This is a genomic window from Pseudomonas sp. FDAARGOS_380 (genome assembly GCF_002591235.1).
Lineage (GTDB): Bacteria > Pseudomonadota > Gammaproteobacteria > Pseudomonadales > Pseudomonadaceae > Aquipseudomonas > Aquipseudomonas salmasensis.
The window spans coordinates 1,713,172-1,827,133 of record NZ_CP023969.1 but is presented as its reverse complement, the minus strand read 5'-3'; the positions used below and the strand labels follow the sequence as shown (position 1 = coordinate 1,827,133).

106 protein-coding genes and 2 pseudogenes (3 of these 108 only partly in view) are annotated in these 113,962 nt (G+C 57.3%); 56 read left to right on the top strand and 52 right to left on the bottom strand.

Annotation, left to right across the window (positions count from 1 at the left end; genetic code table 11):
• On the top strand, positions 1-7 hold the 3' portion of the coding sequence (locus CRN80_RS08575) for a TnsA endonuclease N-terminal domain-containing protein (protein WP_059396744.1). The gene continues 632 nt to the left of window position 1, outside the view; the window shows 7 of its 639 coding nt (coding positions 633-639); the start codon falls outside the window, past its left edge; it ends in the stop codon at positions 5-7.
• Positions 1-1,934, top strand: partial view of a Mu transposase C-terminal domain-containing protein gene (locus CRN80_RS08570; protein ID WP_098949971.1) — the 3' portion only. It extends 13 nt beyond the left edge of the window; 1,934 of the gene's 1,947 nt are visible here — the last part of the coding sequence; its start codon lies off the left edge, out of view; its stop codon occupies positions 1,932-1,934. The genes CRN80_RS08575 and CRN80_RS08570 overlap by 20 nt, the downstream gene beginning before the upstream one ends.
• Before the next feature lie 3 nt (positions 1,935-1,937).
• Positions 1,938-2,867: a TniB family NTP-binding protein gene (locus CRN80_RS08565; RefSeq protein ID WP_098949970.1), complete on the top strand. Its 930-nt coding sequence runs from the start codon at positions 1,938-1,940 to the stop codon at positions 2,865-2,867.
• A 78-nt stretch (positions 2,868-2,945) separates the two neighbouring features.
• Positions 2,946-4,784 carry a TniQ family protein gene (locus tag CRN80_RS08560; RefSeq protein WP_098949969.1) on the top strand — a complete coding sequence of 613 codons (1,839 nt, stop codon included), beginning with the start codon at positions 2,946-2,948 and terminating at the stop codon, positions 4,782-4,784.
• A gap of 732 nt (positions 4,785-5,516) precedes the next feature.
• Here the strand turns inward: CRN80_RS08560 and CRN80_RS08550 are convergent.
• Both CRN80_RS08550 and CRN80_RS08545 read right to left on the bottom strand, forming a co-directional pair.
• Positions 5,517-8,717 carry a hypothetical protein gene (locus CRN80_RS08550; protein ID WP_098949968.1) on the bottom strand — a complete coding sequence of 1,067 codons (3,201 nt, stop codon included), beginning with the start codon at positions 8,715-8,717 and terminating at the stop codon, positions 5,517-5,519.
• Positions 8,718-8,801: 84 nt separating this feature from the next.
• Positions 8,802-9,725 (bottom strand): DUF4238 domain-containing protein, encoded by a 924-nt coding sequence (locus tag CRN80_RS08545; protein ID WP_098949967.1) that lies wholly within the window; start codon positions 9,723-9,725, stop codon positions 8,802-8,804.
• Between the two features lie 288 nt (positions 9,726-10,013).
• Between CRN80_RS08545 and CRN80_RS08540 the strand changes: the two genes are divergently transcribed.
• The 6 genes from CRN80_RS08540 (at position 10,014) to CRN80_RS32090 (ending at position 16,920) form a co-directional block, all read left to right on the top strand.
• Complete coding sequence (locus tag CRN80_RS08540; protein ID WP_059396749.1) at positions 10,014-11,996, top strand: ATP-dependent endonuclease; 1,983 nt, start codon at positions 10,014-10,016, stop codon at positions 11,994-11,996.
• 2 nt (positions 11,997-11,998) lie between these two features.
• On the top strand, positions 11,999-13,903 hold the full coding sequence (locus tag CRN80_RS08535; protein ID WP_059396750.1) for a UvrD-helicase domain-containing protein: 1,905 nt from the start codon (positions 11,999-12,001) through the stop codon (positions 13,901-13,903).
• A 204-nt stretch (positions 13,904-14,107) separates the two neighbouring features.
• Positions 14,108-14,428 (top strand): hypothetical protein, encoded by a 321-nt coding sequence (locus CRN80_RS30515; RefSeq protein WP_138183508.1) that lies wholly within the window; start codon positions 14,108-14,110, stop codon positions 14,426-14,428.
• 20 nt (positions 14,429-14,448) lie between these two features.
• Positions 14,449-15,660 (top strand): PfkB family carbohydrate kinase, encoded by a 1,212-nt coding sequence (locus CRN80_RS08525; protein WP_098949966.1) that lies wholly within the window; start codon positions 14,449-14,451, stop codon positions 15,658-15,660.
• The gene (locus CRN80_RS08520; protein WP_059396753.1) at positions 15,657-16,262 is read left to right on the top strand and encodes a 7-cyano-7-deazaguanine synthase; all 606 of its coding nucleotides are present in this window, start codon (positions 15,657-15,659) and stop codon (positions 16,260-16,262) included. The genes CRN80_RS08525 and CRN80_RS08520 overlap by 4 nt, the downstream gene beginning before the upstream one ends.
• Entirely contained in the window at positions 16,177-16,920 is a 744-nt protein-coding gene (locus tag CRN80_RS32090; RefSeq protein ID WP_138183507.1) for a nitroreductase family protein, read from the top strand. Before CRN80_RS08520 ends, CRN80_RS32090 begins: the two co-directional genes overlap by 86 nt.
• Here the strand turns inward: CRN80_RS32090 and CRN80_RS08510 are convergent.
• From CRN80_RS08510 to CRN80_RS08490, 7 genes and pseudogenes are all read right to left on the bottom strand, one after another.
• Entirely contained in the window at positions 16,855-17,688 is an 834-nt protein-coding gene (locus CRN80_RS08510; protein WP_098949965.1) for an 8-oxoguanine DNA glycosylase, read from the bottom strand. The genes CRN80_RS32090 and CRN80_RS08510 overlap by 66 nt on opposite strands.
• A complete protein-coding gene (locus tag CRN80_RS08505; protein WP_256588899.1) occupies positions 17,688-18,227 on the bottom strand; it encodes a DNA adenine methylase in 540 nt (179 codons plus the stop codon). Before CRN80_RS08505 ends, CRN80_RS08510 begins: the two co-directional genes overlap by 1 nt.
• A gap of 3 nt (positions 18,228-18,230) precedes the next feature.
• A pseudogene (locus CRN80_RS31555) lies at positions 18,231-18,314 on the bottom strand (DNA adenine methylase); the annotation flags it as partial.
• Positions 18,315-18,694: 380 nt separating this feature from the next.
• Complete coding sequence (locus tag CRN80_RS31550) at positions 18,695-18,826, bottom strand: hypothetical protein (RefSeq protein WP_256588769.1); 132 nt, start codon at positions 18,824-18,826, stop codon at positions 18,695-18,697.
• A gap of 847 nt (positions 18,827-19,673) precedes the next feature.
• Positions 19,674-20,633: a plasmid partitioning protein RepB C-terminal domain-containing protein gene (locus CRN80_RS08500; RefSeq protein ID WP_098949963.1), complete on the bottom strand. Its 960-nt coding sequence runs from the start codon at positions 20,631-20,633 to the stop codon at positions 19,674-19,676.
• Positions 20,633-21,538 (bottom strand): plasmid partitioning protein RepB C-terminal domain-containing protein, encoded by a 906-nt coding sequence (locus CRN80_RS08495; RefSeq protein WP_098949962.1) that lies wholly within the window; start codon positions 21,536-21,538, stop codon positions 20,633-20,635. Before CRN80_RS08495 ends, CRN80_RS08500 begins: the two co-directional genes overlap by 1 nt.
• Entirely contained in the window at positions 21,535-23,031 is a 1,497-nt protein-coding gene (locus CRN80_RS08490; RefSeq protein ID WP_218197445.1) for a recombinase family protein, read from the bottom strand. Before CRN80_RS08490 ends, CRN80_RS08495 begins: the two co-directional genes overlap by 4 nt.
• A gap of 1,164 nt (positions 23,032-24,195) precedes the next feature.
• On the opposite strand from CRN80_RS08490, the gene CRN80_RS31545 reads away from it, so the two are divergent.
• From CRN80_RS31545 to CRN80_RS31540, 3 genes are all read left to right on the top strand, one after another.
• Positions 24,196-24,402, top strand: a complete 207-nt coding sequence (locus CRN80_RS31545) for a hypothetical protein (protein ID WP_098949960.1) — start codon at positions 24,196-24,198, stop codon at positions 24,400-24,402.
• A 168-nt stretch (positions 24,403-24,570) separates the two neighbouring features.
• Positions 24,571-26,295 (top strand): hypothetical protein, encoded by a 1,725-nt coding sequence (locus CRN80_RS08465; RefSeq protein ID WP_098949959.1) that lies wholly within the window; start codon positions 24,571-24,573, stop codon positions 26,293-26,295.
• Between the two features lie 660 nt (positions 26,296-26,955).
• Positions 26,956-27,090, top strand: coding sequence for a hypothetical protein (locus tag CRN80_RS31540; protein WP_256588767.1), 135 nt, complete (start codon positions 26,956-26,958; stop codon positions 27,088-27,090).
• A 418-nt stretch (positions 27,091-27,508) separates the two neighbouring features.
• Here CRN80_RS31540 and CRN80_RS08455 read toward each other — a convergent pair whose 3' ends face one another.
• The gene (locus tag CRN80_RS08455; protein ID WP_098949958.1) at positions 27,509-29,215 is read right to left on the bottom strand and encodes a reverse transcriptase family protein; all 1,707 of its coding nucleotides are present in this window, start codon (positions 29,213-29,215) and stop codon (positions 27,509-27,511) included.
• A gap of 407 nt (positions 29,216-29,622) precedes the next feature.
• On the opposite strand from CRN80_RS08455, the gene CRN80_RS08450 reads away from it, so the two are divergent.
• On the top strand, positions 29,623-29,997 hold the full coding sequence (locus CRN80_RS08450; protein WP_098949957.1) for a hypothetical protein: 375 nt from the start codon (positions 29,623-29,625) through the stop codon (positions 29,995-29,997).
• 63 nt (positions 29,998-30,060) lie between these two features.
• Here the strand turns inward: CRN80_RS08450 and CRN80_RS08445 are convergent, their stop codons facing one another.
• Both CRN80_RS08445 and CRN80_RS08440 read right to left on the bottom strand, forming a co-directional pair.
• Complete coding sequence (locus CRN80_RS08445) at positions 30,061-30,333, bottom strand: CRISPR-associated protein Cas2 (protein WP_098949956.1); 273 nt, start codon at positions 30,331-30,333, stop codon at positions 30,061-30,063.
• A gap of 72 nt (positions 30,334-30,405) precedes the next feature.
• Positions 30,406-30,741 (bottom strand): YegP family protein, encoded by a 336-nt coding sequence (locus CRN80_RS08440; RefSeq protein ID WP_098949955.1) that lies wholly within the window; start codon positions 30,739-30,741, stop codon positions 30,406-30,408.
• A 281-nt stretch (positions 30,742-31,022) separates the two neighbouring features.
• Here CRN80_RS08440 and CRN80_RS08435 point away from each other — a divergent pair, with 281 nt between their 5' ends.
• Together CRN80_RS08435 and CRN80_RS08430 are read left to right on the top strand one after the other, a co-directional pair.
• The gene (locus CRN80_RS08435; RefSeq protein ID WP_098949954.1) at positions 31,023-31,712 is read left to right on the top strand and encodes a response regulator transcription factor; all 690 of its coding nucleotides are present in this window, start codon (positions 31,023-31,025) and stop codon (positions 31,710-31,712) included.
• A complete protein-coding gene (locus CRN80_RS08430; RefSeq protein ID WP_098949953.1) occupies positions 31,688-33,760 on the top strand; it encodes a HAMP domain-containing sensor histidine kinase in 2,073 nt (690 codons plus the stop codon). Before CRN80_RS08435 ends, CRN80_RS08430 begins: the two co-directional genes overlap by 25 nt.
• Before the next feature lie 43 nt (positions 33,761-33,803).
• Here CRN80_RS08430 and CRN80_RS30505 read toward each other — a convergent pair whose 3' ends face one another.
• The 7 genes from CRN80_RS30505 to CRN80_RS08395 form a co-directional block, all read right to left on the bottom strand.
• Complete coding sequence (locus CRN80_RS30505) at positions 33,804-34,046, bottom strand: hypothetical protein (protein ID WP_138183506.1); 243 nt, start codon at positions 34,044-34,046, stop codon at positions 33,804-33,806.
• 95 nt (positions 34,047-34,141) lie between these two features.
• Complete coding sequence (locus CRN80_RS08425) at positions 34,142-35,425, bottom strand: hypothetical protein (protein ID WP_098949952.1); 1,284 nt, start codon at positions 35,423-35,425, stop codon at positions 34,142-34,144.
• A gap of 314 nt (positions 35,426-35,739) precedes the next feature.
• A complete protein-coding gene (locus CRN80_RS30500) occupies positions 35,740-36,735 on the bottom strand; it encodes a hypothetical protein (RefSeq protein WP_138183505.1) in 996 nt (331 codons plus the stop codon).
• Between the two features lie 1,292 nt (positions 36,736-38,027).
• Complete coding sequence (locus CRN80_RS08410) at positions 38,028-39,314, bottom strand: MBL fold metallo-hydrolase (RefSeq protein ID WP_098949949.1); 1,287 nt, start codon at positions 39,312-39,314, stop codon at positions 38,028-38,030.
• Between the two features lie 492 nt (positions 39,315-39,806).
• Positions 39,807-40,013, bottom strand: coding sequence for a hypothetical protein (locus tag CRN80_RS08405; protein ID WP_098949948.1), 207 nt, complete (start codon positions 40,011-40,013; stop codon positions 39,807-39,809).
• A complete protein-coding gene (locus CRN80_RS08400; protein ID WP_098949947.1) occupies positions 40,010-40,252 on the bottom strand; it encodes a hypothetical protein in 243 nt (80 codons plus the stop codon). The genes CRN80_RS08405 and CRN80_RS08400 overlap by 4 nt, the downstream gene beginning before the upstream one ends.
• A gap of 475 nt (positions 40,253-40,727) precedes the next feature.
• The gene (locus CRN80_RS08395) at positions 40,728-41,450 is read right to left on the bottom strand and encodes a response regulator transcription factor (protein WP_032894379.1); all 723 of its coding nucleotides are present in this window, start codon (positions 41,448-41,450) and stop codon (positions 40,728-40,730) included.
• Positions 41,451-41,861: 411 nt separating this feature from the next.
• On the opposite strand from CRN80_RS08395, the gene CRN80_RS08390 reads away from it, so the two are divergent.
• Positions 41,862-44,141, top strand: a complete 2,280-nt coding sequence (locus CRN80_RS08390) for a CHASE2 domain-containing protein (RefSeq protein ID WP_032894377.1) — start codon at positions 41,862-41,864, stop codon at positions 44,139-44,141.
• 181 nt (positions 44,142-44,322) lie between these two features.
• Here CRN80_RS08390 and CRN80_RS08385 read toward each other — a convergent pair whose 3' ends face one another.
• From CRN80_RS08385 to glyQ, 4 genes and pseudogenes are all read right to left on the bottom strand, one after another.
• On the bottom strand, positions 44,323-45,093 hold the full coding sequence (locus tag CRN80_RS08385; protein WP_044270205.1) for a 1-acyl-sn-glycerol-3-phosphate acyltransferase: 771 nt from the start codon (positions 45,091-45,093) through the stop codon (positions 44,323-44,325).
• Between the two features lie 82 nt (positions 45,094-45,175).
• Positions 45,176-45,745: pseudogene (gmhB, locus tag CRN80_RS08380) on the bottom strand (D-glycero-beta-D-manno-heptose 1,7-bisphosphate 7-phosphatase); the annotation flags it as partial.
• Positions 45,715-47,769 carry a glycine--tRNA ligase subunit beta gene (gene glyS, locus CRN80_RS08375; RefSeq protein ID WP_098949946.1) on the bottom strand — a complete coding sequence of 685 codons (2,055 nt, stop codon included), beginning with the start codon at positions 47,767-47,769 and terminating at the stop codon, positions 45,715-45,717. The pseudogene gmhB and the gene glyS, both read right to left, overlap by 31 nt.
• A complete protein-coding gene (gene glyQ, locus CRN80_RS08370) occupies positions 47,766-48,719 on the bottom strand; it encodes a glycine--tRNA ligase subunit alpha (RefSeq protein WP_003187265.1) in 954 nt (317 codons plus the stop codon). Before glyQ ends, glyS begins: the two co-directional genes overlap by 4 nt.
• A gap of 81 nt (positions 48,720-48,800) precedes the next feature.
• Here glyQ and CRN80_RS08365 point away from each other — a divergent pair, with 81 nt between their 5' ends.
• Both CRN80_RS08365 and CRN80_RS08360 read left to right on the top strand, forming a co-directional pair.
• Positions 48,801-49,358, top strand: a complete 558-nt coding sequence (locus tag CRN80_RS08365; protein ID WP_032894371.1) for a DNA-3-methyladenine glycosylase I — start codon at positions 48,801-48,803, stop codon at positions 49,356-49,358.
• Between the two features lie 40 nt (positions 49,359-49,398).
• The gene (locus CRN80_RS08360) at positions 49,399-50,286 is read left to right on the top strand and encodes a lysophospholipid acyltransferase (protein ID WP_098949945.1); all 888 of its coding nucleotides are present in this window, start codon (positions 49,399-49,401) and stop codon (positions 50,284-50,286) included.
• A 135-nt stretch (positions 50,287-50,421) separates the two neighbouring features.
• On the opposite strand, the gene CRN80_RS08355 is transcribed toward CRN80_RS08360, so the two are convergent.
• The 5 genes from CRN80_RS08355 to def all read right to left on the bottom strand — a co-directional run bounded on the left by CRN80_RS08355 (position 50,422) and on the right by def (position 54,981).
• Positions 50,422-50,733 (bottom strand): lipopolysaccharide assembly protein LapB, encoded by a 312-nt coding sequence (locus CRN80_RS08355; protein ID WP_032894369.1) that lies wholly within the window; start codon positions 50,731-50,733, stop codon positions 50,422-50,424.
• Positions 50,734-50,748: 15 nt separating this feature from the next.
• Positions 50,749-52,122, bottom strand: a complete 1,374-nt coding sequence (gene trkA / locus CRN80_RS08350; RefSeq protein WP_003187270.1) for a Trk system potassium transporter TrkA — start codon at positions 52,120-52,122, stop codon at positions 50,749-50,751.
• Positions 52,123-52,144: 22 nt separating this feature from the next.
• On the bottom strand, positions 52,145-53,455 hold the full coding sequence (rsmB, locus tag CRN80_RS08345) for a 16S rRNA (cytosine(967)-C(5))-methyltransferase RsmB (RefSeq protein WP_098949944.1): 1,311 nt from the start codon (positions 53,453-53,455) through the stop codon (positions 52,145-52,147).
• On the bottom strand, positions 53,452-54,405 hold the full coding sequence (fmt, locus tag CRN80_RS08340) for a methionyl-tRNA formyltransferase (RefSeq protein WP_098949943.1): 954 nt from the start codon (positions 54,403-54,405) through the stop codon (positions 53,452-53,454). Before fmt ends, rsmB begins: the two co-directional genes overlap by 4 nt.
• A gap of 69 nt (positions 54,406-54,474) precedes the next feature.
• Positions 54,475-54,981, bottom strand: a complete 507-nt coding sequence (def, locus tag CRN80_RS08335) for a peptide deformylase (RefSeq protein ID WP_003187273.1) — start codon at positions 54,979-54,981, stop codon at positions 54,475-54,477.
• A gap of 135 nt (positions 54,982-55,116) precedes the next feature.
• On the opposite strand from def, the gene CRN80_RS08330 reads away from it, so the two are divergent.
• The 3 genes from CRN80_RS08330 (at position 55,117) to CRN80_RS08320 (ending at position 57,692) form a co-directional block, all read left to right on the top strand.
• Complete coding sequence (locus CRN80_RS08330) at positions 55,117-55,893, top strand: peptidoglycan-binding protein (protein ID WP_098949942.1); 777 nt, start codon at positions 55,117-55,119, stop codon at positions 55,891-55,893.
• Between the two features lie 63 nt (positions 55,894-55,956).
• The gene (gene dprA, locus CRN80_RS08325; protein WP_098949941.1) at positions 55,957-57,060 is read left to right on the top strand and encodes a DNA-processing protein DprA; all 1,104 of its coding nucleotides are present in this window, start codon (positions 55,957-55,959) and stop codon (positions 57,058-57,060) included.
• Positions 57,061-57,134: 74 nt separating this feature from the next.
• Entirely contained in the window at positions 57,135-57,692 is a 558-nt protein-coding gene (locus tag CRN80_RS08320; RefSeq protein WP_003187278.1) for an L-threonylcarbamoyladenylate synthase, read from the top strand.
• Positions 57,693-57,785: 93 nt separating this feature from the next.
• Here CRN80_RS08320 and CRN80_RS08315 read toward each other — a convergent pair whose 3' ends face one another.
• Positions 57,786-58,763: a quinone oxidoreductase gene (locus tag CRN80_RS08315; RefSeq protein ID WP_098949940.1), complete on the bottom strand. Its 978-nt coding sequence runs from the start codon at positions 58,761-58,763 to the stop codon at positions 57,786-57,788.
• 178 nt (positions 58,764-58,941) lie between these two features.
• Here CRN80_RS08315 and hemF point away from each other — a divergent pair, with 178 nt between their 5' ends.
• Together hemF and aroE are read left to right on the top strand one after the other, a co-directional pair.
• Entirely contained in the window at positions 58,942-59,874 is a 933-nt protein-coding gene (gene hemF, locus CRN80_RS08310; protein ID WP_003187281.1) for an oxygen-dependent coproporphyrinogen oxidase, read from the top strand.
• Positions 59,874-60,692: a shikimate dehydrogenase gene (aroE, locus tag CRN80_RS08305; protein WP_032894361.1), complete on the top strand. Its 819-nt coding sequence runs from the start codon at positions 59,874-59,876 to the stop codon at positions 60,690-60,692. The genes hemF and aroE overlap by 1 nt, the downstream gene beginning before the upstream one ends.
• A gap of 130 nt (positions 60,693-60,822) precedes the next feature.
• Here the strand turns inward: aroE and CRN80_RS08300 are convergent, their stop codons facing one another.
• From CRN80_RS08300 to betC, 3 genes are all read right to left on the bottom strand, one after another.
• Positions 60,823-62,391 carry a SulP family inorganic anion transporter gene (locus CRN80_RS08300; protein ID WP_032894360.1) on the bottom strand — a complete coding sequence of 523 codons (1,569 nt, stop codon included), beginning with the start codon at positions 62,389-62,391 and terminating at the stop codon, positions 60,823-60,825.
• A 155-nt stretch (positions 62,392-62,546) separates the two neighbouring features.
• Positions 62,547-63,461, bottom strand: a complete 915-nt coding sequence (choX, locus tag CRN80_RS08295) for a choline ABC transporter substrate-binding protein (RefSeq protein ID WP_098949939.1) — start codon at positions 63,459-63,461, stop codon at positions 62,547-62,549.
• Between the two features lie 18 nt (positions 63,462-63,479).
• Positions 63,480-64,994, bottom strand: coding sequence for a choline-sulfatase (betC, locus tag CRN80_RS08290; RefSeq protein WP_032894355.1), 1,515 nt, complete (start codon positions 64,992-64,994; stop codon positions 63,480-63,482).
• Between the two features lie 103 nt (positions 64,995-65,097).
• On the opposite strand from betC, the gene CRN80_RS08285 reads away from it, so the two are divergent.
• The 6 genes from CRN80_RS08285 to CRN80_RS08260 all read left to right on the top strand — a co-directional run bounded on the left by CRN80_RS08285 (position 65,098) and on the right by CRN80_RS08260 (position 70,853).
• On the top strand, positions 65,098-66,048 hold the full coding sequence (locus CRN80_RS08285; protein ID WP_098949938.1) for a LysR family transcriptional regulator: 951 nt from the start codon (positions 65,098-65,100) through the stop codon (positions 66,046-66,048).
• Between the two features lie 30 nt (positions 66,049-66,078).
• Positions 66,079-66,405, top strand: coding sequence for a DOPA 4,5-dioxygenase family protein (locus tag CRN80_RS08280; protein WP_044270228.1), 327 nt, complete (start codon positions 66,079-66,081; stop codon positions 66,403-66,405).
• A 176-nt stretch (positions 66,406-66,581) separates the two neighbouring features.
• The gene (locus tag CRN80_RS08275; RefSeq protein ID WP_047712792.1) at positions 66,582-67,541 is read left to right on the top strand and encodes a 2-dehydro-3-deoxygalactonokinase; all 960 of its coding nucleotides are present in this window, start codon (positions 66,582-66,584) and stop codon (positions 67,539-67,541) included.
• A gap of 1 nt (position 67,542) precedes the next feature.
• Positions 67,543-68,163, top strand: coding sequence for a 2-dehydro-3-deoxy-6-phosphogalactonate aldolase (locus CRN80_RS08270; protein WP_003187296.1), 621 nt, complete (start codon positions 67,543-67,545; stop codon positions 68,161-68,163).
• A gap of 48 nt (positions 68,164-68,211) precedes the next feature.
• Positions 68,212-69,360, top strand: coding sequence for a galactonate dehydratase (dgoD, locus tag CRN80_RS08265; protein ID WP_098949937.1), 1,149 nt, complete (start codon positions 68,212-68,214; stop codon positions 69,358-69,360).
• Positions 69,361-69,548: 188 nt separating this feature from the next.
• Positions 69,549-70,853, top strand: a complete 1,305-nt coding sequence (locus CRN80_RS08260) for an MFS transporter (RefSeq protein ID WP_032894350.1) — start codon at positions 69,549-69,551, stop codon at positions 70,851-70,853.
• 33 nt (positions 70,854-70,886) lie between these two features.
• On the opposite strand, the gene CRN80_RS08255 is transcribed toward CRN80_RS08260, so the two are convergent.
• The 3 genes from CRN80_RS08255 to trpB all read right to left on the bottom strand — a co-directional run bounded on the left by CRN80_RS08255 (position 70,887) and on the right by trpB (position 74,909).
• Positions 70,887-72,545, bottom strand: a complete 1,659-nt coding sequence (locus CRN80_RS08255; protein WP_098949936.1) for a BBE domain-containing protein — start codon at positions 72,543-72,545, stop codon at positions 70,887-70,889.
• 328 nt (positions 72,546-72,873) lie between these two features.
• Positions 72,874-73,683 (bottom strand): tryptophan synthase subunit alpha, encoded by an 810-nt coding sequence (trpA, locus tag CRN80_RS08250; protein WP_044270232.1) that lies wholly within the window; start codon positions 73,681-73,683, stop codon positions 72,874-72,876.
• Entirely contained in the window at positions 73,683-74,909 is a 1,227-nt protein-coding gene (trpB, locus tag CRN80_RS08245) for a tryptophan synthase subunit beta (protein ID WP_014716306.1), read from the bottom strand. Before trpB ends, trpA begins: the two co-directional genes overlap by 1 nt.
• 109 nt (positions 74,910-75,018) lie before the next feature.
• On the opposite strand from trpB, the gene CRN80_RS08240 reads away from it, so the two are divergent.
• Positions 75,019-75,915, top strand: a complete 897-nt coding sequence (locus CRN80_RS08240; protein ID WP_098949935.1) for a LysR family transcriptional regulator — start codon at positions 75,019-75,021, stop codon at positions 75,913-75,915.
• A gap of 8 nt (positions 75,916-75,923) precedes the next feature.
• On the opposite strand, the gene CRN80_RS08235 is transcribed toward CRN80_RS08240, so the two are convergent.
• Positions 75,924-76,250 (bottom strand): YqjD family protein, encoded by a 327-nt coding sequence (locus tag CRN80_RS08235; RefSeq protein WP_003187304.1) that lies wholly within the window; start codon positions 76,248-76,250, stop codon positions 75,924-75,926.
• Positions 76,251-76,407: 157 nt separating this feature from the next.
• On the opposite strand from CRN80_RS08235, the gene CRN80_RS08230 reads away from it, so the two are divergent.
• Both CRN80_RS08230 and CRN80_RS08225 read left to right on the top strand, forming a co-directional pair.
• On the top strand, positions 76,408-76,623 hold the full coding sequence (locus CRN80_RS08230; RefSeq protein ID WP_005783406.1) for a dodecin: 216 nt from the start codon (positions 76,408-76,410) through the stop codon (positions 76,621-76,623).
• Between the two features lie 116 nt (positions 76,624-76,739).
• The gene (locus CRN80_RS08225) at positions 76,740-76,967 is read left to right on the top strand and encodes a DUF1161 domain-containing protein (RefSeq protein WP_032894345.1); all 228 of its coding nucleotides are present in this window, start codon (positions 76,740-76,742) and stop codon (positions 76,965-76,967) included.
• Between the two features lie 58 nt (positions 76,968-77,025).
• Here the strand turns inward: CRN80_RS08225 and CRN80_RS08220 are convergent, their stop codons facing one another.
• Positions 77,026-78,027: an LLM class flavin-dependent oxidoreductase gene (locus CRN80_RS08220; protein ID WP_032894344.1), complete on the bottom strand. Its 1,002-nt coding sequence runs from the start codon at positions 78,025-78,027 to the stop codon at positions 77,026-77,028.
• A 220-nt stretch (positions 78,028-78,247) separates the two neighbouring features.
• Here CRN80_RS08220 and CRN80_RS08215 point away from each other — a divergent pair, with 220 nt between their 5' ends.
• Positions 78,248-78,679 carry an OsmC family protein gene (locus CRN80_RS08215; protein ID WP_098949934.1) on the top strand — a complete coding sequence of 144 codons (432 nt, stop codon included), beginning with the start codon at positions 78,248-78,250 and terminating at the stop codon, positions 78,677-78,679.
• Between the two features lie 212 nt (positions 78,680-78,891).
• Entirely contained in the window at positions 78,892-79,131 is a 240-nt protein-coding gene (locus CRN80_RS08210) for a DUF1161 domain-containing protein (protein ID WP_003187312.1), read from the top strand.
• 1 nt (position 79,132) lies between these two features.
• Here CRN80_RS08210 and CRN80_RS08205 read toward each other — a convergent pair whose 3' ends face one another.
• Positions 79,133-79,555 (bottom strand): hypothetical protein, encoded by a 423-nt coding sequence (locus CRN80_RS08205; RefSeq protein ID WP_098949933.1) that lies wholly within the window; start codon positions 79,553-79,555, stop codon positions 79,133-79,135.
• Between the two features lie 110 nt (positions 79,556-79,665).
• Between CRN80_RS08205 and CRN80_RS08200 the strand changes: the two genes are divergently transcribed.
• Positions 79,666-80,709, top strand: a complete 1,044-nt coding sequence (locus CRN80_RS08200; RefSeq protein ID WP_098949932.1) for an aminopeptidase — start codon at positions 79,666-79,668, stop codon at positions 80,707-80,709.
• A gap of 95 nt (positions 80,710-80,804) precedes the next feature.
• Here CRN80_RS08200 and CRN80_RS08195 read toward each other — a convergent pair whose 3' ends face one another.
• On the bottom strand, positions 80,805-81,464 hold the full coding sequence (locus CRN80_RS08195) for an HAD family hydrolase (protein WP_098949931.1): 660 nt from the start codon (positions 81,462-81,464) through the stop codon (positions 80,805-80,807).
• A complete protein-coding gene (locus tag CRN80_RS08190) occupies positions 81,461-82,003 on the bottom strand; it encodes a gamma carbonic anhydrase family protein (protein ID WP_098949930.1) in 543 nt (180 codons plus the stop codon). Before CRN80_RS08190 ends, CRN80_RS08195 begins: the two co-directional genes overlap by 4 nt.
• A gap of 101 nt (positions 82,004-82,104) precedes the next feature.
• On the opposite strand from CRN80_RS08190, the gene prlC reads away from it, so the two are divergent.
• Both prlC and CRN80_RS08180 read left to right on the top strand, forming a co-directional pair.
• Positions 82,105-84,156 carry an oligopeptidase A gene (prlC, locus tag CRN80_RS08185; RefSeq protein ID WP_098949929.1) on the top strand — a complete coding sequence of 684 codons (2,052 nt, stop codon included), beginning with the start codon at positions 82,105-82,107 and terminating at the stop codon, positions 84,154-84,156.
• Positions 84,153-84,428, top strand: coding sequence for a YheV family putative zinc ribbon protein (locus CRN80_RS08180; RefSeq protein WP_098949928.1), 276 nt, complete (start codon positions 84,153-84,155; stop codon positions 84,426-84,428). Before prlC ends, CRN80_RS08180 begins: the two co-directional genes overlap by 4 nt.
• Positions 84,429-84,536: 108 nt before the next feature.
• Here the strand turns inward: CRN80_RS08180 and CRN80_RS08175 are convergent, their stop codons facing one another.
• Complete coding sequence (locus CRN80_RS08175; protein WP_098949927.1) at positions 84,537-85,187, bottom strand: dual specificity protein phosphatase family protein; 651 nt, start codon at positions 85,185-85,187, stop codon at positions 84,537-84,539.
• A 275-nt stretch (positions 85,188-85,462) separates the two neighbouring features.
• Between CRN80_RS08175 and CRN80_RS08170 the strand changes: the two genes are divergently transcribed.
• From CRN80_RS08170 to CRN80_RS08145, 6 genes are all read left to right on the top strand, one after another.
• Positions 85,463-86,215, top strand: coding sequence for a gluconate 2-dehydrogenase subunit 3 family protein (locus tag CRN80_RS08170; RefSeq protein ID WP_003187325.1), 753 nt, complete (start codon positions 85,463-85,465; stop codon positions 86,213-86,215).
• 2 nt (positions 86,216-86,217) lie between these two features.
• Positions 86,218-88,002, top strand: a complete 1,785-nt coding sequence (locus tag CRN80_RS08165) for a GMC family oxidoreductase (protein ID WP_032894333.1) — start codon at positions 86,218-86,220, stop codon at positions 88,000-88,002.
• A gap of 12 nt (positions 88,003-88,014) precedes the next feature.
• Complete coding sequence (locus CRN80_RS08160) at positions 88,015-89,313, top strand: cytochrome c (RefSeq protein ID WP_098949926.1); 1,299 nt, start codon at positions 88,015-88,017, stop codon at positions 89,311-89,313.
• An 82-nt stretch (positions 89,314-89,395) separates the two neighbouring features.
• A complete protein-coding gene (locus CRN80_RS08155) occupies positions 89,396-90,454 on the top strand; it encodes a PA0069 family radical SAM protein (protein ID WP_098949925.1) in 1,059 nt (352 codons plus the stop codon).
• Positions 90,455-90,682: 228 nt separating this feature from the next.
• The gene (locus CRN80_RS08150; RefSeq protein WP_003187331.1) at positions 90,683-91,414 is read left to right on the top strand and encodes a carbonic anhydrase; all 732 of its coding nucleotides are present in this window, start codon (positions 90,683-90,685) and stop codon (positions 91,412-91,414) included.
• An 85-nt stretch (positions 91,415-91,499) separates the two neighbouring features.
• Positions 91,500-93,041 carry a SulP family inorganic anion transporter gene (locus tag CRN80_RS08145; RefSeq protein WP_032894330.1) on the top strand — a complete coding sequence of 514 codons (1,542 nt, stop codon included), beginning with the start codon at positions 91,500-91,502 and terminating at the stop codon, positions 93,039-93,041.
• Positions 93,042-93,197: 156 nt separating this feature from the next.
• On the opposite strand, the gene CRN80_RS08140 is transcribed toward CRN80_RS08145, so the two are convergent.
• On the bottom strand, positions 93,198-93,845 hold the full coding sequence (locus tag CRN80_RS08140; RefSeq protein ID WP_032894329.1) for a hypothetical protein: 648 nt from the start codon (positions 93,843-93,845) through the stop codon (positions 93,198-93,200).
• 369 nt (positions 93,846-94,214) lie between these two features.
• On the opposite strand from CRN80_RS08140, the gene coxB reads away from it, so the two are divergent.
• The 4 genes from coxB to CRN80_RS08120 all read left to right on the top strand — a co-directional run bounded on the left by coxB (position 94,215) and on the right by CRN80_RS08120 (position 98,606).
• The gene (coxB, locus tag CRN80_RS08135) at positions 94,215-95,342 is read left to right on the top strand and encodes a cytochrome c oxidase subunit II (protein ID WP_032894328.1); all 1,128 of its coding nucleotides are present in this window, start codon (positions 94,215-94,217) and stop codon (positions 95,340-95,342) included.
• Between the two features lie 58 nt (positions 95,343-95,400).
• Entirely contained in the window at positions 95,401-96,984 is a 1,584-nt protein-coding gene (gene ctaD, locus CRN80_RS08130) for a cytochrome c oxidase subunit I (protein ID WP_032894327.1), read from the top strand.
• Positions 96,985-97,131: 147 nt separating this feature from the next.
• The gene (locus CRN80_RS08125; protein WP_003187340.1) at positions 97,132-97,683 is read left to right on the top strand and encodes a cytochrome c oxidase assembly protein; all 552 of its coding nucleotides are present in this window, start codon (positions 97,132-97,134) and stop codon (positions 97,681-97,683) included.
• Between the two features lie 35 nt (positions 97,684-97,718).
• Positions 97,719-98,606, top strand: a complete 888-nt coding sequence (locus CRN80_RS08120; RefSeq protein ID WP_003187344.1) for a cytochrome c oxidase subunit 3 — start codon at positions 97,719-97,721, stop codon at positions 98,604-98,606.
• A 6-nt stretch (positions 98,607-98,612) separates the two neighbouring features.
• Here the strand turns inward: CRN80_RS08120 and CRN80_RS08115 are convergent, their stop codons facing one another.
• Positions 98,613-98,816, bottom strand: a complete 204-nt coding sequence (locus CRN80_RS08115) for a twin transmembrane helix small protein (RefSeq protein WP_098949924.1) — start codon at positions 98,814-98,816, stop codon at positions 98,613-98,615.
• A 32-nt stretch (positions 98,817-98,848) separates the two neighbouring features.
• Between CRN80_RS08115 and CRN80_RS08110 the strand changes: the two genes are divergently transcribed.
• From CRN80_RS08110 to CRN80_RS08090, 5 genes are read left to right on the top strand one after another with little or no spacing between them, the layout of a single operon-like run.
• Entirely contained in the window at positions 98,849-99,613 is a 765-nt protein-coding gene (locus CRN80_RS08110) for an SURF1 family protein (protein ID WP_098949923.1), read from the top strand.
• Positions 99,579-100,163: a hypothetical protein gene (locus tag CRN80_RS08105; RefSeq protein ID WP_044270269.1), complete on the top strand. Its 585-nt coding sequence runs from the start codon at positions 99,579-99,581 to the stop codon at positions 100,161-100,163. Before CRN80_RS08110 ends, CRN80_RS08105 begins: the two co-directional genes overlap by 35 nt.
• A 10-nt stretch (positions 100,164-100,173) precedes the next feature.
• The gene (locus CRN80_RS08100) at positions 100,174-101,253 is read left to right on the top strand and encodes a heme A synthase (RefSeq protein WP_098949922.1); all 1,080 of its coding nucleotides are present in this window, start codon (positions 100,174-100,176) and stop codon (positions 101,251-101,253) included.
• Complete coding sequence (gene cyoE, locus CRN80_RS08095) at positions 101,241-102,140, top strand: heme o synthase (protein ID WP_032894322.1); 900 nt, start codon at positions 101,241-101,243, stop codon at positions 102,138-102,140. The genes CRN80_RS08100 and cyoE overlap by 13 nt, the downstream gene beginning before the upstream one ends.
• Positions 102,137-102,772, top strand: coding sequence for an SCO family protein (locus CRN80_RS08090; RefSeq protein ID WP_098949921.1), 636 nt, complete (start codon positions 102,137-102,139; stop codon positions 102,770-102,772). The genes cyoE and CRN80_RS08090 overlap by 4 nt, the downstream gene beginning before the upstream one ends.
• A 129-nt stretch (positions 102,773-102,901) precedes the next feature.
• Here CRN80_RS08090 and CRN80_RS08085 read toward each other — a convergent pair whose 3' ends face one another.
• From CRN80_RS08085 to CRN80_RS08075, 3 genes are read right to left on the bottom strand one after another with little or no spacing between them, the layout of a single operon-like run.
• Positions 102,902-103,672 (bottom strand): MetQ/NlpA family ABC transporter substrate-binding protein, encoded by a 771-nt coding sequence (locus CRN80_RS08085; RefSeq protein WP_098949920.1) that lies wholly within the window; start codon positions 103,670-103,672, stop codon positions 102,902-102,904.
• 51 nt (positions 103,673-103,723) lie between these two features.
• Positions 103,724-104,398 (bottom strand): methionine ABC transporter permease, encoded by a 675-nt coding sequence (locus CRN80_RS08080; protein WP_003187354.1) that lies wholly within the window; start codon positions 104,396-104,398, stop codon positions 103,724-103,726.
• On the bottom strand, positions 104,398-105,405 hold the full coding sequence (locus CRN80_RS08075; protein ID WP_034129230.1) for a methionine ABC transporter ATP-binding protein: 1,008 nt from the start codon (positions 105,403-105,405) through the stop codon (positions 104,398-104,400). The genes CRN80_RS08080 and CRN80_RS08075 overlap by 1 nt, the downstream gene beginning before the upstream one ends.
• 265 nt (positions 105,406-105,670) lie before the next feature.
• Between CRN80_RS08075 and katE the strand changes: the two genes are divergently transcribed.
• On the top strand, positions 105,671-107,812 hold the full coding sequence (gene katE, locus CRN80_RS08070) for a catalase HPII (RefSeq protein WP_032894316.1): 2,142 nt from the start codon (positions 105,671-105,673) through the stop codon (positions 107,810-107,812).
• Between the two features lie 63 nt (positions 107,813-107,875).
• On the opposite strand, the gene CRN80_RS08065 is transcribed toward katE, so the two are convergent.
• Genes CRN80_RS08065 through zur form a run of 4 tightly spaced genes read right to left on the bottom strand, consistent with a single transcriptional unit; the run spans position 107,876 to position 110,666 of the window.
• Positions 107,876-108,595 carry a PA5502 family lipoprotein gene (locus CRN80_RS08065; RefSeq protein ID WP_014716334.1) on the bottom strand — a complete coding sequence of 240 codons (720 nt, stop codon included), beginning with the start codon at positions 108,593-108,595 and terminating at the stop codon, positions 107,876-107,878.
• A gap of 37 nt (positions 108,596-108,632) precedes the next feature.
• Positions 108,633-109,421 carry a zinc ABC transporter permease subunit ZnuB gene (gene znuB / locus CRN80_RS08060; protein ID WP_003187359.1) on the bottom strand — a complete coding sequence of 263 codons (789 nt, stop codon included), beginning with the start codon at positions 109,419-109,421 and terminating at the stop codon, positions 108,633-108,635.
• Positions 109,414-110,184, bottom strand: a complete 771-nt coding sequence (gene znuC / locus CRN80_RS08055) for a zinc ABC transporter ATP-binding protein ZnuC (protein ID WP_003187361.1) — start codon at positions 110,182-110,184, stop codon at positions 109,414-109,416. Before znuC ends, znuB begins: the two co-directional genes overlap by 8 nt.
• Positions 110,184-110,666, bottom strand: a complete 483-nt coding sequence (gene zur, locus CRN80_RS08050; protein ID WP_003187362.1) for a zinc uptake transcriptional repressor Zur — start codon at positions 110,664-110,666, stop codon at positions 110,184-110,186. The genes znuC and zur overlap by 1 nt, the downstream gene beginning before the upstream one ends.
• Positions 110,667-110,724: 58 nt before the next feature.
• On the opposite strand from zur, the gene CRN80_RS08045 reads away from it, so the two are divergent.
• Complete coding sequence (locus CRN80_RS08045) at positions 110,725-111,654, top strand: zinc ABC transporter substrate-binding protein ZnuA (RefSeq protein WP_098949919.1); 930 nt, start codon at positions 110,725-110,727, stop codon at positions 111,652-111,654.
• 108 nt (positions 111,655-111,762) lie between these two features.
• Here the strand turns inward: CRN80_RS08045 and CRN80_RS08040 are convergent, their stop codons facing one another.
• Together CRN80_RS08040 and CRN80_RS08035 are read right to left on the bottom strand one after the other, a co-directional pair.
• Positions 111,763-112,716 carry a homoserine kinase gene (locus tag CRN80_RS08040; RefSeq protein WP_098949918.1) on the bottom strand — a complete coding sequence of 318 codons (954 nt, stop codon included), beginning with the start codon at positions 112,714-112,716 and terminating at the stop codon, positions 111,763-111,765.
• 56 nt (positions 112,717-112,772) lie between these two features.
• Positions 112,773-113,063, bottom strand: a complete 291-nt coding sequence (locus tag CRN80_RS08035) for a DUF2782 domain-containing protein (RefSeq protein WP_003187366.1) — start codon at positions 113,061-113,063, stop codon at positions 112,773-112,775.
• Positions 113,064-113,137: 74 nt separating this feature from the next.
• On the opposite strand from CRN80_RS08035, the gene polA reads away from it, so the two are divergent.
• On the top strand, positions 113,138-113,962 hold the 5' end (the start) of the coding sequence (polA, locus tag CRN80_RS08030; protein ID WP_098949917.1) for a DNA polymerase I. Its footprint extends 1,971 nt past the window's final position; 825 of the gene's 2,796 nt are visible here — the first part of the coding sequence; it begins with the start codon at positions 113,138-113,140; its stop codon lies off the right edge, out of view.

Here is a 113,962-nt window from a genome sequence, read left to right as displayed (position 1 = left end):
TACTTAAGGCGAGATTAGTCGTAATTATCCGTGGTGTAAGGATGTCACTCCATCGGAGGTTAATTGATCGACGCTTGTTGTTCGTTGATGAGCTCGGCGAGCCTACCAAATTATCTGAAGATGAGTTTTATCTCGGTTACCAGCGCCATGAAATACAGGTGTGCGCAGAACAACCCTACCTTGGGGTGGTTCCTTACGTTAGGAATGTCGCACCAGACTTAACTTGCTTTCCCACTAAACACAGTGAAGAGGCTTTACGCCGGCGGAAGTATATAGCCAGTGTATTGGAGGATAAGAAAATGTTACCAGGTAAAGATTTTCTCCAAAAGAAGATAGATGAAATAGCAAAGCTTATAGAGGACAGATCCAAGCCATCTATTTCAACCCTGAGAAGGTGGATTTCAAAATTTCGTGACAGGAATGTTGTAAGCCTAGTACCGAAGCATACGGACAAGGGAAGAAGCAACTCTATCACCGGGGAGCTTAAGGATGTCTTAGATGATGTGATTGCAAAGTACTACCTTCTGGATACCCGCCCTACGGTATCCAGTGTGGTTGGTGCTTATCACCACGAGATTGATCTGATCAACTCTGGACGGCTAACCTCACGACAGCTCATTAAGCCGTGCGGTATGACCGTTCGGAGGTACATTGTCAAGCTTGACCCCTATGAGGTGGACGTCCATCGTCTGGGTAAATTTGCAGCAAAGAAAAAACACCGCGCCGCGGTAGAAATTCTCACGGTCGATGGCATCCTGGACCGTTGGGAGATTGACCACACCCTTTTGGATGTATTGCTCGTAGACGATGAGACCGGTTTGGTTATCGGGAGGCCCTATTTCACGGTCGTGTTAGATAAATTCTCTCGCATGATTATGGGGTATTTGCTTCACCTAGCTGCTCCAAATACCGAAACCGTGCTTCGCGTAATTGAGCGATCTATTCGGCCTAAGGTAGAGCTATTAAAACGTTTCCCAAAGGTCGAGCACGAATGGCGTGCTCATGGGTTACCGGCCCGACTGGTCCCTGATAACGCTGCTGAATTTCACTCTGGGGATATGATTTCTGGCTTCGATGAGCTAGGTATCGAGATTATGTACCCTCGCTCAAGAGGGCCAGAACTGAAAGGCTCTATAGAGAGGTTCTTTCGGACGCAAAATATGGGATTTATCCATAATTTGCCAGGCACGACTTTCTCGAACTCTAAAAAAAAAGGTGACTACAAATCCGAGAAGCATGCTTGCTTCACGCTCCCCCAGCTTGAAGCGGGCATCGTTAAATGGATTGTTGATGGCTACCATCAAACCCCTCATCGCGGGCTAGATTTAAAGACGCCAGCGCAGGTTTGGGCGGCCGACGAACCGAACCGCCAAGTCCGGTTGCCTGTAGATCCAGATGCGCTCGAATGTATCCTGGCTCGTAGAGCTTCTGTGAAAGTCCATCATTACGGTATTCAGGTCGCTGGCCACGGATATCATTCGCCAGAGCTCGCCGAGTTAATTCTGCGGCTGGGTCATGGCGAAAAAGTCAGCGTTCGATACCGGGATGAAATCGGGCATGTCTGGGTACATGATCGGTTTAGAAATTTGTTTTTGATGGTTCCAATAAAAGACAAACGTCTGTTAGGGATGAGTCGCGAACTATTAAAAGCGACCAGGGAAAAGCTGCGAGAACTCGGAAAAACGAACCCTAGTTTCGAACAGCTTCATAAGTGCCACCGAGATCTCCAGACCGAGATAAAAGGAGCTAAGCAATCCCAGAAAATGCGTGAACGCAGGGCGGCAGCTTTGGCCAAGTTTGACAAGGAGGGTCGCTACGCCGACTCCCCGTTGCCTACATCCGTTTCCGCTGAAATTGAGTCGTACGATCAGCCCTCTGCTGCCGAGAAGTCGTTATTCAAGGTGACTTATCGCCATCCAGGTATGGGAGGTTGAATCATGAATACCTTTAACGAAACGGCACTTCCGTTTTCCCTGCGTCACCACTTCATCCTCAGCCCCCAAGCGGACCAGGCATTAACCCGCCTTATTGAGGTGCACGGAGATACTCGGCGTGCGGGTACGAGCAAAGGAATCGTTATCCAGGGGCCGAGCGGCGTAGGGAAAAGCACACTGATTAAAGAATTCGTCAGCGAATTGAAGTCGACACAGGACGGTGAGAATGGAAAGCGCCGGGTGCTTGTGGTGGAAATTCCATCTTCTCCTACTAAAAAGAACCTGGCGACGGCCATCCTGACGGCGTTGAACGACCCCTATGCGGATGCCCGCAGGTATTCGGCTGAAGTAAAATTCGCCCGGATCATTCTGCTCTTGACCAACCTCGGCGTGGAAGCGGTTGTTTTGGATGAAGCGCAGCACTTGGTGGATTACAGGCGTAACGACGCATACGAGGCTGCGGACTGGATCAAGAGCATGATGAACGAGACCAGTATTACGTTCGTGCTTGTTGGATTGAAACGGACTGAGGGTCTGTTGTGGGCGAATGAACAGTTGCGCCGGAGGTTTTCTGCGACGGTTGATTACGACCGATTCATGCTCACCGAGCAGTTTGTGACTCTGCTCCAGGTGATTCAGGATCTGCTGCCAGTTGCCTCGATCAGCTTTTCAGAGAAGACGTTGGTAAGTAGATTCCACCTGGCTTCCTTCGGCTTGATTGACTACTTAATCAAAACGATAGATCGAGCGGTGTGGCTTGTTCAGCATCGAAAGCTGGAAGGCATTGATCTTGGGGTCCTTTCGGAGGCTTTTCGTGATGAGGTCTGGAGCGCTGCTACTGATGATCGTAATCCCTTCAGTAGCAAATTCGACCTTAAGCCGCTGGTAGGTGCTCGTGAGCCTTTTGAGAACTTTGACGTTATAGCGGCGTAAAGCAGCCAGCACCCTGGGAGCCTCCCAGGGTGCTGGAGATTAGTCGTTTCTACAATAAAAGTTTAGAGACTCAATGTTATGTTTGAATTGTTGATAAATCCCGCTCCTAAATATGATGAAAGCCTGGCAGGTTACTTACAACGCTTAGGTTATAGTAATGGTCTCGTGAATGGCGAAGTATTAGAATTATTTAAAAACTCCACCGATGATGACGTATATGAGTGGTTGAGTTGTGAGCAGAGACCTGTTAGTTGGCAGGCCACGGTCGATGAACTGCGAAAACCTTCCGTTTCCAATCAGAAACCATGGTCGTTTTCTAATCCTAAGTACTGTCCGATTTGTCTATTGTCGGATTTTTATTGGCGTGAGCTATGGGATCTAACTCTTTATACTACGTGCACAAGGCATGGAGTTTCACTTTTATACGCCTGCCCCTTCTGCGAAGGAAAAAACAACCTTAGTCTTCTGAAAGCAAAGAGTTGTTCCCGCTGCGGGCACTCAATATCAAATATTAAAAATTCAATCGAGGTTGTTGATCAGGCGAGGCACTGGCTTTCTACACAATTGGAAAAGCTATTTCGAAAGATCGAAGTAAATGAAGTAAAGGACTTTGACGCGCTCAGTTATGAACAACTCCACCAATTAGCCTTTCGTATTGGTGTGAGGGCGCTGAGTCTAGACCAATCTATTACGTTAAAAGTCCCAGTGCAGGATGCGTTAAGCATCGTTCCCGAATTAGCGAGTGCTGCCGGTAAAGTTTTCATGGGCTGGCCAAATGCTTTTTTTCAGCTTCTTACGGATTTAAAGCAAGTGAGGCAATCAAAAATTTCCTGGCAATTGGCCTCTGCATTCGGGCCGATTTATAACGACGTATATATGTTTTTAAACGACAAATTTTTCGATTTCGTCAGAAACGAATTCGAAGGCTATGTCGTTTTGAATTGGGATGGACCGCTTGCAAAAAGGAACCGCCGCTTAAATGAGTGCACTCTGCTTGAGCATCGCTGGCTACCCCTCAAAAAAGCCGGACGCATGACCGGACTTCCCGAAAGTTTTCTACGAAGAGTGCACCTTTCAGGAGAACTGGAAACGAGAGAGTTTCAATACGCATGCGGAAAGATAACTGCGGTTGTAGATATAGAACAAGCACGCAAACTATCAGCAGACGTCCGTGAACCCCTAAATTTAAGAGAATGCTCCCGACTGCTTTGGCTCAGTAAAAAACGAATTGAACAGTTGATAGCGGCTGGTCTGTTAAAGACCTCTGGGGATGCGCCGAAACGCGGAGAACGATGGTTAATTCGCTATGATTCGATACTTGACTTAGTGCCTGCTGGTTTTTTGCATGTATCTGGTGATGATTTTATAACGATCTCGCAAGTCGCAAAGCACTACCTACCTACAGCTGATGGATTTCCCCAGTTGATGAAAGCAATCAAGTCAGGTGACGTTTCTGTTTTTTGCGGTGCAGATTCTGAAGCTGTAAATATTGGCAAGTGGCTGGTCTCTTCTCAGGAGATCAAGGCTAAGGCAATAATATTTCATACACCGCCTCGACCAAATGATTTTTCCGTTGGTGAGGCTGCCAAAATTTTGGGTGTGAAAGAAGAAGTTGCTTATGCACTTGTTCGCGGTGGTCAATTAGGAAGTGAAACAGTTCAATGTTCCAGGCGATCAGCACAATTAGTTAGCTATAAGTCGATAGAGCATTTTCAAAGGAATTACATACTTGCTCCAGAAATTGGAAGGGTTTTGAAAATGTCGACAATTAGCGTTCGCCATTATCTGCGTAAGTGGGGATTTAACCCTATTGCGGGACCGAGCCTTTTAAGAGTGCAATGTCGTCAAAATGTTTGGAGGAGAACCAAAAAACTTTCGGCTCTTCTTGTTTCATTAGAGAAGAAAGCTGATAAGTAGCCATTAACTTTCCTCTGCTACCAGCTATAGCGGAATATTTTGTTAGTTCTGCATCGTAATTAATACGAAATTTAATAATTGTTAAGAGGCTATTATGGTAGACGATTCTTTTATCCCAACCACCCTAGTAGGTATCAAGATACTTGCCAAAGGTATTAAGCGTGAGCACGAAGTCCCGCACCACCTCGCACTTGATATGGCCTTCCAGAAAGCGGGCTATCGAGATTACAAGGACACGCGGAAAGTACTGTCCTCGCAACCACCAGAGCCCTGAGCCCCTGACAGCACAATCAGAAAGTACAACTACCACTTAGGTAGGTTCAATTACCAGTGAGGGAGAGAGCGCATCGGCACTAATCCTGGTTGTGTGCTCAGCCTGTCTAGAAAAACGCAGCTATCAGCCGCCTGGAATTAGGTTGGGTGTGCTGACGCTGACTGAAGTTTTCTAGCGACACAAAAAAACCCATCAGAAGATGGGCTTTTCTTTCAGGTGTCTCCGAGAGGAGGTTTTCACCCACGAACCTCGGAGCGAGCTTCTAAACCGTATTACCCAGTTCAGTTTTAGTCAATCTTGGATAGCAACAACGATGGCTAAGGTCACTTTGATTCGGCGGAGGCCGGTTGAGATTGCATGGTGTCCAGAAAATCGGGGGTAATTCACGCCTCCAACAAGCTCTGCTGACCTGGTACCTAAACAATCATCAGATCAAAGTGCAGCAGGATGTCCGATGTTTATCTAGGACCGGTCTCGAAGCCACGGGAATGAAGGAACATAAAACCTAAGTCGTTTGGACCTACGTCAGCGGCCTCATTGACGGATAACGACTTCTTCAGAAGGTACACCTCTTTGATGAGTTGCGGTGGATGTCCCGGGAGCACGACCATGGGCATTAACAGGTAAGCCTCGGCCTTCTTGTAGTCTGCCAAAAACCTTGAGAGATTGACCTCATTCGCAGGCTCCATTGTCATGGAGCGTACCGTCAGCATCGGCGTTCGCTGGTGTTCTTCATCTCTTTGGATGTTTGAGGTGATAGCCATTCCGTAATGTGGTGGATGCTCTGAGGAAAAATGGCGAACAATCTCGATGAGAATCTCATCGTTCTTATCAACTGTCCCGAATCGGTCTCGCCACCGCTCAAAAATTTTTACGCCCGCATCCCGATTTCTGAACATTAGCGCCATGAACGGCGGTGCCGCTGGATGAAGCGCTCCATAAGCCACGCCGGTCCAGCCAGCGCGGTCCCAAAGGTGGACGTCGATCACCGATTTAACTACTACACCGCGATGGTCCGTAAACTTGGGAGGTTCTGCCTCGTGGGGTCTTGGTTTCTCGGGTTGGACAACTGCTTTGGCTGACTTCGGATCTCGTCTTACCTGCGGCCTAGTTGGAGTGGCCTCGAACGTTTTTAGTGCATGTTTTTCCCATGACTCAAGGCGTGCCACACCATTGAAAATGCGCTCCCGACTAAAACAGAGCGAACCGATCATCGCGACCCGTTCCATTGCGGCATCTGCTTTGAATAGCTGGTCAACGGCATCTTCGAAATTCTTGGCAGTGCAAGTCGCAGAAAAAACTGTGGCCGCGACTTCTAGCAGCATGGAGAGAAAATCACTATGAACCGCCGGGTTCCACGGAAACATATTCTCAGGCCAGCGGACGGTCACGCTCATCCGATCTAAATCAGCTGCCACCTCGAAACACGCGATGTCCGCTTCGATAATTTTGATTTGGAAACGCTCTGTGTGAGCGAATGCTTCTAGCTCGAACGCGGTTGCGAAAAAAGCCTCGATCGTCCCGGCAATGGCTTCGGCGACGGTTATACTTACGTCGGTTGGTTCATGTCGAACATGTACCTGAACGCCCAGTACCAAGGTGGAATACTCCTGAGCATTCGGGCCGTTGAAAATTGGCGGTCGCCACCTCGCATCACCTGCCGGCTGTCCCGCTAACTGATTGAAAAAGACTTCAACAGCTTCAGTAGTTTCGCTTTCGGGTATCCAGCCTTCCTCTCTTAGAACGTCCTCGTACCCCAGTAGGTATAGCAGGGTAGTTCTGCTCACATCCAAGCCTAATCCTGCGAGAACATCAGGAATTGATTCCAGCCTTGGAATATCTTCCCTGGAGAGGTTCGCCAGATGACAGGCCAGTACCATGTCATGGTCTTTCAACTGCTCGGCGGCGCGCTTCTTTGCTTCTTCACCGAAAGGCAGAGAGTTCATGCAGCCCCGCGCAATCTGAATAGTTTCCAGCAATTCGGGGAAGTGCTTAAGCTGGCATGCTTGCCATGCTGCATTCATGAGCGCCGGGAACACGATTAACGGGAGCTCTCCATCCTCTTCGCCTTCAATAAAGAGGATCGCTGCTGCTGAGGTGCAGCTTGCACGTGCTGCCCAAAGTAAGCCTGCACTTTGATAAGCAAGTGCCAGTTGAAGCTGAGCGTCGGCAAAGTCTTGCGCATTCTCCTTTTTGGAAAGCAGACGGACGGCTTTGCCCAGAAGCCGGATCATCTCCATTTTCTCGTCGAAGTCGAGCTGCTTAGCGCGATTGAGCAGTACCACCGCGCCTTGCACCTCTCCGGAGCGTTTAGCCACGAAGTCGGAGAGTTGGTCTACGAGCATTCGGTAACCGCGATCTTTGCCTGCGGCCTCGCCAAACACTTCGATAAGCCTCACCAGGCGCTTGGCGTTGAACTCTCCTAAACCTTCAGCCTCGACAAGAATGTTCGCGAACTGCGGCCACAGCGATGAAACCCGCTCCGGCTCTCCAAATGTTAAAGCTTCGTTGAGCTGGATAGTGAGCAGAGAGGTCCTTGCCTCAAGCGCATTGTTGGGGCGGCTGCTGTCGCTCGCCAGTTCGGCAAGACGGGAGGACAATCGGGCGATCCGGGGCTGTAGTTGTACCTCTTCCGGCGTACGGTGGCGATGAATGACGGTGTTGAAAAGCAGTTGCAGGAGGTTGCAGAGCATCCCGAGGTTTATCGAATTCTCATCTTCGATGACCCGATTCTCGAACCCGTCATACCCATCGAGAATCGCTTTGAGGTCATCAAACCACCAAAACTCTGTCCAAAGCGATTCGTAACGTGCGGTGAGCTGCTGTCGATACGTTCCTCCATCGTCCGCCAGGCGGACGGCGCGAAGGAATCTGCCATCCACATCCGTTCGCGGCAGCTCCAGCTCGCGCGCCAATGTTGCTGCCAGAAGTGCCTCCGAAGCGCGCTGCATTTTCATCCCAACAAATGCAGAAGGGTCTTCAAGCTCTCGCTCAATGTCCGCCAGTTGCTGCTTACGTGAATAGTCCGATGGGCCTAGAACCAGATCGTCCGCTTCGTCACCGATTTTCAGGTAGTTGAACGCGAGGTCTAGGCGGTTTTTATCGATAACCTCATTGATGATCCAAGCTCGGTCATGAATGGTCACCTGGACACCGTGCAAACGGCTCAGCTCATCTTCTACACGGGCTCGATCCTTCGCACGCGCAGCTCTCGACGTCACAAAAAATATCTTGGTGTAACCGCGGTTTGTCGCCACGATGCCATTCACATCGGATCTAATCTTGTCGGCCCAAGTTTTTTTTGCGCTGAAAGCAAAAGCCCAGCGTTCGGTGCCGCTATTTGCCGTACCAACAAAGGTCAGAGTGCTGATTTCATCAGAAACTGGAGAGGTCTCGGTGTCGGCTTTGCTGTCACCACCGCCCTCCGGCCCAGTTGCCGGTCTTAGGTTTGGACAAATCGTCCGCTCGCAAAGCTTGCGGCAGAACAATTCAAAGTCATGCGTCTGATTACGCTCAGTGATGGTCTCCAAGTGATGAGACAGGACCTCAGCTTTGAGCTGGTGTTTGATCTTGCGGGTAGAGTCGGAATAGAGCTCGGGTCGGATCTGACGCATGAACTGGGAGGGCGAGACGACCTTATCTTCAGCCTTCATCTGCATCACGTGGGGTCCTTTTTGGTGAGGCGTAGGCAGTTATTGACTATATATACCGTGACGCGGCGCCAGGTTAAATAGGATCCACACTCAGTCGAGGCATTCAAGATCCCAGGCATCTTCGCCCATCAAGAAGTTTGTGACATATTCCTGCTGCTCTTTGAGGGTAGTACGGTCGTGAGCCCAGCCGAGATGCGTGTCTACAAACTCTCCTTGCGTATCGTCGATGTAGTAAGCCGTACGTGCTTTCGCCAACGTGTATAGGTTGATGAGCCGAGCACGTGTATGCGGCTTAAGTCGATCGTACACCGTTACGTTAGGATCGCTGGAATACACCAATCCTTTACCTGGCGCGATTGCGATGATGAGCAGCAGGTCTTTCAGATAATGCCCCCAGCGGGATGGGGGGTAATCTGACGCGAGCAAGCAAGGTGGCTCCCAGCTATATTCCCGCATGTTCGCTGCCGCAAGGCCATCTGAAAACGCCTCGTCAATCAACGGGACTTGTTCGTTCTGGGCAAGCAAAAGTAATGACAGCACACCCAGAGAGCTGCTTGCTTTGAGGTAATCTATAACTTCATCAATTGAGCGATGCGAGGACCGCTGTCCGTCTTTCATCTCCTTCCTGAACAGCTCAAGCTCTTGGCGGACATCCATGGCTTTGAGGATGTCTGGGTGGCGAGCCTCCATCAGTGTCAGCGTGTTTGCCAATTGCCGACGGTCGCCCAATTCCCAATCTTGAACACTGCTGCCACGCGCCTTCTCGATGATTTTATGACCCGCTTCATCAATCATAGGGGTGATAAAGCTGGATTCGACCTCAAATCCTCCATCTGCAAAGTCGAGCCGATAAAGGTCTTGGATCGAAGCAGTATGCTTTATGGCCACCGACTTGATTTCGATCGCACCGCTCGAAGGCAACCGGCGATAACGGTAAATTCTGCCATTTTCGTGTTGCCAAGCTTTGAGGAAATGTTGAGGGACGAAGTGATGATTGCGTGGAGGGTTCGGCATTTAGTAGAGCTCTCTAGTACGAGTAGCACGAAGCTAGGTCGGCCCACAATTAGATCAGGTGAAGACGGTTATCGAAACGCTCATTAATGGATTAAGGGTGTTCTTGCTTACTGTTCGGGGGCCTGGAATCAGTTTGCTGCTCTCACGCAGTTAGTCCGACGTTTTAGCCTGACAAGCGAAAATGGCACAAAAATCCGGGTTCAAGGGCTGTGCGCGAACTATTACTGCGTTAACCTCGCCCAATAGTAACGAGCATGTGTGCCTGTTACCGCATTGAGGAAGGAACCTGTGCGCATCGAGTCGATCACGATCTCTGGCTTTCGCTGTTTCGGCCCGAATGAGATTTCCATTCCAATCTCAGACGAGGTCACTACGATCGTTGGCCCTAACGCTGCGGGTAAAACTGCGCTTTTGCAGGCCATGTCGAAGCTGTTTGGGGTTACGCGGGCGCAGCGCACCGTATCACTTTCCGATTTCCACCTAGCTCCTGGAGAGGATCCTGAGAGCCGCGATTCCAAAGAGCTCTTCATCGAGGCGATCGTTGCCTTCCCGGAATTGTTGGACGGGTCTGCAACCGCGGAAACCATCGCCCCTTCATTTCGGCACATGCTGATTACGAGAGCAGCCCAGGCGCCCGTTTGCCGAATGCGGCTTGAAGCACAGTGGGATGACGACGGTACACTTGAGGGAGAGGTGTCACAGAGTCTTTTTTGGATCGATTGCTTAGATGACGAGCCCGCAGAGGACAAATACCAACCGGTGGCAGTGACCGATCGGGGCCTCATACAACTTTATTACACCCCTGCAAGTCGAGACGCCGCCGGCCAAATCCGAGCAACTGCCGGCACGCTGGCAGCCCGTCTCCTGAGGGCCATTGAATGGTCCTCCGACACCGAAGACAAAGTGCAAGAGGCGACTGAGAGCCTTACTGCTGCGTTTGAAGGCGAGTCTGCGATCACGGCAATTACCGAGGCTCTGCAAACACGCTGGGCAGACCTGCATGACGACGCTTCCAATACCAAGCCTAGGCTCAGCCTGGTGAGCCGACGTTTTGAGGAAGTGATCAACAAGATCGCGGTCATATTTGAGCAGGGACCTGACGGGCGAGAAAGAGGTATTGAAGCCCTCAGTGACGGACAGCAGTCGCTTTTTTATTTTGCATTGGCCGCCGCCGTTTTTGACCTAGAGCGTGAGGTCGTTGAAGGTTTTGTGGACGGTTTTCGGGAGGATGCACTCCATATTCCTGCGCTCACACTGTTTGCTCTTGAGGAACCAGAAAACCACCTTTCACCCTACTTCCTTGCTCGCATCATCCGGCAGGTTCGATCGTTGACTGAGGCCAGTGGTGCGCAGGCCATAATTACGAGTCATTCGCCGGCAGTTCTTAGCCGAGTCGAGCCAAGCGAAGTCCGTTACTGCCGCTGTAACGCAAAGACTCGCGTATCTAATGTGAAGCGAATTGAGCTGCCAACTGATGATGTAGAGGTCAGCAAGTTTGTGCGTGGTGCCATATTGGCCTATCCCGAGCTGTACTTCGCGCGGTTTGTCCTGCTCGTTGAGGGTGATTCGGAAAGGATCGTCCTCCCTCAACTCGCCGAAGCGCTTGATCTGCTCATCGACCCAGCTTTCGTCGCGATCGTCCCTCTCGGTGGAAGACACGTCCAATATTTCTGGCGCTTACTTAAGGGGCTAGGTATTCCTTACGCAACTCTCTTGGACTTGGATCTCGGCCGTGATGGTGGAGGTTGGGGGCGAGTAAAAACAGCTCTGGAGAAGCTTATTGAGTTCGGTGAACCTAAGGACAAAATCCTCAAAGTCACATCCGGCATTATGACTGACGCAAAGTTGGCCGGAATGCACAAATGGAGCAACCGAGGTGACCACTCCAACCTGTTGGGTTGGATGAATAGGCTGAAGAAATACAACGTCTTCTTCTCTGCGCCGCTGGACCTTGATCTGGAGATGCTAAATGCCTTCCCCGATGACTATGCCGCCGTAATTCCTAAAGGGGGTGGTCCTCGTACGACCGCAGACAAGGCTGCAGAGGTTGTGCTGGGGACTTCAGGTCCAGGACTTTCGGTATACACGGGACCCTATGAGGATTACCCGGCATTGTTTCCGAGTTATCGTTACCACTTCCTCACCCATAGCAAGCCAGCCACGCATCTTGCGGCATTGACGCGTGTTAGTAAGGCAAGCCTAACCGCAGATATGCCAGCAGTTCTGGCTGAGGTCGTTCGACATATTGCAAGCTCCCTGAGGCGAGACTGATCATGGCCGTTTCGTCACGCCGAATAGCTCGAGAGGATTGGAAACCCGTCGGGGTCGAAGCTCTGGAAGCGAATGCGCTGAAGGTGGTCCGTTCGAGAAAAAATCGCTCGATTATTGCCGGGCCAGGCACTGGCAAGACAGAACTGCTCGCGCAGCGTGCCGCCTTTCTCCTGCAGACGGATACTGCTCCTTCCCCACGACGCATTCTGGCTATCAGCTTCAAACGTGATGCGGCATCTAATCTGGCAGCACGCGTACGTCAGCGCTGCCATCATTCCCATGCAAAACGCTTCGATTCCATGACGTTTGATGCGTTTGCAAAAGGATTGGTCGACCGCTTCGGTCAGGCATTACCTGACCGCTGGAGGCCAAGACCCGATTACGAGATCACGACTCACACGGAGCGAGATTTTCGCGATTACCTCCATGACCTTCCACCACCACCTGCGGTAATCGGAACAAGAAATGATGTGCGTGAGATAGGGTCTAAAACCTTTGAGCGTCGGCACCTGCTCGGCTCACCGTTACCTGTAGAAGGATGGCCAGACCCAACTGTAGCGCAATGGGCGGCAGATGCGTTCTGGCGAGTGTCGCTCCACGGCGGTGGCAAAAGCGTGCTGTCTTTTCCAATGATTGGCCGTCTCGCTGAATTGCTGCTGCGAGTCAATCCGATGGCGCGAGATGCATTGCGCCTCACCTATTCACATTTATTCATGGACGAATTCCAGGACACCACCAGAGTTCAGTACGATCTGGTAACTACGATTTTTCGAGGCACAGAAACCATCGTGACTGCTGTCGGAGATAACAAGCAGCAGATCATGCGTTGGGCAATGGCGATGGATGATCCTTTCTCTGCATTTGATGCTGATTTCGGAGGTGTCCGGACTTCGCTCTTCAACAATTATCGATCTTCGCCGGACTTGGTACGTATTCAGCACGTGTTGGCCCAGGCGTTAGATGTACAAGCTGTGCAGCCGATATCTCAGACTGACGGCACAATTGACGGAGAAAGCTGTTCAATTCTCGACTTCCCGAGTCCGAAAACTGAAGCGTGTCATTTAGCGCAATCAGTAGCGTCATACATTGCCGACCTGAAACTGACTCCTCGAGACTTCGTCATACTGGTTCGACAAAAAGCGGGAGAATATGCAGAAATCTTGGAACCTGCCTTCGCGAACGAAAATCTGGCGCTGCGTAACGAAGCTGGAATGGTCGGCAAAGTAATGCTGCAGGAGCTGATGACAGAGGAAATCTCGAAGTTGGCGGTCAACTTTCTCCGCCTATCAATGACTCCGAGAGCGGGAAGTTATTGGTCGACTTGCCAGAATTGGCTCGCCTCAATGAGAGGGATCGATGCCGATGACTCAATCAGGCAGAGTAGGCTCGCTCGTGTGTTGGACACCTATGCAACCGAACTGGCTGCACGCTACTCCCTCCCCCCGAGAAGTAAGGTGGCCTCACGCGCACTTGTTGATGACATCCTAAATTTCGTGGGTGTAGAGCATGTGATCCGTTTCAACGCCGCCTATGGCCAAGGGAGCTGGCTAGAAAAAGTGTTAGACGCAACGGCGGAACATCTTTTATCCAGCTCGCTCCACAGTAAGGACTGGTCCCACGCCCTCGACATGTACGAAGGCGTGCACGCAATTCCTTTAATGACGATCCACAAGAGCAAGGGCCTTGAGTATCACACCGTTATCTTTGTCGGACTGGATGATGGCGCTTGGTGGAGTTTTTCTCAGGATGAAATTGAGGCCACGGCAGGATTTTTTGTGGCTTTCACCCGTGCTAAACAGCGGGTCATATTCACTTACTGTGCTTCGCGGGGCACACGAACAAAAATTGCAACGCTTTACGAGCTGCTTACTAAAGCCGGAGTCCAAATCACGACTGGATCGAGTTGATCATTTCCAGGTGACATTTCCAGACAACGGCATCGTGTGTTGACGCTGATGAAAAATCACACAGCTGCCGAGAAATAGTTGATCCAGATACGGGACGATGCTTGGTTTGTGCCGGTCGCCGCTAGAGCATGAGGATGTTATGGCCTTTTGCCTTCCCGATGTGATATTGCTTTGCACTCAATTTGACTCGCGAAGGAGATGCGAATGTCTGGTTCTGGCGGTAGCTATCTGGGTCCATCTACACCCACCACTTCCTGCGCGGCACTTCAGTTTGATACCCAGCTAGCTTCACCGAAAGCACAGGTGGTTGGGCAGCTGAGCGTCAACGACATCCTCGACATTGTCTTTTCGCAGTCGGGTAACCAGCAAGTCGTCTCCGCACTTTGGAACGGCGCTGATGCAGGAGGGATTGTCGATCCACATCTGAATCAATTGCGAAGCTGCATGAGCCAGGGTGAACAGTACCAGGCACGTGTGCTGCAACTTGGTGGAGGTCAAGTACGCCTCCGGGTTTACCACGTTTAATTTCGAGCAAGGAGAGCTCTATGATCACAATTGTAGGAGGCGTCTACCGAGAACGGTGCATGCGCCCGGCCTGGGACGATATTTATGGCTCGGCAGGGAGAGCAGCAACTGCTATCGCCCGTTTCGGTGGACAGGCGGAATTACATGCCTGTGTAGATAGCAACACCCAGATTGTCGTTGATGCTCGCGCAGCCGCAGAAGGGTTCCAGTTCAATGCTACAGCTGCGCAGGCAGGGGTTACTTTCGAGTACATCCATGGCCTCGCCAATCCAGATATTCGACGTGACACCCACGTTAAATCGGAGCTCCAGGTTCGCGCCGAGAAGGTGCTTCGATTCGGCATGATCGATGGAACGGCAGTGGTTGATGCTGAGTACGTGGTGTTTGACCCACAGAATGCCGATGGTACGGAGTCCTTTGGGGCCAATGGCTCTCAAGCAAAGCACTTGGCTTTGGTCTTGAACCGCCACGAGGCCAATCTGTTGGTGCCCACTTCCAGTGGGTTGACCGCACAAGAGCTCGCAATCGTGCTTGCCGAGCAGGAGAGCGCGGAGGTAGTTGTCATCAAGATGGGGCCGTTGGGTGCCTTGGTGTATGAAAACGGCGCAATCTCGACGGTACCTGTATACCGCACTGAGCGGGTATGGAAGATCGGCTCAGGAGATACCTTCGCTGCCCACTTCGCATTGGGCTGGATGGATAACGGCCTTTCGGCTCACGATGCAGCCTCGGTTGCCTCCGTTGCGACGGCCTTTTATTGCGAAAATCAAGGCTTCCCCGACCAGGCCTTGCTTGCTGACTTCAAGCCGTACCCACTGCAGCCATCAGCTCGGTATCGCGATGGCTACGCCCCTAAGGTGTACCTCGCAGGGCCATTCTTTACCCTCGCAGAGCTGTGGATGGTCGGGCAGGCTCGCAGAGACCTGCTGGCAATGGGGCTGGATGTATTTTCCCCATACCATGACGTAGGTCTTGGCTCTGCTGACGACGTGGTCGAAAAGGACCTTGAAGGGGTGCGCGATTGCGACGTTCTACTTGCGATTGGTGATGGGCTTGACTCGGGCACAATCTACGAGATTGGCTACGCTCGGGCATTGAACAAACCTGTCGTTTTCTACGCAGAAAATGAGTCCGAACAGGACAAGAAAATGATGGAAGGCTCCGACTGCCGCATCACCGATGACTACGTCAGTGCGATCTATCAGACGGTCTGGGAATCGGTAGTGCTATGAAGACAGGATTATTGTTGTCTGGTGGGATGGACTCATTGACGATTGCCTGGTGGAAGCACCCGGACATCGCGTTCACCATGAACTACGGTCAGCTTGCGGCGCAGGCCGAGATCGAGGCTTCTAGGACGATCTGCAAACAGTTGGAAATCCCTCATCATGTGATTGAGATTGACTGCCGCCAGCTGGGCTCGGGAGATATGGCAGGCAGCCAAGCCGACAGCCTGGCTCCAGCCTCGGATTGGTGGCCGTACCGGAATCAGATGCTGGTTACACTCGCGGCGATGAAGGCAATCTCGTTCGGCGTAACGCACTTGTGGTTGGGCACCGTGAAATCGGATGGCTTCCATAGGGATGGCTCGCCCGAGTTCATGTCGGCGATCAGCCATCTGCTATCCCTGCAGGAGGGTGGCATGGTGGTGGAAGCTCCTGCAATTGAGCTTTCTACTGCTGAGCTTGTCCGTAAGTCTGGCATCCCTGCGAGTCTTTTGGCCTGGGCGCACAGCTGCCACAAGTCGCATGTTGCGTGTGGCAACTGCCGTGGCTGCAACAAATACATGGAGGTGTTTCAAGAGGTGGGGTATGACTTGGATCGACCTGGGTGACCCAACTCCAAGGCTGGCTCCTGAGCGGTATGAGCCTCTCGAGTGGGAAATTGGTGATGTCTGCCCGCTCCCTGCTTCCTCGGAGGCGTTAGACCGGCCGTTCGGCGAGGTTTTGGATGCGCGTGCGTCGCATCGCGAGTTCGGCGTCGTCTATGACCTGCAGCTCGGAGCCTTCCTCTGGCATGCATGCAGAACTCGAGGATCCGGTACGTCAAACCTAGGTTTTGATCTGGAGCATCGAGCGGCCCCCTCGGCTGGAGCGATCCACCCTATACATATCGTCGTTAAGCGGCCCGAAGATGATCGATGGTGGATGTATGAGCCTAGGGCCCACCAACTGGTGGAGCTCCGACATTCGACCGGCAAGCTTGCAGGCCTTTATGAACTCAGTCTGCGGGTTCTGGGCGGTGATGAGGCAACACGAATTCTGTTTCTGGCCGAGCCCGGAAAAACATTGGGTAAATACCAAGATGGATGCAGCCTTGTTTGGCGTGACGCGGGGGTGCTACTCGCGGTCATGGCATTAACTGCGACAGCCCAGGGACTCAACTTCTGTCCGCTGGGTATCACCGGTGAGCCTTGGGCCAGTACCCTAGGCGATCAGGGAAAGTTGGCTGGGGTTGGCCTTGCTCTTCTTGGGTCTGCTACGAGAACCTGAATCAGGTGCGTGGTGCCCCATGCCCATGATGCTGTGCACCGTGGCGGGCGATGACATCATCTCCAACCACATCAGGGCATCGAGCTCCGATGCCCTGACGCCAAGTCCTTTACTGAAGCGGATGAACTGCTCTTCCAGCTCCAGATAGTGTCGCTCAACGGTCAAGTTGCTCTCGAAGAACCTACCCAGTAGCCCGGCACGGAGAATGTGGATGTCCAGGATTGCTACGTCGTCCGCATCCAGCCAGTTACGGGCAACCCACGATGCGGTCTTGTAACCAATGCCTGGAATATCCAGCAGCCAGTCGCGCAGCGCTTTGCCGGAGCCTAACGGAGGCCGTTCAGCAGACAGCTTCTGAAGAGCCGCGCTGAGGTAGCGAGCCTTCTGTGTGGCGAAGCGGTACCGCATTTGGCGACCATCGATAACAAGGGGCTCTTTCAGCCACTCGAGCAGGCTTTCTTCTGAAGGTGGTTGGTCGCCAAAGGCACCGCGTTCTTTGACGTGGTGAAAGGCGGCGAGCCCGACGCTAGCGGGGATCCCATGCCCCCCCAACAAGCACGCGCCAACTTCTTCTTTCAGCGTTGCCCCGAGCTTGTAGTTGATCCGATCGCCAGTGAGACGGCGTGCGTACACTTGGTATGCCCAGTAGGCAGGAGTTGGGAACGCCTCCATGGCTCCCCACGGGACGCCCGGAATAACTTCGGCGTCTGCTTTGGGCAGCTCGACATTGAAGACCGCTTGGTCCATGAAAATAGCGCCTAATTGCATCAGGCGGCCTCCTCGGCAATGCCGTAGTGTTCCTGCATCCATTGCAGTAACTCGTGTCGCTCAATGGGATCTAGGCTCTCGATACGAGTACGGAGCCTGGTTTGGCGACGCTGAATGGTTTGGCGGTCTCGGAATGTTTCGCCCATGTATCGACTGTCGTGCAAACGGCTGGGAGGTTCGAAGTTCATCCACACCGTCTCCTCGCGCAGCTCTACATGGGTCTTAGCTGCAAAACTCACCTTGCGCCACCCGATGAGCTCGCGGTTGTAGAGATCACAGTCATAGCCTGAAAGCATCACATTGCAAGGTAATGCGACCAAGCACCGCAGTAAGCGGATGTGGTCTTCTTCCGAGTAATCGCATCGATAGACCTTCGCTCGGCGGCGGGTTTCAGGGACGTAGGGGGGATCAACATAGACCAGCTCCTGGCCTTCGAACGAATACCCTTCAAGGAACGCAACTGCATCGACTTGGTGGAGTTCGCAGGTATCTGGAAGCTTCGCTCGCCAAAGCTCAATGACTTTGGCGTCGAGGTCCAAGCCAATGTTCCTCTGCGCAGTCTTTTTGTTGCGCATGACTGCCCCGCCACCAAGGTGGGATTCGATGTATGTCTGATGCGGTGGCATCAGATTGATCAAGCGCTGGTAGCACTTGCCTTTTCCGCCTGGATATCTCATGTCGCAAGCATCGTCAGAAATGACGATGGTGTCAAGGCGAAGCGCCGAACGGCCACCATGTGTGGAGTTCGGTTGAGGATTAGTAGTGAAATGTGGATGAACCCCGCAAGAGGCTGAGGTAATTATCTACGGATTGTTCATGAGCGAATTAAATAGCAAGCGGCTAGGCCCGATTTTCGAAATGAGGGAAGTGAAGGCGGAAGGTTGACGCTTCAGTCGACAAACAGCTTCGCACTAGTCATAGAGTCGTCGCGATCGTCTGACCATCAGAAACTGGATGAACTATACATTGGCGGAAGCGGCCCACCGGGTAGGCCGCTTTTTGAAGGCTAGCTGATCATCTCGCGCATTTTTTCCCAGGCCCACTCAACAAGCTTGCGAAAAATCAGACGCAGAATTTCCTTCACAAGCGAAGGAAAAATCTTTTTTTGCCAGTCAGGTAACCCACGCAATCCGCTCATAAGAGATCCTCAATAGACGAGCATTCTTTTGCGGGCGTGTTTCAGCCAATGTTTATTGGTCCTACCGATGGCAGGATCCAGATACGCCACGGTCGTTAATCCCGTGACATTGATTGCGCTTCGGCTGTGGCCAATGCTCCAGTGCATCAAAGCCACGCTTAGTGAAGCCTGCTTCAGTCGCCACAAATCCTATGTGCGCCCTGAGCTGATTTTGCGCCTCGATTGCCGGCGCCGATATTTGATCTGCCACTTGTTCGACCATCTAAAGGTCGCACAAACACCGTTACGAGTACCTCACCTGAAAGGTAAGGGGAGGCAGAAAATGGGCGGGCTCATGTGCAAAAAGCCACACCACAATTCCTGACTAGTTGCCAGTCTTGCCCTCGAGGTCATGAGTGTCGGAGCGGTATGTTTGCTCTGCTGACGCCTCAGTGGGCGACAATGCATCGAGCCTCATGAGCTCTGAGCGTGCCATTACGCTATCTCATCCTTAGATGCGTACAAGCTTTTTTATTTGGCAACGCAGCACCAAAGTGCACGGGCCTTGATGTGTTCCTTGCGTCCAATCGGACAGCTAAGGTGTCGCCCGTATGCAGAAGCTCAACTGGATGAGGACTACTGCTCGGCATGGGCCTAAAGGCCAGACATTGGGGCTTGAAACGCCCGGCCTCTGCTAACACAGAGTGCACGAGAGATTAGCTCGTTGCTTGATCCCATGGCAAGCAATGAGCAGTGTGTTGACGCCGATGCCGAATTGACCCACCTGCTGATGCGAGAATGAGTAGGCCACACAAATCTAGCGATTTCGCCTAGTCGGGTTTAGCAGTAAACCTACCAACTGAACTGCCTAAGCATGCTCCTTTAGGGCAGAGCTTGATTCGTCACTTCCCCAGGGGAGCTCCTTCAGCTCGGCGATAGATTGAAACTCTTTCAGGTACTCAGGTTGATGTCTGGCCAGCCACCGAACGACCGCTGCGTTAGCGAGAAGCTTTGCTAGGTAGCCTTTGATCACTGTGAGATGAAGTACATCAGGTCCGTAGCTCTCCTCCACTGTTTTGATTTTCATCTGCAGGGCGGCGAGCTCACGCTCTAGGCGAGCAATTGACTCTGCAGAGATCTGCTGATCAGGTTGGGGGCTTCTAGGTACTACTAACTGGTCTGATGGAGTGGCAGCCAAAAGTGCTTTAGCAAGCAAGACAGAAAGGTTTTTATTTCCAATCATCAGTTCAGCCGCTTCGATTTGCCTCAATGGTTTCATCTGCCGCAGAAGATGGAATACGTTTGCGGGGCAGTCTGTGTCACCCAGGAGCGAAATAGCTTCTGCGCAAATGCCATTTAACAGGCGAAATTTTTGCTTGATTGTCTCCGGTGCCAATCCAAGCGCTCTGCCAAGCCGCTCCGCAGAGACTCCGCGCTCCATCGCCCGCACTATCATTTTGTTACTCTGGACGGCAGATAATCTGTTGGTGCGCTTGTTATATGAGTAGGTGTCATCGTCCGTTGCTACGAGGCAATCGACTTCCAATTCACCTAGATCCTTGAGCGCTTCAATTCGCAGGTGGCCATCAACCAAAAAGTAATGTCCGGCGCGGCCAGGTACTGGTGTTACAGCGGGTGGTTCCACCAGTCCGACGTCCTGGATCGACGCGAGGATTTGCTGGTACTTGAGGCTTTCTTTTACCGCGGATCGTGAGATTTTAAGCGGCAGGATATTGGCTACTTTGACTCGAACGCACTCATCTAAAAAAGCATTTTTTAGAGGGTGAGTCGACTGAGGGTCTGTGGTTTGGAGCCATTTCTCAGACATCAGAGTCCCCCATTGCGAAGCCGAGCCTGTATCAGCTTGGGTATCGAATTCAGCTGTTCTGTAGAAAGAAGCTCTTCGAAATCGCTAACTGCCAAGAGTTCTTTAATCGCCTGAATGGAGAAAATGACTCGCTCATGGGTAAAAGCAGCCTTCTTCACCATCAGGCGCTGCCGCTCGGCTTCTCGTTCGAATAGTTTTCTCAAGTCTGCGGACGTCAGCCTTTTCTTCTTATTCTGGCTATCACGACCCAGTGGGCTTCCCCGCACCAGTTTGTCTTTCTTGGCACGTAGCTCTAAAAGGTGACGCAGCTTGGTAATCTTCTTTCCTTTTATTCCGCGCTCGTAGGCGTCAGTAAGTAGGTTTTGAATGTCGCTTTCACTGCTACGGGCGATATCGGCTGCCATGCTCAGAGGTATTAGCCCTGTCTCAACTGCTGATAGAAGTCTTTCTTCACCGCGTTCAAATAGACCAACAATCATGCTGACCCAAGAGGCCGTGCTGCCAATTATTACTGCGATCGCCTCATCGGTTTTGCCCCGTTGTTTCAGGCGCCCGACCTCGTTCATAAGGTCTATCGGACGATGCTGCCTTCGAGCTACGTTCTCCACCAGGCTCATGACCAAGCAGTCCTCTTCTGCGGCATCAATCACAAACGCAGGAATTTCTGTGGCTTCTAGCGCGAGAAATGCTTCAAGACGGCCTTGCCCACACACGAGGTCGTAGCTGATCTGCCCCAGAGGCGTTGCTCTAAGACTTACGGTAATGGGGCGCTTGAGTCCTACAGTTTTTATGTTTTCTATAAGCTCGCGGTGAACCTTCTTGTTCCTCGTGCGAGGATTGAGGATGTGGATATGTGATATCGGAATCAGTGCGACGCGATCACGCGAGGATGATGGGACAGTCATTGACGTGCCTCCTTCAGCGAGCAACGCGCAGCAAGTCCATCAAGTACGTCCAGCGTTGCAAAACGGTAACTGTCTATTAAGGGGCTGTTTTCTTCGGACATTTTTCGCGGCCACGCCCCCATATCCATACTGGGGATGAGGTAATAGTCCCGCACTTGTAGATTTTCGTGCTCCATGCGTACCGCGATGGTGATGTCGGGTGTCAGGCTGTTTTCAAACCGGAGCTTCCAGCGAAGAGTACCTGCCAGTGTGGATTGGCAGCGCGCGATGACCACAGACGCTGTCCATTCATCGTTAATTGTCAGTAGTTCACTCTGAATATTGAGCTCGACTGCGGCACCCACATGCTTGAAGTGTTTAACAACATCTTCAAGAACCTGCGGATGCAGCTGCCTCAGTGAGCGATTGACCTCCAAATACCGATAGTCTCGCTCTGGTGTGTAGCCGATAAGCGTATAGGCACGTAAAAGGCCGCCGAAGCGATTTATATAGGTCGTGCTGGAGGGCATGTTGTCTTGGTCATCGATGAGCATCCCGGACAACGAGCCCGCTCGCCGTAACAGTGTGCGAAGCAGCTCTAGCAGTTGTGCATCGTCCAAGCGGCGTGAGCGTTGCAAGATGATTTCGCGAACGGCTGCAAACACCTCCATTGAGACAATTCCCTGGAACGCCCCATCGCATCGAACCCATTTTTCGGGTGGGTTGCGACTGATACGTTTACGTAGCTTGGAGGACGTTTTGTTGTAGACGTTGTTACCTATGTATTTCTCGTTGGTCAGCACTTGGTGCACGCTACCTCTACTCCAGGGGCGCTCGAAATCGGTGATCAGCCCTTCGGCGTTCAGTGCATCGGCAATTTCGTGCTCACTCATCCCGTTGTGGATGAACTGGTGATAGATGTGTTGAACCACCTCGATTTCGGTTTCGGGTCCAGGAATTAAGATAACCCTGTCGGTCTGGAGACTTTTCTGTTGGCCCCGCGACAATTCTGCCTTGAATTCGCGTTTCTCATCGATCAAAGCGCGGCGCAATCCATATCCTGCCGGGCCGCCTTGATGAAAACCTTTTTCAACGAGGCGGCACTGACCAGCGAAGACTTTTTGGGAGAGCTCTCGGCTGTACTCCCCCGCCATGGAACGTTTGATGCCTTTGTAAATGGTTGCTAGAGGCGAGCCGTCGTTTTCAAATGGCTCAGCGCAATACACCACGTTGATGCCGGAGCTGGTGCAAAGGTATTCATAGTGGGCACTCTCGTCCGTGTTCTGAAAGCGTCCCCAACGACTGACGTCATAGACAAGAATCACCTGATACTGGGTATGTCCGGCCTGGACGTCGTCAAGCAATCTGCGCAGAGCATCGCGGCCGCCGATATCTAGGCCACTTTTCCCATCGTCTTGGTAAGTTGTGACGATTTTCATGCCGTGGCTCATGGCGTAAGCATGGATGGCTGCTGATTGGTTTTCCGTGGAGTAGCGTTGGTGATCAGTAGACATGCGAACGTACTCCGCAGCTGGCACCAAGCTGTCAGAGCAGTTAGTTGAATCTGATCGCATGGACGGAGAGGACAAGTAGGCTCCTCTAGGCCAGAGAAGGCTGGCCCATTCGATTCAGCTTAGCGATGCGTTGTGACGAGATGGTGACGAGTCTTGGGTCCGCCTGAAGCGCGGGCATCGAGATCAGGTTCCCCGCCTCCAGGGTTCCTCAAAGGAAAGGTGCCATAGAACGCTTTTTCAGCACCCAGAACCAGGGGCAGATTCACAACCTCCCGGGCACCACGTTCTTGAATATCAACAGCGTGGCGACTACGACTCTTAGAAGAACGCATGCTTTACGCTTCGGCAGCTTGAGGCGGTGATGTGAAATGGATCGTGCATGTTTTAACACCAAACACCTCATCGCGGGCTCGCTAATAGGACGCCGGCTCAAGGCTGGGGCACTAGCGAAAATCTCCTCATTAGTCTTCCCGTCGTCCTGGACTCGTTGGCTTGCATCCTGGCCAAGCGCGCCCCGGTGAAGGTTCACCATTACGGCATCGAGATAGCAAAAGTGGGCTATCACTCTGCCGAGCTTGCTGAACTGCGTATGCGTTTTTCAGAGGGAGCAAAAGTAAACGTCCGCTTACGAAGCGTCCGGATTGCTGGAGAGCATGGAGTTTGGGGTGTCGCAGCCTCGCAAAAGGGTAGCTTGAGCACATCCATAAGGAAGTCACCAATTCGACCCGGCTTGGCTAGAATCCCTTATCCGGACGCCTGCTGATCATCCGTATCGTAGGATGGATAGAGTGAAGGTGACGCAGGAAGAGTTTGGCGACCTGTTGGAGCTTTCCTAGGCCTTAGAAGAGGTATTCAAACCACTTTTTCACTGTAAATCACAGTGGTTAATAGTAAAAAATGGTTTACATGAAGGGCACAGGACGTGGTCTATCATTAGGCCTAAGCTGAGAGACGCCATGATTGGGAAACGCACATTTATTGGGATGTTGATGCGGCAAGCGCTTGAAGCAATGCGGGAGGCCCAAGCTGCGGAGGCCAGCCTTGGCAAAGCCTGAGGTAGAGCGCCTCAGCTATTGGCGAATTTGCTTTATCAGGCCGCTATTGGCTTTCAGCTTTTGAAGGCGGGCAAGCCACCGTCAACCATTCACAGAGTAGTTACGGCCAATGACGAAAAAATTTCCCATCATTTACCCCGACCATCCGTTGTACACCGACGCTGTCGAGGCGGTAAAGCGTTATCACGACGCTCAGGTCAATGGTTGTCCTGATGATGAAATCCGGCGCCTGCGTCAGATAGCTGAGACGCAATTTCGAGCTGTTAACGAGTACCAACTCAGTGCGCTGGGCCGCCAACCTTGTACCGTTAACTGATCGAAACGCATTACTTAATGCTCGGTCAGGCGCGCAGATGAGTTTTGTTGGTTGGTGGGGCTCGATGAGAAGGGCCGTCCGGCTCGCAATTACAAGCGATCCGCCTGTAATCACGGATCGGCAGAAGCAGTCGAGCGGGCTTCACACAACCCAACGGAAACGGTGCAAATGGATAATGCGTTGCTTGAGAAAGTTGAAAGGCTTGTGGATGAAAAATATCTTTCCCTTGATTTACCCCATCTGGACTGGACGCTTGTCGCCTGGTACCTGCTGACCGCGTTCGAGGATCATCAAATCTGGATGTTCCGGATTGCTGCCAAGGATGAGTCGCAGAACCAGAAACTCGAAGACTTGGTCGACCGGCTCAAATACTCCATCAAATACGCACTTCTGCGGGCAAAAGCTGAGGTCAAGACGGACTCCAATCATGAGGTTCCTCGGAAAACATCTGACATTTTGTGCCGTCGAGCGATTGCTATTATTCAGGAGGGCGTGAAGTACAGCGCGGCTATGCAGATCATCTCTTCTGTATACGGCAAGAAGGTGGCCTTAAAGCAAGTCGACAATGCCATCCAGCTCGAAGTGTTTGATGACGTTTACCACGATTCCTCCTATTCCGTTCTGGAGGTGATAGGCCATATCGAGCCAGGGGTCATCACGTACTCCTTGATACTGCTTGCCTGGATGAAGGCGACCGATGATCTTCCGATCGTTTTGAGGCTGATTGCTGAGACAGTAACGTTGAAAAAACGAGTTCTACGCTATGACTACCTGCCGCACCTCGCCCATCAGCTTGCGCTGGATCTCAATCAGCAACCTTTTCTCATTCCCGATGGTTGGGTATTCGAGTGGGGAGGTCGCCCGGAAATTACACTTCTGCTCAACGCCTTGGCGATCAGGTGCATGTACCACCTTACGGCCGTTGAATTTGGTGCTCGGAGATACAAATTGAAGCGCGGAGGTGACGAATCGCTGATACTGATTCTGAGCCGAGAACAACTGATCAGTGACCTGATCGAAATGTCCTCCATAGACGAAACAGCTGTAGGCTTATTCGTTGACCGTCTCACATTTGGAAATCAGGTGGACGCCCCTGATCCTGCGCTCCAACCCTTCATCAAGCTAGCCGGCGGCAAGCTCGCGCTGCCCTGCACACACATCATAAGTTCCCATCTAGAACGCAATTTGCTCACCCTGCAGGCCCGTCAGGAACCGAAACGATTTAATGCTCAAAGTGGGTTGTTCGAAGACAAGATGGTTGAGGATTTTTTGGCAAAGGTCAGTACCAAGTGGCCTCTTTACAGAGCTAATGTACACGTGGCGCTGGGCAAAGTGACCGAAGAATTGGATCTGATTCTGGTGGATCCGCAGAGCAAAACGGTTTTCATTGGTGAGCTCAGGTGGATGCTCCCGCCGGGAGATCCCCGGGAGGTGACCAATAGAAAGAACGTCTGTGGTGAAAAGGTCGTGCAGTTGCGAAGAAAGTACAACGCTGTTAAAAAACATCTGACTGACCTGCTGCAAAACGTGTTTGCCATTCAGTCAGATGACTCTTGGGAAGTCTGTGGTGCGGTCATCATCCAGGGCTTTGGCGGGGCGAGAAGCGCCGACGATGATCTTCCGGTGATGGTCAAGTACATCGCCGAGGTCGGACTGGAAGGCTCAGACAGTCTTCGTCAGTTCGCTGCATGGAGTACATCGCTGGAATGGCTGCCCCAAGAAGACGTGCATTTCGACAGAGGTCACGGCCGAATTGAGACCAGCGCGGAAACGATTGAATACTCAACGCTCGGGATCATCTGTACACCCTATGCGTACCGTCAATTCTTGGTTGAAACGTTGAAGCGTTTTTCGCCACAGCCGGAGCCTCTGGAACAATCCATTCCAGCTTGACGGATATCCCGAGCTTTGGCCGGAGACGGTTCGTGCGTTGGTAGTGCACTCCGCCGAGTGGACGGAACGAATGAAAGCCGAGTTTCTGGCTGGCGAAGCGAAGTCAGATTACGAAACACTGGTTCGTACCTGTGGTTTTGGCGTCCCGGATATCGGTCGAGCACTTTGGAGCGCATCCAATTCATTGACTTTGGTGGTGGAAGACTCACTGCGCCCATTCACGCGACAGGGATCTAAACCGGCAACGGCTCGTGACATGCACCTACACCTACTTCCTTGGCCTCAGCAGGAGCTGCTCAACCTGGGCAACGAGGAGGTCGAGATGCGGGTAAAACCCTGTCCTACTTCGTGGAACCCAATCCGGGTGTGGCACAGCGTGGTCTTAAAGGGCGCTATCGATACGAGTCTCATGGGTTGCGCTTTGAGGTCAGTCGATCCGGCGAGGATGCGACACTGTTCCGCCAGCGCATCAACAAACGCGCCCGGGAAGAAGATGATGACGCCCCGTACCTGAGCAGCGCTTCAGATCCTCGGTGGCTGATGGGTACACGGGGTCGCCATAAGGGATCGCTACACTCTGACACCTGGCGAGGGCCTGCCTCGGATTTGGCAGGGTTGGGGATGATCGGCATTTATCCTGCGCCCGGATGGTGAAAAACATTGGTTAAGCAACAACGCTACAACGACGACGTGAGGTACAGCCTGGTCGTATCGATCAAGACGCAGCAGACGGAAGTCGACCTGGACAACGCTGTGGATATTGCGATTGCCAATGCAACGGCGATCGTTATCTGAGAAAGACGGCGCGTGCGATTACGCGCGCGCCGTATGAATCGTCAACAGGGTCTGTCTGTGCTGGAGGCCCACACCACAGGTAAACATCTACAACTGGGCTGACTATATGTTTCATCCCTTCAATAACCGGTAGTACGTTCTCCTCCTTGATAGTTAAGCAGTTGCTTTTTGTCCGCGAAAAATCGGCACGTTAGAGCTTATAGGATTGGCTCCTCACCTCATGTGAGTCAGCACTAATCCACCGCGGCCATGGGCTCTGCTGCCGACTGCTTTGTTCAACACAAGGAAACAAGCAGGCCGTCAAGGAATTACTCACTGCGTTCCGCAATTTCACTTAAATATCGGTGGTTTACCTAACCAATATTGGCGAATGGGGATGTAGGAAGGTGAGGCTGGACGGGATGCCAGAGAGTCATAGTTACCGCTTACCATAGAATCCAGCGATCTCAACAATCTGGGAAAAAACACCACGAAACCCTGAAAAGTCAATATTTGAGAAAGGCGGAGCACCACTTACGATGTAATCGGCAAACTTATTTTTTGGTAGAGCAACATTTCGTCGCTCCACCATGTCGATGACATTGTCATCATATATGAGCGACTGCTTATTCATTCGGCAGAAAAGATGTGCCTCACCTTTGAAGCATCCAAGTGAGTCGAACTCTTCCTTCGAATATAATCGTCGGCCTTGATTGTCGGGGATATATAGCTGTGAATCATTATAGAGGTGCTCGATGCAAATAATATCAGAGTCTCTGAAATCTGGTACTGGAATGATGAGACTAAAAACGTTGTTGGTGTGATCGCGATAATTGCCAGGAGATCCACCCATTTCGCTGATAATTGGGCGCTCGTCGCGGTCGAATACGCAGATTGTAAGATGCTTTTGAGGAGCCTCACTTAAATGCTCGCAGAGCGCTTTAAGCACCGAGCTCCCAGGCTTACGAGTATTCCTGAAGTTGAGATTAAGATTAGTGAACTCGCCACGTGCCTTGAAAAATTTTAGCGCTGTTTCAAGATGCTTACAGTCTGTTATCCCTTCCGCGTATACATGAATTTCATCAGTAAGCGACCGAAGAATTTTTCTCTCATCAAGACGATAAGTGGGATCTAGAGACTGAAGCTTCTTCGCCAATGTCAAGAATACCGGATCGTTGTAACCCTTGACGTGGCCGATGTGGTTAATTTTTCCTCTAATTACCCAGCTTAGTCTCGGCAAGGAATCCCCCCACCTGTTGCGATCATCTATGTGTTCGCGCCAATATTCTTCAGCTTGCTTTAAATCATATTTATCCCATGCATAAAGAGCTGCACGGACTGACTTAATATACTCCTTGGGTACATTGAGCTTACGATTGACAATCACTCCGGTAGCCAATTGCCTTTCAGCTCGGTTGCGTAAAATCGTCTTACTTAGGTTCAGCTGAAACCCAGCGCCCCCAATTATCTCAAGGACGTCATCGCTGAGCTTCACTACCCCGTTGGAACCGCGCTCAGCGATGGCTGACGGAAACAAGCTACCATTATTTGAGATGAACACATCGTCGGAATAGCGTGTGTAATAGCATTTATTCTGCGAGGCCAGCTCTTTCAGTTTGTAATCAAGGCCGCGACACAAAATATTACTGATTATCGGACTGGTCGGGGCGCCCTGGGTTAATCTGCCGGCCTTGGTACAAAGCCGAGCGATAGTCTCCGCTACATTTTTGGAAAAATTGAAAGGAGGATGACGAAAAAGACCGGCTACTCGTACTGCGGAGATAGTATGGAAAAAATCTTTGAGGTCAAATCGCAATAACCATCGCTGGTTGGTGTGAACTGCGGCGTGCTCTACGATACCCCTGCCTTTTACATAGGCAAAAACGCAACTACGTGCCTTATAATTAGGCTCTATTAACGTTACAATATTTTTTTGTATGTCTTTGAGACCCTTCACAGGAGCCTCAATCACTCTCACTCCGCCATTCCGTTTGGATATATTGAAGGTTTTATATTTGCTTTCTTCATCAAGGTAATAAGCATAATAAGTAAGCTTGTTCACCGAAATGCCCAATAAGACCGCTAATTCTTTATTCGAAGAAATGCTGATCTTAGGAAACTGGCCGAAAGGTAGCGATGCGTCCATTGCAAAAACCTGACTGAGGGGGTGGGTTACTCAGGACTCCAACATCCGCCAAAGTACACGGCGGCGCGACGCGAAGCGTCAAAGGTAAAAGCGCTACAAGCTGAGACGTATACATCTCAGAAATGCGAGTCCTGAGCCCCGGCTAAATACTATCGAGAGAGGATAGATCGGGCAAGCTGCTCGTTCCGAGACATCGCCTGCGGCAGAGGAAAAATATTCATTCATGATTAATCAATCTGGGGCAAGGTGGTACTCAAAATCAGGGTGCGTTTTTACCCTGCGCCAGTCCCAGTGCGTTGTCTTTGTGCCTGTCGCCATCTGCGAATGCACTGTTCAAGCATTCAGCGGCCTTGTGAGATCGGGTGGGTGATGGTATCAAAGCCCTAAAGCCTGCGAAGGAACACGGCATGCATCAGGTCTTGGTGATTGACGACGCGGTCGTGGATATCGAACAGCTCGTAATGGCGCTCAGGTCACATCACATCGTTGTGATCAATTGCACCATGCGTCGGACGGCTGAGAAGCTACGACACGAAGCCGAACAGGTGATGAAGCGCGGCAAGCGCGAGGAGCCTTATATCGATTACAACGAGTTCGAGATCACCGTCGAAGCTGAAAGGTGGTTTGCGCCCACCATGTCTCATTCCGAGCTCAATGACCTGAATCTGTCGGATACTTGGAAACTGGTCGAGCGCGCCATGCGGGTATGGGTGTCGCGTGGGCGGGCCAATCACTTTCTCTACACCAATAGATCGCGAACCGTTGCGACGTCGGCGGGTTGACGTACAGAGCGCCCATAGCCCCGGTCCGTCGAGGCTTATTGCCGCCACCACCGCAATCCTTAACTAGCGGGCAGGCGGGTTCTGCGCGATCCAGGCATTGGTGCCACTGTTAGCTTGGGCGTAGTAATGGTTGCGCGTCAGCTCGGATACCCAGAGCTTGTCGTCGCCATCCATGAAATTCCTGAGGTGGTCATGCAAGCCCTTTGCGGTGCTGTTATAGGCCACCAGCCAAAAGGACTCCTGCGAGCGATGCGCCCCGAGACGTTTGAGTTCATCGATCAACAGCTTGTAGTCTTTATTTTTTATGAGGTCATAGGACACGGTGAAGCTAGTCATGATTGGCTCCGGACAGAAATGTAATTGGAGGAGTCGAAGGGCCGCTCGCAATGATGCGGCCCATTCAGAGCATTAGGTCAGATCGATGGTGGTGGCGGTCGAGCCATAGGTCTTTACTGCGACGATCCCCTGGTCGCGGGCGTAGGCCGAGCTGTAGGTCTGGCTGGTGCCGATGATCTGATTATTCGCAGCACGCAGTACGAAGTACGGGCGCAGGTTCTGTGCAACGCGTTTATCGTAGTACTGATCGTATGGCGAATGCGTTTTGCAGGAAGCAATCCCGTTCTCGCAGCCGGATTTCTGGATATAGCCCTCGCTGGCTAGGATGATTTCGCCATTCGGCGCTTTCAAGTGGAAGTAGTACTGGTTGTTCTGGGAGGAGCGGAAAATCTCATAATGTGCAGCCATGTGAACCTCGGATGAGTTACGAATTAATGAACAAGCCCGGTAATGGCACTTGTTGTGGGCCGTAATTGGCTTGAACTGAAGGCTACGCAAGGTGTCGTTAGTGGGCTAGGCGCCAACAATTGGATCCATTACCGGGCGTTTGTTCCTCCACTGCGTTGAGAGGTTTTGGCTAGGCAATGCAAGTTTTCAGCCTCAAACGTGAGCAAAGTCTCACGTTGATGCGGAGCTGTGGGGGTTGTAGAGCTGATACCCTAGCCCATTATGCGCACGAGGTATAAAGCATGAAAAAGATTGCAATCATTGAAGATTCTCCTGATACGAATAATGCCCTTGCTGGGTTTTGCAAGAGCATTGGCGGGGACATTGAAGTTCATCAGTTCTTTGATAGAGAAAGCGCCGAGAAGGCGATTGTAGAAACGGCTTTTAGTTTAGTTGTATTGGACATCGAATTGCTGCCGGAGAAAAATGCTGGTGTTGGAATACTGCGAACAAATATAAGTAACCACAAGTCACCGGTCATAGTGGTCTCCGGACTTGATGCCTCATTGTATCGTGGTGTCATGCGCCAACTGGATGTTTGGGACTATATGGAAAAACCCATTCCTCCGGACGGACAAGAGTTTGTCGAATTGGTACTGCGGGTGCTCAGGGTCCAGACTGGAACGAGTGTGGAGGATAAGGGAGCGCTGATTACATACGACCAATCCACGACAAGAATGCGCTTCAAGAATAAAGCGTTGAATATCCCACAGACGGCCAAGAATATTCTCTGGCGGCTCTACGAACGCAGAGGCTCTTATGTCCCATATGCCGACTTTTTCGAGTTGGTGAAATCAGGCCGTAACCCTGAAGCTATTCGTCAACACGTTAAGAATATACGTGACGCCTTAGAGGAGGTGGGTGAGTCGCCGGATCATGTTGTTGTAATCAGGATGAAAGGTGTGCAATGGCAAGACTGCGTCAATCCTTAAGCAAGTTAAAAGGGAATCTTTACCGAGCGAAGGCTCGAGTGCTGATCGTGGGCATTATGACCGGCATGGTCTTGCTGGTGTTTTTTGGCACGATTGCAGTGTTGCGGTTCAGCTATGTTTCAGTAGCACAGCAATACCAGGCAGCCATTCAGAGGACGTTACAACGTGTCGCGGCTGAGTTCGAAAGTTTGGAGGGTGACATTGCCTTTTCTAACTTCGGAGAGCAGTCTTCAGATGGACACGGTGTGCCCGTGGCAAAATTGCCACTTGAGTTTATCAATGTCATTCCTGGCCATGTCGAAGATCTCAAGCCGCTCCTAGGCTGCAGCTTCACAACCCTGCAGGATTCACGTGATCAGCTGTGCGCTGGGGTGTTGGAAAATCGCGATTATGGCGCGCTGGTGTACCTTCGCGGTACGTTTCATGTCGACAGCGAGCTGACTTCACCGACCTATGCGAAATCCCCATTCACGGCACACCACTTCAGCGTGGCGGTGACCGCACGGGGGCGTACCAGCAACTTTGTCGCCACCTTCGATCCGGTGCGCCGAGCGGATGCTTCGACCGCCAAGCTTTTCTCTCCAGCATGGAGCATTGCTGGTTTCAAAACCACCAAGCAAGGGGCCGATGATTTTACCCGTGAGCGCGATATCAAGGGTCGTATTCTGGCTCACCTGACCCCTGAAGGAGCGGTCAGCAGCTACGAGTTCATTCTTCAATTACCCTTGTATGCTTACCTCGAAGCGCCGGAGGCGCAGACCATCTGGCCTCCTGAAGATATTTCTCAGGCGAGAGTCGCGTTGAAGTTGCTTGGACCTATCGGTGACGGGCAAGGCCAGATACTCATGAATGGCCTAGAAACCAACGAGCGACCTGTATTCTCTTTTGAGTCCATGTCGCAGTACTTGTCACCAGGAGAAAGCCTTCGCTTCATTGCTTCACCCGGAAGTGATCCTATCGAGGTGTTTGCTGGTAACCACGGTGGCCGCTATGAAAGCCGCTCTGCGCTGGCACGCTTGGCCAACAGAGTCGTTGAGCTGGTGACGCCTTCGATTGCTACTCAGAAAGCCGTCGTACTCTCCAATGGCGGCAGGATAGAGTTGAGCGGAAACCCTGCCTTGGTATTAGGCGGGTGGAGCGCTGCAGCAAAAGCAATTTTGGCGTTTGCAGCGATCCTTGGCACTCTCTTGGTGATAAGTGGTTTCGCGATTCACCACTATGTACTGGCACCTCTAAATAAGGTCAGGCGTAACACTATCTATATGCGAGGGCGTTACTCGGATGCGGATGATTTCAAGTTACCGTACTTGATCTTAAATCAGCACGACGAAGTGGGCGTGCTATGGGCAAGTATTGAAGATTTGCATAAATCTATTACCACATATGGGCGAGAGGCGCTGGAGAACGCCAAGAATGAAAGCGATATCCTTCGCGCCATTGGCCATGAAATCAAGTCTCCCTTGCAAGAGCTGCTGATACGTCACAATAAACCCGACGATCCCAGTGCCAAGAGCCTTAAGCGAATGTCCTATGCCTTAAAAATGCTCTCCGGTAACCCTACGGCGCCGAGTTCCGGAAAGTCGCTCGGCCCCAAGGAAGCGATTAGCGCATCTCGTGGCCACCTCACCAAAGAAAACGTGGTTGAGTATCTGGAAAATGCCGCCGAATCCAGTGATGGGATTACCTTTGCTCATTCTTCCGGCTCGTTGTATGTCAGTGCCGACGGCGACATGCTGGAAGCATTACTGACCGCAATCCTGAATAACGCCAAAGAGTTTCGAAATCAGGGAACGGAAATCACTCTCAAGGTGTTCGCCGACGCAAGCTGGGTTTTAATCGAGGTAGGTAATCAGGGGCCACAGATCCCGCCTGATCTGATTGACGAAATCTTCGAGTACGGCGTGAGCAGCCGTGACTCGGACGGTGAACATCAGGGTTTAGGGCTGTTCGTTGCCAAGCAGTATGTAAAAAAGATGGGGGGCGACGTTCACGTCAAGAACGTCGAAGGTGGGGTGCGGTTTGCAATCAAGCTCGCGAGGGCACATTGACGCCCGATAAGTCGTGAGCTGCGCCTAGGTATAGTTGGTTAGGTTAGTCCTCAAAATAAAGAGCGCAGGCTAAACAAATGCCGGTAATTACGGCCATGTATGCTGCCCAAACGTTAAATTGAATAGAAAGTTCAGTAAGCTTTCGGGCGGCCTCAGCCGATGCATCAAGTGCGTCCATCTGTTGCTTGGCAGAAATATGCCAGAACATTCCAGAAACCAAGCTGAACACTGCGGCAACAGCTGAAAGTCCCCGTTTGATTGTAATGCGAATAGTTTCTCGAACCACTGAATAAATTACTCGTTAGAAAGTAGTTTCGGCTCTATTAAAAACTTTAGTTCGAGCCCCGTAAGCAAGGTTGGTGAGGGCCTTATGCTGCCTATCTAAACAGCAGCTTTATCCGTATCGACGCATTCAACATTGATATTCGACAGACGTGACGCCGCTTCCAACAACGCAGTAATAGTCGTCTGGTTTAATGCGAGTGCGACACGGCCATTGACTTCCAATACGCGAGCGCTTGGCAACTCTCCAGCCGAGGAGGTCACGGCGCTCAGGGTCGCGACCCCACCAGAATAGACAATAAGCCGAACGCGAGGCACATCGAGAGGTTCACCAAACAGATGCTTTGCAGACTCAGGAGATACGCTTGCGGATAGTTGGCGCGCTGTGGCGCCTACTTCAATACCGTCGTTATTAAAAAAGGAACGCACCAGGATTCCGACAGTTTCCTCAGGGACAATTGTCGTCCATTCGGTCAGTTCCATCTCCATGGGAATTTCGCAAGGCTTGAGCCCCAAATTAAAGATCGACAAATAATAATCTTGCGATGGCAATGCTGAATCAACGAGCCGTAACTTAGGGTTTTGCATTTGTTCGAAAAAATAAATTCGCGTAATTACCAGTTTTTGTTTGTCGCGCAGTGATACATGAATATCTACTCTGGACTTCATTGGCTTGATCCCCTGCGGCAGCACTTTGTACCACTCGTAGAATCCACCGCAGCCGACGCTGATCGGTGAGTTCACCGCCAGTCCGTTTAGGTAGTCACTTTCTCGATAGAGCATTTCGCACGAGATGCTCTCGGCCAGGTACTCGGTTGTCCTCCAATGCGCGGCCCCAGAAGCTGTCTTCACACCCTGAAGTCGGTGGTCCTCCCTCTCAATAAGTTGTCCAACAAGCTCTGCCCCACTTCCTGCTGCATAGCAGACGCCAAAGAACTGGGTGTCGATTCGCTTGACCGAATTATGTGTATAGGGCATGCGATGGTCGGACGCATCAATTAAGACCCCTAGCAACCAAAACTCTCCCGCTCGCGACGACTGTTTTAAGACACGATCTATCAGCTCTTTATCAACTCTCGCGCACTCATCATATTGATACTTATTACGAAATGCTTCGGACAGATTGTCGAGGAAATGAATAGCGGGTGTGCACGACCCTGCGAACGCCAATACTCCTGAGTTATTGGGGAGAACAAATGTCTTCCGTGCTAGTCTCGATATATGCCACCGATCACCTCCTTCTCCCCACTGCGACTGCACGTCTCCAAGGGCAGGCAGCCAGATTTTTTTGACTTCCCGTGGGTCCTCCCCGTCCACACTTAACAGAGTGTCAGCTACAATATGTGGGTCCGTCTCAGCGTTCAAAAGCGCTATTGCAGTCATATCAAACGTTCACAAGGTATAATAAAGTCACCAAAAAGCAAGTGCCGTGAATCCCAAAGCACCAATGATCCCCCATCAACTCGAATCTTATCTCGCGGCCGCAGTTATGAGAAGAGTCAAAGATGACTTTGCCTTTCGTAATTATACCCGCCTGACTTGCCACATTTAGCGCGGCGCTGTTTTGTGAACCGAATGCCATGAGTGAGATTCCTCTTTGACTATCTTAACATCTGTTATCGGCCTAGAAGCCTAAAACTGGAAGTTAGGTAGTGGGTAGTATTTTTGACGCTCGGTGCGCAGAGAGGCACTTCTAATTACGATGCGATACGTATGCCTGTCGCACCGTAGTGATGCTTTAGATCTTGATCAAGCGTTGCTACAAAACGATCGGGGCGTACTCCGAGTAACGTCGAAGTTAGCCTCTGTACTGCTTCGACGTTCTTTGCTCTAAGAGCTTGGTTTTTAACGAGCTGTACGGTTAACAGAAGGTTGGTGGGCTCAAGAAAATCAATGAGCAATTTTTGTTGATTACTGATCTCGCGTTCAATAACTGAGATTGCGCCAAGCTCTCGAAAAACAGCCTCAGAGGAATCAAGATCAGCCTTGGATAGTTTTTTTTTGGTAGGTAAGGCTTCGACCTCATGAAGAAATGCATACAACCTTTCTTGGTATTTTTGCGCGTCGAGGTCTAGCCACAGACCGAGCCCTTTTATAAAACCGCAGATATGGGGATACCACCGACGTTCAAAAGCATCTCTGCCTTTCGCGTTTTCGTCCCTCTTGGTGATTTGGTATTCCCATGTCACCTGGAGAGAGTCACGGCGCCAGCGCTCCACTAGGTTCTCGATAACCGAAGGTGGAAATTCTTTATGTATTTTAAATATATCTAGCTGTAGCGAACGCAGCTGTTTAAGAGCGCTTTTAATACGCGAGAGGAGTTCAGACCTCTGATCAAGCATTTTACCTATTCTGTGGCTGCGAATGGATATGCGTTCTACGGAGGATAATTGGCGAAACGTATTTTTAACTTGATCGTCATCGAGACCAAGGTGATTAAAAGCGCAGCAATTACCGATTAAAACGTGCTGACCATCTTTGCATTCCACAGCGAAGCCTCGTGAATGTTCCTGTCCGCACCTGCTGCCTTTTTTGAGAAACTGACACCGTGCTTCTGACCTGATCAAATGATATGAGCGCAGGGGATGGCTGTATGTTTCCTTGGTCAATAGTTCTTCAAAATCAATAGTGAAAAGACTTTTGATTTCGTCCAGATATTTGATTTCGTGAGTTGCTTTGAGCGATGAGGACATGGACTACTCCACAATTTATGGGCGAGGCGTTACCACGAAGCATGATGTTAATCCGCCAGATAGTGGTTATGCAACCAGCCTGTGTACACATACAGTGCGCAAAATAATCTAACGGTATCTGTTCTTGACGACTCGGGGTGGGGGGCCGAGGGTTACCAGGCCCTAGCGACGAACACGAAAGAGCTAACAAGCCTGATGGGTATGGGTGAGATGCAGTGAATGCCGACTTGGTTGAACTGCTGCCGATTGTTAGATCTGTGAAGACAGTCAAAAGCTGTTTGTCGTTGATACTTTGCCGGTGGCGCGAACTGATTACCGAGTAGTCCTCGCCATTGCCAATATACAGCTCAAATATCTAACCATGGCTAGCCCGACACTTTTGTCTGATTTGAAGAATAGGCCGGGCCTCTTAGGTCTACGCGACCCTATTCCGCCGTGATATTGGCGAGAGCAATTTCGAAAGATTGGCGGCATGGGTCCATCACCTTACGGCATCACCGGCATGCGCGCTCCACAAGTGAGGTGTATGGGGTCTTCTTCAAACGCAAAAACTGCGTTGAAGAACTGCCGCTCTCTGAAACCTCTGTCTGGGCCGAGAGCGCATTTATTTTGTGAACCCAGTAGGCTTTTCTCATCTTTTCTGTGATTCCCGTCCTTGGCGGTCACAGAAAAAATGATATTTTCCCTGCGTTTGCTGGGTCTCCCGAATCATCTATTTTGTGAACCTACAATTAGTTTGGGGACTCATTAAGTGTCTTAAGTTGGCGGACTATTGTCGCCTTATAGAACAAACCCCGTCTGTTGTGGCGGGGTTTTGTCATTTAGGGAAGATCACTTTATCGCGTATCCATTGGATGCCGGTTTTTAAAAACGAGCCCATTTTTTCTATTATGCTCAGCGTCATGACAGCAATCGCTAGCTGCTGTACGTATCCGGAGTCTCATCAAAAGGACTCTGATATTCCCTTTGCCGAATGAATTTTTGCTGCGTAAGCACTTGACGGCTGGTCACTGGTGGAATGCTCTAGAGTGGGTCAGAACATGCTGATTGTGACGCCGCGTCACAAAAAGTTGAGTATGGGAGGAACTGGCCGCTGATACAGTGGAGCGCTTGCGGGTGATGCTGCGTAGGCGGGACGTTGCACCACCTCTCGCAGCACTGACCTATATAGATTCGGACCGCGCTGCACATAATCCGACTATCAATTCAATGATAGGGCTATGTGATTGCGAGCCATTCATGTCGATGTCAGAGTAGACAGCCGGACGGCTCTCTAGCATCCAGAAATATTCCTACTTACAAATGCATTCATGGGCAGACACCCTAAAACACGGAGTATGCCGTTCAAGATGTATCACGGCCTCCCGCAGCTCTACGCCTTTCTGAGGGCAGTGTGTGCACGCCCGATTTAAAGGATCAATCGCTTTGTAAGTTGCACCAGGTTGTTTAATTGAGCCGCCGCTGCGAATCCAGAGTATGGGATGGCCCCAAGCTGAGATATGGCTATACGCGGGTTTATTATTTTCGGAGCCATGGTGCGGAGCCGTGGCCACAAAGGGTGAAGAATGAGTACTTATTTTATGAGTGAGAAATGAATTAGCGTAGCTAGGGCCATCTCCCAACGGCGAGTCACCGCAAAACATAACTCCCAGTCGAGTAGCGTCCGCAGGTGCTAGGAAGGCTAGGCACTGCTCATTGGCTGGTGACAACTTTGCAAGATACGAAAGTTTTCGGGGGGGCGGAGGTGTTTGCTCTACTGAGTTTAAAGGTTCTAGAAACTGTTCATCGCCCCCTTGCGCAACGCGACTTGTAGCAAAAACGTTGTAATCAAACCAGCGAATTGGTACTCCATACGCTATTGCTTGCACAGCTATAGCTCGAATTGCTTGAGCTGCATCGATAAGCTCCAACCAATAGTTCGCCACTGCTGGAGCGACTTTGCCTTTGGTCTTCCTGTAACGGATCTGACTACGCCCATTTTCAAAGGCGCGTTCGGTTAGTGAAAGCTGTCGCCGATGGTGGCGATAATCACCATAGCTAGGAATGTAGTTCTGGCTTTTTTCCCAAGATCTCGTTACCTCCAACTCCACGCTTTCCTTTAAAGATTTATAGGGGAATGGAGCGTCTCTCTGCTTAAAGTCATCCGCTTGCTTTTGTAAGTTGACCTCTGTTCTTTCTGCTGTCGCTACCGTCTCGAAATGGGTTGTTACAGCCTCGATGTCAGTTGACAGGTTTCTGAGCAAATCTTGCGGCGTGCGATCTAATTCGGAAATGAGGCCGTGCATTGCAGCCTTGGGGTTTTCGATGAGTTCAGGTATGGAGTCTGCCCATGCTCCCGGAAGCCAAAACTCTCCTACGATGAGCCGCGAGGTATCTATCAGGGTAGCCAAGCCGCCCGCGTGATCGCGATCCGCATGGGTACAAATCACAATGTCAATTTTCGTCAGGCCAGGGGCGTGGTTTTTTAAAGCTTTTGATAAGTCGTGACTGTTATAGCCACCATCGACCAGCACTGTCTTACCGTCTCGGATCAGTAGGAACGCTTCTCCCCTGACCGGTAGAGCAATGAGCTTTTCCATATTACGTAGTCTTCCCAACAGTCTGTAGTTGGATGTCAATATGATACTAATCGCTTTGCGAAGAAAGGCTGCTGAGCCGGATTATCGAGAGCTACGATTTTTAAATGGAGGCTAGGCGCTACTGGGTATAGCAGTATTGCTCGCAATTGAGCGTGGGTTCAAAGATGGGCTTTATCACCGCGCTACGTTACTTGAGGCGGTCTGGTCCGATCTTGTAGTGCCAGGTACGGGGTTCGGATGTGGAGTTGAAGAAAGCTTTACGCACGGCTACAAATTCCGACGCCACTGCGCGGTTATCGAACAAAAATAATGATTGGTGATATCGAAAGAGTTTTGAGAGAAGTCCAGAGCAGATGCTTAACAGGGTCGTTCGACTTCTCAAGTTCTATGGCTGAAGTGAGTAAGCGATGGAGAAATAGATTTTGCTTAAAACGACATCAGGCAAAGGCAAGACCTTCACCTGATCTGCTTTTCTTGACCCATCCCAAGCTATTAAGCCGCCCGCTTCATTTTGCTTCTAAGCGGAATAACATTTCCGACATGCTGCTTTGGTACATGCTTGAATGAACTAGCCTCCTCGAAAATACGAGTCAGAATTGCATTCATGCCTCCCGCGTTGGCGATTCGCACGTTGCGGGCAGCACCACCATATACATAATGCCCCTGCGGCATTTTTAAGGGTTCACACCAAGTTTTCATTTATATTCCTGAGGGCCAAAATTGGCATCGCGGTGGATTGTAACTGCATGGACTCCATAGGTGATTTCCAAAGCATGTGCCTTCAGCGCATGACGCAAGTCTGTTTGGAATGCTTCTTTGATGCGCTCACGTGATGCAACCACGTAGAGCTGGTCCCAAGGAAGGGTCCAGACGTTCAAGGTCTTTTTCTTCATGAAGCCGTCGATATCGATAGCGATATCTTTCACGCTTTTAGCCATCCTAAGAAATCCTAAGCAGTTCTATGATTAGCTAATCGATACTATCGGCTAGCGAACTGAGAGTACCTCTTAGCCTGGGAGATGGCAACATGCTTTTATCGGCTTGTTGCAGTGCTAGTCATGTAGAATTATCTGTCACGACGCTGGAGATGAGATGAGTAGCTCGACCCTCGACCGCGGTTGCCGCTTTTCCATGGCTTATCTGATCGTGAAGCTATGAGGAATTCTGCGAGCGATACATTTATGTCGGTCAAAAAACAGCAGTGACACGTTAACTTTGGCCCGCCCGCGACATCTATTGCCATCGTTCCCCGGCTGTGTCTTCTGGTCGCACATCGGGGACCCAGGGCACCGAGTGTGCCCATCGATGCTGGATAACGCCGCTTGACCAAAGAAAGGCCAACTCTAAGCGTTGGCCTTTTTTGTTGGGGGGTGTCGCGCATTTTTAAATGCTCCACGTGGAACATCGACATTTTTAACTTTCCACAGCGGGTGTCACACTCTCCAAGCGATACCCGTACCCATAGATCGTCAACAGCTGCCAGCCGCGATCCGCCGTCAGCCCTAGCTTGTTACGCAGGCGGTAGATATGCGTGTCCAACGGCCGCGACGAGACCATTTCTTCGTGGCTCCAGAACCGCTCATACAGGTACTCGCGAGACAACGGGCGGGCCAAGTTGGCAAACAAACAGCTGGCTAGACGGTATTCCCGTTCTGTCAGGTTGATGGGTTTGCCTGCGCGGGTCACAGTTAGTTCGGCATCGTCGAACGTCAGGTCGTTAAAGCTCTGCACTTCCTGGCTAGCCGACTTCTGCAACCCGTGGCGCCGCAGGACGGCACTGACGCGTGCTTTGAGTTCGTTGGGCCGAAACGGCTTGCTGACATAATCGTCCGCCCCGCTATTCAACGCTGTCACGATGTCGCTCTCGGCATCGCGGCTGGTGAGCATGATGACGGCGGGAGGCGATTCCATGTGCTCGCGAGTCCAGCGCAATAACGCTATCCCGGAGATGTCCGGCAGTTGCCAGTCGAGGATCAGCAGGTCAAAGGTTTCCCGACGCAGCTGGCGCAGCAGGTCTTCACCGCGCTCAAAGAAATGCAGGGACCAGGGCTGTTCAGCCGGTCCGGGAATCTGTCGCAGTGTCTGTTCCACCCGTCGCAACTCCGCGGGTTCGTCATCCAGTATTGCGACACGCATAGGCGGGGTCCTTCCTACAAAAATACGAGAGCTTGAATGGGGGGCACATGGTGTACAAATGCCGGCCTCTGAATCTGAATAATTATGGACGGATTCTACAGTGCTTCGATCTCTCGATACGCTGAAAGCGCCGTAAACTCAATTCTCTGTGATCTTCGAAGAAGATATCGGCTCCTGTTGGTCTGGAAAAGGCTCGGCGCCGATCGCCTCGCCCGTGCGTCATGCCTGCTCCAATGTGCGGTATCGTTCATCGTGCGGCCGTGGGAAGTCCTTCAATGAGACCGAAATAAGCTTCACTGGTTTCAGAACACCGCATGCACTTCATCGCAACCCCATGGAGAGGGATCCTGGGCTTATGACACGTTTACTTATTGACCATCAATGCCTTGGCACGCTCGTGGCGGTAGCCCTGTGAACCTATGGCGCAAAGCCGAGAAACGCCAACCTACCCAGGCCCAGCTTTTGTTCCATGGGTTGGTTCGTGAATGGCTGCTGATCGGTCTGGTACTCCTGCCCTTTACCGCCTACTTATCCTTGAGCGCTGGCCTGGCGCTTAACAATCCGCTCTATGACAGCCTGCGCCGCCTCACGCCCTTACCGGTGGACCCACGCATCGTTCTGGTGACTATCGATGCGCCGAGCCTGGAAGCACTTGGCCCGTGGCCTTGGCCGCGTAGCGTACATGCCGACCTGATTGAACGCCTGAACGCTGCCCAGCCGGCGGGTATTTTGTTTGATGTGATCTTCAGTGAGAGCGGCAACAGCAATGACGACCAGCGCCTGGCCGATGCCGTATGCAAAGCCGGCAATGTATTGCTGCCCATCGCCGGGGATAGCAGCGTCAGCCCCAAGGCCCAGGTAACGCCGTTGTCGCCACTGCTCAAGTGCGCCAAGGGCGTCGGGCACATCAACGTCGAAGCGGATAAAGACGGTGTGGTGCGTAGCGTGTATCTACGTGAGGGCCCTGCGGGAAGCACACTCCCTCAGTTGGCGTGGCTGGCATTCGCCATGAGCGAGCATGCCGAGACGATGCCGGGCCTGCCGCAAGAGCCTACTGGAGGGCACTGGCACCAGGAACATGAGATTCGTGTGCCGTTCACTTCGGAACCAGACCCTTTTCCCAGCGTGTCCTACGTCAGCGTATTACGTGGCGAGGTACCTCCCGAGTCGCTGCGGGGTCGCCTGATTCTGATCGGCGCCTCAGCCTATGGCATGGCCGATCGTTTCGTGACGCCGCTCTCTTCCACCGTAGGTACCACAGCGGGGGTTGAGATCCAGGCGGACGTACTGAATGGTTTATTGCAGGGCCGCAGCATCGTCGATCTGCCCGGCTGGCTGGCGGCGTTGCTGGCAACGTCCCTGGTGGCCCTGCTGCTGGGCCTTCTGCTTGTGCGCCCCCGCTACGCCCTGTGGATGACCTTGGCAGGCATGGCCGCGGCGTTGCTGGGCTCATGGGCCCTATTGCGCCTGGGCCACTGGTGGAGCCCCGCAGCGTGCCTGATCGGTTTGCTGCTCAGTTACCTGATCTGGAATTGGCGGCGCCTGAGCGTAATCCTCGCCTACTTTGGCTGGGAACTGGCACGCCTGGATAACGAACCCAAGGTGCTTCCGGAACGGCGTCGCGCGCCCGCCAGCAAGGGCGATGTGTTGCAAGGGCGCATCTTTGCCCTTGAACAAGCCGTCAGCCGTACCCGCGATACGCGGCGCTTTATGGCGGACGGCTTGGAGTGCCTGCCGGTAGCAACCCTGATCACCGACCCTCAGGGCAGCATCCTGTTGGCCAACCGCGTGGCCCGTGAAGTATTCGGCAATGACCTAGTCGGCGAAAACCTCGTCGAACAGCTTGCTGATCTGGGCTATCCCCCGCTGCACAATGGTGTACGCCCTACCCTGTCGGCGCTGGAACTGGTCGAGTTTCGCGATATCCACCAACGCAGTTTGCGCATGGAATTGGCACCCTTGCTGCCTGCCGAAGGGGATTTCGCCCTCGGCTGGTTGTTGAGCCTCACGGACCTGAGCAAGGAGCGTGAAGCCCAGCAGCACCGCGAGACGATGCTGCGTTTCCTGTCCCATGACCTGCGTGCACCGCATTCAGCGATCCTCGCCCTGCTGGACGTGCACAACGGAGAGTCCCCTGTGTTTGCCCAAATCGAACAGCAGGTACGGCGCGCCTTGAGCCTGACCGAGTCCTTTGTGCAATTGGCCAAGGCTGAAGCGGACGGTTACCAGTTCCAGCCCACCCTGTTTGCCATGCTGGTGATGGATGCCTTTGATCAGGTGGCGGTGATTGCGCAGTTGAAGGGCATCCATTTGGTTCACGACCTGGATGAGGCGGACGAGGCCATGGTCTACGCCGACCAATCGCTGCTCACCCGGGCGTTGTTCAATGTGCTGGAGAACGCGATCAAATATTCCCAATCCGGTACCACCGTCAGGTTGAGGCATGGCAGTGCGCAAGGTTGGTTGGAGTGCAGGATAAGTGACCAGGGACCGGGGATTGCGCCTGAGGATCTGCCGGAGTTGTTCAACCAATACCGACGTTTCGATTCGGCCCAGGGCAGCGAAGGTCTTGGGTTGGGCCTGACCATGGTCAAGGCGGTAATAGAACGGCACGGTGGGCGCATCGTGTGTGAAAGTGAGCTGGGCAAGGGCTCGACGTTTATCCTGCTGCTGCCGTTATTGGAGGACTGAAAAAGCGGCTTTTCTGCTGTGCATAAAAAACCGGTCACAAGGACCGGTTTTTTTATGAAGAAAAAACTTATGCACGTTTTTCTGAATTTTATGAGCTTCAGAAATATGTAAGTAAATCAGCTTGTTATGATGCAAAAAAGCAAATTCGCCAACAAAGCGTACACAGGTTATCCACAGATGCTCATACTGCCGGCGTTTCCACCACGACGGGTTCCGGTGGCAGGGAGCCCATGGCGCGTTGCTGCGCTTCATTCCATGCCGCAGCACGGTCATTCAGAGCGGCGATGGCACGTGGTCCTTCGCCTTCTGCATACATCGGCTCGCCGATCACCACGGTGATAGTGCCCGGGCGTTTGGCCCAGCCAGTCTTGGGCCAGAACTTGCCGGCGTTATGCGCAATCGGCAGCACAGGCAGGTTGGCGTTGACCGCCAGGGCGGTACCACCGCGTGAGAACTTGCCCACGGTGCCGTAGGGCACCCGCGTGCCCTCGGGAAAGATCAGCACCCAGACGCCGTCCTTGAGCAACTCATCGCCCTTCTTGGCGACATGCTTGAGCGCAGCCTTTGGGTTGTCCCGGTCGATGGCGATCGGCCGCAACATGGCCATGGCCCAGCCGAAGAACGGCACATACAGCAACTCGCGCTTGAGCACCTGGCTCAATGGCGAGAAGTACGCCGAGAGGAAGAACGTCTCCCAGGTGCTCTGATGGTTGGAGAGAATCACGCACGGTTGATCAGGGACGTTTTCAGCGCCTTTGATCTCGAAACGAATATTCAGGAACACCTTGCTCAGCCACAACGCGCAGCGGCACCAGTAGACGTTGATGAAGCGATAGCGCGCCTTGAAGGGCAGGAACGGTGCAATAAAAAAGCTCAGGGTGCACCAGAGAAACGAACTGGTGCCCAGCAGCAGGTAAAAGAAAAAGGTTCTGATGGCCTGCAAGATCGACATGGCGGCATTTACCGTTGCGGGACACGGCCCGCCTGTTAAAAGCGCACTCCCGAACAGTCCTTGGTCAGGAAGTCGAGGGCGGCTAGTTGTTGATAAGTTCTGCGGCAACAGCCGCCAGATCGTCAAAAATCAAGGTGCCTACCGGCAGGTTTTTAGCCTGGGTCTTTTCGCCTTTCCCGGTTTTAACCAAAACTGGCTGAGAGTCGACGGCTTTGGCCGCCTCCAGGTCACCGAGGCTGTCCCCGACGAACCATATCCCAGCCAAGGGCACCTTGTAATGTTCTGCAATAATTTTCAACATGCCAGGCTTGGGCTTGCGGCAATCGCAGCCCTCATCCGGCCCGTGGGGGCAGTAAACCACCAGCCCCACCTCACCGCCCTGTTCGGCCACTAACGCGCGCAAACGCGCGTGCATGGCCTCCAGGGTCGCGATGTCGTAGTACCCGCGGGCGATGCCGGACTGGTTGGTGGCGATGGCCACCGTCCAGCCGGCTTTGCTCAACTGCGCAATGGCCTCGATCGAACCGGGCAGTGGGATCCACTCCTCCACCGACTTGATGTAAGCGTCGGAGTCGTAGTTGATCACCCCGTCCCGATCGAGAATCAGCAGTTTCAACATGGTCAGCCCAGTACGGAGATGTCGGCGATATTGATGAACAAGCCACGCAGGCGCGCGAGCATGGCGTAGCGATTTTTGCGCACGCCAGCATCGTCGGCATTGATCATCACCGCTTCGAAGAACGCATCCACCGGCTCACGCAAGGACGCCAGGCGCGCCAACGCTTCAGCGTAGTTACGCTCGGCGATCAGCGGCTTCACGGCGTTCTCGGCCTTGGCAATGGCCGAGTTCAGCGAGAACTCCTTGGCATCGGCAAACAGGCCCGGGTCGACTTCAGCAGTGCCGAGGTTGTCGGCCTTGCTCAGCAGGTTCGACACGCGCTTGTTCACGGCGGCCAGGGCATCGGCTTCCGGCAGCTTGCGGAACGCTTGCACGGCTTGTACACGCTGGTCGAAGTCCAGCGCCGAGCCCGGTTGCAGCGCACGTACCGACAGGTAGACGGAAACGTCCACGCCTTCGTCTTCGTAACGCGCACGCAGGCGGTCGAACACGAACTCCAGCACTTGCTCGGCCAGGCCGGCTTGCTTGACCTTGGTGCCGAACTGGCCGACGGCGAATACCACGGCCTGGGTCAGGTCGAGGTCCAGCTTTTTGTCGATCAGGATACGCAGCACGCCCAAGGCCGCACGGCGCAGGGCATACGGGTCTTTGCTGCCGGTGGGCAGCATGCCGATACCGAAGATACCCACGAGGGTGTCCAGCTTGTCGGCAATGGCCACGGCTGCACCGGTCAGGGTGCTCGGCAGTTCTGCACCGGCACCGCGCGGCATGTACTGCTCGTTCAGAGCCAGGGCAACATCATCCGGCTCGCCGTCGTTGAGGGCGTAGTAGTAACCCGCCACGCCTTGCATCTCTGGGAACTCGCCGACCATTTCGGTGGCCAGGTCGCACTTGGACAGCAAGCCGGCACGGGCGGCCCAGGCTGCGTCGCCGCCAATACGTGGGGCAATGTAGGCCGCCAGCTTGGAAACACGCACGGCTTTGTCGTAGACGCTGCCGAGTTTTTCCTGGAACACCACGTTTTGCAGGCGCAGGTTGAAGTCTTCCAGCTTCTGCTTCTTGTCTTGCTTGAAGAAGAACTCGGCGTCGGTCAGGCGCGGGCGCACGACTTTTTCGTTACCGGCGATGATCTGCTGTGGGTCTTTGCTTTCGATGTTGGCCACGGTGATAAAACGCGGCAACAACTTACCGTCCACGTCCAGCAGGCAGAAGTACTTCTGGTTGTCCTGCATGGTGGTGATCAAGGCTTCTTGCGGCACGTCGAGGAAACGCTCTTCGAACGAGCACACCAGCGGCACCGGCCATTCCACCAGGGCGGTCACTTCGTCCAGCAGGCTTGGCGGCACGATGGCAGTGCCTTCCTGCAGACGGGCCAGCTCTTCGGTGCGCTTGCTGATCAGCTCGCGACGCTCATTGGCGTCGGCCAGCACATAAGCGGCGCGCAGATCGTTGAGGTAGTTGGCCGGCGAAGTGATGCGCACGCTTTCTGGATGATGGAAGCGGTGACCACGGGAATCACGACCCGCCTTCTGGGCGAGGATGGTGCAATCGATGACCTGGTCGCCGAGCAGCATCACCAACCATTGGGTTGGACGCACGAACTCTTCCTTGCGCGCACCCCAGCGCATGCGCTTGGGGATAGGCAGGTCGTTCAGGGAATCTTCAACGATGGTCGGCAACAGGCTGGCGGTCGGCTTGCCGGTGATGACCTGGCTGAAACGCAGTTTCGGGCCGCTCTGGTCGATCTCGCTCAGTTCCACGCCACACTTCTTGGCAAAGCCAAGGGCGGCCTGGGTCGGGTTGCCTTCGGCGTCGAAAGCCGCCTGGCGCGGTGGGCCGTCCAGGTTGATGTTGCGATCCGGCTGCTGGGTTTCCAGCGCGGTCAGCAGCACAGCCAGGCGGCGCGGCGCGGCGTAGACTTTTTTGGCTTCAAACTTCAGGCCGGCAGTCTGCAGGCCTTTTTCGATACCGGCCAGGAATGCATCGGCCAGGGTATTGAGGGCCTTGGGTGGCAGCTCTTCGGTGCCCAGTTCAACCAGGAAATCTTGAGCACTCATTGTGCAGCCTCCAGCTTAGCCAACACTTCATCACGCAGGTCCGGGGTTGCCATCGGGAAGCCCAGCTTGGCGCGAGCCAGCAGGTAGGCTTGGGCGACGGAACGCGCCAGGGTGCGCACACGCAGGATGTATTGCTGGCGCGCAGTAACCGAAATGGCACGGCGGGCATCCAGCAGGTTGAAGGTATGGGAGGCCTTCAACACCATTTCATAGCTTGGCAACGGCAGCGGCTGGTCGAGCTCGATCAGGCGCTTGGCTTCGCTTTCATAGAAGTCGAACAGTTCGAACAGCTTGTCGACGTTGGCGTGTTCGAAGTTGTAGGTGGACTGCTCCACCTCGTTCTGGTGGAACACATCGCCGTAGGTCACCTTGCCGAACGGGCCGTCAGCCCACACCAGGTCGTAGACCGAGTCCACGCCTTGCAGGTACATGGCCAGGCGTTCCAGGCCATAGGTGATCTCGCCGGTGACCGGGTAGCACTCGATGCCGCCGGCTTGCTGGAAGTAAGTGAACTGCGTCACTTCCATGCCATTGAGCCAGACTTCCCAGCCCAGGCCCCAGGCACCCAGGGTTGGCGATTCCCAGTTGTCTTCGACGAAACGGATGTCGTGCACCAGTGGGTCCAGGCCCACATGTTTCAGCGAGCCCAGGTACAGCTCCTGGAAGTTATCCGGGTTGGGCTTCAATACCACCTGGAACTGGTAGTAGTGCTGCAGACGGTTCGGGTTTTCGCCGTAGCGGCCGTCAGTCGGGCGGCGACTGGGCTGCACATAAGCGGCGTTCCAGGTTTCCGGGCCGATGGCCCGCAGGAATGTAGCGGTGTGGAAAGTGCCGGCGCCTACTTCCATATCGTAGGGCTGAAGTACCACACAACCTTGCTCGGCCCAGTATTGCTGGAGGGCGAGGATCAAGTCTTGGAAGGTACGCACGGCTGGCGTAGGCTGGCTCACGAAATTCACCTGTTACTTGGGCTGCGATTTAAAGAGCGGGAGTATACCCGATTCGGCCCCGCCACCACTCCCTGGAGCCTTATGCCACGCTGCTTTTGGTGTTCTGAAGATCCGCTGTACATGGCTTATCACGATCAAGAGTGGGGAACGCCGCTGCGCGATGCGCAGGGTTTGTTCGAGTTGCTTTTGCTCGAAGGGTTCCAGGCAGGCCTGTCCTGGATCACCGTTTTACGCAAACGCGAGCATTATCGAAAGGTGTTGTTCGGCTTTGATGCGCAGCGTCTGGCGCAGTTGAGCGATGAAGAAATCGAGGTGCTGATGCAGGACCCGGGCATCGTGCGCAATCGCTTGAAGCTCAACGCTACCCGGCGCAACGCCGCGGCCTGGCTGGCGCTGGAGGATCCGGTGGGGTTGCTGTGGTCGTTTGTCGACGGTAAACCCAAGGTCAATCACTTCAAGGATCGCAGCGACGTCCCGGCGATCACGCCCGAAGCCGAAGCCATGAGCAAAGCCTTGAAAAAGGCCGGCTTCACCTTCGTCGGGCCGACCATCTGCTACGCCTTCATGCAGGCCTCGGGCATGGTCATGGACCACACCCAGGACTGCGACCGTTACGCGGACTTGGTCAACGCCGGTTAGAATGCCGGCTTTGCGCACCACACACGATCAGGAGTGACCTGTGGAAAAGTTTAAAGGCGCCTTGCTGGTAGGCGCTCTTCGGTTGTTTGCCCTGCTGCCCTGGCGCGCCGTACAAGCCGTCGGCACGGGGATCGGCTGGATCATGTGGAAAACCCCCAACCGTTCCCGCGATACGGTGCGGATCAACCTCTCCAAATGCTTCCCGGACATGGACCCGGCAGAGCGCGAGCGCCTGGTGGGCCGCAGCCTGATGGACATCGGCAAGTCCCTCACCGAGAGCGCCTGCGCGTGGATCTGGCCGGCGCAGCGCTCTATCGACCTGGTCCGCGAAGTCGAAGGCCTGGAAGTGCTGCACGAGGCCCTGGCTTCTGGCAAAGGCGTGGTAGGCATCACCAGCCACCTGGGCAACTGGGAAATGTTGAACCACTTCTATTGCAGCCAGTGCAAACCGATCATTTTCTATCGCCCGCCCAAGCTCAAGGCGGTGGACGAGTTGCTGCGCAAGCAGCGCGTGCAGTTGGGCAACCGCGTGGCGGCGTCCACCAAGGAAGGCATTCTCAGCGTGATCAAGGAAGTGCGCAAAGGCGGCCAGGTGGGCATTCCTGCTGACCCGGAGCCGGCTGAATCCGCCGGGATCTTCGTACCGTTTTTTGCCACCCAGGCGCTTACCAGCAAGTTCGTGCCGAACATGCTTGCGGGCCACAAGGCGGTGGGGGTGTTCCTGCATGCCCTGCGGCTGCCGGACGGCTCGGGTTACAAGGTGATTCTGGAGGCGGCACCGGAGGACATGTACAGCACCGACACCGCGACGTCCTGTGCGGCGATGAGCAAGGTAGTAGAGCGTTATGTCGGCGCTTACCCAAGCCAGTACATGTGGAGCATGAAACGCTTCAAGAAACGCCCGCCGGGTGAGGCGCGGTGGTATTGACTCACCGCTGACTCAAGGTCTATGCGAAACCAATGTGGGAGCGGGCTTGCTCGCGAATGCGGTGTATCAGCTACTTATTCAGTGACTGACACTCTGCATTCGCGAGCAAGCCCGCTCCCACCTTTTGATCTTTATTCAGGCCTGGCGATCTAGTTTCTTCAGAAACACTGTCATCTCTTTCTCGGCCTGTTTGTCGCCATGGGCCAACGCCGCTTCTATGCCTTTTTCCCAAGCGTGTCGTGCCCCAGCGTTATCACCCTGCCCCAACTGCGCCTTGCCCAACAACTTCCACGCCGCCGAATACTTCGGATCGAACTCGACGCATCGCTGCAAATGCTCGGCCGCCTTGGCGTTGTCCTTCAGGTCCAGGTAACCCTTACCCAAGCCAAAGCGCAGCAGCGAATTGTCCACGCCCTTGGCGAGCATTTTTTCCAGGGACTCCAGCATCGGTTCACTCCTTGATCAGAAAAAGCTCAACCCCACGTGGAACAGCTTCTCCACATCGCGGATATGTTTTTTATCCACAAGGAACAAAATCACATGGTCTCCGGTGGCGATCACCGTGTCGTCGTGGGCAATGATCACTTCTTCATCACGAATGATCGCGCCAATGGTGGTGCCCGGCGGCAGGCCGATATCGCGGATAGCCTTGCCGATGACCTTGCTCGACTTCGAATCGCCATGGGCAATCGCCTCGATGGCTTCCGCTGCGCCACGGCGCAACGAGTGCACGCTGACAATGTCGCCACGGCGCACGTGGGCGAGCAAGGTGCCGATGGTCGCCAACTGCGGGCTGATGGCAATGTCGATATCGCCGCCCTGGATCAGGTCCACATAGGCTGGGTTGTTGATGATGGTCATCACCTTCTTCGCCCCCAGCCGTTTGGCCAGCAAGGACGACATGATGTTGGCTTCGTCATCGTTGGTCAGGGCCAGGAAGATGTCGGCGTCGGCGATGTTCTCTTCCATCAGCAGGTCACGGTCCGAGGCGCTGCCTTGCAGTACGACAGTGCTGTCGAGGGTGTCGGACAAATGCCGGCACCGCGTCGGGCTCATCTCGATGATCTTCACCTGGTAGCGGCTTTCGATGGCTTCGGCCAAACGCTCGCCGATCTGCCCACCGCCGGCGATGACGATGCGTTTGTAGCTTTCGTCGAGCCTGCGCATTTCGCTCATGACTGCGCGAATATTCGCCTTGGCGGCGATGAAAAACACTTCGTCGTCGGCCTCGATCACCGTATCGCCCTGAGGCAGGATCGGCCGGTCACGGCGGAAAATCGCGGCCACGCGGGTTTCCACGTTCGGCATATGCTCGCGCAGCTGGCGCAGTTGCTGGCCCACCAGCGGCCCGCCGTAATAGGCCTTCACGGCCACCAGTTGCGCTTTGCCTTCGGCGAAGTCGATGACCTGTAGCGCACCTGGAATTTCGATCAGGCGCTTGATGTAGTGGGTCACCACCTGTTCCGGGCTGATCAGTACGTCCACCGGGATGGCGTCGTTATCGAACAGACCGGCGCGGGTCAGGTACGCCGCTTCGCGCACCCGAGCGATCTTGGTCGGGGTGTGGAACAGGGTGTGGGCGACCTGGCAGGCGACCATGTTGGTCTCGTCGCTGTTGGTCACGGCCACCAGCATGTCGGCATCGTCGGCGCCGGCCTGGCGCAGCACCGTTGGAAACGACGCGCGGCCTTGCACCGTACGGATGTCCAGGCGGTCGCCCAGGTCGCGCAAACGCTCGGAATCGGTGTCGACCACGGTGATGTCGTTGGCTTCACCGGCCAAATGTTCGGCCAGCGTGCCACCGACCTGCCCTGCTCCAAGGATGATGATTTTCATCCGGTCACTCCCTTAAAACCATTCAGCCGCGTGCGGCGGCGATCTTGATCAGTTTGGCGTAGTAGAAGCCATCGTGCCCGCCTTCTTGCGCAAGCAGTTGGCGACCGTGGGGCTGCTTGATGCCGGCCGTGGTAGCGAGGTCCAGCTCACGCGCGCCGCTGGTGCGGGCGAGGAAGGCTTGGACGACCTCGGTATTTTCGGTGGGCAAAGTGGAGCAGGTGGCGTAAAGCAGGATGCCGCCGACTTCCAAGGTGGGCCACAGCGCGTCGAGCAGTTCGCCTTGCAGCACCGCCAAGGCGGCGATGTCGTCGGGCTGGCGGGTCAGCTTGATGTCCGGATGACGGCGGATCACGCCGGTGGCCGAGCAAGGGGCGTCCAGCAGGATGCGCTGGAAGGGCTTGCCGTCCCACCAGGCGGCGGTGTCGCGGCCATCCGCGGCGATCAGCTCGGCGCTCAAGCCCAGGCGTGCGAGGTTTTCCCGCACGCGCACCAGGCGCTTGGCTTCAAGGTCCACCGCGACGACACCGGCCAGGCCTTTTTCCACTTCAAGGATGTGGCAGGTCTTACCGCCGGGCGCACAGCAGGCGTCGAGTACGCGCTGGCCGGGGGCAAGGTCGAGCAAGTCGGCGGCCAACTGCGCAGCTTCGTCCTGCACACTGATCCAGCCTTCGGCAAAGCCTGGCAGGCTGCGCACATCGGCAGCGGCTTCCAGCACGATGCCGTCCGTGCTGTACACACAGGGCGTGGCGTTGGTGCCAGCGTCCGCCAGTAACTGCAAATACGCGTCACGGCTGTGGTGACGGCGATTGACCCGCAGGATCATCGGCGGATGCGCGTTGTTGGCTGCGCAGATGGCTTCCCATTGCTCAGGCCAAAAGGCTTTCAGGGATTTTTGCAGCCAACGCGGGTGGGCGGTGCGCACCACCGGATCATGTTCCAGCTCGGCCAGCAGGGCTTCGCTTTCGCGCTGGGCGCGGCGCAGCACGGCATTGAGCAGGGCCTTGGCCCAGGGTTTTTTCAGCTTGTCGGCGCAACCGACGGTTTCACCGATGGCGGCGTGGGCGGGCACGCGGGTGTAGAGCAACTGGTAGAGGCCCACCAGCAACAGCGCCTCGACATCGGCGTCTGCCGCTTTGAACGGTTTTTGCAGCAGCTTGGCGGCCAGCGCAGACAACCGTGGCTGCCAACGGGCGGTGCCAAAGGCCAGGTCCTGGGTGAAACCGCGATCCCGGTCTTCGACCTTATCCAGTTGCGTCGGCAATGAACTGTTCAGCGAAGCCTTGCCGTTGAGGACGGCGGCGAGAGCCTTGGCGGCGGCCAGACGTGGGTTCATTGAGTGACCACCCCAAGCGTGGTGCCCAGGGCGAATTTCTCACGACGGCTATTGAACAAATCGCTGAAGTTCAGCGCCTTGCCGCCGGGCAATTGCAGACGCGTCAGGCACAGCGCCTGTTCGCCGCAAGCTACCAACAGGCCGTCTTTGCTGGCGCCGATGATCTCGCCGGGAGCGCCTGTGCCATCGGCCAGGGTCGCGGCCAACACTTTCAAGGCTTCGCCGTTGAGGGTGCTGTGGCAGATCGGCCATGGGTTGAAGGCACGTACCAGGCGCTCCAGCTCCACGGCCGGGCGGCTCCAGTCAATGCGCGCTTCGTCCTTGTTCAGCTTGTGGGCGTAGGTGGCCAGGCTGTCGTCTTGGATTTCACCTTCCAGGGTGCCGGCAGCGAGGCCGGCGATGGCCTGGATCACGGCGGGCGGGCCCAGCTCAGCGAGGCGGTCGTGCAGGCTGCCGCCGGTGTCTTGGGCGGTGATCGGCGTGGTGACCTTGAGCAGCATCGGCCCGGTATCCAGGCCGGCTTCCATGCGCATCACGGTCACGCCGCTCTCGCTGTCGCCGGCTTCAACGGCGCGTTGAATCGGCGCCGCACCGCGCCAGCGTGGCAGCAGTGAAGCATGGCTGTTGATGCAACCCAGGCGCGGGATATCCAGTACCGCCTGGGGCAGGATCAAGCCGTAGGCCACCACCACCAGCAGGTCCGGCTTCAGCGCGGCCAGTTCGGCCTGGGCCTCGGCGTTACGCAGGGTCGGCGGCTGCAACACGGGAATGTTGTGCTCCAGCGCCAACTGCTTGACTGGGCTGGGCATCAGTTTTTGCCCGCGACCGGCCGGGCGATCCGGCTGGGTGTACACCGCGACGATGTCATAAGGGCTGGCAAGCAGCGCCTTGAGGTGTTCGGCGGCAAATTCAGGAGTGCCGGCAAAAACAATGCGCAATGGCTCGGTCATGGGAGTTCTCGGTTAAAAACAGTCACAAAAGAAAAAGGCTTGCCGCAGCAAGCCTTTGGAAGAAGGGCATCAGGCTTGCTGGCGATGCTTTTTTTCCAGCTTCTTCTTGATGCGGTCACGCTTGAGCGTGGACAGGTAATCGACGAACAGCTTGCCGTTGAGGTGGTCGCATTCATGCTGGATGCACACCGCCAGCAGGCCTTCGGCAATCAGCTCGAAAGGCTTGCCGTCACGGTCCAGCGCCTTGATCTTCACGCGCAGCGGGCGTTCCACATTCTCGTAGAACTCCGGCACCGACAGGCAGCCTTCCTGGTATTCGCCCATCTCTTCGGTCAGCGGTTCGAACTCAGGGTTGATGTACACCCGAGGTTCGCTGCGGTCTTCCGACAGGTCCATGACTACGACGCGCAGATGCACGTTGACCTGGGTCGCGGCGAGGCCGATGCCCGGGGCTTCATACATTGTTTCAAACATGTCATCGACCAACTGACGAACCTTGTCGTCCACTACGGCCACCGGCTTGGCGATCGTGCGCAGGCGCGAGTCGGGAAATTCGAGGATGTTCAAAATAGCCATAAGCGTAATTGCTGCACATGTGAGGAAGAGACAAATCGGCGGTGGGATGGACCCATACGGCCGGTGTGAAACGCTCGGAAGCCGCGAAGGCCATGGCATTTCACGCGAACGCACATAATAAAGGAGATTCACCCCATGAGGAAATCGCTACTCGTCTTGCTGCTGTGGGCCCCGTTCGCCACGGCGTTGATTGCGCAACCTACTGAGCGCCTGGATCAGGCAGCGCAACAGGCCATCCAGCACTTCTTACTGCACAACCGTATTTTTGACTCGCCCCAGGACCTGGACAAAGCCCCTTACATTATTGCCGCGCAAGGCGGGCGCGTGCTGGGCGCTAACGACGAGCGTGTGTTTGCACGCGGTCAACTGAACCCGGCCCAGCCAAGCTACGGGATATTTCGGCGGGGCAAGGCCTACACCGACCCCGATACCCAGGAATTACTCGGCATCAATGCCGACGACATCGGCACTGCGCGCTTTTTGCTTGCCGACAGCCTCACCACCCTGGCAGTGCAGCGGGTGACCCAGGAGATTCGCCCAGGTGACCGTTTGTTGCGCGCCGAGCCTCCCGTTGCTTTGGCCAGCCTGGAAGCCGGCAAACCTGCACCCTTGATTACAGGGCACATCATCGACATCCCCAAGGGCGTCACGCAGATCGGCGTGCTCGACGCTGTGACCCTCAACAAGGGCCGCCGCGATGGCTTGGTGGAAGGCCAACTGCTCACAGTGATCAAGGCTGGCGCCACCGTGCGAGACGCCCTCACCGGCACGCCCACTCCCCTCCCGGATGAGCGAGCCGGCACCCTGCTGGTGTTTCGTACCTATGAAAAACTCAGCTATGCCCTGGTGCTCAGTGCTTCACGGTCGTTGGCCGTGCAAGACCGTTTCGAGACGGCTGATCAAGCGCAATAAATAGCCTGCTAAATAAGTTACCAACAGAGTTATCCACAGCTTGTTCCGGTCAAGGATGATCATATGAATCCGATAAACAGTAGCGATATTTCCCCGGCAGAGCTGGAAGCCCGGCTACGCTTGCACAGGCTGCCAGAACTGGGGCCCAAGCGTTTTCACGTATTGATCCAAGCCTTTGGTTGCGCTTCCAAGGCCCTGAGTGCTCCCGCCAGCGCCTGGCGTTCCCTCGGTTTGCCCGCCGTCAGTGCCGAGGCTCGACGTAGCCCCAAAGTACGTGACGGTGCCAGTGAGGCGTTGGCCTGGCTGGCGCGCCCGGCCCAGCATTTGCTGATGTGGGACCAACCGGATTACCCGGCGTTGCTCGCGCAGATCGACGATGCACCGCCGTTGTTATTCGTTGCGGGCGACCCCGGTATTCTGGAAAAACCACAGTTGGCCATGGTCGGTAGCCGGCGCGCCTCGCGCCCGGGCATGGACACGGCAGCGGCCTTTTCCCGCAGCCTGGCGAGCGCCGGTTTTGTCATCACCAGCGGGCTGGCAGTGGGCATTGATGGCGCGGCGCACCAGGCGGCATTGGACGTGGGCGGCCATACCATCGGCGTGCTTGGCACGGGCCTGGAAAATTTTTATCCACAGCGCCATCGCAAGCTCGCTGCGGCGATGATTGCCCAAGGCAGCGCCGTGGTTTCCGAGTTTCCGCTGGATGCCGCGCCCCAGGCCGGTAATTTCCCACGGCGCAACCGGATCATCAGCGGGTTGTCGTTAGGCGTACTGGTGGTGGAGGCCAGTATCGCCAGCGGCTCGCTGATCACCGCACGCCTGGCCGCGGAGCAAGGGCGTGAGGTGTACGCGATTCCTGGCTCCATCCACCACCCCGCCGCCAAAGGCTGTCATCAACTGATCCGTGATGGCGCGGTGTTGGTGGAAACCATCGAGCACATACTTGAAGGCCTGCGTGGTTGGCAGCGGTTGTCCCATGCGGCACCGGTGCCCGTGACCCATCCGCTGGTGGCGCTGCTGCACGCGGCACCGCATAGCAGCGAAGCCTTGGCGATTGCCAGCGGTCGGCCGTTGTCCCAAGTACTGGCCACCCTTACAGAGCTGGAGTTGGAGGGCCAGGTGATTTGCGAAAGCGGGCGCTGGCTGGCGCGGTGTCCGCTTTGGTAGTGGCCCGTTTTTGGCGCTAGGTTTTGTAACGAAGATCGGTAAACTGCCCAGAGCTTTAGTCCGGAGAGTTAACAATGGTCAACAGGTGGCGTGTGCTGGAAGCCGCACGGGAAATTCGCGCAGGCGCGGTGATCGCCTATCCGACCGAAGCGGTCTGGGGCCTGGGCTGCGACCCGTGGAACGAAGAAGCAGTGGATCGGCTGTTGGCGATCAAGAACCGCTCGGTCGACAAAGGCCTGATCCTGGTGGCGGACAATATTCGTCAGTTCGACTTTCTGTTTGAAGATTTCCCGGACACGTGGGTCGAACGCATGGCCAGCACCTGGCCAGGGCCGAATACCTGGCTGGTGCCCCATCAGGACTTGCTGCCCGAGTGGGTCACGGGTGTGCATGACACCGTAGCGTTGCGGGTCAGTGATCATCCGTTGGTGAGAGATTTGTGCGCCGAGGTCGGCCCGTTGATTTCCACCTCGGCCAACCCCCAGGGGCGCCCGGCAGCCCGCACGCGGATTCGCGTGGAGCAGTATTTTCGCGGGCAAGTGGACTTGGTGTTGGGCGGTGCCCTGGGTGGGCGCAAGAACCCGAGCCTGATTCGGGACCTGGTGACGGGTGATGTGGTGCGCCCGTCCTGACACCGCAGTGCACCCATCGCAGGCAAGCCAGCTCCCACATTTGATCAGTGTTCGCCGTCAAATGTGGGAGCTGGCTTGCCTGCGATGAGGCCCTTAAGGCAGCAGAATGGTCGACCCAGTCGTGCGCCGCCCCGATAACTCCGTCTGCGCTTTGGCCGCCTCCGCCAGCGAGTAGCGCTGGTTGATATCAATGCGCACCTTGCCACTCTTGATCATCGAAAACAGATCGTCCGCCATCGCCTGCAAGTTCGCCGGGTTGTTCGCGTAGGTCGCCAAAGTCGGCCGGGTGACGTACAGCGAACCCTTCGCCGACAGAATCCCCAGGTTCACCCCATCCACCGCCCCCGACGCGTTGCCGAAGCTCACCAACAAGCCCCGCGGCGCCACGCTGTCCAGGGAAGTCAGCCAGGTGTCCTTGCCGACGCCGTCGTACACCACCGGGCATTTCTTGCCGTCAGTCAATTCCAGTACGCGTTGTGCGACATCTTCCTTGCTGTAGTCGATGGTTTCCCAGGCGCCCAGCGATTTGGCCAAGGCCGCCTTTTCCGGCGAACTGACCGTACCGATCAACTTCACCCCCAAAGCCTTGGCCCATTGGCAGGCCAGGGAACCGACGCCACCGGCGGCGGCGTGGAACAAAATGGTCTCTCCGCCTTTGAGCTCATAGGTCTGGCGCAGCAGGTACTGTACGGTCAGGCCTTTGAGCATGGCACCGGCGGCCTGTTCAAAGCTGATCTCATCCGGCAGGTGCACCAGGTTGGCGGCAGGCAACACGTGCAACTCGCTATAGGCACCCAGCGGGCCGCTGCCGTAGGCCACACGGTCGCCGACTTTGAATTGGCTGACTTCACTGCCAACGGCATCGACTACGCCAGCGCCTTCCGCACCCAGGCCCGATGGCAGGGCGGGCGGCGCATAGAGGCCACTGCGGAAATAGGTGTCGATGAAGTTCAGGCCGATAGCTTCGTTGCGCACCCGTACCTGCTGTGGGCCAGGCTCCGCTGGCGTGTAGTCCACATACTCAAGCACTTCGGGCCCGCCATGGGCGCTGAACTGGATACGTTTGGCCATCTGCACTTCTCCTTGGGTTCGAATCTGCGTAGCCCCCTATCGGACTCCTAAGCTTGATCTTCGTCAACTGCCGCGCACCTAAGTGCAGTGGCATCTAAGCGCAGTGGTATCCTGTGCGCCCATTTGCCGCCGACGCCCCATGGGCCTCGCGTAGCTTTGCCCGATTCAAGGTGATGCCATGACTACCCGCACCGAGGCCGTTAAAGCCTACCTGCTTGACCTGCAAGACCGCATTTGCAGCGCCCTGGAAACCTTCGAGACGGACACTCGCTTTATCGAAGACGCCTGGACCCGGCCAGCCGGCGGTGGCGGTCGCACCCGTGTGATGGAAAACGGTTCGGTGATCGAAAAAGGCGGCGTCAACTTTTCCCACGTGTTCGGCAGCGGTTTACCACCGTCTGCCAGTGCCCATCGCCCCGAGCTGGCCGGCCGTGGCTTTGAAGCGCTTGGCGTGTCACTGGTGATCCATCCGCATAACCCGCATGTACCGACTTCCCACGCCAACGTGCGGTTTTTCATCGCTGAAAAAGAAGGCGAAGAACCGGTGTGGTGGTTCGGCGGTGGCTTCGATCTCACCCCGTATTACGGCAATGAAGAAGACTGCATTCACTGGCACCGAGTGGCCGAGCAGGCCTGTGCGCCGTTTGGCCCGGATGTGTACGCACGCTACAAGGCCTGGTGTGACACCTACTTCCACATCAAGCATCGCAACGAACCCCGTGGCATCGGTGGGTTGTTCTTCGATGACTTGAACGAGTGGGGCTTTGACACCTGCTTCGCCTTCATCCGCGCCATCGGCGATGCCTACATCGACGCCTACCTGCCGATTGTGCAGCGTCGCAAGGCCATGGCGTACACCGAGCAACAGCGCCAGTTCCAGGAGTTCCGCCGGGGCCGCTACGTTGAGTTCAACCTGGTCTATGACCGTGGCACCCTGTTCGGCCTGCAATCGGGCGGGCGTACGGAGTCGATCCTGATGTCGCTGCCACCCCAGGTACGCTGGAGCTACGACTGGAAGGCCGAAGCCGGCAGCGAAGAGGCGCGCCTCACCGACTACTTCCTGCAAGACCGTGACTGGCTCGGCGTTGCCGCGCCCAAGGCGGCGGTGTGATGGACCGTTATGTCGTGTTCGGAAACCCCATCGGCCACAGCAAATCGCCGCTGATTCACCGTCTGTTCGCCGCCCAGACCGGCGAGCAGTTGGACTACAGCACGATGCTCGCGCCGTTGGAGGACTTCACCGCCTGTGCCCGTGAGTTTTTCCAACAGGGCCGTGGCGCCAACGTGACCGTGCCGTTCAAGGAGGAGGCTTACCGTCTGGCCAATACCCTGACCGAACGAGCCCAGCGCGCCGGTGCCGTGAACACCTTGAGCAAACTGGATGACGGCACCTTGTTGGGCGACAACACCGACGGCGCGGGCCTGGTGCGCGATTTGACGGTCAATGCCGGGCTGACCCTGCAAGGTAAACGCATTCTGTTATTGGGCGCCGGTGGCGCGGTACGTGGTGCGCTGGAGCCGTTGCTGGCGCAGCAACCCTCGTCGTTGATCATCGCCAACCGCACCGTGGAAAAAGCCGAGTTACTGGCTGAGCTGTTCGATGACCTAGGCCCGGTGTCTGCCAGTGGTTTCGACTGGTTGCGTGAGCCGGTGGACGTGATCATCAATGCCACGTCGGCCAGCCTGTCAGGCGATGTACCGCCGATTGCCGGCAGCCTGATAGAACCGGGCAAGACCTTCTGCTACGACATGATGTACGCCAAGCAACCCACCGCGTTCTGCCGCTGGGCGAGCGAGCAAGGCGCGGCGGTGGCGATGGATGGCCTGGGCATGCTGGTGGAACAAGCGGCAGAAGCCTTTTTGCTGTGGCGTGGTGTGCGCCCGGATTCGGCGCCGGTACTGGCCGAACTGCGCCGGCAATTGGCCTGATTCCACGCGCTGATGTGGGCACCGTTAATGTGGGAGCTGGCTTGCCTGCGATAGCAATAGGTCAGTTACCCATGTGCTGGCTGACCCACCGCTATCGCAGGCAAGCCAGCTCCCACAGTTTTGATCGGGTTCAGTCTTCAAAGTCGATGGGGCAGTTATCGGGCCCGTCGAGCTTTTTCAGCTCCTCAACCACCTGCGGCCTGGCCCCACGCAACGTCAAGCTACGGCCCAACCCCGCCAACCGCCGCGCCTCCTGATGCAGCATCTCCACCCCGGAATAGTCGATAAAGTTGATCTGCTGCGCCTCGATCACCACCCGCTCACCCTGCAAACGTTGCAAGCGAACTTGCAGGTAATGGCTGGCGCCAAAAAAGATCGAGCCGCCTACCCGCAACACATCCGCCTCACCGTCGCGCCAGTGTTGAACCCGTGGCTGCGACGTGCGCTTTAGGTAGAAAAACAGCGACGCCAGCACCCCGGCATAGATCGCCGTTTGCAGCTCCAACAACAAGGTGGCGACGCAGGTCAGGCTCATCACCACGAATTCGGCACGGCTGACCCGGAACAGCGCGCGAATGCCGCGGTGGTCCACCAGCCCCCAGCAAATCAGCAGGATGCTCGCCGCCATGCTCGGGATCGGAATATGCGCGATCAACGCTGCGCCAAATAACGCAAATAGCGCCACCCACAGGGCCGAAAACACCCCCGCCAGCGGCGAACAGGCGCCCGCCTCGTAACTGAGGCCCGAGCGGGTGAATGATCCGGCTGACAGGTAGCCGGAAAAAAATCCGCCCACGATGTTGGATAAACCCTGGGCGCGAACTTCCTGGTTGGCATCGAGCAGTTGTTGCGAGCGGGCCGACAGCGAACGGGCGATCGACAGGCTGGTCACCAACCCCAGCATCCCCACCGCCACGGCGCTGGGCAGCAGGCGCAACACCAGGTCCAGGTCCATCGGCAACGGGCTGAACGGCGGCAGTTTGCCGATGAACGAACTGACCCGTGCCACATGCCCGAACATCGCCGGCCACAACCATGCCACCAGGCTGCCCAACACCAAGGCGATCAACAGTGTCGGCCAGCGTGGCACCAGGTACTTGAGCAACATGCCTGCCAGCAACGTCCCCAGCCCCAGGGCCAGGGATGCCTGATCCCACTCGCCACGATGGTCGATCAACGCCAGCAGGCTGTTGATAGCCGTGGCCTGGCTGGGCAAATCCAACCCGAGCAGGTTGGGCAACTGCCCCAGGGCAATCACCACGGCGGCGCCGAGGGTGAAACCCAGCACCACCGAATGGGAGACAAAGTTCACCAACGCGCCAAAGCGCAGCAGGCCAAGCAACCACTGGAACACCCCGGCGAGGAAGGTCAGCAACAGGATGAGGGTGATGTAGTCCTGTGAGCCTGGCACGGCCAATGGGCTGATACTGGCGTAAAGCACGATGGAGATGGCGGCCGTGGGCCCGCAGATCAGGTGCCAGGACGAGCCCCACAGGCACGCGATCAACACCGGGATGATGGCGGCGTAGAGCCCGTATTCGGGTGGGAGGCCTGCGATCAGTGCGTAGGCAATCGACTGCGGCAGCGCAAGCACCGCGCCGCTGAGGCCGACGATGGCATCCCGGCCGACGCTGGCGCGGGTTTGGCGCGGCAGCCAGCGCAGGAAGGGCAAGAGTGTATGGCGGGTGGGCCGTGGCATCGCAGGCTCGGGTAAAGGGTTTTGGCAAGAATATCAATATGCATGGGTACTTGTGGGAGCTGGCTTGCCTGCGATGCTGGCGCCTCGGTGTGACAGGCATACCGGGGTGACGCTATCGCAGGCAAGCCAGCTCCCACAGGGGGCAGCGGCAGGCGTCAGAGTTTGGCTTTTACCACCGGCAACGCCTCCTGCCCATCCAGGGTTTTCACGCCCTCCAGCCACTGGTCCAGCACCGCCGGGTTGGCCTTGATCCATGCCTTCGCCGCCTGCGCATTGCTGACCTTGTTGTTGGCCACGTCGGCCATGATGCTGTTCTCCATGGCCTGGGTAAAAGTCAGGTTAGTCAGCAATTTGCCGACATTGGGGCAGGCTTGTGCGTAACCCTTGCGGGTCAAGGTGTACACGCTGCCGGTGGCACCAAAGTACTGCTCGCCGCCCTTGAGGTAGTGCATTTTCAGTTGCACGTTCATCGGGTGCGGAGTCCAGCCGAGGAAGGTGACGAAACGCTGTTTCTTAACGGCTCGCGAAACTTCCGCGAGCATCGCTTGTTCGCTGGACTCGATCAGCTTCCACTGCCCCAGGTCGAAATCATTTTTCTTGATGATCTCTTGCAACGAGATATTGGCCGGCGCGCCGGAGCCAATGCCGTAGATCTTCTTGTCGAACTTGTCGGCAAACTTGTTCAGGTCGGCGAAGTCATGCACCCCGGCGTCCCACACATAGTCGGGCACGGCGAGGGTGAACTCGGTGCCCTCCAGGTTCTTCGCCAGTTGCACCACATCGCCGTTGGCCACGAACTTGTCGTAGAAGCCTTGCTGCGCCGGCATCCAGTTGCCGAGGAAGACATCCACCTGGCCGTCTTTCAGCCCGCCGAAGGTAATCGGCACCGCCAGGGTATCGACCTTGGGTTGGTAGCCCATGCCCGTCAGCAGGAAACTGGTGATGGCGTTGGTGGCGGCAATATCGCTCCAGCCTGGATCGGCCATCTTTACCGTTTCGCAGCGAGTGTCTGCGTACACCTGGGCGCTGCTGAGCACCACCAAACTCAGTACCACGGTCAACTTTTGCATGGCCTTCCCTCTGTCTACTTATTGGTTTTGGCAGGGTTGTGGAAAACGTGCCTTGCGCTCCAGGTCATCGAGGTCGATATGGTTGCGCATGTACTGCTGACTGGCGTCTACCAGTGGCTGGTGATCCCAGCTCTTGAGTTTGCCTTGGGTCAGCGCTTCAAACACCAGGCGGCGACGGCGTTGGCTGGCGAGCACCTGTTGATGGATTGCCGGGATGTCCCATTTAGCCCGTGCTTCACGCAAAAACGCCTCGAACAGAGGGCGATGTTCGGCGCACTGGCTGAGGTTTTCCTGCTCGCGCGGGTCGTTGTGCACATCGAACAACAAGCAAGGGTCGTCTTCGCTGTAGATGAATTTGTAGGCGCCCCGGCGAATCATCATCAACGGGCTGACGGTGCCTTCGGCCATGTATTCGCCAAACACTTCGTCATGCCCGCCCTGCCCTTGCAAGTGCGGGACCAGTGAGCGGCCGTCCAGCGGCAAATGCGGGTCCAACGTGCCGCCGGCCAATTCCACCAGGGTCGGCAACAGATCGGCGGTCGATACGGCCTGGGTGACGCGGCCAGCGGCGAACTGCCCCGGCGCACTGACCAGCAGCGGCACGCGGGCGGCCATTTCAAACCAGTGCATTTTGTACCAGAGGCCGCGCTCGCCAAGCATGTCGCCGTGGTCGCCGGAGAAAATGATCAGGGTATCGTCGGCCAGGCCGGTGTCCTCCAGGGTCTGCAGCAGCTTGCCGACGTTGCTGTCGATGTAGCTGCAGGCACCGAAGTAAGCGCGGCGGGCGTCGCGGATCTTATCCACCGGCAGCGGTTTGTCCCACAAGTCATAGACCTTGAGCAGCCGCTGGGAATGTGGGTCAAGGTCGGCCTGGGGCGGCGTCGCGGGCAATGGGATCTCGGTGTCGGCGTACAGGTCCCAGAACGGCTTGGGAATGGTGTACGGGTCGTGGGGATGGGTCATCGACACGGTCAGGCAGAACGGCTGGTCGCCCTCCTCGCGGATATGATCGAACAGGTATTGCTGGGCCTTGAACACCACCTCTTCGTCGAAATCCAGCTGGTTGGTGCGCACACATGGGCCCGCCTGCAGTACCGAGGACATGTTGTGATACCAAGTAGGGCGTACGTCTGGCTCATCCCAGTTCACTGCCCAGCCGTAGTCGGCGGGATAGATGTCGCTGGTCAGACGTTCCTCATAGCCGTGCAACTGGTCGGGGCCGCAGAAGTGCATCTTGCCCGACAGCGCAGTGCGGTAGCCGAGGCGACGCAGGTAGTGGGCATAGGTCGGTACATCGGCGGGGAAATCGGCAGCGTTGTCGTAGGCGCCGATCTTGCTCGGCAACTGGCCGCTCACCAAGGTGAAGCGCGACGGTGCGCACAACGGGCTGTTGCAATAGGCGGCGTCGAACACCACACCTTGTGCCGCCAGGCGGCTGAGGTTGGGCAGCTTGATCGGGGAAGGCCCGTAGAACGGCAGCATCGGCGCGGCCATCTGATCGGCCATGATGAAAAGAATGTTCTTGCGCTTCATGGTTTCTCGGCATTCCATAGGCGGTGTTTATGCCAATGAGCATGCGGTCCATGAATACATGGGTAAAGCCCATACGCGGCAATGACTAGGATAAGTTGAGCTTATGTATGAAGCGCTGGGTGACCTCTCTCTCGATTTGCTGCGCGCCTTTGAGGCAGCGGCACGCCATCGCAGTTTCACCGCTGCCGCGATGGAACTGGGCACCACCCAACCGGCGGTCAGCCAGCAGATCAAGCGCCTTGAAGAGCAACTGGCGATCCGCCTGTTTGACCGCATTTATCGCGGCATCGAACTGACCGACGCCGGCGCCCTGCTGTTCGAGCATGTGCAAGGCGGCCTGCAGAACATCAACCAGGGCCTGGGCGCCATCACTCAACAAAGCCAGCATGAAGTGCTGCAAGTCGCCACCGACTTCGCCTTCGCCGCCTATTGGCTGATGCCGCGCCTGCATCGCTTCCACCAGGCCAACCCGCACGTGGATGTCAGCCTGGTCACCAGTGAGCGCAACCACGCTACCCTGCGCAGCGATATTGATGTGGCGGTGCTGTTTGGCGATGGCCGTTTCAAGCAAGGCGAGAGCCTGTGGTTGTTCAATGAGGAAGTGTTCCCGGTGTGCAGCCCGCAGTGGCTCAAGGAACAAGCTGCGCCCCTGACGGTGCAGACCTTGCAAGACTGCCCGTTGCTGCACCTGCGCCAGGAAAACAACAGCCAGTGGTTCGACTGGAACGGCGTGTTCCGCGAACTGGGTATCACGGCTGCGCCGACCCCTGGGCAATTGCGCTTCGACAACTACACCTTGCTGATCCAGGCCGCGATTGCCGGCCAGGGTGTCGCCATCGGCTGGCGCCACCTGGTGGATAACCTGCTGGAGCAGAATTGGCTGTGCCGACCGATCAGCCCCACGGTGACGTCGCGATTTGGCTATTACGTGGTGCAGCCCCAGCGCAAACGCCGTGGACAGTTGGTGGACCGCTTTGTCGAGTGGCTGGTGGCGGAACAGGCCAGCAGTGCGCAGTCGTTGACCGGGCTGGCCCTGCCGTCGATTGCGGTCTAGGATCGGCGCACAGTGGAACCGGAGTCCGTCATGCAACGTATCAAGGGCTACCACGCCCATATCTACTTCGACGCCAGCACGATCGAGCAGGCGCGCAGGCTCTGTGAAGACGCCGCCAGGCTGTTCCCGTTGCGCATGGGCCGCGTACACGAGCGGCCCGTAGGCCCGCACCCGGATTGGAGTTGCCAGCTGGCGTTCGAGCCGGAATATATCGGCGTGGTGTTGCCGTGGCTGGCGCTGCACCGTGATGGTCTGGTGGTGTTCCTGCACCCGGAAACCGGTGATGACCTCAAGGACCACACCGATTACGCCATCTGGATGGGCGCGATGCGCGAACTGGACCTGTCGATTTTTTAACCATCCCTACCCGATAAACCCGCGTCTTTCCCTAAGTAAAAACCGGAAGGGTTGTGGGATTTATCTTGTCTTGTCTCATTATATGGGATTGATATTTATATATTGAGATATCCTGCGCCCTAGGTTTATATTCGCCCATCTGCTTTTTTCAGCACCCACTCATTTCAGGTGAAGCGATGCAGGCGCAATTGATCGCGCTCGATTGGGGGACCAGCTCCCTTCGTGCTTACAAACTCGGCCCCGCGGGCGTTGTGCTGGAACAGCGCTCGCTGGCTACCGGCATCATGCATTTGCCCACAGAGCCTCGGGAAATTGCCGGTGTGCTGTGCACCGACGGCTTTGAACTGGCGTTCGATAGTGCCTGCGGCGATTGGCTCGACGCCCAGCCCGGGCTGCCGGTGATCGCGTGCGGCATGGTCGGCAGCGCACAGGGTTGGAGCGAGGCGGCCTATCGCAGCACGCCCGTGGATGTCGCCAGCCTTGGCCAGGCGTTGCATGGCATACGCAGCCTGCGCGGGGTGCAGGTGCACATCGTGCCGGGGGTGATCGAGCAAGTGGGGCTGCCCAATGTGATGCGCGGCGAAGAAACCCAAGTGCTCGGCGTGCTGCAAGGGCTTGGGCCCCAGGTGTTGATCGGCCTGCCCGGCAGCCATTCCAAATGGGTCGAGGTGGTGGAAGGCCGCATTACCCATTTCGATACCTTCATGACCGGCGAAGTGTTTGCGGTGTTGAGCAAGCACAGCATTCTGGGGCGTACCCAACAGGCCAGCGAGCAGTTCCAGGCCGAGGCGTTTGATCGAGGCGTGCACGTGGCGCTGTCCAACGATGGCCAGCGTGGCGTGCTCTCGACCCTGTTCAGTGCCCGTACCCTTGGGCTCACTGCGCAGCTGGCGCCCGACCAGCAACCCGATTACCTGTCTGGCCTGCTCATCGGCCATGAACTCGCCGGCCTGCCAGACTCCGCCAAACACCAGCCGATCATCCTGGTCGGCGCCGCTCCACTCTGCGCCCGCTATCAACGCGCCCTCGCCCTTTGCGGCTTTGCCCACGTCAGCCTGGCGCAAGAAGCCACCGAGCGTGGCCTGTGGCAACTGGCGCAAGCCGCCGGGCTTACTCGACCTTTAATGGAGGCCTGACATGCTCAAGCAAGCACTCGCACAAAACGGTTTGATCGCCATCCTGCGCGGCCTACGCCCCGACGAAGCCCAGGCGGTCGGCCAGGTGCTGTACGACGCGGGTTTTCGCGTGATCGAAGTGCCGCTCAACTCGCCAGACCCTTACACCAGCATCCGCACCCTGCGCGACAGCTTGCCCGCCGATTGCCTGATCGGTGCCGGCACGGTGTTGACGCCTGAGCAGGTCGAACAGGTCAAGGCGGCCGGAGGCCAGGTGATCGTCATGCCCCACAGCGATGCCAAGGTGTTGCGCGCGGCCAAAGCGGCGGGCCTGTACTTGTCGCCTGGGGTAGCCACGCCCACCGAAGCCTTTGCCGCGCTGGCCGAAGGCGCTGATGTGTTGAAGCTGTTCCCGGCCGAGCAAATGGGCCCTTCAGTGATCAAGGCATGGCTGGCGGTATTGCCGGCGGGCACGTTGCTGCTGCCGGTGGGCGGCATCACCCCGGACAACATGCAGGTGTTTACCGACGCCGGCGCCAAGGGCTTCGGATTGGGTTCCGGGCTGTTCAAGCCGGGCATGACAGTGGATCAGGTTGCGAGCCGTGCCCAGGCGTATGTCGCCGCCTGGAAAGCCCTCGGTTGAGAGCATATTCCGCGCCCACAGGCGCTGCATCTATAAGAGAGACAAGAGATGAAAATCACCAAACTGACGACCTTTATCGTTCCGCCGCGCTGGTGCTTCCTCAAGGTCGAAACCGACCAGGGTGTGACCGGTTGGGGTGAGCCTGTGGTCGAGGGCCGCGCTCACACGGTGGCCGCTGCCGTCGAAGAACTGTCCGACTACCTGATCGGCAAAGACCCACGCAACATCGAAGATATCTGGACCGTGCTCTATCGCGGCGGCTTCTACCGAGGCGGCGCGGTGCACATGAGCGCCCTCGCTGGCATCGACCAGGCGTTGTGGGACATCAAGGGTAAGGCCCTCGGTGTGTCGGTCAGCGATCTGCTGGGCGGCCAGGTGCGTGACAAAATCCGCGTGTACTCGTGGATCGGCGGTGACCGCCCCGCCGACACTGCCCGTGCCGCCAAAGAGGCGGTGGCCCGTGGCTTCACGGCGGTAAAAATGAACGGCACCGAAGAATTGCAGTTCGTCGACAGCTTCGAAAAAGTCGACCTGGCCCTGGCCAATGTCGCTGCCGTGCGCGATGTGGTCGGCCCTAACGTGGGGATCGGCGTCGACTTCCATGGCCGGGTGCACAAGCCGATGGCCAAGGTGCTGATGAAAGAACTCGACCCGTACAAACTGATGTTCATTGAAGAGCCGGTGCTTAGCGAAAACTACGAAGCGCTGAAAGAACTGGCACCGCTGACCAGTACGCCGATCGCCCTGGGCGAGCGCCTGTTCTCGCGCTGGGATTTCAAGCGCGTGCTCAGCGAAGGCTATGTCGACATCATCCAGCCGGACGCTTCCCACGCCGGCGGGATTACCGAAACCCGCAAGATCGCCAACATGGCCGAAGCCTACGACGTGGCCCTTGCCCTGCACTGCCCGCTGGGCCCGATTGCCTTGGCGGCGTGCCTGCAACTGGATGCGGTTTGCTACAACGCGTTTATCCAGGAGCAGAGCCTGGGCATTCACTACAATGAAAGCAACGATTTGCTCGACTACGTGCGAGACCCGGGCGTATTCGACTATGACCAGGGCTTTGTGAAGATCCCCAACGGCCCTGGTTTGGGCATTGAGATCAACGAGGAGTATGTGGTTGAGCGCGCGGCCATCGGCCATCGCTGGCGCAACCCGATCTGGCGCCATGCCGATGGCAGTTTTGCCGAGTGGTGATGCCTGACTGACGGAACGCGGTAAAACATGTGGGAGCGGGCTTGCTCGCGAATGCTGTGTGTCATTCAACACATCTGCGGCTGAACCACCGCATTCGCGAGCAAGCCCGCTCCCACATTTTTGATCCGGTTTCTTCAGTCAGCTCATTTTCAGACCTCAACAAACATATAAAAAGAGGCACCCCCCCCATGCACCCTGAATCCCTCACCGGGCAGGCTTCTTTAGTCACGCCTAGCAGAAAGCGCTTTTTCATCATGGTGCTGCTGTTCATCACCGTGGTCATCAACTACCTCGACCGCAGCAACCTGTCGATTGCTGCGCCCGCGCTGACCAGCGAGCTGGGGATCGACCCGGTGCAAGTCGGGCTGATTTTCTCTGCCTTCGGCTGGACCTACGCCGCCATGCAAATCCCGGGTGGCTGGCTGGTAGACCGGGTGCCGCCGCGCATTCTCTACACAGCGGCCCTGCTGCTGTGGTCGATTGCCACGGTGATGCTCGGTTTCGCCGCCAGCTTTATCGCGCTGTTCGTGCTGCGCATGGCTGTGGGCGCGTTGGAGGCACCGGCCTATCCGATCAACAGCCGTGTGGTCACCACCTGGTTTCCCGAGCGCGAGCGCGCCACGGCCATTGGCGTTTATACCTCCGGGCAATTTGTTGGCCTGGCGTTCCTCACCCCGGTACTGGCGTGGCTGCAACATCAGTACGGCTGGCACATGGTGTTTGTGGTAACCGGTGGCGTCGGCATCCTGTGGGCCGCGATCTGGTATGCGGTGTATCGCGAGCCCAAAGACTTCAAAGGCGCCAACGAAGCTGAAATCCAACTGATCCGCGACGGTGGCGGGCTGGTGGACATGCAGGCTAAAACCGTCAAGGCACCTTTTAGCTGGACCGACCTGGGCATTGTGCTGAGCAAACGCAAGCTCTGGGGCATCTACCTGGGCCAGTTTTGCCTGAACTCCACGCTGTGGTTCTTCCTGACTTGGTTCCCGACGTACCTGGTGAAATATCGCGGCATGGACTTTATCCAGTCTGGGTTGCTGGCCTCCTTGCCGTTCCTGGCCGCGTTTGTGGGCGTGCTGTGTTCGGGGGTGTTTTCCGATTGGCTGATTCGCCGTGGGGCGTCGGTGGGCTTTGCGCGCAAGTTGCCGATCATCAGCGGGCTGCTGATTTCCACGGCGATCATCGGGGCCAACTATGTGGACTCCACGGGGTGGGTCATCGCGTTTCTGGCGGTGGCGTTTTTCGGCAATGGCCTGGCGTCGATCACCTGGTCGTTGGTGTCGACCTTGGCGCCTGCCCGTCTGTTGGGGCTGACCGGTGGGGTGTTCAACTTTATCGGCAACCTGGCGGCGATTGCCACGCCTATCGTGATTGGCTTTCTGGCCAGTGGTTCGTCCTTTGCGCCGGCCATTACCTATATCGCGGTCTTGGCGTTGCTCGGCGCGCTTTCCTACATATTGCTGGTAGGCAAAGTCGAGCGGATCGAGTTGTAAAAAAGGGCGACCTTCGGGTCGCCCTTTTTCGTTCTACGGCACCGACATCTCGTTACGAAATACATTGTGCGGGTCCCAGCGCTGCTTGGTACGGCGCAAGCGGCTTTCGATCATCAGATCGGGAAAGAAGATTTTGTACCACTGGGGGTTTTTACCGTTGGCCGGATTACCGCCAGCGTAGGTCATGTCGAGGTCGGGATAATTGATGTAGCAGCCTTCGAACGCATCGTTGAGCGGCACGCCTTGAGCATCGGCAAACGCATTGACGTACAGCCCTCGGATCCAGTCAGCATGGGCCTGGTCCGCAGCGGCGCTGTCTCCGTGCCAGTAACACTGGGGTTGCCACTTGAGGAAGGACGAACGCTGGGCGGCCGACGACTCCTTGCGCACGGGCGCGCTGGCGGCGTTGATCTGGCCGCCGAAAGACTGGATCTGGATCAGGCTTTGTGTCAGGTGGTTGTCAGGGTCTGGCCAGGTCAGGGTAGTCCAGATGGCTTGTAGCACTTGGGGGCTGAACTCACCTTTCTGATAGGCCGACTTATAGCGCCCGCGCTGGTTGTCTCCCGCGCCATTCAAGGTTTGCTGGCACACCAGCCAATCCAGGCGCCGGGTCGCAGCTTGGGCGGACGACAGCGAGTTTATGGTGCGCCCGCGGGCTGTGCCAAGCGGCAAATGGACCACATGAAACGGTACCAGCGACTCGGTGGCAGGTAAGCCGATGGCCGTGAGCATCTTGTCGACAAAATCATCGAAGGGCGCACGGTCGTTCAGCTCACCCTCCTTGTCCACATAATGGATGCCCAGAGTGATATTGCCTGTGTGCTCGTGGCGCATTTCCAGTTTGGTCGCCAGGCCCCAGGTGTCCGGGTTGTTCTGGTGGCTGGCAAACCATAGCTGGTAAGCCACCAGCAGGTTGTTTAGTGCATCCTGGGTCAGTACTGACCAGTCCCATTCCAATACCAGCCACAGTACTTCTTTGGGGGCCGGTGGCAGGTCCTTGAAGTAATAGCTGGTGATAATGCCGAATTGACCGCCCCCAGCACCGCAGCACGCGGCGAACAGGTCCAATTCGTCCTGTTGGGTGCTGTCCCTGCTGACATGGCGCGGTTCGAGCCTTTTGCCTTGGCTGTCAGGCACCAGGATATCGACCCCGCTGAGCCAGTCACACACCAGTCCATACTTGCGCGACAGCAACCCGTAGCCGCCGCCGCAAATGTGCCCGCCCAGGCCAACTGAATAACATGAGCCGCCGGGCAAGGTCTTGTTGGCCTGCTTGTACAACGCGCTATAGCTGTCCCAGATCTGGCCGCCGGCCTCCAGGCGAAAGCGGTAGCGAAAGGGCTGCGTCGGGCTCAGTTCGGAGCCAATCTGCCCGCTGGCGTCGTACACCACTCGGCCCAGCGCGCTGATATCTAGGATCGACAGCACCTCATCCGGGCTGTCGGGCATCTTGTTGGCGACAAACCCTTCATAGCAATGACCGCCGCTGCGCACGGTGATGCGCCCATTGGGCAGGGCCAATGCCTGGGCGGCGGCGTCCATGATGTCTTGGGGGCTGCGGCACAGGTAAATCAGGTTGGCGCCATTGGGCGAGGACTGACCCTGCAGGTTGCCCAAGGGCCAGCGCAGGTTGAAGCCCTTTTGCAGGCTTGAGTGACGACGGTCTGAAACAGTGATGAGATCAAATGCCATGATGTACTCCTAAGAGCCAAGAATGACTTCTGATGCGGCTAACTTAACGACCGAGTGGCAAGGACTGCGGGGCTTGCGAAGGTGGTTAGACGGCAAAGGGCACGAAGTGCGTTAAAAAGGAGAGACGCGATGCCTAGCCTTGTGTAGGAGCGAGCTTGCTCGCGAAAAACGTCAACGATAACGCGTGTTCGCTGAATGAACGCGGCGCCTGTAAGTTTTTCGCGAGCAAGCTCGCTCCTACACATTAGGCGAGATGCCCGCCTCCTTCTGAAGCCTAGCGTATAAGTCGGTGATATTTGGACAGTCTGATCACCGACCGAACATGCACTTACTTACGTGCGTTGCGCACACCTTCCGACAGCGCCGCGCACAGCGTCAGCACGCCATCAATGGCTTGCTGGTCGTTCTTGGCCGTGGCGATGTGATCGATCAGCGCCGAACCCACTACCACCCCGTCTGCCAGGCGTGCGATGGCCGCTGCCTGCTCTGGTGTGCGGATACCAAAGCCGATGCTGATCGGCAGGTCGGTATGGCGGCGCAGGCGGGTCACGGCTTCTTCGACGTGTTCCAGGGTGGCGGCACCAGCCCCGGTTACACCGGCGACCGACACGTAATACACAAACCCGGAGCTGCCATTGAGCACAGTAGGCAGGCGCACGTCATCGGTGGTTGGCGTGGTCAGGCGGATAAAGTCGATGCCTGCAGCCTGGGCCGGGTCGCACAGCTCGCCGTTGTGCTCAGGCGGCATATCCACCACGATCAGGCCGTCGACGCCGGCTGCCTTGGCATCGGCAATGAACTGCGACACGCCATATTTGTGGATCGGGTTGAAATAACCCATCAACACCAGCGGGGTGTCGTTGTTGTCCTGGCGGAACTCGCGAACCATCTGCAGGGTTTTCAACAGGTTCTGCTTGGCGCCCAGGGCGCGGATATTGGCCAGTTGAATGGCCGGGCCGTCGGCCATCGGGTCGGTGAAGGGCATGCCCAGCTCGATCACGTCGGCGCCGGCGGCCGGCAAGCCCTTGAGGATCGCCAGCGAAGTGTCATAGCCGGGGTCGCCAGCGGTGACGAAGGTCACCAGGGCGGCACGGTTCTGTTCTTTAAGTTGCGCAAAGCGGGTTTGCAGGCGGCTCATCAGTGTTTCTCCTGCTTGGACTGTTCCATATGGTGCATCACGGTCTGCATGTCTTTGTCGCCACGGCCCGAGAGGTTGACCACCATCAGGTGATCCTTGGGCAAGTTTGGCGCGCGCTTGAATACTTCAGCCAGGGCGTGGGCGCTTTCCAGGGCAGGAATGATCCCTTCCAGGCGGCAGCATTTGTGGAAGGCTTCCAGGGCTTCGTCGTCCGTCACCGAGGTGTACTGGACGCGGCCGATGTCATGCAACCAAGCGTGTTCCGGGCCGATGCCGGGGTAGTCCAGGCCTGCGGAAATCGAGTGGGCGTCGATGATCTGGCCGTCGTCGTCCTGCAGCAGGAAGGTGCGGTTGCCGTGCAGCACGCCGGGTACGCCGCCGTTGAGGCTGGCGGCGTGCTTGCCGGTTTCAATGCCATGGCCGGCTGCTTCAACGCCGATAATTTCGACGCTGGTGTCATCCAGGAACGGGTGGAACAGGCCCATGGCGTTGGAACCACCGCCGATGCACGCCACCAGGCTGTCCGGCAGGCGGCCTTCCTGGGCTTGCAGTTGGGTACGGGTTTCCTTGCCGATCACGGCCTGGAAGTCCCGCACCATCGCCGGGTACGGGTGTGGGCCGGCCACGGTACCGATCAGGTAGAAGGTGCTGTCGACGTTGGTGACCCAGTCGCGCAGGGCTTCGTTCATGGCGTCTTTGAGGGTGCCGGTGCCGGCGACCACGGGGATGACTTCGGCGCCCAGCAGCTTCATGCGGAACACGTTGGCCTGCTGGCGTTCGATGTCGGTGGTGCCCATGTAGATCACGCATTGCAGGCCAAAGCGCGCCGCCACGGTGGCGGTGGCCACGCCGTGCATGCCGGCGCCGGTCTCGGCGATGATGCGTTTTTTGCCCATGCGCCGGGCCAGCAGGATCTGGCCGATGCAGTTGTTGATCTTGTGCGCGCCGGTGTGGTTGAGCTCTTCGCGCTTGAGGTAGATCTTGGCGCCGCCGCAGAACTCGGTGAGGCGTTCGGCAAAGTACAGCGGGCTTGGGCGCCCGACATAGTCGCGCTGGAAGTAGGCCAATTCTTCGTTAAACGCCGGATCTACCTTGGCCGCTTCGTATTCGCGGGCCAGGTCGAGGATCAACGGCATCAGGGTTTCAGCGACGTAGCGGCCACCGAACGCACCAAACAGGCCGTTGGCATCAGGGCCGTTGCGTAGATCGGTCTGGGACTGAGTCATGGGACGCTCCAGGAAAGAATGTGTTTAAAGGCAATGACGGTCACTCTACGCGTGACGCCTTGGCCTGAAAACCGATAAGATCGCAGCAACCTGTCAGGAAAACTCACAGATGAGCGGCGACCTTCCTCCCCTCAATGCCTTGCGCGCTTTTGAAGCCACCGCCCGCCTGAACAGCGTCAGCCAGGCTGCGGAGCTATTGCACGTGACCCACGGCGCCGTCAGCCGCCAGTTGAAAGTGCTGGAGGAGCACTTGGGCGTGAGTCTGTTCGTCAAGGACGGGCGCGGCCTTAAACTCACAGATGCGGGTGTAAGGCTTCGCGACGCGAGCGCGGAAGCTTTCGAGCGTTTGCGCGAGGTGTGCGCCGAATTGACCCAGCGCGGCGCCGATGCACCTTTCGTACTCGGCTGTTCAGGCAGCTTGCTGGCGCGCTGGTTTATCCCTCGGCTAGGACGGTTGAATGCCGACTTGCCGGATTTGCGACTGCACCTGTCGGCGGGCGAAGGCGATCTGGACCCGCGCCGCCCAGGGCTGGATGCCTTGCTGGTGTTCGCTGAGCCGCCGTGGCCGGCGGATATGCAAGTGTATGAGCTGGCCAGCGAACGTATCGGCCCGGTTATGAGCCCACGCTTCGCCGATTTTGAACAGCTTCGCCAGGCTCCGGCGTCGGCACTGGCCGAGCAAGCCTTGCTGCACACCACTTCAAGGCCGCAGGCCTGGCCCAGTTGGGCACGGCAACACGGCATCGAGCCCGGCGCGTTGAAACTCGGCCAGGGGTTTGAGCATTTGTATTATTTGCTGGAAGCGGCGGTTGCCGGGTTGGGCGTGGCGATTGCGCCAGAACCGCTGGTGGCAGAGGACCTGCGAGCGGGTCGCCTGGTGGCGCCGTGGGGCTTCAGTGAAACCCCTGCGCACCTGGCGTTGTGGCTACCCAAGCGCGCCGCAGATGGGCGCGCCGGGCAGTTGGCGCAATGGCTCAAGGCTGAGTTGCTGCGCCAACCGGTGTAACCGGTCAATCAGTCACCGCGTTTGCACAGCAGGTAAGCCGCCAGCAGGCCCAGTGCGCCAACGGCGACGCCAGCGGTCGTCCATGGATGCTCTTGAGCGTAGTCACGGGTGGCAGCGCTGGTTTCACGGATTTTGACTTTGCTTTCTTCGTAGGCGTCGCTGATCAGGTGACGAGAGTGCTTGAGCGCGTTCTCGGCATTGCTTTTCAAGGCCTTCAGCGTTTTGCGCGACTCATCGGACGCGTCGTCCTTGAGGCTCTCCAGAGATTTGAGCAGGCTCGAAATCTCGGCTTCCATGCTTTCCAGCGACGCTTTGCGTAAAGAAGTGTTGGCCATGTGGACATCTCCTGAAGTGATTGAGTGGCGTGTGTAGATACCGACTGCGCCGGTTTCAGAAAGTGCAGTAATTCTGAACTTTCGCCTCCCAACGGTCGCCTGAAGCAGTACGCACATTCGCTGCTAGTCTTGATTGACGACCTAAAGGAGAAATGCCATGAGTGATCATCACACGTACAAGAAAGTCGAACTGGTAGGCTCTTCCACCACCAGCATCGAAGACGCGATCAACAATGCCCTGGCCGAAGCCAACAAAAGCATCAAGCATCTGGAGTGGTTTGAGGTGACCGAAACCCGTGGTCACATCAAGGATGGCAAGGCTGCGCACTTCCAGGTCACGCTCAAAGTGGGATTCCGCATTGCCAGTAGTTGATCGGCAGAGTTGAACTTTGCCCGCTGGCCGATTGCCATAACCTGCGCTACAAACAACGGGTGCCGATGCGATGAGCGTCGGCACGCTCTTTTTGATCAGCGCAAGGAAAGTAACGGATGAAGACGTTTCTGTTGGCGGTAGGGTTGTTGAGCATTGCGGGTACCGCTATGGCGGCGGGCAAGCCTTGTGAAGAGCTGAAAAGCGAAATTGCCGCGAAAATCGACGCCAAGGGTGCTTCGGGGTATTCGCTGGAAGTGGTGGACAAAGGTGCTACGCCAAGTGACCACACAGTAGTTGGCACCTGCGAAGGTGGCACCAAGGAAATTGCCTACAAGCGCGGTTAATCTCGTGTTGTGGACATAAAAAACCGACGCAAGTGCGTCGGTTTTTTTCGCCTGGATTTCAGCCCTTCATCACTTGTGCAAGCAGCTCGTAGGAATGAATCCGATCGGCGTGCTCATACAGGTCACTGGTAAAAATCAGCTCATCGGCGCCGGTCTGCTCGATCAACACCTCCAGCTTGGCGCGAATCTTCGCCGGGCTGCCCACCATGGCCAAACCAAGGAAGCTACCGACCGCGTCTTTTTCATGGGGCAACCACAGGCCGTCCATGGTTTTGACTGGAGGGCGCTGCACCAGGCTCTGGCCGCGCATCAACGCGAGGATACGCTGGTACACCGAGGTGGCCAGGTAATCGGCCTGCTCATCGGTGTCGGCCGCCACCAGCGGAATGCCGAGCATCACGTAGGGTTTATCCAGCACGGCCGAAGGCTTGAAGTGATTGCGATACACGCGAATCGCCTCATGCATCAAGCGCGGTGCGAAATGCGAAGCGAAGGCGTAAGGCAAGCCCCGCTCACCGGCCAATTGCGCACTGAACAGGCTCGAACCCAGCAGCCACACCGGCACATTGGTGCCGGTGCCCGGTACCGCGATAACCCGTTGGTCGGGCGTACGCGGGCCCAGGTAGGCCATCAACTCGGCCACATCTTCGGGGAAGTCGTCGGCACTGCCGGAGCGTTCACGGCGTAGGGCGCGGGCGGTCATCTGGTCGGAACCGGGGGCGCGCCCCAGGCCCAGGTCGATACGGCCAGGGTAGAGGCTTTCCAGGGTGCCGAACTGCTCGGCGATCACCAGTGGCGCGTGGTTAGGCAGCATCACGCCGCCGGAACCCACGCGGATGGTCGAGGTGCCGCCTGCCAGGTAACCGAGTAGTACCGAGGTGGCTGAACTGGCGATGCCATCCATATTGTGGTGCTCGGCTACCCAGAAACGGTGGTAGCCGAACTTCTCCACATGCTGGGCCAGGTCCAGGGAGTTGCGCAGCGACTGCGCCGGGCTGCCGTTGGCGCGTACGGGCACCAGGTCGAGGGTTGAAAATTTTACGTCGGACAGCGATTTCATAAGCCTGCTTCTCCAATAGGGCGCACAGGCTTTTTTAAACGAGCCAAAACCTGCCGCTGCATGTGCATGTTCTATGCAATGAGGGCATATACCCGAGATTCAATAGGTGGTTCTGAAATTTCCTACTGGATTGCTAGGTTTTTCCGACAAGATGAACTTTGCCGTGGCGTCTATCCTCAGAACCCTTACCGACGCAAAACCACCGTTCGAGGAGAAAGCTATGAGTATCGTTAAAAAGGCATCCGCGCATTGGGAAGGCGACCTGAAGACTGGCCTGGGCTCCATTTCCACGGAAACCGGCGTGCTGCGCGAAGCGCCCTACGGCTTCAAGGCCCGTTTCGAGGGCGGCAAGGGTACCAACCCTGAAGAATTAATCGGCGCCGCTCACGCCGGCTGTTTCTCCATGGCGTTTTCCATGATTCTTGGCGATGCCGGGCTCAAGGCTGACAGCATCGACACCCAGGCCGAAGTGACCCTGGACCAGGTCGAGGGCGGCTTTGCGATTACAGCCGTGCATCTGATCCTGAAGGCCAAAATCCCAGGCGCGAGCCAAGCGCAGTTCGATGAACTGAGCAAAAAAGCCAAGCAAGGGTGCCCAGTGTCCAAGGTGCTGAATGCGACCATCACGCTGGATGCCACACTGGTCAACTGATGTAGCTGTTGCCTTGTGTGGGAGCAGGCTTGCTCGCGAATGCGGTGGATCAGCCGATATCTTCGGTGACTGACACTGCGTATTCGCGAGCAAGCCCGCTCCCACATTTTTAGTTCTGCGTTAAATCAGAACTCGTGTTTGCAAAATGTGGTCGAATAGCCCATGCAGCCTAGGCGCACACTCGTGCGCAGCGCATTCAGGGAGCTCCACACATGAAACGTTTTGCCTTGGCAATCATCTGCGGTGTATTGGCCACTTCGGCCGTGGCCGCGCCAAAAGATTGTGAAGAGCTCAGGAAAGAAATCGAAGTGAAGATCCAGGCCAAGGCGATTCCGTCCTACACCCTGGAAATCATCACCGCCGAAGAAGCCAAGAACCATGACGAAGCCATGATTGTCGGTTCGTGCGAAAACGGCACCAAGCGCATCATCTATCAAAAGAACAACGACTGACTCAGATGCAATTCACGCTGCGCTCTTCGGCCAATAACTGGCGGGCGGAGTCGTACAGCCGGATGTTGGGCGTGAACGCCAGTGAGCGCCCTTCCAGCACATAGCGCTGGCCGGCCTGAAAGTGGTCGTACTGCAGCGTCATGAAGCAGGTGCGATACATCATCTGGCTGAGGCCACCCAAACCGCCGCCGGCGGGCACTTCAAAGTCAAAGCGCACCATCAGCTCGTGAGGGCCGGGAGGCATTTGAAAAAAGCGCCCGTCGTCGAGGTTTTTTCCGTCCAGGCGCTGAGCCATCACCAACTTGGAACCCGGTGTCGGCGTGGTGAAATCGACCCAGGCCTGCTGCGGGTCCACAGGGGGGATGGGGGTAGAGGCGCAAGCGCTGAGGAATACAGCGGCGAGGGGAAGCACAAGCTGGCGCATGGCAGGTACTCAACACGAAGAGAGGCTTGAGTATAAACACGCCACGCCGTGGAAAAATCCCCTGCAAGCGCGATAGTCTGGCGAACCAATCACCCAGGAGCAGTCAGTGCATGATCAGGCGTTTTCTTCCAGGGCTGATGGTTGCGCTGCTCAGCGGCTGCTCCAGTGTCAGTTATTACGGCCAGTTGGCGAGCGGCCAGTGGCAGCTGTTGCGGGCCCGGGAGCCGGTAGCCGAGGTCATCGCTGACCCTGCTCGCCCGCCAGTGTTGCGCGAGCATCTGGCTCAAGCGCAGAAAGCCCGAGCCTTTGCCAGCGAACAGCTGCATCTGCCTGACAACCAAAGTTACCGGCTATATGCCGATATCGGCCGACCCTATGTGGTCTGGAATGTCTTTGCCACGCAGGAATTTTCTCTGTCACCACAGAACCATTGCTTTCCCATCGCCGGTTGCGTCGCCTATCGCGGCTACTACAACCAAGGCGCGGCGCGGGGCGAAGCGGCACTGTTGCGGCAACAGGGCATGGATGTGTCGATCGGTGGCGTGGAGGCCTACTCCACGCTGGGCTGGTTCAACGACCCGATCATGAGCTCGATGATGAGCTGGGGCGATGAGCGCCTCGCCACGCTGATCTTCCATGAGCTGGCCCACCAGCGCTTTTATGTGAAGGATGACACCGAGTTCAACGAGTCCTATGCCAGCTTTGTCGAGCAGGAAGGCACCCGACAATGGCGTGCGGCGCGGGGCCTGGCGCCTGTCGGCGATGCGGCGTTGAAGCAGCGTGACCAATTTATCCGGCTGATTCTCGATACCCGTAAACGCCTGGAGGCGTTGTACGCGCAGCCGTTGGCAGCGGACGCCATGCGCCGGGCCAAAGCGGCGCAATTCGAACAGTTGCGCAGCGAATACCGGCACCTGCGCGATAGCCAATGGGAGGGTGACAAGCGTTATGACGCCTGGATCAACCAGCCGATGAACAATGCCCGACTGTTGCCGTTTGGGTTGTATGACCAATGGGTGCCGGCGTTTGCGGCGTTGTTTGCGCAGGAAGGTGGGGATTGGGTGAAGTTTTATACTGCGGTGGAGCGGTTGGGTGGATTGCCGGTAGAGCAGCGGAAAGCGGCGTTGAGGCAGTTGGAGAGGGTTGGCCGTTAGGGCCTTATCGCAGGCAAGCCAGCTCCCACAGTTGACCGATTTTCAACATGAGGATGCGGTCAACTGTGGGAGCTGGCTTGCCTGCGAAAGCGCTCTTAAGACCGCTGCAAAAACGCCTGATGCATCTGGTCCAACGTCTCGAAATGCCAGGTCGGTGCCTCGGCATTCAGCTCTTCAAAACTCCCAAACCCATACCCCACAGCGGCCGAATCCAGCCCATTGCTGCGGGCCCCGATCAGGTCATGCTTGCGATCGCCGATCATCAAGGTGGTGGCCGGGTCCAGTCGTTCCTCACGCATCAAATGCGCGATCAACTCGACCTTGTTGGTACGCGTACCGTCCAACTCGCTGCCGTAGATCACCTTGAAGTGCTTGGCAAAGTCGAAATGCCGCGCAATCTCGCGGGCAAATTCCCACGGTTTGGAGGTGGCGACGTACAGCTGGCGCCCTTGGCTGTTCAGCTCTTCCAATAACGGCATGACACCGTCGAATACGCGGTTTTCATACAGGCCGGTAACCTTGAAGCGCTCACGGTAGAAATTCACCGCCTCCCATGCCTTGGCCTCGTCGAAGGCGTAAAACTGCATGAACGCCTGCAACAAGGGCGGGCCGATGAAGTGTTCGAGCTTGGTCAGGTCGGGCTCATCAATGCCCAGTTTGGCCAGCGCGTACTGGATCGAACGGGTAATGCCCTCGCGCGGGTCGGTGAGGGTGCCGTCCAGGTCGAACAGAACGGTGGGGTGATGCAGGGTCATTGATCGAATCCTTCGGCCAGGTGCAGGTCTTTGAGCTTCACGTAGTTCGCCGCGCTGTAGGTGAAAAAGGCGCGTTCTTTGTCAGTCAATGCGCGAATCTGTTTAACCGGGCTGCCCACATACAAAAAACCGCTCTCGAGTTTCTTGCCTGGCGGCACCAGGCTGCCGGCGCCGATGATCACGTCGTCTTCGACCACGGCGCCATCCATCACGATACTGCCCATGCCGATCAGGACGCGGCTACCCACGGTGCAGCCATGCAGCATGACCTTATGGGCGATGGTCACATCGTCGCCGATCAGCAACGGGAAACCCTCAGGATTGAACGGCCCGGCATGGGTAATGTGCAGCACGCAGCCGTCTTGCACGCTGGTGCGCGCGCCGATGCGGATGCGGTGCATGTCGCCGCGAATCACTGTCAGCGGCCAAACCGAGCTGTCAGTGCCGATTTCGACATCGCCGATCACCACCGCCGAAATATCGACAAACGCCCCGGCGCCGAGGGTTGGCGTGTGGTTCTGATAGGTGCGAAGGGTCACGATAGCCTCTCTCTCTTCTGCTGATAGCTGCGGTGGGTGTTGATTGTAATTAAGATGGCCCCATCTTTGTTCTACATGTTTCTTCAGCCAAGGTGCCCACCGTGAGCGCGAACAACCCTCTTTTGCAGTCCTACGACCTGCCGCCGTTCTCGGCGATCCGTGCCGAACACGTGCAGCCGGCCATCGAACAGATCCTCGCCGACAACCGCGTGGCAATCGCAGAGATCCTGCAAAGCCAGGGTAAAAATCCGACGTGGGCCGGCCTGGTCCTGGCCATGGACGAACTCAATGATCGCCTGGGTGCGGCCTGGAGCCCGGTCAGCCACCTCAATGCCGTGTGCAACAGCGCCGAACTGCGCGAAGCCTACGAGGCATGCCTGCCGGCCTTGAGCGCCTACTCCACCGAAATGGGCCAGAACCGTGAGCTGTTCCAGGCCTTCGAAGCCCTGGCCAACAGCCCGGAAGCCGCCGGTTTCGATGTGGCGCAAAAAACCATTCTGGAACACTCCCTGCGTGATTTCCGCCTGTCGGGCATCGACTTGCCGCCGGAGCAGCAAAAGCGCTACGCCGAGGTGCAGAGCAAGCTGTCTGAGTTGGGCAGCAAGTTCTCCAACCAGTTGCTGGACGCCACCCAGGCCTGGACCAAGCACGTCACCGATGAAGCCACCCTTGCCGGCCTGACGGACTCGGCCAAGGCACAAATGGCCGCCGCCGCCCAGGCCAAGGGCCTCGACGGCTGGCTGATCACCTTGGAATTCCCCAGCTACTACGCCGTCATGACCTACGCCCAGGACCGTGCCCTGCGTGAAGAGGTGTACGCCGCCTACTGCACCCGTGCGTCGGACCAAGGCCCGAATGCCGGTCAGAACGATAACGGCCCGGTGATGGAACAGATCCTCGACCTGCGTCAGGAACTGGCCCAATTGTTGGGTTATGCGTCGTTCTCCGAGCTGAGCCTGGCCACCAAGATGGCCGAGTCCAGCGACCAGGTGCTGAGCTTCCTGCGTGACCTGGCCAAGCGCAGCAAGCCGTTTGCCGCCCAGGACCTGCAACAGCTCAAGGCCTACGCCGCCGAGCAAGGCTGCCCTGATCTGCAAAGCTGGGACAGCGGTTTCTACGGCGAAAAACTGCGTGAGCAGCGCTACAGCGTGTCCCAGGAAGCCTTGCGCGCCTACTTCCCCATCGACAAAGTGCTGGGCGGCCTGTTTGCCATTGTGCAGCGCCTGTACGGCATCGAGATCGCTGAGCTCAAAGGCTTCGACACCTGGCACCCGGATGTTCGTTTGTTCGAAATCAAGGAAAACGGCGAGCACGTCGGGCGTTTCTTCTTCGACCTGTATGCCCGCGCCAACAAGCGTGGCGGTGCCTGGATGGACGGCGCCCGCGACCGCCGCCGCACCCTGGATGGCGTGCTGCAAAGCCCCGTTGCGAACCTGGTGTGCAACTTCACCCCGGCCGACAGCGGCAAGCCTGCCCTGCTGACCCACGATGAAGTCACTACCCTGTTCCACGAATTCGGCCATGGCCTGCATCACCTGCTCACCCGCGTGGAACATGCCGGCGTATCCGGTATCAACGGTGTGGCGTGGGACGCAGTGGAACTGCCGAGCCAGTTCATGGAGAACTGGTGCTGGGAGCCTGAAGGCCTGGCGCTGATCTCCGGCCACTACGAAAGCGGCGAGCCCCTGCCCCAGGACCTGCTGGAGAAAATGCTCGCGGCGAAAAATTTCCAGTCCGGCCTGATGATGGTGCGTCAGCTGGAGTTCTCGCTGTTCGACTTTGAACTGCACGCCACCCATGGCGATGGGCGCAGCGTGGCTCAGGTGCTGGAAGGCGTGCGCGATGAAGTCTCGGTGATGCGCCCACCGGCCTACAACCGCTTCCCCAACAGCTTCGCGCACATCTTCGCCGGCGGTTATGCGGCGGGTTACTACAGCTACAAGTGGGCCGAAGTGCTGTCCGCGGACGCGTTCTCCAAGTTCGAGGAAGACGGCGTGCTCAATGCCCAGACCGGGCGTGCGTTCCGTGAAGCCATCCTGGCGCGTGGCGGTTCCCAGGCGCCGATGGTGCTGTTCGTCGACTTCCGCGGACGCGCGCCGTCGATTGACGCACTCTTGCGCCACAGCGGCCTGAGTGAGGACGCAGCAGCATGAGTGAAGGGCCTGTGATCACCAAAAAGCAATTTATCGCCGGGGCTGTCTGCCCGGCGTGCAGCGAGCCGGACAAGTTGAAGATGTGGACCGAAGACAGCGTGCCGCACCGCGAGTGCGTGGCCTGTGGGTATACCGATACGCTGAATGATCAAGGCCTGTCGGTGCCCAAGGAATTGGGCACAAGGGTCAATACCTCCGCGTTGAAAGCCCAGGCTGACCCTAAAGTGCAGGCAGTGCAGTTCTTCCCAAACCCGAAGCTGAAAAAAGACTAACCCTGCACCCCCTGTAGGAGCGAGCTTGCTCGCGAAAAACGTTAACGAAAACGCGCGTTATCCTGGATAAGCGCGCCGCTGTTGAGTTTTTTGTGAGCAAGCTCGCTCCTACAGTTTTTTCTCTGCCTGGCCCGTTGTGGTGATCCAGTCTTTCATTGAGCACAACGCAAACGCGCTGGTGCTGCAATCCCCATTCGCCAAAGCTGTGCGCAACTTGTCGACATCGGCTCTCATCATGTAGCGAACGCCGTCCTTGAAACCATTGCTGCTGCCAAAGCCGCCCAAGGTCATCTCGTTCAGCGCATCCTCCTTGCTCCACCCCTGAACCACCACCCGATACATCGCTGCCATCAGGCCGGTGCGGTCGGCGCCGTGCTTGCAGTGCATCAACACCGGGCCATCGGCCTCTGCTGCCTGAATCGCCCTGATCGCCGCCAGCACGTCGGAATCGTCGACGTGGTTGGTGCGATAGCTCAACTGCACTTGTTTGATATCAGATGATTGGAGCCACTGCGCATCAGATTCCGGCAGGAAGTTGATGACCGTAGCGATCTTGAGCGTTTGCAACAGGGGCAGCGCACGCTCGTCCGGCAATGCGCTGCGATAGAGCGTGGGTGTCATTTGGTGCAGGTTGTATTGGTTACCCACCGGCTGGGCCCATTCCGGCGAGCGGATCGACGCAGCCTCATCGGCGTGTGCGGTGTTGAGCAGGCTCATGAACGCCAGGCCGAGAGCGAGCAGTATGCGTGTGTTGAACATGAACGTTGTGACCGAGCGAGGAAGTGGTTGATGGGCCACAGACTCACTCAAGGCGGGTCAATACGGCGTGAGGTCCGCGTCAAAGAATCGTGATACTTGCGATCTGATCCGGTGTTTTTGTCGCCGAATTGACGCCTCTCAATTCTTAGCCTGCTATCATTTGTAACTAATGTTTGCCATTGTGCTGTATCTGCTTGGATCCAATTAGCCGCAAAGCCTTCACGCTGCTCCCAGAAGCGGCGGATAAACCCGTGACCACATGATGAGGTGTACCTATGTCTGATCAAGATCAAGACAACCCCCGGCGTGACTTTTTACGCAAATCCTTGACCTTGATCCCGGTGGTCACGGTTGCCAGCACCGGCCTTGGTGGTTCGATGTTGATGGCCACGCCAGAGCCGGCCCAGGCCGAACCGGCCAAGCCTGCGGTCAGCGATAAAGCCTACGAGCCAAGCTATTTCACGGCCGAGGAATGGGCGTTTATCAACGCCGCCGTCGAGCGCTTGATTCCCGCTGACGCCCAGGGCCCAGGCGCCTTGGAGGCTGGCGCGCCGGAATACATCGACCGCCAGATGAACACCCCTTACGCCAGTGGCGCCCTGTGGTTCATGCAAGGCCCGTTCAACGCCGATGCGGCACCGGAGATGGGCTGGCAGAGCAAATTGGTGCCCAAGGAGATCTATCGCCTGGGTATTGCTGCCACGGATGCGTGGTCGAAGGCGTTCAACGGTAAAGCTTTTGCTGCGCAAGACAGCGCTACCCGAGACGATATGCTGAGGCGTCTGGAAGCTGGCGGCAGCGAAGTGGCGGCGCATTTCGACGCCGTGCCGCCCAAGATGTTCTTCAACCTTTTGCTGCAAAACACCAAGGAAGGCTTCTTTTGCGACCCTATCCACGGTGGCAATAAAGGCATGGTCGGCTGGACCATGATCGGCTTCCCCGGCGCCCGCGCCGACTTCATGGATTGGGTGGAACGCAACGAGCAATACCCCTTCCCGGCTGTTTCCATTCGCGGTGAGAGGGCATAAACGTGGCGACCATCATGAAGAAAGTGGATGCAGTGATTGTGGGCTTCGGCTGGACGGGCGCGATCATGGCCAAAGAGCTGACAGAAGCAGGCCTCAACGTGGTAGCGCTGGAGCGCGGCCCGATGCAGGACACTTACCCAGACGGCAACTATCCACAGGTCATCGACGAATTGACCTACAGCGTGCGTAAGAAGCTGTTCCAGGACATCTCCAAAGAAACGGTGACCATTCGCCACAGCGTAAATGACGTCGCCCTGCCCAATCGTCAGTTGGGCGCTTTCTTGCCGGGTAATGGCGTTGGTGGTGCGGGGCTGCACTGGTCGGGCGTGCATTTTCGCGTCGACCCGATTGAGCTGCGCATGCGCAGCCATTACGAAGAGCGCTACGGCAAGAACTTCATTCCCAAGGACATGACCATTCAGGACTTCGGCGTCAGCTATGAAGAGCTGGAGCCGTTTTTCGACTATGCGGAAAAAGTCTTTGGCACCTCCGGCCAAGCCTGGACGGTCAAGGGCCAACTGGTCGGCGAAGGTCGTGGCGGCAACCCCTACGCGCCAGATCGTTCCAACCCGTTCCCGCTGGAAGCGCAGAAAAATACCGTCTCCGCCCAGCTGTTTCAGAAAGCGGCGACCGACGTCGGTTACAAACCTTACAACCTGCCGTCGGCCAACACGTCGGGGCCGTACACCAACCCCTACGGTGCGCAGATGGGCCCGTGCAACTTCTGCGGCTTTTGCAGTGGCTACGTGTGCTACATGTACTCCAAGGCCTCGCCGAACGTGAACATCCTGCCGGCCTTGCGCCAGGTGCCGAACTTCGAGCTGCGGCCCAATTCCCACGTGCTCAAGGTCAACCTCGACAGCACCAAGAAGAAAGCCACCGGCGTGACCTACATCGACGCTCAGGGCCGCGAATGTGAACAGCCGGCGGACCTGGTGATTCTTGGCGCCTTCCAGTTCCATAACGTGCGCCTGATGCTGCTGTCCGGCATCGGCAAACCCTACGACCCGATTACCAACGAGGGTGTGGTAGGCAGGAACTTCGCCTACCAGAACATGGGCACCATCAAGGCGTTCTTCGACAAGGACACCCACACCAACAACTTTATCGGCGCGGGCGGCAATGGCGTGGCCATCGACGACTTCAACGCCGACAACTTTGACCACGGCCCTCACGGCTTCGTGGGTGGCTCGCCGATGTGGGTCAACCAGGCGGGCAGCCGGCCGATTGCCGGTACGTCCAACCCACCGGGCACCCCGGCCTGGGGCAGCGCCTGGAAGCGCGCCACCGCCGATTACTACACCCATCAGGTCTCCATGGACTCCCACGGAGCCCATCAGTCCTACCGCAGCAACTACTTGGATCTGGACCCGGTTTACCGCGATGCCTACGGCCTGCCGCTGCTGCGCATGACCTTCGACTGGCAAGAAAACGACATCAAGATGAACCGCTTCATGATGGAAAAAATGGGCAAAGTGGCCCAGGCCATGAACCCTAAGGCCATCGCCGTGCTGGGTAAAAAGGTCGGTGAGCATTTCAATACCGCCTCCTACCAGACCACCCACCTCAACGGTGGCGCGATCATGGGCACCGACCCGAAAACCAGTGCGTTGAACCGCTACTTGCAGAGCTGGGATGTGCACAACGTATTTGTCCCCGGTGCTTCCGCTTTCCCACAAGGTTTGGGCTATAACCCGACCGGCCTGGTGGCAGCGTTGACCTATTGGTCGGCTCGAGCGATTCGCGAGCAGTACCTCAAAAACCCCGGCCCACTGGTTCAGGCATAAGGAGCGATGACCATGAAAGCACTCGTTATCGCCTCCTTGGCGCTGTTCAGCAGCTGCTCGATCAGCGCTGCCGAAACTGATTTGATCAAGCAGGGCGAGTACCTGGCGCGTGCCGGTGACTGTGTCGCCTGCCATACCGCCAAGGGTGGCAAGCCCTTCGCTGGTGGCCTGCCGATGGAAACACCCATTGGCGTGATCTATTCCACCAACATCACCCCGGACAAGACCGGCCTGGGCGACTACAGCTTCGAGGATTTCGACAAGGCCGTGCGCCATGGCGTCGCCAAGAACGGTAGTACGCTTTACCCGGCGATGCCCTACCCGTCTTACGCGCGCGTCAGCGACAGCGATATGCAAGCGTTGTATGCGTACTTCATGAAGGGGGTCGAACCGGTCGCTCAAGAAAACAAGGACAGCGATATTCCCTGGCCCCTGAGCATGCGTTGGCCGCTGGCGGCCTGGCGCTGGATGTTTGCCCCGGCGGTCGAGGCGCATCAGCCGCAAGCCGCCGCCGACCCGGTGATCGATCGCGGTGCCTACCTGGTGGAAGGTCTCGGACATTGCGGCGCTTGCCATACGCCGCGCGCCCTGACCATGCAGGAAAAAGCCCTGAGTGCCACGGACGGCAGCGACTTCCTGTCTGGCAGTGCGCCGTTGGAAGGCTGGATTGCCAAAAGCCTGCGCGGCGACCACAAGGACGGCCTCGGCAGCTGGAGCGAGGAGCAACTGGTGCAGTTCCTCAAGACCGGTCGCAGCGACCGCAGTGCGGTGTTCGGCGGCATGAGTGATGTGGTGGTGCACAGCATGCAGTACATGTCCCAAGAGGATCTGACCGCTATCGCCCGTTACCTCAAGAGCCTGCCGGCGGTCGATCCCAAGGACCAGCCGCACCAGTACGACAAGCAGGTAGCGCAAGCGTTGTGGAAGGGCGATGACAGCAAGCCAGGTGCGTCGGTGTATATCGACAACTGTGCGGCCTGCCACCGTACCGACGGCCATGGCTATACGCGCGTGTTCCCGGCGCTGGCGGGCAACCCGGTGTTGCAGGCGGCAGATGCCACGTCGTTGATCAACATTGTGTTGAACGGCGGCACCTTGCCGGCCACCCATGCGGCGCCGTCCACCTTTACCATGCCGGCGTTCGCCTGGCGTCTGTCGGACCAGGAAGTGGCGGATGTGGTGAGTTTTATCCGTGGCAGCTGGGGCAACCAGGGCGCGCCGGTCAAGGCGAGCGATGTGGCGGATCTGCGCAAAAACGATCTGCACACCACCTCGGGCGATGATCTGGGGCAGGTGACGCAAAAGCACTGATAAGCTCGCTGGCCGCCCAACGGCACTGGTCAGAAACCTCGCGCCTCGATACTGTATATAAAAACAGTATCGAGGCGTTTTCATGTCTACTGCGCTGCCGCCCCGTGGCCGGGGTACGGCCACCAACCTGCACAATCGCTTTGCACCCACCGTCAGCGTGGCCGAGGACGACGGCTGGTACCAGGAAGTGCCGCCGACCCAAGGCACCGAAGTGCGTATCGAAACGGCCAAGACCATCATCACCCGCAACAACTCCCCGGACTTGCCGTTTGATCGGTCCATCAACCCGTATCGCGGTTGTGAGCATGGTTGCATCTACTGCTATGCGCGGCCCAGCCATGCCTATTGGGACATGTCGCCCGGGCTGGACTTTGAAACCAAATTGATTGCCAAGAGCAACGCGGCCGATGTGCTGGAACAGCAGCTGTCCAAGCCGGGCTACGTGTGCGCGCCGATCAACCTGGGCTCCAATACCGATCCGTACCAGCCGATCGAGCGTGAATACCGGATTACCCGGCAAACCCTTGAAGTACTGCTGCGCTACCGCCACCCGGTGACCATCATCACCAAGGGCTCGCTGATCCTGCGCGACCTCGACCTGTTGACCGAGTTGGCCCGCCAGCGCCTGGTGGCAGTGATGATCAGCCTCACCAGCCTGGACGATGAGCTCAAGCGCATCCTGGAACCGCGCACGGCAGCGCCCAAGGCGCGGCTGCGGGCGATTCGGGTGATGCGCGACGCGGGCATTCCGGTGGGCGTGCTGTGCTCGCCGATGATCCCGATGATCAACGACAGTGAACTGGAGAGCCTGCTTACCGAAGCTCACGCGGCCGGCGCACAAAGCGCGGCGTATATGATGCTGCGCCTGCCGTTGGAGGTGGCGCCGTTGTTCGAGGAGTGGCTGGCGGCCCATTACCCGCAGCGTGCGGCCCATGTGATGAGTCTGGTGCGCCAGGTACGCGGGGGGCAGGTGTATGACAGCCGGTTTGGCGTGCGCATGCGCGGTGAGGGGCCGTTTGCCGATTTGCTGGCGCAGCGTTTCAGCAAGGCAATCAAACGCCTTGGGCTGAATCGGCGGGAAGGGTTCAACCTCGATTGCACAGCGTTTTGCCCACCGGGCAGGCAGATGGCTTTGTTGTAGACTGATGGGGAAACGTGCACCTTTGCTGTAGGAATAGTCGCGTTTTGACATCACTGAAACCCGCGTTCTAGAGCGGTTCATTCAGTTTGAGTTAAGTTTCGGCGGTTACCTTGTTCAGCGAGTGACTGATGAGTCGGCGGCTTGGCCGGTGTGTGTTTTACAACTATTTCACCGCCATGGCGTCGAACTGACCTGAACCCTCCCCTGCATTGATCAAGAGGATGAATCATGAGTGACAAGGATAAACAGCCGTTGGCTGCGTCGGCTTCAGCCCCTCAGGTGGCGGAATCCGCCGATGCAGCGCTGCAGCATATCGTTGACGGCTTTTTGCATTTCCATCACGACGTCTTCCCCCAGCAGGAAGAACTCTTCAAGAAACTCGCCACTGCCCAGAGCCCACGGGCAATGTTCATCACCTGCGCCGACTCGCGCATCGTGCCCGAGCTGATCACCCAAAGCTCCCCAGGCGACCTGTTCGTGACCCGTAACGTCGGTAACGTGGTGCCGCCCTACGGCCAGATGAACGGCGGTGTTTCCACGGCTATCGAATACGCGGTGCTCGCCCTTGGCGTACAGCACATCATCGTGTGCGGGCATTCGGACTGCGGCGCCATGCGTGCCGTGCTCAACCCCGACAGCCTGGAAAAGATGCCGACGGTCAAGGCCTGGCTGCGTCACGCCGAGGTCGCCAAGACCATGGTCCATGACAACTGCGACTGCGCCAACGAAGGCGAGAGCATGGCGGTGCTGACCGAAGAAAACGTCATCGCCCAGCTGCAACACTTGCGCACCCACCCTTCCGTGGCTTCGCGCATGGCCAATGGTCATTTGTTTATCCATGGTTGGATCTACAACATCGAGACCAGCGAAATACGGGCCTACGATGCGGACAAAGCGGCGTTCCGACCGCTGAACGGCACCGAGCCGATCCCTTCAGCGACGCCTAAAGCGCGCTTCTAAAACACTTCCCTGCCGGGTAATGCGGTGGCTGCCATGGATGCAGCCAGGCTTTACCGCGCCCGGCGAATGCCTCGGGAGAGTCATCATGCGTGCTGCTCAATTGAAAGCTGTATTGCCACGGGAGCTGCTCGCCTCGGTGGTTGTTTTTCTGGTCGCCTTGCCACTGTGCATGGGCATCGCAATCGCGTCCGGCATGCCGCCGGCCAAGGGCCTGATCACAGGCATCATCGGTGGCCTGGTGGTGGGCTGGCTGGCCGGCTCGCCGCTGCAGGTCAGCGGCCCGGCGGCAGGTCTGGCGGTGTTGGTGTTCGAACTGGTGCGCCAGCACGGCATGCTGATGCTGGGGCCGATCCTGTTGCTGGCCGGCTTCCTGCAACTGGTGGCCGGGCGTTTGCGCCTGGGTTGCTGGTTTCGCGTTACCGCCCCGGCGGTGGTCTACGGCATGTTGGCCGGGATTGGCGTGTTGATCGTGTTGTCGCAGATCCATGTGATGCTCGACGGCGCGCCCAAGCCGTCAGGGCTGGATAACCTGGCAGGCTTCCCGGCAGCGCTGGCTGAAGCGATTCCGACCTTCGGCGGCGGGCTCGGCTGGCAGGCTGGCGTACTCGGCTTGTCGACGATGTTGGTGATGTACCTGTGGGACAAATTCCGCCCGCAACCACTACGGTTTGTGCCGGGTGCGTTGCTTGGCGTGGGCCTGGCGACCGTCGCCAGCCTGGTGCTGGCGCTGCAGGTCAAGCGCGTGGAGGTCCCGGAAAACCTGGCGGACGCTATCGACTGGCTGCGCCCCAGCGACTTGCTGAACCTGGCTGATCCACAGCTGCTGATCGCGGCATTCGCCGTAGCGTTTATTGCCAGTGCCGAAACCCTGCTGTCTGCCGCAGCGGTGGACCGCATGCACAGTGGTCAACGTTCCGATTTCGACAAGGAATTGTCGGCCCAAGGGGTCGGCAACATGCTTTGCGGCCTGGTGGGGGCATTGCCAATGACCGGTGTGATCGTACGCAGCTCGGCTAACGTCCAGGCCGGTGCTACCACGCGTCTGTCGGCGATGTTCCATGGCCTGTGGCTGCTGGGCTTCGTACTGTTGCTGTCGAGCGTGCTGCAAAGCATTCCGGTCGCGAGCCTGGCGGGTGTGCTGGTGTACACCGGCATCAAGCTGGTGGACGTCAAGGCGTTCAAGGCGCTGGGGCGTTATGGGCGGATGCCGATGTTCACCTACGCGGCCACCGCGCTGGCAATTATCTTTACCGATTTGCTGACTGGCGTGCTGGTGGGCTTCGGGCTCACATTGCTCAAGTTGGCCTTCAAGGCTTCGCGCCTGAAAGTCAGCCTGATCGACCTGCCCCAGGAAGGTGAGATGGAGCTGCGTTTGACGGGGGCGGCGACCTTTCTGAAGGTGCCGGCGTTGACTCAGGTGCTGTCGGCTGTGCCTGCGGGGACCACCTTGCATGTGCCGCTGAGCAACTTGAGTTACATCGACCACTCTTGCCTGGAGTTGCTGGAAGAATGGGGCCGGGCCAATGCGGCCAAGGGCTCGACGTTGGTGATCGAGGCGCGTGGGTTGAAGCGTCGGTTGGAAGGTCGGGTGAGAACGACAGTGGGGATCGGCTCAGCGCCTGCCTGAACAGCACAACACCCGGTTCTTTGTAGGAGCGAGCTTGCTCGCGAAAAACCCTAACGATAACGCGTGCTTGCTGAGTAAACGCGGCGTCTGTGAGTTTTTCGCGAGCAAGCTCGCTCCTACAAAAAGCGTGTTCAGCTCCCCTGTTGGAGCTGTGATTTATGCTGGCTGATCCAGTGTCAGCTCAACCCCGAGCTGGCGCGACAGGCATGGCCAGCGCTTCCAGGACGCTTCGGTCAGCGGGCTCTTGAGCTGTTCGCGATAGGCCTCGACCGACTCCAGCGCAAAGCTTTCCTCGTTAAGCATCTCATCCACCGCCAGGTGCACGGCTTCATCCAATTGGTTGGCGAAGTCTTCACCGATCAGTCGATGGGCGATCACGTTGGCCACGGTGGTATCCGCTGGAATCAGCGGCTGGCCGAAATGCTTGATGTACAGATCGTTCACTTCTTCGACCAGGCGATGCGCCAGGTAGGCCTCATCCAGCAGGCCATCAAGGCCGTCGTGGCCGGCCAGGATCGCGGGCGGCTGCAGGAAGAAATGTTCAGCGATTTTCAGTACCGGCTTGATCTGGCTTTCAATCCCGGCCTCACGGGCCACGTCATTGGCGGCGTCGAGCAAATCAGGAACCAGGTCGATGTAAGCGGTCACAAAACGCGTCATGACGATGTTGCGATCGCCCTCAGCCAGAGAAATGGCCGAGTGCAGGTGCGGCAATTGTTGTTCTAGCTGAATGGCAAGTTGGCCGGTGGTGGCTTCGTGTTGATGGGCACGGGAAATCTGCTCGCGCAATGCGGCGGTGTTCATGAGGGCTCCAGTGAAGCAGGCGTAGGAAAAGGGAAAAGACAAGGTAGTTCGTTTATACGAGCGCCTAAGACGCATTTGTCATAATTATTTCATGGTTATAGGCAGGGGTTATATCGAAATGCCATCGTTCGTCGGATAAACGATTCCGCCGCCCATTTTACGGGCTCCGTCTGTCTGTTTCTATTCATTTGCCCCCACACATTGCGGGGTTGCTACGGCTGTCTATACTCGATTTTGTACGCAATTAGCTGATGACGCCCAACTGCATGACGCAGGCAAGGCTTGGCGGTTGTAAGCAGTATGGAAGCCGCTCCCTTCGCCGCAGGTGCAAACCGGCGGGATAACAAGAAACATAAAGGGGAACCCGCAATGACGCGACATCCACACGTTTGGATGGGCCTCCTGTTGTGGTCGGTATTCGGCCAGGCGCACGCCGCCTGGACTACGAATATGGCGCCAGGGGCTACTGAAGTCAGCCACGCTGTGTTTGACCTGCACATGACCATTTTCTGGATCTGTGTGGTGATCGGCATCGTCGTGTTTGGCGCGATGTTCTGGTCGATGATCCTGCACCGTCGATCCACGGGCCAGGTAGCGGCCAAGTTCCACGAAAGCACCACCGTGGAAATCCTCTGGACGGTGGTGCCCTTGCTGATTCTGGTGGCCATGGCCATTCCGGCCACCAAGACCCTGATCAACATCTACGACAGCAGTGAATCGGATATCGATATCCAGGTCACCGGCTATCAGTGGAAGTGGCACTACAAATACCTGGGGCAGGACGTGGAGTTCTTCAGCAACCTGGCCACGCCCGCCGAGCAGATCCATAACCAGGCCACCAAGGGCGAACACTACCTGTTGGAAGTCGACCAGCCGCTGGTATTGCCGGTGGGCGCCAAGGTGCGCTTTCTGGTGACCGCCGCCGATGTGATCCACTCCTGGTGGGTGCCGGCCTTTGCGGTCAAGCGCGACGCCATCCCCGGCTTCGTCAACGAGGCCTGGACCCGCGTCGAGAAGCCCGGCATCTACCGTGGCCAGTGCGCCGAACTGTGTGGCAAGGACCATGGCTTCATGCCCATCGTGGTTGAGGTCAAGTCCAAGGCTGACTACGACACCTGGCTGGGCGAGCGCAAGGAGGAGGCGGCCAAGCTCAAGGAACTGACCTCCAAGGAGTGGACGCTGGACGAGCTGGTGGCCCGTGGCGACAAGGTCTATCACACCACCTGCGTGGCCTGTCACCAGGCTGAGGGCCAAGGCCTGCCACCGATGTTCCCAGCGCTCAAGGGCTCGAAAATCGCCACCGGGCCGGCCAAAGACCATCTGAGCATCGTGTATCACGGCAAGCCCGGCACCGCGATGGCAGCCTTCGGCAAGCAGCTCTCTGAAGTGGATATCGCCGCCGTGGTGACCTATGAGCGTAACGCCTGGGGCAATAACAAAGGCGACATGGTCACGCCCAAAGACGTGCTGGCTCTGAAACAGGCGGAAAGCAAATGACGACTTTCATTGCCAATGCCCTGAATCGCCCCGCTCACTCGCTTGCAGGAGAACGGCCATGAGCACTGTGATCGACCATGGTCATGCCGACCATGCCCACGGCCCCGCCAAAGGCTTGATGCGCTGGGTGCTGACCACCAACCACAAAGACATCGGCACCATGTACCTGTGGTTTGCCTTCACCATGTTCCTGCTCGGCGGCTCGTTCGCCATGGTGATCCGCGCCGAGTTGTTTCAGCCAGGCCTGCAGATCGTGCAACCGGCGTTCTTCAACCAGATGACCACCATGCACGGCCTGATCATGGTGTTCGGCGCGGTGATGCCGGCGTTTGTCGGCCTGGCCAACTGGATGATCCCACTGATGATCGGCGCGCCGGACATGGCCCTGCCGCGCATGAACAACTTCAGTTTCTGGCTGCTGCCGGCCGCGTTTCTGCTGCTGGTGTCTACCTTGTTCACACCCGGCGGTGGGCCGAATTTCGGTTGGACCTTCTATGCCCCGCTCTCCACCACCTATGCGCCGGAAAGCGTGACGTTCTTTATCTTTGCCATTCACCTGATGGGCATCAGTTCGATCATGGGTGCAATCAACGTGGTCGCCACCATCCTCAACCTGCGCGCGCCGGGCATGACCCTGATGAAAATGCCGCTGTTCGTGTGGACCTGGCTGATCACCGCGTTCCTGCTGATCGCGGTGATGCCGGTACTGGCGGGTTGCGTGACCATGATGCTGATGGACATCCACTTTGGCACCAGCTTCTTCAGTGCGGCCGGTGGTGGCGATCCGGTGCTGTTCCAGCATGTGTTCTGGTTCTTCGGGCATCCCGAGGTGTACATCATGATCCTGCCGGCCTTTGGCGCCGTCAGCTCGATCATCCCGACCTTCTCGCGCAAGCCGCTGTTCGGTTACACCTCGATGGTCTACGCCACTGCGAGCATCGCGTTCCTGTCGTTCATCGTGTGGGCGCACCACATGTTCGTGGTGGGCATTCCGCTGGTGGGTGAGCTGTTCTTCATGTACGCCACCCTGCTGATCGCCGTGCCCACCGGGGTGAAGGTGTTCAACTGGGTCAGCACCATGTGGCAAGGCTCACTGACGTTCGAGACGCCGATGTTGTTTGCGGTGGCCTTTGTGATCCTGTTCACCATCGGCGGTTTTTCCGGGCTGATGCTGGCGATTGCCCCGGCGGACTTCCAGTACCACGACACCTACTTCGTGGTGGCGCATTTCCATTACGTACTGGTGCCCGGCGCGATCTTCGGGATCTTCGCCTCGGCCTACTACTGGCTGCCGAAATGGACCGGCCACATGTACGACGAAACCTTGGGCAAGCTGCACTTCTGGTTGTCTTTCGTGGGCATGAACATGGCGTTCTTCCCCATGCACTTCGTAGGGCTGGCCGGTATGCCGCGTCGGGTGCCGGACTACAACCTGCAGTTCGCTGACTTCAACATGGTCTCGTCCATCGGGGCCTTCATGTTTGGCGCCACGCAGATCTTCTTCCTGTTCATTGTCATCAAGTGCATCCGTGGCGGCTCGCCTGCGCCGGCCAAGCCGTGGGATGGCGCCGAGGGCCTGGAATGGAGCGTGCCCTCGCCGGCGCCGTATCACACGTTTACAACGCCGCCGGAGGTCAAATGAACAGACTGTTGCGTTGCGAACCGGATCAGTGTGGGAGCGGGCTTGCTCGCGAAGACGGTGTGTCAGTCAACGTTTTCGTTAGCTATGAAACCGCTTTCGCGAGCAAGCCCGCTCCCACATTGACCGAGTTCGGCTCGGGTGGGCGCCATGGCTGACTCCGTACCGCTCAAGCGCCTGGTCACCCGCCTGCTGATCCTGGTGCTGGCAATGTTCGCCTTCGGCTTCGCCCTGGTGCCGATCTATGACGTGATGTGCAAGGCATTCGGCATCAACGGCAAGACCGCCGGGCAGTACGAAGGTGAGCAAATGGTCGACCCCTCGCGCCAGGTGCGGGTGCAGTTCCTGTCCACCAACGCCATCGACATGGTCTGGGAATTTCATTCCAAGGCCGATGAGATTGTGGTCAACCCCGGTGCAGTCAACGAGATGCTGTTCGTGGCCTACAACCCCACCGATAAGCCGATGACCGCCCAGGCGATACCCAGTATTTCCCCGGCCGAAGCCGCGATGTACTTCCACAAGACCGAATGCTTTTGCTTCACCCAGCAAGTGTTGCAGCCCGGTGAGCGCATTGAGATGCCCGTACGTTTCATCGTCGACCGCGCGATGCCCAAGGATGTGAAGCATTTGACCCTGGCGTACACGCTGTTCGATATCACTGCGCGCCAGCCGCCCGTGGCCGTCAGGACCGGGGGCTAGCTACTGTTTGCCCCCTCAATCAGGAGAGCGAATACATGTCGACTCATGATACGTACTACGTACCAGCGCAAAGCAAATGGCCAATAATTGCCACGATTGGCCTGCTGGTCACCGTGTATGGCCTGGCCGTGTGGTTCAACGACTTGAAGGCCGCCCGCCCCGAATCCCACGGGCCGTGGATCTTTTTCGTGGGTGGTTTGTTGCTGGCCTACATGCTGTTTGGCTGGTTTGGCGCGGTGATCAAGGAGAGCCGCGCCGGGCTGTACAGCGCGCAGATGGACCGCTCGTTCCGCTGGGGCATGACGTGGTTCATCTTTTCGGAGGTGATGTTCTTCATCGCCTTTTTTGGTGCGCTGTTCTACGTGCGCGTCTGGGCCGGGCCTTGGTTGGCGGGCGAGGGCCCCAAGGGCATCGCCCACATGCTGTGGCCGAACTTTGAGTTTGCCTGGCCCCTGCTGAACAACCCCGACCCCAAGCTCTACCCTGCGCCCAAAGGCACCATCAGCCCCTGGGGCCTGCCATTGGTCAACACCATCCTGCTGGTGAGTTCCAGCGTGACCATCACCATTGCCCATCATGCCCTGCGCAAAGGCCATCGTGGTGCACTGAAACTCTGGCTGGCGATCACCGTGCTGCTGGGCCTGGCGTTTCTTGGGTTCCAAGCTGAGGAATACATCCACGCCTACAAAGAGCTGGGCCTTACCCTGGGCTCAGGTGTGTACGGCGCCACGTTCTTCATGCTCACGGGCTTTCACGGCGCCCACGTGACCATCGGCACCATTATTTTGTTTGTGATGCTGATGCGCATCCTGCGTGGGCATTTCAATGCCGAGCACCAGTTCGGTTTTGAGGCGGCCAGTTGGTATTGGCACTTTGTGGACGTGGTGTGGATCGGGCTGTTTTTCTTCGTGTATGTGCTGTGACGCCGCTTACCACGGCGCATGAGAGACCAGTTGGCCGCTGAAAAAGCCCCAGGCGATCAAGCCCACGGTGATCACGGCCAGCGTGACACGCACGGTCAAGGCAGTGACGAGGCGGTTGGAGTTGCTCTCGTCCTTGACCAGGAAGAACAAGCCACTGAACAGGCTCACGACGGTCGCGATCAGCATCAGGGCAATGGCGGCTTTGAGCATGGTCTGGCTCCGGGCTTATTGAAGGAGGGGCGATGAGATCGAGTATAGCCAGTGCCCTGCAACGCTTTCGTCCGGGCATCGCGCCGACGCTGGTGGTGCTGGTGTTGCTGCCATTGATGGTGGGCCTGGGGTTCTGGCAACTGTCCCGTGGGCACGAAAAGCAACTGCTGGTAGACCGTTATGCCGAGCGCCGCGCGGCTGAGCCGGTCAGCAGTGCGCAACTCAATGACATGGCTGATCCGGCCTTCCGTCGCGTTCATCTTCGCGGGCAACTGGATGGCGAACACAGCGTATTGCTGGATAACCGCATGCGTGACGGCAAGGCCGGCGTCGAGTTGCTGCAACCCTTCCATGACCAGGCCAGCGGCCAATGGCTGTTGCTCAATCGCGGCTGGCTGCCCTGGCCGGACCGGCGTATCGCGCCCGCCTTTACTACCCCTGAACAGACGCTGAACCTCGACGCCTGGGTGTACGTGGCCCCTGGCCAGACCTTCCAATTGCATGCCGACCCCGCCAGCACGCAGTGGCCGCGCCTGCTGACCGCACTGCACCCCGCCGCGCTGTGGGACGAACTGGAGCGCAGCGGTTTTGCCTATGAACTGCGTGCCGAAGCGGGCCCCGGTACCTACGAAACCCAGTGGCCCATCGTCGCCATGGGCCCGGAAAAACACCTGGCCTACGCCGTGCAATGGTTCGCCATGGCCGTGGCGTTGCTGGCGCTTTACCTCTACCTCGGATGGCATAACAAAAAGGAGAAGCCCCATGGGAGCGGCCATGAATCCACCCAGCACATCTGACACGCCTGATCGGCGCAAGGGTCGCTGGCAGCTGATTTTGATCCTGATGATGGTGATCGGCCCGATGGCGCTAGCCACCTTCATGTACAAATTGCAGTTCTGGGTGCCGGACAGCCGCAGCTACCACGGCGAACTGATCGGCAACGGCCAGACCCGCGCCGACATCGGTGTGCAGGCCGATGAACAGCGCTGGCAACTGCTGGTCACCGCCCCCACCGCCTGCGCTGCCGATTGCCAGCAACTGGTGTACCTGGCGCGTCAGCTGCAGATCAGCCTTGGCCGTGATGCGTCCCGTGCCAGCCATGCCCTGGCCGGCGCGCAACCTTTGAGCCGCGAATACGAGGCCAAGCTCAAGGCCGAATATCCACAGCTGCAGCGCTACCCGCTGGATGTGTCGACCTTTGCCAGGAACGCTGCCGCACCCGGCGATGCGCAACTGTGGATCGTCGACCCTCACGGCAATCTGGTGCTGCGCTACGACGCCAAGGTCAAGGGCAAGGACTTGCTCAACGACCTGCGCCTGCTGTTGAAACTGTCGAACATCGGATAAGGGCACCGTCATGGCCAAGCCTGGATTTCGCCTCGCGCTGTTTGCCACCTTGCTGGCGTTGTTTGTCGTACTGCTCGGCGCCTATACCCGCCTGACCCACGCCGGCCTCGGCTGCCCGGACTGGCCGGGTTGCTATGGCTTTATCAGCGTGCCCCAAAGCGAAGCCCAACTGGCCCATGCCGAGTTGCACTTTCCTGATACGCCGGTGGAGGCCGACAAAGGCTGGGCCGAGATGACCCATCGCTACTTCGCGGGCAGCCTGGGCCTGATGATCGCGCTGCTGGCGGCGCGTTCGTGGCGTCATCGACGTGATCCGGGCCAGCCATTGAAGCTGCCGCTGTTCCTGCTGGCGGTGGTATTCGCCCAGGCGGCGTTTGGCATGTGGACCGTGACCTTGAAGCTCTGGCCGCAAGTGGTCACGGGGCATCTTTTGGGCGGCTTTGCGACCTTGAGCCTGCTGTTTCTGCTGACGCTGCGGCTGTCTGGTGTACTGCCGGCGTTGGTCGTGCCCAAGCGCCTGCAGTATTGGGCAACGGCGGGCCTGGTGCTGGTGATCGGGCAGATCGCCCTGGGCGGCTGGGTCAGTTCCAACTACGCAGCGGTGGCCTGTGTCGATTTGCCTACCTGCCATGGTCAGTGGTGGCCGACGGCGGACTTTGCCAATGGCTTTCACCTGACCCAGCACATCGGCCCCAATTACCTGGGCGGGCAGCTCGACAGCGAGGCGCGCACTGCTATCCACCTGACGCATCGCATCGGCGCCGTGCTGGTCACGCTGGTGTTGCTCGGCTTGGCCTGGCAACTGCGGGCAGTGGGGATGACGCGCCTGGCCGGCCTGCTGTTGATCGCCCTGGCCGCGCAAATCTGCCTGGGGCTGAGCAATGTGGCGTTCGGCCTGCCGCTGCCGGTGGCGGTCGCGCACAACGCTGGCGGGGCAACGTTGTTGTTGACGCTGGTGCTGGTCAATTACCACGCGCGCACCAGCCTGGTTCGGGTGCGTCACCCGCGTCTGTTCGGCTGGCGTTTTATCCTGCGCAAACAGGGGGCGGGCCTGATGACTCTTAAAGGAGAACTGCCATGGCGACCGTGATCGGCGCACGTCGCGACCGGGCGATCTGGCGTGACTATCTGGAGCTGACCAAGCCCAAAGTCGTGGTGCTGATGCTGATCACCTCGCTGGTGGGCATGTTCCTCGCCACCCGCGCCGGGGTGCCCTGGACCGTGCTGGTGTTCGGCAACCTTGGCATTGCCCTGTGTGCCGGCGGCGCGGCGGCGGTGAACCATGTGGTCGATCGACGGATTGATGCCGTGATGGCGCGCACTCACAAACGACCGATGGCTGAGGGGCGTGTCTCGCCGATGGCGGCGTTAGCGTTTGCGTTGTTCCTGGCGATTGCAGGGTTGGCCCTGCTGCTGGCGTTCACCAACCCGCTGGCGGCCTGGCTGACCTTGGCTTCGCTGCTGGGTTATGCGGTGATCTACACCGGCTTTCTCAAGCGAGCCACGCCGCAGAATATCGTCATCGGCGGTCTGGCCGGTGCGGCGCCGCCGCTGCTGGGCTGGGTGGCTGTCACCGGGCATGTGAGTGCCGAACCCTTGCTGCTGGTGCTGATCATCTTCGCCTGGACCCCGCCACACTTCTGGGCCCTGGCTATTCACCGCAAAGAGGAATACGCCAAGGCCGACATCCCGATGCTGCCGGTCACCCATGGCGAGCACTACACCAAGGTGCATATCCTGCTGTACACCTTCGCCCTGCTGGCGGTGAGCCTGATGCCCTACGTTATCCACATGAGCGGGCTGCTCTACCTGGCCTGTGCGCTGGTATTGGGTGCGCGCTTTCTGCAATGGGCCTGGGTGTTGTACCGTGGCAGCCAGCCGCACGCGGCGATCAACACGTTCAAGTACTCTATCTGGTACTTGCTGCTGCTGTTTATCGCCCTGCTCGTAGACCACTACTTATTGTTGAACCTATGACTCGAACTCAAAAAACCGTCTTCATCCTCGTGGCCCTGGTGGCGTTGATCATGGGCCTGACCGTCAACAAAGTGCTCTCGGGCAAAGGCCAGGGCGATCCCACCGCGCTGATCGACGCGGGCATCATTCTGCTGCCACAAAGCCGTCAGTTGCCGGCGGTGACGATGACCGACCAGGAAGGCCAGCCGGTGCTGGTCAATGAGTTGAAGGGCAAATGGAGCCTGCTGTTTTTTGGCTACACCTTCTGCCCGGATATCTGCCCGACCACCCTCGCCCAGCTTCGCCAGATCAAGAGCGAACTGCCTAAAGAGGCTGTGGATAAGTTGCAGGTGATCCTGGTCAGCGTCGATCCGCACCGCGATACCCCGGTGCAGCTAAAGCAGTACCTGGGTTACTTCGACCCACAGTTCCAAGGCCTGACGGGCGCGAACGTAGAGGATGTGCAGAAGGTTTCGAATGCGGTGAGCATTCCCTTCATTCCGGCGGATACCAGCAAGCCGAACTACACCGTCGACCACAGCGGTAACCTGGCACTGATCGGCCCGGATGGTACCCAGCGTGGGTTTATTCGTGCGCCGTTGAACAACCAGAAGTTGGTGGCGCAGTTGCCGGGGTTGCTGCAGCGCAATTGAGCACCTGATGATCGTTCCCACGCCCTGCGTGGGAACGCAGTTAGGGACGCTCTGCGTCCCCAAGCGTGACGCAGAGCGTCACAAGAGGCGTTCCCACGCGGAGCGTGGGAACGATCAGATCGGGCGGGGTCAGAACGCTGGCTTGATCGCGCCTTTGTACTTCTCTTCGATGAATTTCTTCACTTCAGGCGTGTGCAGGGCTGCAACCAGCTTCTTCACCGCGTCTGCATCTTTGTTGTCTTCGCGGGTTACCAGGATGTTCACGTAAGGCGAATCGCTGCCTTCGATCACCAGAGCATCCTTGGACGGGTCCAGCTTGGCTTCCAGGGCGTAGTTGGTGTTGATCAGCGCCAGGTCGACCTGGGTCAGCACGCGCGGCAGGGTGGCGGCTTCCAGTTCGCGGAATTTGAGTTTTTTATCGTTGCCGGTGATGTCCTTGATGGTCGACAGGATGTTGGTCGGGTCCTTCAGGGTGATCAGGCCGTTCTTGGCCAGCAGCAGCAAGGCACGGCCGCCGTTGGTGGCGTCGTTCGGGATCACCACATTGGCGCCGTCAGGCAGGTCGGCCAGTTTTTTGTACTTGCTGGAGTAAGCGCCCAGCGGTTCCAGGTGCACGGCGCCGACGCTCACCAGGTGAGTGCCTTTGGCCTTGTTGAATTCATCCAGGTACGGCTGGTGCTGGAAGAAGTTGGCGTCCAGGCGTTTCTCAGCCACCTGTACGTTCGGCTGCACGTAGTCGGTGAAGACTTTGACCTTCAGGTCCACGCCTTCTTTGGCCAGGGCAGGCTTCACGAATTCGAAGATTTCGGCGTGAGGCACCGGCGAAGCAGCGACCGTAATGGTCTCGGCGTGGGCGGAAAACGCAGCCACGGCGGCGAAAGCAACCAGTAGTTTTTTCATCCAGCAAGCTCCTTGTTCGGGCATCTGCCGGCTGTGTGCCGGCAATGGCCGTTATTTACGAGAAAAGTGCACCACCAGCCGGTCGCCGACGGTTTGCAGAATTTGCACCAGAATCAACAGCATCACCACCGTGACCACCATCACATCGGTCTGGAAGCGCTGGTAGCCAAAACGGATGGCCAGGTCGCCCAGGCCGCCAGCACCGACCACACCAGCCATTGCGGTGTAGGAAACCAGTGTAATCGCCGTCACCGTAATCGCTGCGAAGATGCCAGGGCGGGCTTCGGGCAACAGGGCGTTGGTGATGATCTGGCGGGTGGTAGCGCCCATGGCCTGGGTGGCTTCGATGATGCCACGGTCCACTTCGCGCAGAGCGGTTTCCACCAGGCGCGCAAAGAATGGTGTGGCGCCGACGACCAGCGGAGGGATCGCGCCGGCCACACCCAGGGACGTGCCGGTGATCAGTACCGTGAACGGAATCATCACGATCAGCAGGATGATGAATGGCAGCGAGCGCAGGATGTTTACAATCAGCGACAGCAGCGCGTACAGGCCTTTTTGTTCGAACAGCTGGCGCGGGCTGGTCAGGAACAACAGCACGCCCAGGGGCAGGCCCAGCAGCACGGTGAAGAACAGTGAGCCGAACAGCATGGTCATGGTGTCGCCGGTGGCGAGCCAGATTTCAGACCAGTCGATATTGGCGAAGAAACTCAGGAAAACGTCCATCAGCGCAGCACCTCCATGTGAACGTCGGCGGCGGTGAAGCGTGCAAACGCGGCTTCCATGTCACCGCCGGTGACGGCGAGGGTCAGTTGCCCGTAAGGGATGTCTTTGATGCGGTCGATACGACCGGCAAGGATGCTGTAGTCCACCCCGGTTTCCCGGGCGACGGTACCCAGTAGTGGCGCGTAGGTCGCGTCCCCTTGGAACGTCAGGCGCACGATACGGCCTGGCACATGGGCAAAGTCGTCGCGCTGCTCGCCTTCGTCCACTTGTTCAGCTTCTTGTACGAAGCGTTTGGTGGTCGGGTGCTTGGGGTGCAGGAACACGTCGGCCACCGAGCCTTGCTCGACGATCACGCCGGCGTCCATCACTGCGACCTGGTCGCATACGCGGCGGATCACGTCCATTTCATGGGTGATCAACACGATGGTCAGGTTCAGCTCGCGGTTGATCTCGGCCAGCAATTGCAGGACCGACGCCGTGGTTTGCGGGTCGAGGGCGCTGGTGGCTTCGTCGCACAGCAGGATTTTTGGCTTGGTCGCCAGGGCTCGGGCGATGCCGACGCGCTGTTTCTGGCCGCCGGACAACTGTGCCGGGTACTTCTTGGCGTGGTCCGACAGGCCGACGCGGGCGAGCAGTTCAGCCACGCGTTGGTCGATTTCCTTGCGCGACAGTTCACCGGCCAGGGTCAGCGGCAGCGCGACGTTGTCGGCCACGGTCTTGGACGCCAGCAAGTTGAAGTGCTGGAAGATCATGCCGACCTGCTGGCGAAAGCGCCGCAGGCCGTTGGCGTCTAGCGCAGTAACTTCTTCGCCATCCACCTTGATCTGGCCGCCACTGGGCTCTTCCAGGCGGTTGATCAGGCGCAGCAGGGTGCTTTTACCGGCACCCGAGTGGCCAATCAGGCCAAACACCTGGCCGTTCTCGACGCGCAGGCTGGTGGGGTGCAGGGCGGGAATATCCTTACCGGCGACGCGGTAGGTTTTGTGGACGTTTTGAAACTCGATCACGTAGCGAACCTTGTGGGGCGCATTGAAAAGGGATCAGCGGTTAGCCGGGCGCGCATTTTAGCCTGTCCGTATAGCGTTTCTTAGCATTTATTTCGTATTCATCCAGTCATTTGGCAATAACGCGATCAAAGGTCATAAAAAAGGAACGGTGCAAAACCGAGTCAGTCACTACTTAAGCAACTCGATTTCCCAGGTGCCGTGCCTGGGGTTTTGCTCAAACGAGCCGGGGACCGCTCTGGCCACTTTGAATAAGGAGTTTTGACTGATGAGTACCAAGAAGCCAGCCACCCCGCCCAAGAGTGAACTTGCGGGTACCGATACCCTGGACCGTGGCAACACCAACGCCAAACTGCAGGCGTTGGAAGAATTCCGTTCCGATGCGACCGGCCAGGCCCTGCGCACTAATCAGGGCGTGAAGATTTCCGATAACCAGAACAGCCTCAAAGTTGGCGCTCGCGGCCCGTCGCTGCTCGAAGACTTCATCATGCGTGAAAAGATCACGCACTTCGACCATGAGCGCATCCCGGAGCGCATCGTGCATGCCCGTGGTACGGGCGCCCATGGCTATTTCCAGAGTTACGGCGACCATTCGGCGCTGACCAAGGCAGGTTTCCTGCGCACGGCTGAGCATAAAACCCCAGTGTTCGCGCGTTTTTCCACGGTGCAGGGCCCGCGCGGTTCCGGTGATACCGTGCGCGACGTTCGCGGGTTTGCCGTGAAGTTCTTCACCGACGAAGGCAACTTCGACCTGGTGGGCAACAACATGCCGGTGTTTTTCATCCAGGATGCGATCAAATTTCCAGACTTCGTCCACGCGGTGAAACCCGAGCCTCATAACGAGATCCCTACCGGCGGTTCGGCCCACGATACGTTCTGGGACTTTGTCTCGCTGCAACCGGAGTCGGCGCACATGGTGATCTGGGCCATGTCCGACCGCGCCATTCCAAAAAGCCTGCGCGCCATGCAGGGCTTTGGGGTGCACACCTTCCGGTTGATTAATACCGAAGGTAAGTCCAGCTTCGTGAAATTCCACTGGCGTCCGAAAGTCGGCACCTGCTCGCTGGTATGGGATGAGGCGCAAAAGCTGGCCGGTAAAGATACTGACTACCACCGTCGTGACTTGTGGGAAGCGATTGAAAGCGGCGATTACCCCGAGTGGGAGTTGGGCGTGCAGATCGTGGCCGAAGAAGACGAGCATAAGTTCGATTTCGACTTGCTCGACCCGACCAAGATCATTCCCGAAGAGCTGGTACCGATCACGCCGCTGGGCAAAATGGTGCTCAACCGTAACCCGGACAACTTCTTCGCTGAAGTCGAGCAGGTTGCGTTCTGCCCAGGCCACATCGTGCCGGGCATCGACTTCACCAACGACCCGTTGCTGCAGGGCCGTCTTTTTTCCTACACCGATACCCAGATCAGCCGACTGGGCGGGCCGAACTTTCATGAGATTCCAATCAACCGGCCTGTCGTGCCGTTCCATAACGGCCAGCGCGACGCTCAGCATCGTACGGTGATCGATAAAGGCCGTGCGTCCTACGAACCAAACTCCATTGATGGTGGCTGGCCGAAGGAAACCCCTGCTGGTCCTACCGATGGTGGCTTTGAGTCCTACTACGAGCGCGTCGATGCCAACAAAGTACGTGAGCGCAGCGAATCCTTCGGTGACCATTTCTCCCAGGCCACGCTGTTCTACAACAGCATGAGCCACCACGAGAAAGAGCACATTATCGCGGCCTACAGCTTTGAGCTGGGCAAGGTGGAGCGCGAGTTCATCCGTGCGCGTCAGGTCAACGAGATCCTGGCCAATATCGATCTGGAGCTGGCCAAGCGCGTTGCGCAGAACCTGGGCTTGCCAGCGCCAACCAAGGGCACGGTGCCTGCCCGTGAAACGTCGTTGAAAGAGTCGCCAGCCTTGAGCCAGGTGAACTTGCTATCGGGCGATATTAAAACGCGCAAAGTGGCGATTCTGGCAGCCAACGGCGTTGATGGTGCGGCCATTGACGCGCTAAAAGCAGCGTTGGAAGCAGAAGGCGCTCATGCCAAGTTGTTGGGGCCTACTTCGGCGCCTGTGACCACTGCGCAGGGCAAGACGCTGCCGGTCGACGCCTCGATGGAAGGCATGCCGTCCATTGCCTTCGACGCAGTGTTTATCCCAGGCGGCAAGGAGTCCGTGAAGGCGCTGAGCGGTGATGGTGTGGCGTTGCATTACGTACTGGAAGCCTACAAACACCTGAAGGCGATTGCGGTAGCCAGTGATGTGAAACCCTTGCTGGATCTGCTGAAACTGGAGGCGGATGCAGGGTTGATCGTGGGCGCGGATGCCAAGGCGTTCAAGGCCTTCTTTGCGGCGATTGCCCAGCATCGAGTGTGGGAGCGTGAGCCGAAATCCAAGGCGATTCCGGCTTAACTTATCGGTTGTTTGTTAGGTCTTCATCGCAGGCAAGCCAGCGCTGGCTTGCCTGCGATGCTTTTAGTCCGCCTTGCGCGGAATCAGCACAACCTGCGCCGGAATATGTTTCAGGATTTGCCGGTGAATCTTCAGGTCATACCCCGAATCAATCCGCTTGACCCGCTTGGTCAGTAACGTGGCCAGCCACGGGTAATCCTGGGTACGTGGCACCTGGATGCTGACGTCGCACTGGTAATTCACCACGTCGGTGGCGATCGCGTCCAACTGATGGCGCATATCTTCGACATCCGCCAGGTTCAGCGCCACGGTGGTGCTCGGCGCTGCCGGGTCGATGACCTTGGCGGCGGGCTTGGCTTCAGCGGCTTTCAACGCGGCTTCTGCCTGGTCCAATTCGGCTTTGCGCGCATGGCTGATGGCGCTGTTGACGCCCCCCGTCAGCGCAGGGGCCTTGGGCATCAAGGCGCGGGCACGGCTCAGGGCCGTGGCGGCAGCGTTGACATCGCCCTTTTGCAGCACGATCTGGCTGCGCTGCAGGTAGGCTTCGGCCAATTGACGCTGGTAGGCCTCAAGTGCCGGGTCGTTGGGCGATTGGGCCTGCAGTGCGGCCAACTGGTCTTCGGCGGTGGCCAATTCGCTGCTGGCCAGGTTTTGTTCCAGCTGCGCGATGGCCGCAGCGCGCGGATCCGGAGCCTGGGGGGCGGCGGGCGGCGTACTTTGGCAGGCGCCCAGCAGCAGTGAAAATGCGGCAAGGAGCAGATAACGGGAGGTGAACGGCTTCATTCCTGCGACTCTCTATTTGCGCAAAAAGCGAGCAAGTCTACACCCCTCGACGGGGCAGGACAAAACTCAGCAGAAACAGGGCGGCCGCCGTAACCACAATCGACGGCCCGGCCGGTGTGTCCTTGAACCAGGACAGCGCCAGGCCACCACACACTGCAAGCATCCCCAGGAGGCTGGCGCCAATCGCCATCTGCTCCGGAGAGCGAGCGTGGCGCTGGGCGGCGGCGGCTGGAATGATCAGCAGCGACGTGATCAACAATACGCCGACAATCTTCATCGCGACAGCAATCACCACGGCGATGAGCAACATCAGCGCCATACGCAGGCCTGCGACGGGCAAGCCCTCTACCTTGGCAAGTTCTTCATGCACGGTGATCGCCAGCAACGGGCGCCACAGGGTCACCAGCAACACCAGCACGGCAGCGCTGCCGCCGAGGATCCAGGCCAAGTCAGTGGGGCTGATAGCCAGCAGGTCGCCGAACAGGTAGGCCATCAGGTCGATGCGCACTTCATGCATGAAGCTCAGCACCACCAGGCCCAGGGACAAGGTACTGGGCGCAAGGATGCCCAGCAGTGTGTCGGAAGCCAGTGGCTGGCGTTGCTGCAGGGTCACCAGCAGCACCGCCAGCAGCAGGCAACCGACGGTCACCGCGATGGCCGGGCTTACATCCAGCAGAAAACCCATGGCCACGCCCAGCAAGGCGGCATGGGACAAGGTGTCGCCGAAATAGGCCATGCGCCGCCAGACCACAAACGAGCCCAGTGGGCCCGCCACCAGAGCCAAAGCCAAGCCTGCCAGCAGGGCGTAGAGCAGAAAATCAGCCATGCTTGCAGCTATCTCCATGAACGTGGGGGGTATCGACGACGGCGCCATGCAGGTCATGGGCGTGGTCGTGGTGGTGATGATAGATCGCCAGGCTCTGGGCGTTCTTGCCGAACAGCTCCACGAACGCCGGGTCGCCACTGACTTGTTCCGGGTGGCCGGAGCAGCACACGTGGCGGTTGAGGCAGACCACTTGGTCGGTGGTGCTCATCACCAGGTGCAAGTCGTGGGAGACCATCAGCACGCCGCAACCATGGCGGTCGCGCAGGCGGGTGATCAGGCTGTACAGCTCGGCCTGGCCGGCGACATCGACACCTTGCACCGGCTCATCGAGTACCAGCAATTCGGGCTCGCGCAGCAAGGCGCGGGCCAGCAGCACGCGCTGCATTTCGCCGCCGGAGATGCTTTGCACGGGGTTGTCGATGACGTGTTCGGCGCCCACTTCCTTAAGCGCAGCCTGGGCGCGGGCGCGGTCTACGCCGGGCACCAGGCGCAGGAAGCGCAATACGGAGAGCGGCAACGTCGGGTCCACATGCAGCTTTTGCGGCATATAACCCACGCGCAGCTTGGGCTTGCGCCAAACCGTGCCGCTGTGTGGCTTGAGCAGCCCGAGTACGGCGCGCACCAGGGTGGTCTTGCCAGCGCCGTTGGGGCCTATCAGGGTGACGATTTGCCCCGGTTCCACGCTCAGTGCGATGTTTTCCAGCACGTTTTGCCCGGCGAACGTGACCCCGACCTGCTCCAGGCGGATTAACGCATTGCTCATCAAACCCCCTGGCAGCCTGCGCACAGGCCGACCACTTCGACCGTTTGCCCCTCGACCTTGAAGCCAACGTCGGCAGCGCTTTTGACAATGGCGTCGCTGATGCTTTTTTGTTCAAGCTCAATGGCGGCGTGGCACTCGCGGCAGATCAGGAACTGACCTTGGTGCGCGTGCTCCGGGTGGTTGCAACCGACAAAGGCGTTGAGCGAGGCGATACGGTGCACCAGGCCGTTTTCCAGCAGGAAATCCAGTGCACGGTAAACGGTAGGCGGTGCGGCGCGGCGGCCGTCCTGCTCGCTGAGGACGCCGAGAATGTCGTACGCGCCCAAAGGCTTGTGGCTCTGCCACACCAGCTCCAGCACCCGGCGACGCAAGGCGGTCAGGCGCAAGCCTTTCTTCGCGCACAGGGTGTCGGCCTCTGACAATGCGGTGTGCACGCAGTGAGAGTGGTCGTGGGGACGGCTGGCAAGCGGTGTTTTAGGCATGAGCGGCGACAGATATTTGATAGAGACGTTATTATGTTACCCGTTCCTACGCCATCGAGTGGTCATCGTGTCCCGACTTTTTCCCGTTTTTGTCGTATTTGTCACCAGTTTGTTCGTTGCGGGTGCCGCTCAGGCCGAGGTCAAGGTGCTGACGAGCATCAAGCCGTTGCAACTGATTGCCGCTGCCGTGCAGGACGGGGTGGCTGTTCCAGAGGTATTGCTGCCGCCGGGGGCGTCGCCGCATAACTTTGCTTTGCGCCCATCCGACGTACGGCGCGTGCAGTCGGTCGACCTGCTGTACTGGATTGGGCCGGACATGGAAACGTTTTTGCCGCGTGTGCTTAAAGGCCGTACAGCGGCAACGGTGGCCGTGCAGGACCTGCCGGGCATGAAACTGCGCATTTTCGGCGAAGATAGCCATTCCCATGCCGATGAAGCCGACGAGCATGATCACGACCACCGCCCAGGCAGTGTCGATGCGCACCTGTGGCTGTCGACCGTCAATGCGCGCGTGATCGCCGCACGGATGGCGGCCGACCTCAGCGCCGCCGACCCGGCCAATACCGAGCGTTATCAGAGCAATGCCAAAGCCTTCGAAGAACGCCTGAACGCGCTGGATGCGCGCCTGAAGCAGCGTTTGGCGGGGGTTGATGGCAAGCCCTACTTCGTGTTTCACGAAGCCTTTGATTACTTCGAAGAGGCGTACGGCTTGAAGCATGCGGGCGTGTTCAGCGTGGCCGCCGAAGTACAGCCGGGCGCTCAGCACGTAGCGGCGATGCGCGCGCGTTTGCAGGAAGTGGGCAAGACGTGCGTGTTCAGCGAGCCGCCGTTGCGACCTCGCTTGGCCGAAACCCTGGTTGCCGGGTTGCCGGTGAAGTTGGCGGAGTTGGATGCGTTGGGTGGCTATACGCCGGCCACCGCGCAGGGTTATGAGCAGGTGCTGGAAAAGCTCGGCAATGACCTCGCCGGTTGCCTGGAGTCGCTCTAACAGGCAACACAAAACCCCTGTGGGAGCGGGCTTGCCCGCGATAGCGGAGTGTCAGTCGATACCCCTATCGCAGGCAAGCCAGCTCCCACATTGACCGAGTAGGGCTTTTTAGAGTGCGAACGGCAGGTGGACCGTGACCTGCTGACGCTGCGCCAAGCGGTGCTCGAACTCAGCCGGGTCATGAATCAACACATCCTGCCCGGCAAATGACTCGGCCGCGATCAGCCGGGACAGCCAGAACCGTACGCACGCCACCCGCAGCATGGTCGGCCATAGCTCGGCTTCCTTCGCGGTAAAGGCCCGTAGCCCCGCGTAGGCGCCCAGCAGTGCCCGGGCGCGGTGCCCGTCAATCACGCCATCGGCATCCGAGCACCAGTCATTCAAGGCGATGGCCACGTCGTAGAGCATCGGCCCCGAACAGGCGTTGTAGAAGTCGATCAGGCCCGTCAGGTGCGTGCCTTCAAACATCGCGTTATCGCGAAACAGATCGGCGTGCACATTCGCCCGTGGCAGGCCGAGGATGTCGGCCTTGTGGGCGTCGATCTCGGCCAGCGCATCACGCAGCAGGCGTTGTTGGGTCTCGTTGAGGTGCGAAATAAGCTGCGCACCCTCGCTGAGCATCCACTCCAGGCCACGGTCGGTCTTGCGTTCAAGTACCTTTTCGCCTTGGGTGGCCAGGTGCAGGTGGCCGAGCAGTTCACCAACCTGGGCGCAGTGCTGCGCATTGGCCTCCTTGATGTGCTTGCCCGCCAGGCGCGGTTGCAGCAAGGCCGGTTTGCCCTTGAGTTCGCGCAAAGCGATGCCGTCGGTGGTACGCAGGGCGTACGGCACCGGCAGGTCGGCGTCGTGGAGCACGTCGAGCAGTTCGATGAAGAACGGCATTTCTGCCACCGGGCCACGCTCAACCAGGGTCAGGACGAACTCGCCCTGCTCCAGGCTGATAAAGAAATTGGTGTTTTCGCTGCCGGCGGCAATCCCCTGGAAATCAAGCAGGCGGCCGAGCCCGTAAGGGGCGAGAAAGGTTTCCAGCTCGGGCCGAGCCAGGGGGGTGAACACAGACATGGTTAAAACTGCCGTTACGGGCGCTGCGGTGGGCAGCGCCGGTTAAAATTAAGAAATCATTTCCATTCGAAGATCTTCCATGACGGGATCAGCATATCCGGCTGGTCAGAGCGGATGAAGTTCGCGTCGGTGCCGTCCGCACGTACCAGAAAGTACGGTGGTGCGCCCTTCGGGGTGACCTTGATTGCGTACAGGAAGCCGTTTTGGCGGTATTCCTGGATGGTTTTGTCGCCTTCCGTGCGAATGGTAACTTCCGGGTCTGCCGAAGGGGCATCGTCTGCCGCCATGGCAGCCATCGGAGCGAGTGCAATCAAACCGGTCAACAGCAGGCGATTGAATGTACGCATGATAACCTTGTCCCTTTGTTTTCATTGGTCCGGCTATTCTAGCGCCTGACCCGCCGAAAAGGTTGATCCTGCTCATGAGCCAAGCGCCCCTCGTCCTGGTGGACGGTTCTTCTTATCTGTACCGCGCCTTCCACGCGCTGCCACCGCTGACCACCTCCAAAGGCCTGCCCACCGGTGCGGTCAAGGGCGTGTTGAACATGCTCAAAAGCCTGCGCAAGCAGTACCCGGACAGCCCATTTGCCGTGGTTTTCGACGCCAAGGGTGGGACTTTTCGCGATGAGATGTACGCCGAATACAAAGCCAACCGCCCGAGCATGCCCGATGACATGCGCCTGCAGATCGAGCCGCTGCATCAAAGCGTGATCGCTCTTGGCTTCCCGTTGCTGTGCGTCGAGGGCGTCGAGGCCGATGACGTGATCGGCACCCTGGCCCGCAGCAGCGCGGCCGCCAGCCGCCCGGTGGTGATCTCCACCGGTGACAAAGACATGGCGCAGCTGGTGGACGGCCACATTACCTTGGTCAACACCATGACCGGTAGCTCGATGGACATCGAGGGCGTTAAGGAGAAATTCGGCGTCGCTCCGGAACAGATCATCGACTATCTGGCGTTGATGGGGGATTCGTCCGACAACATTCCCGGCGTTCCGGGCATTGGCCCCAAGACCGCCTCCGGCTTGCTGGTTGGGGTCAATGGTGGCCTCAAAGAGCTTTATGAGCAGTTGGATATTGTGCCGACCCTGCCTATCCGGGGGGCCAAGACCCTGCCGGCCAAGCTGGAAGAGCATAAAGAGATGGCATTCCTGTCCTATCAGTTGGCGACGATCAAGATCGATGTGCCGCTGGATATCGGGCTGGACGATTTGCACCTGATCGAGCCGGATCGCGAAAAGCTGCTGGAG

Coding starts and splice junctions, on each gene's coding strand:
- CRN80_RS08150 (WP_003187331.1), top strand. CDS start 90,683: ATGAGTGACAAGGATAAACAGCCGTTGGCTGCGTCGGCTTCAGCCCCT.
- aroE (WP_032894361.1), top strand. CDS start 59,874: ATGGACCGTTATGTCGTGTTCGGAAACCCCATCGGCCACAGCAAATCG.
- CRN80_RS08215 (WP_098949934.1), top strand. CDS start 78,248: ATGAGTATCGTTAAAAAGGCATCCGCGCATTGGGAAGGCGACCTGAAG.
- ctaD (WP_032894327.1), top strand. CDS start 95,401: ATGAGCACTGTGATCGACCATGGTCATGCCGACCATGCCCACGGCCCC.
- CRN80_RS08230 (WP_005783406.1), top strand. CDS start 76,408: ATGAGTGATCATCACACGTACAAGAAAGTCGAACTGGTAGGCTCTTCC.
- CRN80_RS08355 (WP_032894369.1), bottom strand. CDS start 50,733: ATGCTGGAGTCCCTGGAAAAAATGCTCGCCAAGGGCGTGGACAATTCG.
- trpB (WP_014716306.1), bottom strand. CDS start 74,909: ATGACTCAGTCCCAGACCGATCTACGCAACGGCCCTGATGCCAACGGC.
- betC (WP_032894355.1), bottom strand. CDS start 64,994: ATGAAGCGCAAGAACATTCTTTTCATCATGGCCGATCAGATGGCCGCG.
- CRN80_RS08035 (WP_003187366.1), bottom strand. CDS start 113,063: ATGCGTACATTCAATCGCCTGCTGTTGACCGGTTTGATTGCACTCGCT.
- CRN80_RS08320 (WP_003187278.1), top strand. CDS start 57,135: ATGGTCAACAGGTGGCGTGTGCTGGAAGCCGCACGGGAAATTCGCGCA.
- CRN80_RS08490 (WP_218197445.1), bottom strand. CDS start 23,031: ATGTCTACTGATCACCAACGCTACTCCACGGAAAACCAATCAGCAGCC.
- fmt (WP_098949943.1), bottom strand. CDS start 54,405: ATGACCGAGCCATTGCGCATTGTTTTTGCCGGCACTCCTGAATTTGCC.
- CRN80_RS08550 (WP_098949968.1), bottom strand. CDS start 8,717: ATGCAGATGAAGGCTGAAGATAAGGTCGTCTCGCCCTCCCAGTTCATG.
- zur (WP_003187362.1), bottom strand. CDS start 110,666: ATGCCTAAAACACCGCTTGCCAGCCGTCCCCACGACCACTCTCACTGC.
- CRN80_RS08285 (WP_098949938.1), top strand. CDS start 65,098: ATGTATGAAGCGCTGGGTGACCTCTCTCTCGATTTGCTGCGCGCCTTT.
- CRN80_RS08565 (WP_098949970.1), top strand. CDS start 1,938: ATGAATACCTTTAACGAAACGGCACTTCCGTTTTCCCTGCGTCACCAC.
- CRN80_RS08330 (WP_098949942.1), top strand. CDS start 55,117: ATGAGGAAATCGCTACTCGTCTTGCTGCTGTGGGCCCCGTTCGCCACG.
- CRN80_RS08400 (WP_098949947.1), bottom strand. CDS start 40,252: ATGGCTAAAAGCGTGAAAGATATCGCTATCGATATCGACGGCTTCATG.
- CRN80_RS08315 (WP_098949940.1), bottom strand. CDS start 58,763: ATGGCCAAACGTATCCAGTTCAGCGCCCATGGCGGGCCCGAAGTGCTT.
- CRN80_RS32090 (WP_138183507.1), top strand. CDS start 16,177: ATGTTGCGTGTGGCAACTGCCGTGGCTGCAACAAATACATGGAGGTGT.
- CRN80_RS08450 (WP_098949957.1), top strand. CDS start 29,623: ATGCATCAGGTCTTGGTGATTGACGACGCGGTCGTGGATATCGAACAG.
- choX (WP_098949939.1), bottom strand. CDS start 63,461: ATGCAAAAGTTGACCGTGGTACTGAGTTTGGTGGTGCTCAGCAGCGCC.
- CRN80_RS08260 (WP_032894350.1), top strand. CDS start 69,549: ATGCACCCTGAATCCCTCACCGGGCAGGCTTCTTTAGTCACGCCTAGC.
- trkA (WP_003187270.1), bottom strand. CDS start 52,122: ATGAAAATCATCATCCTTGGAGCAGGGCAGGTCGGTGGCACGCTGGCC.
- CRN80_RS08225 (WP_032894345.1), top strand. CDS start 76,740: ATGAAGACGTTTCTGTTGGCGGTAGGGTTGTTGAGCATTGCGGGTACC.
- CRN80_RS08175 (WP_098949927.1), bottom strand. CDS start 85,187: ATGTTCAACACACGCATACTGCTCGCTCTCGGCCTGGCGTTCATGAGC.
- katE (WP_032894316.1), top strand. CDS start 105,671: ATGAGTACCAAGAAGCCAGCCACCCCGCCCAAGAGTGAACTTGCGGGT.
- CRN80_RS08195 (WP_098949931.1), bottom strand. CDS start 81,464: ATGACCCTGCATCACCCCACCGTTCTGTTCGACCTGGACGGCACCCTC.
- CRN80_RS30500 (WP_138183505.1), bottom strand. CDS start 36,735: ATGTCCTCATCGCTCAAAGCAACTCACGAAATCAAATATCTGGACGAA.
- CRN80_RS08500 (WP_098949963.1), bottom strand. CDS start 20,633: ATGTCTGAGAAATGGCTCCAAACCACAGACCCTCAGTCGACTCACCCT.
- CRN80_RS08105 (WP_044270269.1), top strand. CDS start 99,579: ATGGGAGCGGCCATGAATCCACCCAGCACATCTGACACGCCTGATCGG.
- glyS (WP_098949946.1), bottom strand. CDS start 47,769: ATGAGTGCTCAAGATTTCCTGGTTGAACTGGGCACCGAAGAGCTGCCA.
- CRN80_RS31550 (WP_256588769.1), bottom strand. CDS start 18,826: ATGAGCGGATTGCGTGGGTTACCTGACTGGCAAAAAAAGATTTTTCCT.
- CRN80_RS08410 (WP_098949949.1), bottom strand. CDS start 39,314: ATGGAAAAGCTCATTGCTCTACCGGTCAGGGGAGAAGCGTTCCTACTG.
- CRN80_RS08525 (WP_098949966.1), top strand. CDS start 14,449: ATGATCACAATTGTAGGAGGCGTCTACCGAGAACGGTGCATGCGCCCG.
- CRN80_RS08495 (WP_098949962.1), bottom strand. CDS start 21,538: ATGACTGTCCCATCATCCTCGCGTGATCGCGTCGCACTGATTCCGATA.
- CRN80_RS08065 (WP_014716334.1), bottom strand. CDS start 108,595: ATGAAGCCGTTCACCTCCCGTTATCTGCTCCTTGCCGCATTTTCACTG.
- CRN80_RS08385 (WP_044270205.1), bottom strand. CDS start 45,093: ATGTCGATCTTGCAGGCCATCAGAACCTTTTTCTTTTACCTGCTGCTG.
- CRN80_RS08180 (WP_098949928.1), top strand. CDS start 84,153: ATGAGTGAAGGGCCTGTGATCACCAAAAAGCAATTTATCGCCGGGGCT.
- CRN80_RS08145 (WP_032894330.1), top strand. CDS start 91,500: ATGCGTGCTGCTCAATTGAAAGCTGTATTGCCACGGGAGCTGCTCGCC.
- def (WP_003187273.1), bottom strand. CDS start 54,981: ATGGCTATTTTGAACATCCTCGAATTTCCCGACTCGCGCCTGCGCACG.
- CRN80_RS08220 (WP_032894344.1), bottom strand. CDS start 78,027: ATGAAATCGCTGTCCGACGTAAAATTTTCAACCCTCGACCTGGTGCCC.
- CRN80_RS08155 (WP_098949925.1), top strand. CDS start 89,396: ATGTCTACTGCGCTGCCGCCCCGTGGCCGGGGTACGGCCACCAACCTG.
- CRN80_RS08100 (WP_098949922.1), top strand. CDS start 100,174: ATGGCCAAGCCTGGATTTCGCCTCGCGCTGTTTGCCACCTTGCTGGCG.
- CRN80_RS08430 (WP_098949953.1), top strand. CDS start 31,688: ATGGCAAGACTGCGTCAATCCTTAAGCAAGTTAAAAGGGAATCTTTAC.
- CRN80_RS08275 (WP_047712792.1), top strand. CDS start 66,582: ATGCAGGCGCAATTGATCGCGCTCGATTGGGGGACCAGCTCCCTTCGT.
- CRN80_RS08255 (WP_098949936.1), bottom strand. CDS start 72,545: ATGGCATTTGATCTCATCACTGTTTCAGACCGTCGTCACTCAAGCCTG.
- CRN80_RS08170 (WP_003187325.1), top strand. CDS start 85,463: ATGTCTGATCAAGATCAAGACAACCCCCGGCGTGACTTTTTACGCAAA.
- CRN80_RS08510 (WP_098949965.1), bottom strand. CDS start 17,688: ATGCAATTAGGCGCTATTTTCATGGACCAAGCGGTCTTCAATGTCGAG.
- CRN80_RS08455 (WP_098949958.1), bottom strand. CDS start 29,215: ATGGACGCATCGCTACCTTTCGGCCAGTTTCCTAAGATCAGCATTTCT.
- znuB (WP_003187359.1), bottom strand. CDS start 109,421: ATGGCTGATTTTCTGCTCTACGCCCTGCTGGCAGGCTTGGCTTTGGCT.
- CRN80_RS08405 (WP_098949948.1), bottom strand. CDS start 40,013: ATGAAAACTTGGTGTGAACCCTTAAAAATGCCGCAGGGGCATTATGTA.
- CRN80_RS08140 (WP_032894329.1), bottom strand. CDS start 93,845: ATGAACACCGCCGCATTGCGCGAGCAGATTTCCCGTGCCCATCAACAC.
- CRN80_RS08235 (WP_003187304.1), bottom strand. CDS start 76,250: ATGGCCAACACTTCTTTACGCAAAGCGTCGCTGGAAAGCATGGAAGCC.
- CRN80_RS08205 (WP_098949933.1), bottom strand. CDS start 79,555: ATGCGCCAGCTTGTGCTTCCCCTCGCCGCTGTATTCCTCAGCGCTTGC.
- CRN80_RS08520 (WP_059396753.1), top strand. CDS start 15,657: ATGAAGACAGGATTATTGTTGTCTGGTGGGATGGACTCATTGACGATT.
- dgoD (WP_098949937.1), top strand. CDS start 68,212: ATGAAAATCACCAAACTGACGACCTTTATCGTTCCGCCGCGCTGGTGC.
- CRN80_RS08440 (WP_098949955.1), bottom strand. CDS start 30,741: ATGGCTGCACATTATGAGATTTTCCGCTCCTCCCAGAACAACCAGTAC.
- CRN80_RS08545 (WP_098949967.1), bottom strand. CDS start 9,725: ATGCCGAACCCTCCACGCAATCATCACTTCGTCCCTCAACATTTCCTC.
- CRN80_RS08085 (WP_098949920.1), bottom strand. CDS start 103,672: ATGAAAAAACTACTGGTTGCTTTCGCCGCCGTGGCTGCGTTTTCCGCC.
- CRN80_RS08080 (WP_003187354.1), bottom strand. CDS start 104,398: ATGGACGTTTTCCTGAGTTTCTTCGCCAATATCGACTGGTCTGAAATC.
- CRN80_RS08210 (WP_003187312.1), top strand. CDS start 78,892: ATGAAACGTTTTGCCTTGGCAATCATCTGCGGTGTATTGGCCACTTCG.
- CRN80_RS08445 (WP_098949956.1), bottom strand. CDS start 30,333: ATGACTAGCTTCACCGTGTCCTATGACCTCATAAAAAATAAAGACTAC.
- cyoE (WP_032894322.1), top strand. CDS start 101,241: ATGGCGACCGTGATCGGCGCACGTCGCGACCGGGCGATCTGGCGTGAC.
- znuC (WP_003187361.1), bottom strand. CDS start 110,184: ATGAGCAATGCGTTAATCCGCCTGGAGCAGGTCGGGGTCACGTTCGCC.
- CRN80_RS08535 (WP_059396750.1), top strand. CDS start 11,999: ATGGCCGTTTCGTCACGCCGAATAGCTCGAGAGGATTGGAAACCCGTC.
- CRN80_RS08270 (WP_003187296.1), top strand. CDS start 67,543: ATGCTCAAGCAAGCACTCGCACAAAACGGTTTGATCGCCATCCTGCGC.
- CRN80_RS08110 (WP_098949923.1), top strand. CDS start 98,849: ATGAGATCGAGTATAGCCAGTGCCCTGCAACGCTTTCGTCCGGGCATC.
- CRN80_RS08435 (WP_098949954.1), top strand. CDS start 31,023: ATGAAAAAGATTGCAATCATTGAAGATTCTCCTGATACGAATAATGCC.
- CRN80_RS08300 (WP_032894360.1), bottom strand. CDS start 62,391: ATGCCACGGCCCACCCGCCATACACTCTTGCCCTTCCTGCGCTGGCTG.
- CRN80_RS08115 (WP_098949924.1), bottom strand. CDS start 98,816: ATGCTCAAAGCCGCCATTGCCCTGATGCTGATCGCGACCGTCGTGAGC.
- CRN80_RS08240 (WP_098949935.1), top strand. CDS start 75,019: ATGAGCGGCGACCTTCCTCCCCTCAATGCCTTGCGCGCTTTTGAAGCC.
- hemF (WP_003187281.1), top strand. CDS start 58,942: ATGACTACCCGCACCGAGGCCGTTAAAGCCTACCTGCTTGACCTGCAA.
- CRN80_RS31545 (WP_098949960.1), top strand. CDS start 24,196: ATGACGAAAAAATTTCCCATCATTTACCCCGACCATCCGTTGTACACC.
- rsmB (WP_098949944.1), bottom strand. CDS start 53,455: ATGAACCCACGTCTGGCCGCCGCCAAGGCTCTCGCCGCCGTCCTCAAC.
- CRN80_RS08280 (WP_044270228.1), top strand. CDS start 66,079: ATGCAACGTATCAAGGGCTACCACGCCCATATCTACTTCGACGCCAGC.
- CRN80_RS08425 (WP_098949952.1), bottom strand. CDS start 35,425: ATGACTGCAATAGCGCTTTTGAACGCTGAGACGGACCCACATATTGTA.
- CRN80_RS08365 (WP_032894371.1), top strand. CDS start 48,801: ATGCCACGCTGCTTTTGGTGTTCTGAAGATCCGCTGTACATGGCTTAT.
- CRN80_RS08560 (WP_098949969.1), top strand. CDS start 2,946: ATGTTTGAATTGTTGATAAATCCCGCTCCTAAATATGATGAAAGCCTG.
- trpA (WP_044270232.1), bottom strand. CDS start 73,683: ATGAGCCGCCTGCAAACCCGCTTTGCGCAACTTAAAGAACAGAACCGT.
- CRN80_RS08040 (WP_098949918.1), bottom strand. CDS start 112,716: ATGTCTGTGTTCACCCCCCTGGCTCGGCCCGAGCTGGAAACCTTTCTC.
- dprA (WP_098949941.1), top strand. CDS start 55,957: ATGAATCCGATAAACAGTAGCGATATTTCCCCGGCAGAGCTGGAAGCC.
- CRN80_RS08125 (WP_003187340.1), top strand. CDS start 97,132: ATGGCTGACTCCGTACCGCTCAAGCGCCTGGTCACCCGCCTGCTGATC.
- CRN80_RS08160 (WP_098949926.1), top strand. CDS start 88,015: ATGAAAGCACTCGTTATCGCCTCCTTGGCGCTGTTCAGCAGCTGCTCG.
- CRN80_RS08465 (WP_098949959.1), top strand. CDS start 24,571: ATGGATAATGCGTTGCTTGAGAAAGTTGAAAGGCTTGTGGATGAAAAA.
- CRN80_RS08120 (WP_003187344.1), top strand. CDS start 97,719: ATGTCGACTCATGATACGTACTACGTACCAGCGCAAAGCAAATGGCCA.
- CRN80_RS08200 (WP_098949932.1), top strand. CDS start 79,666: ATGATCAGGCGTTTTCTTCCAGGGCTGATGGTTGCGCTGCTCAGCGGC.
- CRN80_RS30515 (WP_138183508.1), top strand. CDS start 14,108: ATGTCTGGTTCTGGCGGTAGCTATCTGGGTCCATCTACACCCACCACT.
- CRN80_RS08395 (WP_032894379.1), bottom strand. CDS start 41,450: ATGCGTGTCGCAATACTGGATGACGAACCCGCGGAGTTGCGACGGGTG.
- CRN80_RS08090 (WP_098949921.1), top strand. CDS start 102,137: ATGACTCGAACTCAAAAAACCGTCTTCATCCTCGTGGCCCTGGTGGCG.
- coxB (WP_032894328.1), top strand. CDS start 94,215: ATGACGCGACATCCACACGTTTGGATGGGCCTCCTGTTGTGGTCGGTA.